Genomic DNA, 115,343 nt, shown 5'->3' on the forward strand with positions numbered 1-115,343 from the left:
GTGGCTGCAAGCCGACCGGCCAAATCACCACAATGAATAACTTGTCCATAAGGTGTTGGCGATCTTGCGTCAATACGTCTGGAAATTCTATCAAAACGAACACGGGGTGATCACATGAATATACGGCAAAGCGGCATTTTGCCCGATCAGGATATTAAAGCACTATTTGACAGTGGCGCACTAGCCAGTTCGCGGCCGTTGGATGCTGACCAGATACAACCGGCAAGCCTTGATCTGCGTTTGGGCGAGAAGGCGTTCAGGGTGCGTGCCAGCTTTATGCCAGGTGCCAGTCACAGCGTCCGTGATAAGCTTGAAACTTACAAATTACACGAGATTGACCTGCGTGAAGGTGCGGTTCTAGAAACCGGATGTGTCTATATCGTTCCTTTACTGGAAACGCTTTCGTTGTCGCGCGATGTTGCCGCATCTGCGAACCCTAAAAGCTCGACGGGCCGTCTTGATATATTTACCCGTGTGATGACGGATAATGGCGTTGAATTCGATAAGATCGTTCATGGTTATCATGGCGAGCTTTTCCTGGAAGTATCGCCGCGCACATTCCCGATCGTTGTTCGAACCGGTTCGCGGCTTTCCCAAATACGCTTCCGTACCGGCCATGCCTTGTTGGATGGCGCCTCATTGAGTGCCCTGCATCAGGATGAAGTTCTCGTAGCCGATGATACGCCCAACATTACCGATAATGGCATTGCATTATCAGTAGACCTCAAAGGCAATAAAGACGGGCTTGTCGGTTACCGCGGTAAGCGTCACACAGCGGTAATTGACGTTGATAAACGCAATGCGCACGAGATTTTGGATTTCTGGGAGCCTGTTTATGTCCGCGAGCGTAGCGAACTCATTCTCGATCCTGATGAGTTTTATATTCTCGTATCGCGTGAAGCCGTTCATGTTCCGCCCGACTATGCTGCGGAGATGACACCGTTCGATCCTTTGGTTGGCGAGTTTCGCGTTCATTATGCCGGATTTTTCGATCCGGGGTTTGGTCATTCCGCTGCTGGTGGCACGGGAAGCCGAGCGGTGCTGGAAGTGCGCAGTCACGAAGTCCCGTTCGTACTTGAGCACGGACAGATTATCGGTCGTCTGGTTTATGAGCACATGCTTAAAAAACCATCCGCGCTTTACGGCACTGATTTGAAATCAAATTATCAGGCTCAGGGCTTAAAGCTGTCCAAGCATTTTAAAAGCGCTTAATTTTGCTGCTTTTTTAGCTCGCTGATTTCTGAACGCAGTGCTCTGAGTTCATTTATGATGACGACATTTTCATCATGGAGTTCTTGACGCGAACCGGCAGCATCTTCGTCATGCTCCTTTTGCATTGCTGAAACGACAACACCGATAAACAGGTTAAGAACAGTGAAAGTCGTGCACGCAATGAATGGAATGAAAAATGCCCACGCCCATGGGAAAGCATCCATAACAGGGCGAACAATGCCCATCGACCAGCTTTCAAGGGTCATGATCTGGAATAGGGTATAGGCCGACGCGCCAAGCGAACCAAACCAATCCGGAAATGTGCCGCCGAAAAGTTTGGTTGCCATGACAGAAAACACGTAGAAGACCAGCGCTAAGAGCAGAATGATCGATCCCATGCCGGGAAGAGCGTTGAGGAGGCCGCCAATAACACGGCGCAGTGAAGGAACCACAGATACAAGGCGCAGAACACGTAAAATACGCAGTGCCCGCAATACGGAAAATGCGCCGGCGGACGGTACAAGGGCGATGCCGACAATCACAAAGTCAAAAATTCGCCAAGGGCTTTTAAAGAAATCCTGACGATAAACGATAAATTTCGCGATCAGTTCGGCAACAAATACACCAAGGATGACTTTATCGAGTAGTATCAAAAGGGGACCAACCGCGTTCATCGCGGTTTGGGATGTCTCCAAACCCAGCGTAATTGCATTGATGATGATGAGGGCCACGATGGCGCGCTCAAACGTTTTGGATTGGATAAATTCTTTAAGTGATGTCATTTTCGCCAGAAAGTGCTGAGAGAGCTTCGGCAGATATAGGCGTCTATACTGCAGATATAAAGCACTGTCTGATTATTTTTTGTAAGGCGTGTGGGCTGTTTTTTCCCATTTAAATGGTGCTGTTTGTAGCTGGAACAGAGCCCGCCATGCTGCAAATGAAATTCCGAGCCAGTATAGAGGCGTTAGCACAAAACGGTAACTGATCGCCCGCCGTAACGGTTTTTCAGTGGCAACCCAGCACATGGCTATAAAGCCGATATAACTCATGACCACTGTCGCCCAGTCAATAATCGTAATTGCCGTGATCCAGATAGTGCCGTAATCACCGCCGCCTATTGCGGAAAGATAGATCGCCTTGGCAAGTACAAACGGATGCAGCAGCGCAGATGCAATCGTTCCGGTAAGCAATATATTGAGAATGAAGACGGATGAGAACGAACCTTCTTTAGCCAGTTGCAGAGGGTTTTTCATATGAACAAGCCAGGTCTGCATCCAGCCTTTAAACCAGCGCGTTCTTTGAGGAATCCAAGTTGAAACTTTCAAAGGCGCGTCTTCAAGTGTCGGACGGGTTATGAAATCAATATCGTAGCCGTGGCGCCAAAGCCTTATTCCGATGTCGGCATCTTCGGTTACGTTGAAGGGGTCCCAGCCACCAACTGCAAGCAAGGCATCACGCCGAAAATGGTTGGATGTACCGCCGAGCATAATTGGCGCGCGGCGGCGTGCGAGCCACGGAACCAACCCATAAAAAAGGCCTGCATACTCAAAGTGGAACATGCTGCTAATTGAATTCTCCCGTGCATTGGCAATTTTCAGCGGCGCCTGCAGACAACCCAGATTTTCATCAGCGTCCTCAAAACGCTGATAGGCTTCTAGCAATTGTTCAGGATGAGGACGGTCTTCTGCATCATAGAGTGTGATGAACTTGCCGCTTGTAAAGCCGATTGCATAACACAGTGCTTTTGGCTTAGTGCGGGGCGTGCTCGTCGGCACAAGAATGACTTCAAAGCGGGGATCGAGATCTTCGGCTCTTATTTTTTCAATCGTCTTGTAGTCGTCGGCTTCACACACGAGTTTGATTTCGAGTTTTGACCGGGGCCACTTCAGTCTTTTAAGCGATTGTATCAGGTCGGGAATGACATCAGCTTCATCATGAAGAGCAACCATAACACTATATACCGGTTTATCCCTGTTAGGTGTTAAAGTGAGCTTGGCAGGTCGGATCGGGCTAAAATTTGCAAATGCAACTAGGCGAAGTGCGGTACAGGCAGCAAAGAACGACGACAAAAGAATGTGAAAGACAACACCGGCTGCTCCATTTGATAAGCTGAGTGCCAATGCGATGGCAATAACAATTATGCTAATTATTGCGCCTTGCCACGCACTCGCGCCAATGCGCGCAGAAGCTCTGGGTTGCTCGATATGAAGTTGGTTTATCGCCTCATAAGTCAGATGATTTTTTTGCTGCTTGACCGCAACAGAACGCAATATCGACGGAGCAGTGATTGCGATTGGGATTTGTTTTTTGCGGTCCGCGAACATTTTTTCCAGACGTGCGATCTGTTGTGGATCCGGCGCAAGTATAGGGCTGAGAATTCCTTCTCCCAGATCGCCCCATACAACCTGCTTTTGCGCGAAAGCTGCCATTGACATTTCCCCCAAGTCGACAAGCTTGGTTATTTCATCTTCTTCGATAAATGGAACATCGAGATGTTTAGCGAGTAACTGATAATAATGAATTTCTTGAACACCATTAAACGCAATCAGCTCTTTGGCGCCGCACGTGCCGTTTTCTTTTGCCAGTTCGCTTGCTCGATGCAGCATCTTATGCGGTAGTCCAAACTGCGATAGAAATGCTATGGAGGCGTCTAAAGTTGTGGTGTCCGATTTTTTATCTGTGCGGGGAAGGCTAAGCGATGGTGGATTTGAAGGTAGGCTGCGAGGCGCTTGAAGTATTAAGCGGCGAAGGTCTTCATCAAACTCATAACGCATACTGTTCCCCCAAACAGTTGATATCTCGCAATGTGAGAATAGTTTGCATTTTATTGAACAATTAATTTTAGTTAACGTAAAGTAAATTTTACAAAAACGTGGTATGTCGCAGGAAAGGTGGAATAATTGGGCGGGTTTATAAGGTTTTATACGGCGATTACTTTGATCGGCGGCGTGATGATCAATGCTGCAAATGCCCAGACACCCAATTATTTCGATCCGGAATGGCGCATTACTGCGCCCTCACTGGCTGGCTTGCCACGTTTGAGGTTTCTCACCAGTCTTGATTTTCCGCCATTTAACTTTGCCGATGCTAACAAAAAGCCAACCGGTTTTAATGTGGATTTGGCAAGAGCGATTTGTAACGAGCTCAAAATCTCAGCGAAATGTGAAATTCAGGCGCTGCCTTGGGAAGATCTTGAAGATGCGCTGGAAGCACGGCGTGGCGAGGCAATTATTGCCGGTACGGCAATTTCTCCTGAAAAGCGTGCTCTATATAATTTGAGCCATAGCTATTTTCGGTTTCCGGGAAGATTTATTGTAAACCGTAATACGGAAAATATCGACACACAGAACTTTCTAAATTCAATTGCAGGCAAAAAAATCGCCGTTGTCGAAAATTCGGCCCATGCCGCTATGCTCAAAGCCCATTTTGAAAATGTTGAAGTTTCGTTGCTCGGCAGCATTCAGGATGTTTATGAGGCGGTAAAAGAGAAACAAGCTGATTTGGCTTTTGTTGACGGCGTTGCCGCATCGTTCTGGCTGACGTCCACAAAAGCAGATAATTGCTGCACCTATTTAAGCGGTCCTTATTATTCGGAATATTACTTTGGAATTGGAATGGCTGTCGTAACGCGCAAACAGGATGTTGATTTGAGCATTGCCATTGATGCAGCGCTGAAAAATTTGGAACAGTCAGGTAAATATACAGAAATCTACCAGCGCTATTTTCCAATTAGCCCGCATAGCCAAAATTTCTAACGCTTGCGAAATGGCAGAAGTAATGCCCATTTCAAGCTTGATGTTTGATCCCCTTGAAAGTCGTTAAGGCCAATTTTCATACCCCTATGCCCTAGGCTGGGCTGGTCGATATAGGTCGAGAAAATACGATCCCAAAACGAAAAGTTAAAGCCGTAGTTTGAATCGGTTTCTTTGTTGATAGTGGAGTGGTGAACGCGGTGCATATCTGGTGTTACGATCAGAGTGCGCAATACGCGGTCGAGCCGTTTTGGCAGTTTTGCATTGGCATGATTAAACATTGCCATACCATTTAATACAATTTCGAAAACAAGCACAGCTAGAACCGGCGCTCCGATTAGAACTATAATGCCTGCTTTCCAAACCATCGACAGAACAATTTCCAAAGGATGAAAGCGTAAAGCTGTCGTAAGATCAAATCCCTGATCGCTGTGATGCATCCGGTGGATGCGCCACAGCAGTGGTATTTTGTGGCTGGCAAAATGTTCGAGCCAAACAGCGAAATCCAGCAGAACAAAGCAAAAGATGCCAATAAGAGCTTTGGGAGCTTCAAAATTGTTAAAGAGGCCATATCCAGCGGATTGCGCCCATATGGCGGTGCCAACGGCTGCTGCTGGAAAAATGATACGCAGGCATATTGATGAGATTATCACCATAGAGAGATTGGTAAGCCAACGCCGCGATTTAAGCGCGCCAGCCATTTCCGCGCGTTCGAGGCGCGGGGACCACAATTCATAAATCGCCATTGTGGTGAAAATACCCAAAAAGGCTGCAAGGCGCACAGTTGCTTCAGACACGGCATCAATCCCTATTTTGTACTCTTTTCCGTTATTTGGTTAGCTCATTGCAACTCACAAAGTGTTGAACAGATGCAGCAATGATATTCACTCTTCTCATTGCTCCGGCTATGAGGTAGGAGATCGCGCAGTTTTAAATGTAGGAAAAATAAAATGAGTGCCAATCCGGCTTTACCTGAACTTGATATAACACCAGCAGCTGTAGAGGCCGCTAAGGTGAGCAAGGCCTGGCCGTTTGAAGAAGCACGAAAGATAACAAAGCGTTTTGAAAAAACAGGTTTTCCGGAAACTGTTCTTTTCGAAACAGGTTACGGCCCGTCCGGCTTGCCTCACATCGGTACATTCGGCGAGGTTGCGCGCACGACTATGGTGCGTACAGCGTTCCGCCTGTTGACCGAAGATAAAGTAGCAACAAAGTTGATATGCTTTTCCGATGACATGGATGGAATGCGCAAGGTTCCTGATAATGTGCCCGATACAAAAGCATTGGAGCCATACCTTCATATGCCGTTGACGGCAGTACCGAACCCGTTTGGTGGCGATTATGAAAGTTTTGGCCATCATAACAACGCGATGTTGCGCCGGTTTCTCGACAAATTTGGCTTTGACTATGAGTTCGCAAGCTCAACTGAGTATTACAAGTCAGGCAAATTCGATGATGCGCTGATGAATGCGCTGAAGAATTACGATAAGATCATGTCGATCATGCTGCCGACCTTGGGCGAGGAACGTCAGGCGACTTATTCGCCGTTTCTCCCGATTTCGCCAAAGTCTGGCCGCGTTCTTTACGTGCCTATGAAGTCAATTGATGCTGAGGCCGGCACAATTACATTCGATGATGAAGAAGGTGAAGAGATAACATTGTCCGTTAAGGGCGGCAATGTGAAGCTTCAATGGAAGCCGGATTTTGGTATGCGCTGGGCAGCGCTCGATGTACATTTTGAGATGTATGGCAAAGACCACGCGGCTAATTCAATCATCTATGACCGTATCTGTAATGCGCTGGGCGGCAAAGCACCTGAGCATTTCATTTATGAGTTGTTCCTCGATGATCAGGGCCAGAAAATATCCAAATCCAAAGGTAATGGACTGACAATTGACGAGTGGTTGACTTATGCGCCAACCGAAAGTCTTGCGCTTTACATGTACCAGAAGCCGCGCACAGCGAAGCGCTTGTTCTTTGATGTTATTCCAAAAGCCGTTGACGAATATTTTTCATTCGCGTCTGCATTCGAGCGTCAGGATGAAGCAGGAAAGTTAAACAATCCGGTTTGGCACATACATTCTGGCAATCTGCCAAAGATTGATATGCCGGTTCCGTTTTCAATGCTGTTGAATTTGGTTAGCGCATCCAATGCGAGCAATCGTGATGTGTTGTGGGGCTTTATCTCGCCTTATGCGCCTGGTGTGACAGCTGAGACGCATCCAAAACTGGATGAACTTGCCGACTTTGCAATTCGCTATTTCAACGATTTTGTTAAACCGACAAAGCAGTTCTCAAAACCTGATGTAGAGGAACGTGCAGCTTTAGTCGAGTTGCAGCAGGTTTTTGAAACGCTTGCCGAAGATGCGGATGGCGCCACAATTCAGGATGCGGTTCTGAGGGTCGGTCGCAAATATGAGCGTTATCACGACCCGAAGAAAACGGCGCCGGACGGCTCGCCGGCTGTAACCGGTGAGTGGTTCAACGCGCTCTACCGTATATTACTTGGCCAAGAACGTGGCCCGCGCTTTGGGTCATTCGCCGCATTATACGGCGTCAAAGAAACAGCGGCATTGATTGCCAGCGCATTGGATGGTTCGCTTTACGCCGAACACAACTGAGCTTTTACAGCTCTATAAATATTCTGGCACCTTATTTCTTTTCCAGAAGTAGGGTGCTTTCTTTTTGAAGCTTCGCTTTTATGGTTTCTGCCATACCGGCCAACAACATCGGCAACATAATTGTGATGACAACATTGGCTTCATGCACTTCTAAAGTGCCTTCAATGGTTTGTCCCATAGCGCGGGCATCAAAATGCATCGTGTCACTTTGCCAGCGCTGATTGATTGTCAGACCAAACCCAAGCCGGTCGCCGACTTTCTGGAAACCATTATCGATGCGCGACTTCGCAGCATCTTTTCCAAGCTCATGGGAGATTGTGATTGTAACGGGTTTTGCCATAGCTGCTCCATTTTCTACTGGTAAAGATGGGAAGGCAGGGCGATTGTTTCAATATATCAGCAGCTATTGGCTTGCCCATAATATCCGCGCCATCCATTCAATATCTGTAATGGCAAATGACAAATCATCATATTCGTTGTTTGTTGAAGACAGGTCGATAGAAGTCGCAGTTTTGCGTTTCAGTATTTTTGCCATAACTTCGCCTTCAGTCGTTCGGGCGACAATTCTGTCACCTTTGCGCACGGAAGCGGTTGGTGACACAATGATAATATCACCCTCGCGATAGAGCGGCAGCATACTGTCGCCGGTAATTTTGAGGGCATAGGTGTTGTTGTCTGCATCAACGCCCGGAAGCTGAACCTGGTCCCAGCCCTGGCCGACCGGAAAACCCGCATCATCAAAAAATCCACCGCCACCGGCTTGCGCCATGCCAACCACCGGCACACCGCGTAGCGACATATCATATAGATGGCTAGGCTCCGCCAGACCTGCAGCAGCGTTGAGTGCGGGCTGGGTGTAATCTGTCCCGCTTGCTGCCCCATCAATCATGCTTGTAAATTCACGCAAGCTCGAGCCGGTCGCTTCCATGATTTTGGATAGGGATTCTGTAGAAGGCCACCGCGCACGCCCGTCGGAAGCAAATCGCTTGGACTTGTTGAAAGTCGTGGAATCCAGCCCTGCACGCTTGGCAAGGCCGGATGGTGTTAAATCATGTGCCTCTGCTAGACGATCAATCGCCCGCCAGATGCGTTCGTGTGACAGCATGGGTTAATCCTGAAACTTCGGGATAGAGGAATAAATACCTCTAAATGGAAGATCATACAAGTGCTATTCTTTTCGCTTAAGGTGCAAATGGTGCACGGCCACTTGTCAGCATGTGGTCAAGCATTTCAATTCTGTCCTGTCCCCAGAAGACTTCACCCTCAACAACATAAGCTGGTACGCCCACGGCGTCTGCGGCGATGGCGTCTTTTGAGTTTTGTTCGCGAATGGCAGCAATGGTTTCGCTTTTTGCTGAAGCGAGAATGACTTCGGAATCAAAGCCGTTTTGTTCCAGCAAGGAAGCAATCGTTGCTTCATCTGAAGCGTCTTTTTCATGCACCCACGTAGCGGCAAACAAATCATTCATATAGGCCAGCGGATTGGCATCAGCTGCGACAATTGCCGCTATCGTACAATCCGCCAGTGTCGCATCAACGGGAAAATGCGCGGGTTTCTTGTTGATTGGCAGGCCTCTAAAATCAGCGACACGTTGCAGCTCTACGAGACGGTAGCGTTGACGTACAGGGGGGCTTTGGCCGGGTGGCACAGCACCTGATTCCGCCCAAAGCGCCATCAGATTAACAGGCTTCACATTTAGCTTCGCACCATGTTTCTCTGCAACATCGACGATCGCTTGATGGCCAAGATAGGTGAAAGGGGAAACAGAATAAAAATAGTAGTCAATTGAAGTCATTATGTGCCTCGGTTCAGTGTTTTGGAAACCGTAAACCACATGCGCCATTGCCGCCAGTGACAAAGGCGTGAACGAACAGCCAAAACGGGTTTAGCTGTTATTGCTGCGTGCTGAGCAATTAAGCTGCGCTTAAATTACCTGCTGCTTGTTTACCGGACCGCTCGTCCTGAACCAGCTCAAAATTGACCTTTTGTCCTTCGGTCAAAGACTGCATGCCCGCCTGCTGGACTGCACTGATATGTACGAATACATCATTGCTTCCATCATCAGGTTCGATAAAGCCATAACCTTTTGTCGTGTTGAACCATTTAACTGTGCCGCTTGCCATCAGAAATCCTCTCCAAATTTCGCAAACCGGTTTGCGGTAAAAATGCCGCGCTCATCGATGCATTGGAAGGGAGCTATGCGTGTTCCACTTGTGTGAAATTCTTAGGCTATATCTATTCCGTCACACGATATAGACCCAAGATTAGCCATATAATTTGAGCCGTTACAAGGGGGTTGCATTTTAGGTAATGAAATCGTGATCTACCTGCCATGCAATCATCAAGCTTGACTTTGGCTAATTGGCACCCGATATAGCGCCTATTGGTAGTTGCCGCGTGAGCAACGCTTTTTAGATAAGCTAACGAAAAATTCGAATTAATCGTGCCAATTTTACACCGGATCTGATCAGACCGGAATTTAAAAAATCAAGTTCCCATTTCACGCGGGGTTCTGACGGGCGAGCGGCGATTGGACATTCGGTCCACTGGTGAGCTATTTCCCGCAACCGCAAGAGACTGTATGGGCGCTTTTTATGTTCATACTTTCTGACTGTATTCGGCCATATTTGTGCGCCGATATGAAAGGTATGTCATTTTGACAGACGAACACACAACGACGTTTGAAGAGCTTGGTCTCTCACCGTCTATTACAAAAACACTCGGCCAGCTTGGTTATGATACACCCACACCAATTCAGGAACAGTGTATTCCGCTCATTCTCAAAGGCCATGATATTATGGGGTTGGCGCAAACAGGCACAGGTAAAACTGCCGCCTTTGGCTTGCCTCTTATTGAAAACCTGATTTCTGTCGGTAAAAAACCGGAACCCAAAACATGCCGTGCGCTTATTCTGGCACCGACACGTGAACTGGCAAATCAAATTAACGCAAATTTGCGTGCCTATGTGCGTCACTCACATTTGCGCGTGCAGGTTGTTGTTGGCGGTGCGTCGATCAATGTTCAGGCGCGTAACCTTGCGCCGGGGTGTGATATTCTGGTTGCAACGCCGGGCCGGTTGCTAGACCTGATCGAGCGCAAAGCTGTCAGCCTCAACCATGTTAAATATCTCGTTCTTGATGAAGCCGACCAGATGCTTGATCTGGGCTTTATTGTGCCGCTGAAGAAAATAGCAAAAATGCTTGCGGTGCCGCGCACAACACTTCTGTTTTCTGCAACGATGCCAAAACAGATCAATGATCTGGCAGGTGCCTATTTGAATGATCCGGTGCGCGTGCAGGTTTCCCCTCCAGGAAAAGCTGCCGATAAGATAACCCAATCTGTGCACCATATTTCAAACCGCTCTAAAGCCGATTTGCTCAAAGAGTTGCTGACAGCAAAAGGCGAGGGGCTATCACTCGTTTTTGCGCGTACAAAGCACGGTGCCGAAAAGCTAAAGCGTCATTTGGTCGAGCGTGGTTTTGAAGCAGAAAGTATTCACGGCAACAAAAGCCAAAACCAGCGCGAACGGGCGATTAAAGCCTTCAAGGCTGGGAAAGCGCAAATTCTGGTCGCGACCGATGTTGCCGCACGGGGCATCGACATTTCTGGCGTAACACATGTTTTCAACTATGATTTGCCGGAAGTTGCGGAAGCTTATGTGCACCGGATAGGGCGTACTGCACGCGCAGGCGCTGAAGGCCAAGCCGTCGCATTTTGTTCGCCGGATGAAATTCACCTTTTGCAGGCCATTGAAAAATTGATGGCCATTAAAATCACTGTTGCCAGTGGAGAAGCGCCGCCGGCAGGTTATAAACCTGAAAAGAAAACACGTGGCGGAGCACCTAAAGGACAGGGGCGCAAACGCTCAGGTGGCGGACAAGGACACCGCGGGCGCCGCAGTGTTGCAGAACTTGGTTCACCTAAAAAAGATGGCAAACAGGGCGCAGGTGACGGCCAGCCAAAAGCCAAGAACAAAAAGCGGGCAAGGCAGGGCAAACGGTTTAAAGTTGCCGATCCAAATGGTGGCCCATCACGTTGGGCACGCGGCGAGAAGCGCAAAAGCAAAGTCGCCTGACTTTAACTCTTAACAGTAAAGAAAAAACCCGGAAGCCGATTTGGCTCCGGGGTTTTCATTTTAGTATAAGTAACGGTTTAAGCTGCTTGGCCTAAGCGCTTTGTCAGGAAAGGCGTTGCATCCTTTCCTTTGAAGGATTTTGCGGCAGCCAAAACGGCCAGATCAACAAATGGTTCGATGACAACGACGAGCATGTAGGCAGCGCCAAATGAGGCAACAGACGAGATAACGCCAAAGCCTTGGCCGTAAATAGCCCAGAACGCAACCCAGGCGACGATACCGGCCTGATAAGCCGTTGATAGCATGAATGCCTGTTTATAGGTGATGTCCACATATGCGGTTTTAGGCGCAATGATTTTCTTGGCAAGCGCACTGATCGCAAAGAGCGGTACAAGCAATGTTGTTACGTTGACAGTATACATCGGCAGATCACTTGGCGCGAAAAACATGCCTTGAATGAGCAGTCCCAAGGCAAGACCAATCGCTGCTGGACCAGTGCCGAGCATAAGCAATATTGTCGATCCGAGAATGAAGTGTACTTCTGAAACGCCAACAGCAAAATGTGGCAGTACTTCAAAGAAAATAAAGACGGCAAGCGTAGCAATTACAGAGCGCACGACGAGGCCGGCAACACCGCCATCATTTTTGATCGCGTCCCATGCGAATTTAAGTCCAACACCGGCAGCCGCAGCGGCTGTCGCGTAGGAAAGAGACATTTTTACTGCGTCAACGACGCCTGGTTCAATATGCATTTTCGTATCCTTCTGCACCCATCGTGCAAGTTAGTTTCACTATATCAGGCAGGTCTCCTGACTCACGCTTCTCTGCTTGTTGCCGCCTTCCCAAGCTTTTGCTTAGTGGCATTGTGGCAGCAAGCTCCACGTTCACAGTTGCGAGGGCAGTTACGGATCAGGCCCGCATTGGGTCGTCCCTACCGTATTCCCTTTTAATCCCCTTGGGCTTTGCCGTTCGGGAACCTGATTGGATAACATTATTCATAGAAACGGCTTTTAACAATTGTCGTTCTGAGACATTCCTTTGCTAAATACGCCATTCATAAAAAAGCCCCGCGAGCAATTTTTGCTGGCGGGGCTTTCATTGGATGTTCTGTTAATCAGGCAGCTTGATCTGACTTGTCTGCATAAGGGTCAAACCGCGAGTAAAAAGTCTCGCCGTTTTTCGCCATGTCGTTAAGCAGTTTCGGCACTTTAAATTGGGCGCCATACTTCTTTTGCAGTTTCTTGGATGCGGCAACAAAGTTGTCGACACCCATGCCGTCAATATAAGACAGGGTTCCGCCTGTATATGGTGCAAACCCAAATGCTAGGATTGATCCTACATCAGCCTCGCGCGGGTCTGTCACAATGCCTTCGCCCATCACGCGCGCCGCTTCCAATGCGATAACGACAAGAAAGCGCTGTTTCAGCTCTTCAAAGTCAATGTCATCGGCATTTTGCTGCGGGTAAAGTGTTTTGAGTTCGGGCCACAGATGCTTTTTGGCAGGTTTTTCAGGGTAGTCGTAAAATCCTTTACCGTTTTTACGGCCATGGCGTCCATGTGTATCGACCATCGTATTTACAAGTTCGATGTGACGCGGATCAACCGCGTTCTCGCCAAGGTCTTTAACGGTCTGGTTGAGAATTTTTTGGCTCAGATCAATCGCCGTTTCGTCATTCAGCGCGAGCGGACCGATCGGCATACCAGCCATTTTGGCGGCATTTTCGATCATTGCCGGTGGTACGCCTTCGGCCAGCATATTGTAGGCTTCAGACATATACTTCAACACGCAACGGTTGACGTAGAAGCCGCGCGTATCGTTGACAACGATGGGCGTTTTCTTGATCGCACGAACAAAATCTACCGCAACGGCCAGCGCTTTGTCGCCGGTTTTCTTACCCATAATGATTTCGACAAGCATCATTTTGTCGACAGGTGAGAAGAAATGAATTCCGATAAAGTTTTTAGCGCGTTTTGAGTTTTTCGCTAGATCGGTGATCGGTATAGTGGATGTGTTGGAGGCAAAGATTGCGGTAGACTTGATTACTTCTTCGGCAGATTCCGTTGCAGCTTTCTTAACTGAAGAATCTTCAAATACGGCTTCAACAACGAGGTCACAGCCATCAAAGTCAGCATAATCTGCTGTTGGCGTGATAAGCGATAGAAGCTGGTCTTTCTGCTCCTGTGTCGCGCGGCCCTTCTGCATGGCCTTTGTCATTAAGTCTTCAGAATGGGCCTTGCCTTTTTCCGCGGCTTCCGTGTTGCGATCCAGAAGCACAACCGGAATACCGGCTTTGGCTGTAACATAAGCGATGCCTGCGCCCATAAAGCCGGCACCAAGAATACCGATCTTTTTGAACTTGGTCTCAGGCACATCGTTAGGGCGGCGTGCGCCCTTGTTCAGCTCTTGCATGGAAACAAACAGCGAGCGGATCATCATGCCTGCTTCTGTTGTTTGCAGAATTTGCGTGAAGTAACGCTGCTCGATTTTTAGAGCCAGATCAAACGGTACGAGAAGCCCTTCATAAACACATTTCAGGATCGCTTGAGCGCCCGGATAGTTCATGTTGGTTTCGCGGCGTAAAATAGCAGAAGCCGCAGGCCAAAGCTGTGCACCGGCAGGTGTATAAACTTTGCCGCCCGGAAGCTTGAAGCCTTTTTCATCCCATGGTTGAACCGGCTTAAGGCCATCAATGATCATTTGTTTTGCGGCGGAAATAAGCTCTTCTGCCGGAACAACCTGATGCAGAAGCCCCATTGCCTTGGCACGTGATGGTTTCAAGTTTTGACCTGTGGTCATCATCTGAAGCGCATCTTGTGCGTTCACCAAACGCGGAACGCGCTGCGTACCGCCAGCGCCGGGGAAGATGCCGATTTTCACTTCCGGCAATGCCAGTTTAACTTTGGGCGAGTCGGCTGCAACACGGCCATGACATGCGAGTGAAAGCTCAAGCGCTCCACCCATGCAAACGCCATTGATGGCTGAAACCCATGGCTTGCCGCAAGTTTCAAGCTTGCGGAAAATCTGGCTCATAGCACCGGCGCGATCAAACAGCTTTTGCGTGCCTGCTTCTTTGTCGCCGCTCGCTTTGGCTTCCTGTATCGTGTCAAACATTTGTTTGAGCAGGGTAATATCCGCACCGCCGGAAAAAGAACCATCCTTGCCGGATGTGAAAACCGCGCCTCGGATACCATCATCGCCAGTGACCTGATCAACGATTTTGTCCAGTTCGATCATCACCTCTTCGGTGAAGACGTTCAAAGACTTGTCAGGCATATTCCATGTTACGAGTGCAATGCTGTCTGCATCCGTTTCGACTGTGAAATTCTTGTAAGTCATAATATCTCTCCCAGCCCTTAAACGCGTTCAATTATTGTTGCAGTGCCCATGCCGGCACCGATACACAAAGTTACGAGCGCTGTGTTTTTGTCGCGGCGTTCCATCTCGTCCAGAACTGTACCGAGAATCATCGCACCTGTTGCGCCAAGCGGGTGGCCCATGGCAATCGCACCGCCTGCAACATTGATTTTGCTGTGGTCGATTTCAAACGCCTGCATGTAGCGAAGAACAACCGCGGCAAACGCTTCGTTAAGCTCAAACAAATCAATATCATCGATGGTCATCTTGGCTTTTTTCAAAAGCTTTTCGGTCACATCAACCGGACCTGTAAGCATCAATGTCGGATCAGAACCGATATTGGCGAAAGCCTTGATTTTCGCGCGCGGTGCTTTGCCGATCATTTTGGCAGCTTTTTTCGAACCAAGAAGTACGCCTGCAGCGCCGTCAACAATGCCTGACGAGTTGCCCGCATGGTGGACATAATTGATACGCTCCACTTCGGGGTGGCCCGCAATACCGACAGCTTCAAAACCGCCCATTTCACCGGGCATCACAAAGCTGGGGTTAAGCTGGCCGAGTGACTGCATGTCTGTGCCCGGGCGCATATGTTCGTCCGTTGCCAAAATGGTCAGGCCGTTCTGGTCTTTAACCGGAATAACAGAGTTCTTGAAATGGCCTTTTTCCCAGCTCTCCGCAGAACGCTTTTGGCTTTCCACCGCATAGGAATCCACATCATCGCGGCTAAAGCCGTATTTTGTCGCAATTAAATCTGCTGATACACCTTGCGGCATGAAATAGGCAGGCATGTTGACCGACGGGTCCATATACCATGCGCCGCCTGATGCGCCCATGCCAACACGTGACATGCTTTCTACGCCGCCGGCAATAACGATGTCGTCGGCGCCTTGCGCAATTTTAGCAGCGCCAAAGTTTACGGCATCAAGGCCGGATGCACAAAAGCGGTTGATCTGCATGCCCGGTGCTTCTGTTGCGTAACCGGCTTCAAAGACAGATGCACGGGCTATATCACCGCCCGCCTCATATACCGGATCAACACAGCCAAAGATCACGTCATCGACTTTAGATGTATCGAGTTCATTGCGGTCTCTGAGCGCCTCAAGAACCTTTGCGCCAAGGCGCGGTGTTGGCACTTCGTGCAATGAGCCGTCTTTTTTTCCGCGACCGCGTGGTGTGCGCACGGCGTCATAAATAAAGGCATCAGCCATATGATTTCTCCCGTTTGCCTGCTTCCCGCAGGGCTTGTGATCGAAAACTGTAAAGGCGGGAGTATATCCCGCCTGAATTAGTCGTGCTTAAAATGCGTCTTCCGGTATCGCCATCATGCTGTCAGCGCCGGTCGATATACGCGCGAGGTGAGCCGATGTTTCCGGCATTACCCGCTCAAAGAAGAAGCGCGATGTCGCAATCTTATTGTCGAAATATTGCTTGTCGCCTGCACCTTCTGCAAGCTTTTCCTGCGCCGCTTTTGTCTGCAGTGCCCACATGTAACCAAGCGCAACCAAGCCAAACAAGTGCATGTAATCGTGAGAGCCGGCACCTGCATTTTCAGGCTTTGCCATTGCATTTTGTACAAACCACATTGTGGCTGCCTGCAAATCATTCAGACCTTTTTTGAGGTGCTTGGTAAAGAATGTCAGTTCTTCATTCTCGCGGTTATCCTGGCAGAAATCACCAACTTCTTTAAAGAACGCCTGAACAGCGCGTCCGCCATTCATACCAAGTTTACGGCCCACCAAATCAAGTGCCTGAATGCCGTTGGCACCTTCATAGATCATGGCGATACGGGCATCACGCACATATTGGCTCATGCCCCATTCTTCAATGTAGCCGTGGCCGCCATACATTTGCTGCGCCATGACAGCGTGGTCGAAGCCTTTGTCTGTCAGAACACCTTTGATAACAGGTGTCAGCAACCCCATCATTTCTTCATTAAGTGCTGCATCGTCTTTGTCTTCGGAGCGGTGCGCTATATCTGATTTCAGTGCTGCCCAGAGGATAAATGCGCGTCCTGCCTCGTTAAACGAGCGGATTGTCATCAGGTTACGGCGCACATCCGGGTGAACAATAATCGGGTCGGCTTTTTTATCTTCGTGTTTTGCACCGGACAGTGAGCGTCCCTGAATACGCTCTTTAGCGTAGGTAACAGCGTTCTGGTAAGCAACTTCGGAAATGGCCAAGCCTTGAAGCCCAACGCCCAAACGCGCTTCATTCATCATGATAAACATGGCCTTCAGGCCCTTGTTTTCTTCGCCAACAAGTGTGCCAACAGCATCATCATAATTCATCACACAGGTGGAGTTGCCGTGGATACCCATTTTTTCTTCAATGGAACCACATGAAACACCATTGGCATCACCAACAGAACCGTCGTCATTGACTGCAAATTTGGGAACGATGAAAAGCGAGATACCTTTAACGCCCTCCGGTGCGCCTTCAATACGGGCAAGAACCAGGTGGATGATGTTGTCGCTCATATCATGCTCACCGGCCGAGATAAAAATCTTCTGACCTGTGATTTTATAAGTACCGTCACCTTGTGGAACAGCTTTCGTGCGAAGCAGGCCAAGATCCGTGCCGCAATGCGGTTCGGTCAGGTTCATTGTGCCGGTCCAAATCCCTTCAACCATGTTTGGCAGATAGGTTTGCTTTTGCTCGTCCGTGCCATGCACATGAATAGCCGCCATCGCGCCTTGAGTAAGACCGGGATACATCGCAAATGCCATATTCGCTGATGACAAATATTCGCTCACAGCCGTGTGGAGTACATATGGAAGGCCCTGGCCGCCATATTCAGGGTCAAAACCGAGCCCCATCCATCCGCCTTCTTTGTATTTTTCAAAGCCTTCTTTGAAGCCCTTTGGCGTTGTTACGCTACCATCATCATGGCGAACGCAACCTTCTTGGTCGCCGACTTGGTTAAGCGGAAAGAACACTTCCTCGGCGACGCGGCCCGCTTCGCGCAAAACAGCTTCCACAATGTCGGGGGATGCGTCGGCAAAGCCGGGCAGATTGTTAAAACGTTCATATTTAAGAACGTCATTTAAGATAAACAGGGTATCATCAATAGGTGCGCTGTAGCTCGGCATGTTTCCTCCAACAATGGGCTAGTGCCTAAAATTCAATGTCTGAATTCTAATTTCGACGCCTAATAGCAAATTTTGACGTTTGCGTAAACGTCAAAATTGAGGTGTGTAGATCATTGTACATAAAAGTGATGCGTAAAAAGATAATGACGAGCTTTTGGGCAAACTGAAAGAGTTGATAAAAAAACGCAGCACATTGCTATGCTGCGTTTCTAGTGTAATGGTGGTCGGTGTATAAATTGTGATCTGCGAACACTGTTGGCAGAAAATTTATGGCCACAACCACATTGTTTTGCCTGCGCTTATTTGCTTTCAGCTTCTGCCAACATGTTGCGAAACGAAACAATCGTCTTTTGCAATTCGTCAATAGATGCGTCCAAGCGCTCGCGTTCGTTTTTTAACTTGGTGAGTTGCTCTTCGCCTTTTTCCAAAGATACTTTTAGCTGGCGGACATTGCCGGATTCAGGATCATAGAGAGCCAGAATTTCAGCAACATCTGCGAGTGAAAACCCGAGTCGTTTACCTAAGAGAATTATTCTCAGTCGTGCGCGGTCGGAACGTGAATAAATTCTAGTGTTACCGATGCGGCGGGGTGCCAATAGTTCTTTGTCTTCGTAGAAGCGCAGTGTTCGTAATGTGACGTCAAACTCCTCAGCAAGTTGACCAATACGGAATGTTTCTTCCGCATTGTTATTTTCGAACCGTTCATGGCCGTTCATAAATGCTCCATTTCGCACTTGCGTGCATATTATTATTCAAGGCCAAATAAGAATATTTGCCTTCACATGTGGTTGGGATGGTCTTCTAGGTTTTTGCAGCACCTAGAACAAGTAAACTCCCCCCTCTAGTGATTGTTAGGTAAATTGAAAGTTACGTAATATTACGGTTTGTTACATTTTGCGCCAAATCAGCGTTTCCGCTTCGAAAAACCGGCATGATTCATGAAAAAATTCCAACAGTTAACGCGTTGTTTACCACGTTCGTTAAAAAGTTAACGCGCGGCACTGTGAGTCGGTGATTGCCTGCATATTCTGTGGACACAAACCGGTTCATGCGGAATCATTTCCGCAATTGCCAAGAAGTAAACAAGAAGGCGCCTGTTGTGGCTGCCTTTGAGGGAAGCGGAAAAATTATGGTCAACCGGCAAGACGATACCAACAATACGCTTAATCGCCTTAACCAAGCTCTCAGTAGCCTTGAGGGACGGTTGAATGCTGCCAAACAGCAGACAGGTCATCACAGATCAAGCGCTAGGTCTGAATCGGGCGATCTTAACGATCTTGCCAAAATACGGGCCCGGCAGGCCGCGCTTGCTTCGTCGACCCAATATGCACCTGCAAAAAATCAGTCCAATCAGGCGATGTCGCGTGAACCAATGATCACAGCGGATCAGTTGCGCTCCGAACTTGAAAATATCCGCATTGAAATGGAACGCGAAATGAGCGGGAACTTTTCTGCAGGGTTTCAGACATTGCGCGATGATCTGCACGGTCTGCAAAAGTCTGTTTCCAATGCGGGCAATGGCGATAGCAACGCGACAGCGGCTAGCCAGTTGCGGTCCGATATTGCCTTGTTAAAAGAAGATGTTGCACGTCTTGCGCGGCAGGACACTTTGGAAGAATTACTTGAGCGTTGGACAGTTGTTGAACGTGAAATAGCGAACCTGCCTCAGGCTTTGGGCTCGCGCGACGATCTTATGCAAATGGCAGCGCGCCTTGAACATGTTCAAAACGCGCTCAATACACTTCCGCAAAGCAACGACCTCCTTGCGATGGAAGAGCAGGTTCGGATGCTGGCGGTCGCAACAGAGCGTATGGCTGAAAATGGTGGCCATTCATCGTCTGTCGACGGCCTTGAATCCAGATTGGATGAACTCAGCCGTGCAATCGCAGCAATCCCGACATCGCAGCCAGCTAATCCGGCAATGGATTCCAGCGCTTTGGAGCGCATTGAAGCACGCATTGCGCGGGTCGCAAAAATAATCGAGGAATCAGAAGGTGCGGAAAGCTCACATGCTTTTGATGCTCAATTTGCAGAATTGGCCAGTAGGCTCGACTCGTTGCAGGAGGAAGCACGCAATTCATTTCCGGTTGGCGCGATTGAAGCGCTTGAAGCGCAAATAGCTTCGCTTTCGCAGCAAATAGGTTCGGGAAGCGGTACTAATAATTTTGATGCCAGCGCGGTCAAGGAACTTGATGACCGCCTTGCTTATATTGTCGAACAAGTAAATCACACGGCAAACCAGCAAGAAGAAGCATCACGCTCTCTTATCTCCTCGCTGGACGGACGTATGGCTGAATTGGCCAATCGTATTGAAGCCAATGAGCGCAGTGCGACCAATGTCCCGTCGCTGGATCATATGGCTGGTCGTCTGGAAGAAATTGCAGAGATGCTCGCTTCTGGTGGTGGTTCCCAACCATCCCACAATATTGCAAATTTGGAAGCGCAAATTGCCGAGCTCACAAAAAGTCTCAACACAGGCGCATCGGCTTTTGATGAAGAGAGCTTGCTGTCAACCGCGCGTTTGGCCGCCGAGGAAGCCGTTGCCCGGGCTGGCGAAGGCGGCGCAGGTAATGAAACGCTTCATCATTTGACCGATGATTTGAAGATGCTGGAATCATTGGCGCGTGATAGCGATGACCGTAACACACGTACCTTTGAAGCAATTCACGATACTCTTTTGAAAGTTGTCGATCATTTGTCTGGTTTGGAAGACAAAGTGAACTTCTCGTCAGCAGATAAAATGCGCTCACAACGTGTCGAGGTACAGGATGCGCCGCCACTGCAGCCCGATGATGAAGACGAACAGGACATAGCATTCGGCCACCGCAACAATGAATTTGTTGATGAGGGTGGACCACAAGCAGGTTCGCATCCAAGAAGACAGGCAAAACAGGCAGCCGCAGCCGCAGCCGCCGCTGCAATGGCAGCGGTTAATGAGGGTAATGTCGCTGAGGTTTCTCCTGCTGATGAAAAACCGCAAGTCGAGCAACCGGAAAAAAACAAATCCCTGTTAAAAGGTATGGCTCAAAAACTGCGCCGTGGTGCAAAAACAGCCGCGCCGGCAGTTGAGCACGACACATTGGTCGATCCTGAACTGGGCGCAGAACTATCTGCTGAGAACGGTGTGCCGGTTTCGGATGAGCCGATTGAACCGGGGGCCGGTAATGCCGATTTGAGCGCCATTATGCGCCGTGTGCGTGAGGAACGCGCAGGTACAGTTGGCGCTTCTCCCGTTACCGCCGATGATGCTGACAATGGGAAGTCTGACTTCATTGCTGCTGCGCGTCGTGCCGCACGGGCTGCTGCTGCAGATGCAACAGTTGCCAGCCGTTCCGATGCAGGAAAAGGAGCGGACAGCAAGTCATCGCTCGGTTCTATGCTTGCCTCACGCCGTAAACCTATTTTGATGGGCGCTGGCGCAATTTTGTTAGCGTTGTTGGCACTGCCTTTAATCAAAGGCTTTATCGCGCCGAGCGATCCGATTGAAGTGCAAAGTGTAGAAGTCCAGCAATCAGAAGAACCTGTGATTGATGATATCACAGTTGCCGATACCGGCGTTCAGGAAGAAGAGATTGCCGATCTCGAAGCACCTCAAGTTCGTGATGTATCTGAGCAAGCGGGTGTCGATGCAGAAATTTTGAGTGAAGAAGGCCAAGACGATCAAATTGATGTTGCTGCTGAAGAGGCTCCCGAACTCGAAGTTACCGACCAAGAGCTTGCTGAAAACGACGTGGCGCTGGAAGATATCCCTGAAGAGGTCGGGCCGATCGCTTTGCGTGAAGCTGCGGTAAGCGGCGATGCGAAGGCACTGTATTTGATAGGTGACTATTATTTCGGAGGCGTTGCAGGACAATCAGGTAATGATTTGGGCCAAGCCTTGGAATGGTATGAAAAATCTGCCGAACTCGGTTATGCGCCGGCTCAGTACCGCACTGGTAATTTTTATGAGAAAGGTTTTGGCGGAACGCGTGATCTGACGAAAGCAAAGACTTGGTATCAAATGGCCGCATCACAAGGAAATGCAGCAGCGATGCATAACCTTGCAGTATTGCTGGCAAATGGGCCCGATGGCACGCCGGACTTTGCCTCGGCAACACGCTGGTTCCAAAAAGCTGCCGAGCTTGGCGTTAAGGACAGCCAGTTCAATCTCGGCATCCTATCCGCGCAGGGTAATGGCATTGAGCAGAACCTTGCTGAATCCTACAAATGGTTCGCAATTGCCGCCAAGACTGGTGACAAGGACGCAGCGAGCAAAAGGGATGAAGTCGCTGAAGCCTTGCGCCCGGAGCAATTGGAAATGGCACGCGGCGCGGTTGAGTTATGGAAGAAAAAAGAGATGGTCGAAGAGGCCAACTTTGTTGATATTCCTGATGCTTGGCGAACCGATGCTGCGAAAACGGCGGCGACAGCACCGGAACTATCACCGGCCGAAATGAAGAAAGCCGTCAGCAATATCCAGGCTATTTTGAACAAAAGCGGCTATGATGCCGGTCCGGTTGACGGCGTAATGGGCGGTAAAACCAAAGAAGCAATTCGCGCTTTCCAAGAAGCCAATGGCCTGAAGGCAAACGGCGAAGTGACGCAGGAACTGGTCGCCAAGCTACTTGAAATCGCTGAAAAGAAATAACTTTTAAAAAGTCTAAAAGAGGCAGTGCCTAGCGGTGCTGCCTTTTTCTTATCAAATATAAGACTAAAAGGCGGATGATTCTTCATTGACCAAAGCCGCTGATATTTCCCGATGCTATGGGAAAAACTCTATCCTTGCCTTGCATGTATGCGCGCAGATTATTGCGATGAAACAAACCGTTAAATGCACGGTCTGAAATATTAAGGCCGCCGGTTAAAACACCAAATGACGGCATAATCATGCGCGTCCCATCACATGCAAAACAGGGGCGCCTGACATTCTTGCCACGCACCTGAACTTTTGCGCAAGGGTGAAAATGCCCTGAAATTTCGTGATTTTTATATTGAGCGTCTGGAATATGGCGAAGGACAATTTTGTCAATTTCTATTTCTTCAAAGCATTGCCCGGGCAAATGGTCGGGCGGAGAAGGGTCGTGATTACCGGTAATCCAAATCATTTCACGGTCAAGCGTCATGGCCTGAAGCGCTTCTATCGTTTCATCACCAAGGCGGTGACTGGCTTCATCATCATGAAAGCTGTCGCCAAGGCTGACGATCATTGATGGATTATATTTGTGGATCAATGTCGCCAGCCGCGTAAGGGTGGCTACTGTATCATAAGGCGGTAAAAACTGGCCTCTTCGGGCAAACGAAGAGCCTTTTTCAAGATGAAGATCAGATACGACAAGCGCATTGATGCTTTTGATGATAAGAACACCGGCCGGATCCAATAATAGTTCATCGCCGCCAAATTCGATTTCGAGCGATTTTCCAGCTTGCATATCTTGTAGTGTTTTAAGGCCGTTTCGCACAAATTTTCCTAAAAATTGACGCCCATTGCCTCGCGCACAATGTCATCGCTGTTTATTGAAAGTTCTTCCATTAAGGCATCGTTGGTTTCATCGGACGCGATTGATTCCTTGCCGATTTCCAGCATCACCGGAACGGCCAAGGGAGAAATTCGCTCCAGATTCTTATGCACGATTCGTCCCTTAATCCGCGACAATAAAGAGCCGACACGCGCAACATCCAGAAAGCCCGCACGTGCATCATGGCGTGTTGCCTGCATTAAAATGTGATTGGGATCGTGACTGCGCAATACATCATAGATCAGATCGGCAGAGACGGTGACCTGTCTTCCGGTTTTCTCCTTGCCCGGATGCCGCTTGTCTATGAGGCCGGCAATCACGGCACAATGGCGGAAGGTGCGTTTGAAAATAAAGCTTTCATCCAGCCATTCTTCCAGATCATCGCCAAGCATGTCTTCGCTGAACAATTCACTCAATGGCATTTTGCCTGAAGCAATCATCGAACCAAAATCTTTAAGCCCCCAGATTGCAATTGCATAATCTGAAGCAACAAAACCGATCGGCTGCGCTCCTGCGCGCTCCATGCGGCGCGTGAGCAACATGCACAATGTCTGATGCGCCAGCCGCCCTTCAAAAGGGTAGGCAACCATGTAGAACCGCTCACCGCGCGGAAATGTTTCGACCAGCATTTCGCCCGGTTTGGGTAGAACTGAAAACAGCTTTTGGTAGCCAAGCCATTGTGATACCTGATTGGGCAGATTTTCCCAGCTATCCGGATTATCGATCATCTTTCTGACCTGTTCGGAGAGATATGTGGTCGTTGGAAATTTACCACCGGCATAGGCTGGAATTTTGGCATCATTGGAATATGCTTTGGAGACAAAACATTCGTTTTCGCGAATGCCTTCAAACCGCAAGACTTTGCCTGCAAATAAAAACGTATCACCCTGTGTCAGCATTTCCAGGAAAAGCTCTTCGATCTTGCCAAGCGTTGGGCCGCCGCGCATTGCTTTACTGTCAGCATGGCCAGACTTACCGCGATTGCGTGTCATACGAATATTCAGCATCGGCGCTTCTAAAATGGTGCCGGCATTAAGGCGGTATTGCTGCGCAACGGATGGATGTGCAATGCGCCAGGATCCGTCGGCGGTCTCGCGAATCCGTGCATATCGGTCATAGCTGCGCAAAGCATAACCGCCATTGGCGACAAATTGTAAACACTGGTCAAATTGTTCACGCTTAAGGCGCGCATAAGGCTCTGCGGAAATGATTTCCTGATAGAGCAGATCAGGAAAAAATGGCCCCGAACAGGCAACGCCTAATATGTGCTGGCATAGGACGTCGAGTGTGCCGTCACCGACGGGCGGTGTGTCCTGCGCGCCGATATAATTGGCGTCGAGCGCTGCCTGACATTCCATCACTTCAAAGCGGTTGGCTGGAACGAGTATTGCGCGTGATGCTTCATCCATACGGTGGTTGGCGCGGCCAATGCGTTGCGCAAGACGGCTTGCCCCTTTGGGCGAGCCGATATGGACAACAAGGTCGACATCGCCCCAGTCAATACCAAGATCAAGCGTGGATGTTGCAACAACCGCGCGCAAACTATTGGCAGCCATCGCTTGCTCGACTTTCCGTCTTTGACTGACATCAAGAGAGCCGTGATGCAGCGCTATCGGCAGACTGTCCTCGTTAATGGTCCAGAGTTCGCGAAAAATAAGCTCTGCCTGACTTCGGGTATTGACAAATATGAGTGTGGTTTGGTGCGCTTTAATCGCATCCAGAACACCTTGCATGGCATAACGCGCCGAGTGGCCGGACCACGGGATGCGTTGCTCGGTTTTTAAAATTGAAATGTCCGGCTTTGCCCCGCCATCAACGGTGACAAGTTCGCTGAGAGGCGTGGTTTCACGGTTCTGCGGTACAAGCCATTTTCGCAAATCATTCGGGTCGGCCACAGTCGCTGAAAGCCCTATTGTTTGCAGGTTGGGTACCAGTTGCCAAAGCCGTGCCAATGCCAATGACAAAAGGTGTCCGCGTTTGGATGTAACCAGTGAATGCAGTTCATCAAATATCACATACCGTAAATCACCGAAGAACCGGCTGGCATCTTTATGACTGATCAAAAGCGAGAGCTGCTCAGGTGTCGTCAGTAAAATATCCGGCGGGTTGAGCTTTTGTCTCTGGCGTTTGGAGGCCGGCGTGTCGCCTGTACGGGTTTCAAGGCGCACCGGCAGGTCCATTTCATTAACCGGTGTTGTCAAGTTCCGTTCGATATCAACCGCCAGCGCTTTGAGCGGTGAAATATAAAGAGTGTGTACGCCCGGTTTGATTTGCCCGGGCTTATGGGGCTCGCGCCGCGCTAAATCGGTAAGGGCGGGCAAAAATCCAGCAAGCGTTTTACCGGCACCTGTCGGCGCGATCAGCAGTGTCGAATACCCGCTTTCCGCATTGGCAAGTAATTGAAGCTGGTGGGCGCGTGGCTGCCAGCCTTTCTTTGAGAACCAATCAATAAATTGCGGCGGCAGATCGAAGGCTGCGCTTTCATGTGTTTGACTATGTTCAAAAAGATTCATGCACCAGAGATAGGGTGATTATCTATAAACGCCAAGTTGAAATGTTCACCTTTCGATCTAAATTGATTGGATGGAACCAGAAGAGCTACTGCGCCCGACACCCAAAGGGTTATATTGCCCACCGGCAGGGTTTTACATTGATCCCGTGCGTCCGGTTGATCTGGCGTTGGTCACGCATGGCCATGCCGATCACGCGCGTTCCGGCAATAAAAAGGTTATAGCCACACCGGAAACACTCAATATCATGGCTATTCGCTACGGGCAGGATTTTGCCGGACAGCGCAGTAGCGCCGTTTTCGGTGAGGTTATGGACATCAACGGAGTTAAGGTTTCATGGCACCCGGCAGGTCATGTGCTGGGATCGGCGCAAATTTCCGTTGAAAAAGATGACATGAAAATAGTCGCGTCCGGTGATTATAAGCGCAGACAAGACCCGACCTGCGCTCCTTTTGAAGTCGTTCAATGCGATGTATTTATTACTGAGGCCACATTTGGCCTTCCGGTATTCCACCATCCTGATGACCGTGATGAAATCGCAAAACTGCTGAAGAGCTTGGAGCAGTTTCCGGAGCGGGCGCATCTGGTAGGCGCTTATGCATTGGGAAAAGCACAGCGCGTTATCGCACTTATTCGCCAAGCCGGATATCACGAGCCGATTTATATTCATGGGGCGATGCAGCAACTTTGCAGCTATTATGAAAGCCAAAACATCGATCTTGGTCGACTTGAGCCTGCAACCGTTGACGGCGGCGATAAGGCAAAATTCGCCGGTAAAATTATTATTGGTCCGCCGTCAGCATTTGCCGATAAATGGGCAAGACGCTTTCCTGATCCTGTGTCATGCTTTGCATCAGGCTGGATGCGGGTTCGAGCCCGCACCAAGCAGCGCGGCGTGGAATTGCCGCTTATCTTGTCAGATCATGCTGATTGGGATGAGCTTACGCAAACAATTAAAGACACGAATGCCAAGGAAGTTTGGGTAACACATGGCCGCGAAGAAGCATTGGTACGCTGGTGCGAGCTTAATCAAATCAAGGCAAAGCCGCTCAATATGGTCGGCTATGAAGATGAGGCAGAGTGATGAAAGCTTTCGCTGAACTTCTTGACCGCCTGATTTTGACACCGTCGCGTAACGCCAAACTTCGCCTTCTTGTTGATTATTGCCGGACAACACCTGATCCGGATCGCGGCTATGCTGTTGCCGCCATTACCCGAGATTTGGATATCATGAATGTGAAGCCGGCAATGGTTCGCACATTGATGGAACAGCGGGTCGATTCGGTATTGTTTCAGTACTCTTATGACTTTGTTGGTGATTTGGCTGAAACTATTGCTTTGATTTGGCCCGTGCACGGCGCGGAGCAAATGCCGGACTTGAAATTGTCACCGGTTGTTGAGGAACTGAGATCTGCTTCACGATCCGACGGGCCGAAACTGATCGAGAAATGGTTGGATCAACTGGATGATCAAGGCCGGTATGCTTTAATCAAGCTGATTACGGGCGGTATGCGCGTTGGTGTATCTTCACGGCTCATGAAGCAGGCTTTGGGTGATTATGGCGGCAAAGATGTTACCGAGATTGAAGAGCTGTGGCATGGGTTAAAAGCGCCATATCTTGATTTGTTTGACTGGCTTGATGGAAAAGCAGACAAGCCCGAAAATCTAGCTCCCTCACCGTTTAGACCGGTGATGCTGGCAACGCCCACAGATGAAGAAGAACTGGCAAAGTACACACCATCTGATTACATCGCCGAATGGAAATGGGATGGTATTCGTGTACAGCTAACCTCGCAAAGAGGTGTTACGCGCATATATTCGCGTACAGGTGACGACATATCTCACTCATTTCCTGATTTGGTTGCCGCGGTGGACTTTGACGGCTCGATTGACGGTGAATTATTGGTCGGCCATATGCGTAACGGGAAAGTGGGAACAGGTACGTTTTCCGATTTACAGCAGCGCCTGAACCGCAAAACCATATCAGCAAAAAAACAAAAAGAATTTCCGGTTTTTATCCGTGCTTATGATCTGCTGCAGGACGGGCAGGAAGATTTAAGAGGGTTGCCGCTTGTCGAAAGACGCAAACGACTTGAGCTTTTTCTTCAACATCTTCCAACGGAGCGGTTTGATCTATCGAAACAGATTGAATTTTCGCAATGGAACGAAATTGCTGAATTGCGCTTAAATCCGCCAGATCCTGTCATTGAAGGCGTGATGCTCAAGCGAAAGGATTCTGTTTATGTGCCCGGCAGGCCAAAGGGGCCGTGGTTTAAATGGAAACGCGATCCAATGCTGATTGACGCCGTTTTGATGTATGCGCAACGCGGCCACGGCAAACGCTCCAGTTATTATTCAGATTATACATTTGGTGTGTGGTCCGGTGAGCAGGATAATCCTCAGCTTGTACCGGTGGGAAAGGCTTATTTTGGCTTTACCGATGAAGAGCTCAAGCAAATCGATAAATATGTGCGCGATAACACCATTGACCGCTTTGGTCCTGTTCGCTCGGTACGTGCGGAACCGCAACACGGGCTGGTTTTGGAAATCGCATTTGAGGGTTTGAATAAATCTTCACGTCACAAATCAGGTGTAGCTATGCGGTTTCCACGCATTTCAAAACTGCGCTGGGACAAACCCGCAAGTGAAGCTGACTGGTTGCCGACACTGGAAATGATGCTCAACTAACACAGTATCAAAACTTGCATTGCCGAATGTTGACCCTTATTTATCAAGGATAGAGAAGGCTGGATAATGCAAGCAAATAGATTTTTAGGTGATACCGTCGGACGCACGATTATCAAATTATTGGTGATCTCGGTGCTGGTTGGCATGGTCATGAGCGTATTTAACATTGCGCCGTTCGATGTGCTTTACGGTATCCGTGATTTCTTCGTTCGCCTTTGGGAAAGTGGCTTTGCCGCACTAGGACGCTTTGGCGACTGGTTGATCCTAGGCGCAAGTATTGTTGTCCCAGCCTTTATAATCCTGCGCGTACTAAACTACCGCAGGGGTTGAGTGTGATTGGCCGTCGCACATTTTTATTAAGCTTACCATTTGTTGGCCTGACCACAATGGCAGCTTTGGCAAACCCCAGACAGTCAAGCGCGATTGTAACCGGTCAAGCGATGGCGTTGATCAATCGTTATCGCAGCGGGAACAATAGAGAGCCGCTGGTAATCGACCCGCGCGCCGAAAGCGCGGCTTTACAACATGCTGAAGAAATGGCGCGGCTGGGTTCGCTGACGCACGCCAACTTTGATCAACGCCTGGAGGATGCAGGAATCGTTTCTCCATCTGCAGAAAATGTTGCGCTTGGCCACGATACGGTTGCGCAGGTTATTCGCGCCTGGCAAAAATCGAGCCAGCACCGGCGTAACCTTCTTGGAAGCTATAACCGCTTTGGCATGGCTGTCGCGCGCAACGCAAATTCCGGAAACCGGCCCTATTGGGCTATGATTCTCTCCGAGTAATTTAAATCAATAAGCAAATTCTGCAGCAACGCGATGCAGGATGGCATGACGCTTTGACAGGGCTTCAATGTCTTTTGAATATCCGCCGCCAATAACGCCGCAAACAGGAATGCCGCGTGATCTGAAATGTGAGATCACAAGACGTTCGCGCTGCTCGATACCGTAATCCGTGAGCGCAAGACGACCTAAACGGTCATCCTTGTGAACGTCGACACCGGCATTGAAAAACACGATGTCGGGATGAATTTGGTCGCGTAAGCTTTCGAGTGTCAGCGTTATTGTTTTCAAATAGGCATGATCTTCCATGCCATCGGGCAAAGGCACATCAAGATCAGAAACTTGCTTGGGATGCGGATAATTATTGTCAGCATGCAGGGAGACAGTGAAAACGCGGTCATCGTTCTGGAAAATTTCCGCCGTGCCATCGCCTTGATGCACGTCGGTGTCAAACACAAGTGCGTTCGAGATTTCCCCTGATGATATAAGCAGGCGTGTGGCAACGGCGACATCGTTAAATGTGCAAAAGCCTGCACCGTGCAATGAATTTGCGTGGTGGCTCCCTCCCGCCGTATTGCAGGCAATGCCCGTTTCAAGAGCAAGGCGCGCAGCCATTACTGTTCCCGTCGTGGCGCATTGCGTACGGATAATAGCTTTTTCAGTCATTTCAAAACCAACGAGCTTTTGAATTTTCTGCGGTACGTCAAAGGCATAGACCTGATCGACATAGTCGGCATTGTGCGCCAGCTTGACCCAATTCGCTGGTGCGGGCGAGGGGACATGAAAACTGTCTCTGGTCGCTAACCCATCGCCAACAATCACGTCGGCTAAGAGCCTGTATTTACTCATCGGGAAACGGTGCCCTGAAGGAAATTGAGCGTCATAGGCCGGAGAATGAACAATCGGTAATACCATGCTAAGCAGATAGCTTTTGCGTGTAAAATTGCAATGACTGCTGGTCATTATCTGCTGATCGTTTAATCCTCATAACCATCCCAATTGTGAGTCGGCAATAAATGAATATGGCAGCGCCAAAGCTTGAAATTACAAATCGCATGGTGCTTGGCATTGCGGTACCGATGACGATTGCGTTTCTAACCGTGCCGCTCCTTGGTCTGGTGGATACCGCTATTGTCGGCCAGTTTGGTCAGGCGGCACTGATCGGTGGTTTGGCTGTCGGGGTGGTTATCTTTGATATCGTTTTTGCAACATTTAACTTCCTGCGAACCGGAACGACAGGTTTTGTCGCGCAAGCATTGGGCAGAGGCAATCAGCGTGAGCAGCAGGCGTGGTTTTGGCGCTCGATAATTACCGCGACAGTGATCGGTATCCTCATCTTGCCGCTATCCCCGATTATTCGTGAGTTGGGCCTTTACTGGATCAATCCTGAAAGCGGCGTACGTGAGGCTGCGACGACCTATATGGTAATTCGTTTTTTGGGAGCGCCATTCAGTCTAATAAATTATGCAATATTGGGCATGCTGCTCGGGCAGGATAGGCCAATGGCAAGCCTTGGCGTTCAAACGCTGGTTAATGGCCTCAACATAATTCTATCGGTTGTGCTTGGTCTTGTTTTGGGTTGGAATATTGTCGGTGTCGCGTGGGGCACTGTGCTGGCAGAGGCAGCCGTTGCAATTGCCTCATTCATATGGCTATGGCGCGGGTTTGATCAGACACAAAAGCCGGCTTGGGCAGAAGTGCTTGATCGGGCGTCATTGCTTAAAATGGTCAGCGTCAATCGCGATATTATGATCCGGTCTTTCGCGCTCCTCATTGCGCTGACATTGTTTACACGCCTGGGTGCCAATATGGGCACAGTTACGCTTGCGGCAAATGCCATTTTGCTGAACTTCTTTTTTGTATCTTCCTATTTTCTGGATGGGTTGGCGGCTGCGTCTGAACAATTGGCTGGCAGGGCGATTGGTGTCGGCTCGCGCGCTGCTTTATGGCAGGCAATCCGGAAATCCTGCGGATTCGGCTTTGCGCTTTCTTTTCTTGCAGCGGCCTTGCTGCTGGCATTCGGCGATCAGATGATTGATATGATGACGACCGCTGAGGGCGTGCGTGAAGCCGCCAAAACCTATCTGCCGTGGGCCGCGTTAACGCCGGTGGCAGGCGTGCTGGCTTTTCAAATGGATGGTGTATTTATCGGCGCAACATGGTCGGTCGATATGCGTAATATGATGCTGCTTTCGCTGCTTGTCTTTGTGGTGCTTGGGTATACATTGCCGTCAATCTTCGGCAATCACGGCATCTGGGTTGCCCTGAACGCCTGGTTGTTCCTGCGCGGGGTAAGCTTATTGTTTGTGCTTCCCAAACGGGCTTCAGAAATTTGAGCTTTAGCCGAGGCTGCGCGCAGCCCATTCCTGCAGCTTGCGGTCACGCAATTGACGAATATGCGTAAGCCCCAATCCGTCGAGTTTTCGGCTCAAACCACGATTAATCATATTGGCAATGGTCGGGCCTTCATAAATCATGCCGGTGTAAAGCTGTATAAGATCGGCGCCAGCCTCAAATTTAGCAGCAGCACTGTCGGCATTGTGGACCCCGCCAACGCCAATAATCGGTAAATCTTTTCCCGCCCGCTGGCGGGTTTTGGCAAGCATAATTGTCGAGCGCTCATGGAGCGGTTTTCCTGACAAGCCACCGGTTTCTTTATTCGGCTTTCGCAAAGCTGTGCGGTCCAGCGTTGTATTGGAGACGATGATGCCGTCCAGCTTTTTATCCAATACCTCTTCAACGATATCATCCAGCTCCGCCTCGGAAACATCCGGCGCGATTTTCAAAAATACCGGCACATAGCGACCATGCTCATCGGCTTTGGCGGCGTGCACTTCCAGAATGCGGCTTAATAATTCGGCCAACTGATCGCGTGCCTGCAGGTCGCGCAAGCCCGGCGTATTGGGCGAGGATATATTGGCGGTAAAATAGCTTGCCACCGCATAGAATTTCTCTATGCCAAGTGCGTAGTCTTTCGTGAAGTCGGCACTCTCTTTGTTGGCACCAATATTCACGCCGACAAGGCCGTTTTGTGCGCGGGATTTGAGCCTTTGGAAGGCGGCTTCATGGCCTTGATTGTTAAAACCCAAGCGGTTGATAACCGCTTCATCGTCAACAACACGGAAAATACGGGGCTTTGGATTGCCTTCCTGTGCAAGCGGTGTGACCGTTCCAACCTCTGTAAACCCGAAGCCGAGATTGAGCAGCGCATCCGGTACTTCAGCGTTCTTGTCCAATCCGGCGGCAACGCCAACAGGGTTTGGAAATTCAAGTCCGGCAATAGATTGGGAAAGGCGTGGATCGTTGTGGCATTTGCCGCCCTTGATGCCGCCGGTCTTAAGGCCGTTTATTGAGACACCATGCGCTGTTTCCGCATCCATCAAAAAGGTGGCCGGCCGTCCAATCATCTTCCAGAAATGATGTAACATTAAACGCTCTATTACTCGAAAGTTTCGGGGAATATATGGTTTTGCGCTTCGTCAAGCGGCAGTTCAGTGGCCCAAATGACAGCTTTCAGATCAAGTCTGTCGTAAAGGTGAGGAAAGAGCGCACCGCCGCGTGAAACTTCATATTTAAGCTTGTCACCCAAAGCGGCTTCGTCAACCGCAATCAGTAAAAGCGAATCCTGTCCGGCAAAATGTTTAGCAGCCGTTTCGCGCACAGTCACTGCCGTTGAAAAATGAATATATCCGTCGGTGAGATCGATTGGAGCGCCTTCAAAAAAACCGCTTTTCTCGGCTTTTTCCCACTGGTCGCGCGTTGCAATTTTATAGATCAGTTTTTGTGTCATAGGCTTCTCTTATGAGCATTTTTCAATGGTTGAAAGAGGGCAGGGCTGCAATCATGTATTATTGTCTAATTTCTGTCGTCTTGTATGGGTACAAACAAAGATCAACAGTTCAGTTTCAAGGGGAAACATCATGATTGCGCTAAAACAGGTAACAATCTCTGCAGCCTTGTTTGCAGCTTTGACGGCAACAAGCGCAATTGCGGAGAATGGGCGCTATGTGATGGAAAAAACCGAAAACGGCTATGTGCGCATGGATACGCAGTCCGGCGCTATGTCAGTCTGCCAGACAAAGAACGACCAGATCATTTGTAAAATGGCAGCCGATGAACGTGCGGCTTTTAATGAAGATATTGCAGCATTAGAAGATCGCATCGCCGCGCTTGAGGAAAAATTTGCCGGTGGTGCGCCGATGGCAAACAAGGACGGCCTTCCCAGCGATGAAGAATTCGAACGCGGCCTTGGCTATATGGAAAAATTCATGCGCCGCTTCATGGGTATTGCCAAAGAATTCGGCGAATCTGAAACAGCGAACTAATTAGTCAGACGCGGGGCTGGATAAAACCTGTTCGATAATTTGCAAAACCTCCGCACTTTCGCCAAGCGGCATTACAGGATGCTGCGTGAGTTTTTGCCCAAGCACCGCCTGAAAGGCCGCGGCCTGAAAATTAAGGCCATGGCTTTTGCGTTCAAAGCTTTGCCGTCTGCCGCCCTGTAAGGCAAATTTGTTGCCAAGACGGTTTATCAGACTGCCGCTTGCAGACGGCAATTGGCTCTGTGGCCCGCGCCAGATGGTTGCAGAATGCGCGCGCAGGAAATGCCTGTCGATCCTAAGCGCGCCAGCCTCACCGTAAATATCAAATGTATTGTTTTGTTCAGGGCCGAACCCTGTTGTGATCGTGACGGGCACGTCACCGGATTTCAAATGCAGTGTCGCAGATCGGTTGACGCCGTTCGGTGCGGCCTGCCAACTGCTTGATACCAATTCCAATGGGCCAACGAGATATCGCGCCAGCGAGATGGGATAGACACCCAAATCATGCAGAACACCGCCACCTAACGCCGGATCAAACAACCGGTCGGAAGGATCATACTCGCGGTTGAAAAAGAGGCTGGCCTCAACGCGCGTGATTTTGCCGATGCCACCTTTTTGTATGGTCGTTTTGGCAAACTGAATGGCGGGCAAAAAGCGTGACCATAAGGCCTCCATGACCAGAACGCCTTTGGCTGCGGCAGCAGCTTTTATTGTGCGCACGTCCTCTGACTTCATACTGATTGGCTTTTCAATGAGCACGTTTTTACCGGCATTGATTGCAGCGAGTGCCTGTTCCAAATGAGCGACATGCGGCGTTGCGATATATACAATATCCAGATCGGCTTGCGTCAAAAACGCATTAAGATCGTCAAAGCTCTGCGCGACATCATGTTGTGATGCGAAGTGATCGGCATTTTCCATTGTGCGGGAAAAGACAGCTGCTTTTCGTGCGGATGCGACTTGAGAAAGGTCATCGGCAAACTTCCGCGCGATGGAGCCTGTGCCGATGATTCCCCAGTTCCATAGTTTTTCGTCAGCTTTAGCCATGGCTTTTCCCGCAAAGATTTTGGCTATGTTAGGGTGCCAAGGTCAACAAATTGCAAAACTTTCGGCATTCATGACGAAAGACTGTATTTTCTTAAATGTTGCGGCTGGACAGAGCAAAATTTAGTGCTATAACCCGCCCACCTCACCAGCCGACAGGCTGCGTTGCCCGAGTAGCTCAGGGGTAGAGCAGCGGATTGAAAATCCGCGTGTCGGTGGTTCAAATCCGCCCTCGGGCACCACTTTCTAGAAATTTGTGTTCGGAATTGCTTCAAACAATCGCTTAAAGGTTTTTCACCTCTTTCTTCGCTCCAGCAAGTAAAAGGTCCTCAATCCTTTGTTTGATAAAACGGCAAGTGTCATCGACATCTTCTAAAGGCTCTTCACCGGGGCTAACATCTCCAAAAACATGAATCTCGCGACAGAACTTCATTAGTTTATTGAAATTCTCGTAAATTCCTTAGTTCGCGAGTTGGAATATCTTCAGGCCGAGGCAGGTCTTCATCCCACAATATCGCCCAAAACCGCTGGTGGCGTTCTAACTCGCGCCAAAACTCAGGATTATCTGCACGATACTGAGCGATAATTGCGTCAGCTTGCTGTTCATTGACTACTACTGCCATCATCTTGTTCCGGAGGCCAAACTTGCTTTTTGCTGCGACGTTTTGTGCGTAATGTGCAAGCGGCGGACAAATGCGACTATAAAAACCGCCGTCAGAACCAGCACTATCGTTGCTGCGGGCGCACTATCCAAAAAGAAGCTGAGATATGTGCCTGCCAGCATTGAGAGCAGGCAAACCGCCACGGAAATGATCAACATTGGCCCAAAACTGCGCACCGTTAAAAAGGCAATAGCGCCAGGCGTAACAAGAAGCGCGATCGCCAGAATAAGGCCGGTGGCTGCCAATGTTGCAACAATGCACAAGGACAGGATAGATAGCAGCCCGTAGTGCAGAAGCGACGTGTTAAGGCCGCTTGCCTGCGCCTGCGCAGGATCAAACGCATGCAGCAAAAGATCTTTCCATTTCAGGATCAAAAACGCACATGATCCAAGCGAGATAAGACCGGCAGTCCATAAATCCTGAGTGCCAATACCCAGCATATTGCCGAAAAGAACATGGTCCAAATGCTCATTGGTGGTGATTGACGTGTATAGGATAATGCCAACGGCGAACATGCCGGAAAAAACAACACCCATGACAGTGTCCTGTTTGACTCTGCTGTTATGTGACAGATAACCGGTAAGCAATGTGCAGCCCATGCCAGCGATAAAAGCGCCGATGATAAGCGGAATGCCGGTAATCCATGCGAGCACAACACCGGGTAAAACGGCATGGCTAACGGCATCACCCATCAGGGCCCAGCCCTTGAGAACCAGAAAGCACGATAAAAGTGCCGTTGGCGGCGCAACAAGCAACGCGATCAGAAACGCATTTTGCATGAATGGGAACTGGAACGGCTGCAAAATAATATCAATCATGGCTGAACCTTGGTCTTAGCAGGCGCAAGAAGGGCCTGCTTTGCTTTCCGCTTCGCTGCCAGAAGCCCGTGCTTGGGCGCAAAAACAAATGCAATCAGGAAGATAATCGTTTGTAAGGTGACAATGATGCCTCCCGTCGCTCCGTCAAGAAAGTAGCTTATATAAGCACCGACAAAGCTTGTGACGGTGCCGACAAAAACTGAAATGGTGATCACACGAGGAAAACGGTCGCTCAAAAGATAGGCTGTTGCGCCGGGCGTTACGACCATGGCGATCACGAGAAAAGCGCCGACCGTGATCATGGCGGCAACAATTGCTGCCGACAGTAACATGAAGAAAACTGCGCGTAGAAGCTCTGGTTTCAACCCGATGGTGCGCGCGTGGTTTTCATCAAAGAACACGACCATCAGGTCTTTCCATTTAGCCAACAGAACAATCATGCACACAAAGCCGATAATCCCCAATTGCAGTGTATCGCTGGGCGTGATCGCAAGAATATTGCCCATAATAATTGTCTGTATGCTGACCGACGTCGGGAAAATGGAAATCATGAAAAGCCCCAACCCGAAAAAAGAGGTGAAGATAATCCCGATAATCACATCAATCTTGAGGCCTGAACGCTCAGATAAAAACAACATCGCGCCGGCAGCCAGACCACCGGCAATAAACGCGCCAAGCGCAAATGGCAGGCCAAGAATATAAGCACCTGCCACACCCGGAACAACAGAGTGGGAAAGCGCGTCGCCGATCAGCGACCATCCTTTGAGCATCAGGTAGCAGGATAGAAATGCGCAAACACCGCCAACAAGTGCGGAGACCCACATCGCAGTAAACATGTAATTATAGGTGAACGGTTCCAGCAGCATTTGAATCATGACTTGTCGCTCTCGCTGTCCCGTTCGCCATAATGCACAAATGGACGTTCATCATCCGTAATAATGCGAATTTCGCGCGGATCATCATCGTCGTGCAGATCGGTGCCGCCAAGCGTGAAGTGGCGAAGCACACCGCCAAATGCTTTTTCTAGATTATCATGGGTGAAGGTTTCTTCGGTTGTGCCATAGGTAAGTACGGTGCCTTTGACCAGTATGGTGCGGTCGCAAAACTCCGGTACGGAGCCGAGATTATGCGTTGAAACAAGCATAACGCGACCTTCATCGCGTAGCTCACGCAACAAGGAAATGATTTGATCTTCGGTCTTTACGTCCACACCCGTGAACGGTTCGTCCAGCAAAATAACCTGCCCGTCTTGGGCAAGCGCGCGCGCCAGAAAAACACGCTTGCGCTGTCCGCCGGAAAGTTCACCTATCTGCCGGTGTTTAAAGCCAAGCATATTGACGCGCCTTAGGGCCTCATTAACGGCATCGCGGTCTTTTTGCTTTGGGCGTCTTAAAAAGCCCATATGACCGTACCGCCCCATCATGACGACATCTTCGACCAGAACCGGAAACCCCCAGTCGACTTCTTCAGACTGGGGGACATAAGCGACAAGATTTTTTCTAAGTGCTTCTTTTACGGTTTTTCCAAGCAGGCGGATTTCACCGGCTGCTGTCGGTATAAAGCCCATAATCGCCTTGAAAAGTGTCGACTTTCCTGCTCCATTGACGCCCACGAGTGCGGTGATTGTGCCGCGCGGAATTTCAAAATTCGTGTGGTGGAGCGCGGTGTGTCCATTGCGGTATGTCACTGTTAAATCGCGGGCATATATTCCGCCTGCCGCCCCTTCGGCGCTCATATCGTCATTGTCAGGCATGGCAGAGTCAGATGGTGCTGTCTTCAGCATTTTGCGTCCTCTTTGCCTCCGTTAGGATTAACGGAGGCATATGCATCAATAAGTAACTTAGTTCAGATTGTTTGTCAGGCCATCGACAACAGTTTCTGATGTCACGCGCAACAGATCAAGATAGGTTGGCACCGGGCCATCAGGCTCGCTTAAGCTGTCAACATAAAGAACGCCGCCATAGGTGGCGCCTGTTTCACGCGCGACCTGCTCTGCCGGAGAGGTATTGACGGTGCTTTCACAGAAAACAACGGGTATGTCGTTTTTCCGAACACCATCAATGACACTGCGAACTTGTTGCGGTGTTCCGATTTGGTCGGCGTTCATGGGCCAAAGGTAAAGTTCTTTAAGGCCAAAATCCTTTGCAAGATAGCTAAACGCACCTTCGCAGGTTACAAGCCAGCGTTTGTCTTCGGGAATGGCTGCAATTTGCTCGCGCAGCGGATCAAGTGTTGCGCGCACCTCATTCATATAGGTTTCGGCATTGGCTATATAGGTATCGGCATTTTCAGGATCATATTTCGCAAATGCCGCTGCAATATTATCAATATAGACAAGAGCGTTATCGGCACCCATCCATGCATGCGGATTGGCTTTGCCTTCATATGAGCCTTCAGCGATGGGGATTGGTTTAATGCCTTCAGTTAAGGTGACAGACGGCACCTCGCCAAGATTATTGAGAAATTGTTCGAACCAGATCTCCAAATTTAGACCGTTCCGTAAAATCAGGTCGGCATCGCTTGCGCGCACAATGTCACGCGGTGTTGGTTCATAGCCGTGAATTTCTGCGCCTGGTTTTGTTATCGAAACAACTTCCGCCGCATCACCGGCAACGTTTTTAGCCATGTCGGCAATGACGGTGAAGGTCGTAACCGCTTTGAATTTCTTGTCCTGTGCATATGCGGTCAGTGTCAGCGCCGATGTGGCAGCAAGTGTGACTGCAAAAAGCGTAAAGCGAGATAACGAGAACTGCATTTCTAGACTCCGGTTGAACGAGTAAATAGACTTTCTAATCCCCTTGTAATGGTAATGCGAACTATTTGCAATAAAAAGCTAATGCGAATTATTTGCATTAAGCTGTATATTCACATTTGTCTGTTCCTGTGTGCGCCGGTGTAGCTAAGGCTGAGCGGGCCCGCCGCGATTAATTTATTGAAGTTTCGTCGATGCACTGGCTTTTTTAAATCGATTAGATTATAGGGTTTATAACATTTGGAGGCAAAGTAATGTCGAGTCAGATTATTCCGGTTGACCCGTTTGACTGTATCGTTTTTGGCGGTACGGGCGATCTCGCTGAGCGCAAATTGTTGCCGGCTCTCTATCATCGCCAGAAAGATGGCCAGATGACTGAGCCGACAAGGATTATCGGCGCATCGCGTTCAGAGATGACAAAAGCCGAATATCAGGACTTTGCGCTGGCTGCACTTAAAGAGCATGTAAAAGAAGAACTTGATGACGAGCAGGTAAAACTGTTTCTGAGCAAGCTGGACTATGTGTCCGTTGATGCCAAGTCTGACCGCGGATGGGACGTCTTGCGCGACACTATCGGTAATGCTGACACGAAAAAGCGGGCTTACTATCTGGCCGTCGGACCATCTTTGTTTGGAGATATCGCTTCCCGATTGCGGGATAACGGGCTCATCACCGACGAAACGCGTATTATCGTCGAAAAACCGATTGGCCGTGATCTTGAATCGGCCATGGAGTTAAATGACACGCTGGGGCAGGTGTTCAAGGAATATCAGATTTTCCGTATCGATCACTATTTAGGCAAGGAGACGGTTCAAAACCTGATGGCGCTGCGTTTTGCCAATGCGCTTTACGAGCCACTATGGAATTCGGCTCATATTGACCATGTGCAAATTACAGTTGCTGAATCGGTGGGGCTTGAGGGCCGCGTTGACTATTATGACCGCGCTGGCGCATTGCGTGATATGGTGCAGAACCATTTGCTTCAATTGCTGTGCCTTGTGGCTATGGAGCCGCCTGCGTCAATGGATGCAAATGCAGTGCGGGACGAAAAGCTCAAGGTCTTACGCAGTCTCACGCCTATTGAAGAAGCAAATGCATCAAAGCTTACCGTTCGCGGACAATATGGCCCCGGCGCATCAAGTGGCGGACCTGTGGACGGTTATGTTGAAGAGCTTGGCGCTGCAAGCAACACTGAAACCTTCGTTGCGATAAAAGCGGAAATTGGTAACTGGCGCTGGGCGGGCGTGCCGTTTTATTTGCGCACCGGCAAGCGATTGTCGACACGGGTTTCTGAAATTGTAATCGCCTTTAAAGAGGTGCCACATTCCATTTTTGGTGAAGCCGGTACCGGTATGCAGTCAAATAATCTCGTTATTCGCCTTCAGCCGGATGAGGGCGTAAAGCAGTGGATTATGATCAAAGATCCCGGCCCTGGCGGTATGCGCCTGCGTCACGTTCCACTGGATATGAGCTTTGCTGAAAGTTTCAATGTGCGCAATCCGGATGCATATGAACGGCTGATCATGGATGTTATTCGCGGCAACCAGACGTTGTTTATGCGCCGTGATGAGGTTGAAGCGGCTTGGAACTGGATCGACCCGATTTTGAAATCTTGGGAGAGCACCGAGCAACCGGCACAGAAATACACTTCCGGCACATGGGGGCCTTCGTCTTCAATAGCCCTAATCGAGCGCGATGGACGCACGTGGCATGAAAGCTGATTCGATAGTACCAACTGATCCAGATATTGATCTTCAATCATATGCGACCCGCGATGCATTGGCCGAAGCTTTGGCGTTGTCTGTTGCGGGTATTTTGGCAGGTGGAATTGCAGAGCGTGGAACAGCTACGCTTGTCGTATCGGGTGGCTCAACGCCAAAACTCTTTTTCAAGAAATTGTCGCAATGCGATATTGATTGGAAAAATGTGACGGTGATGCTGGTGGATGAGCGTATTGTGCCACCGGACAATGACCGTGCAAACGCCAAACTAATTGCCGAATTTTTGCTGCAAGATAATGCTGCAGCAGCACATTTTCTGCCCTATGTGACGGATGGGTGTGATGCCGCTGAATGTGCGGAAAAGAGCGAACAGCAACTCGCACCTTCGCTCGAACATATTGATGTTACCATCCTTGGAATGGGAACTGATGGCCACACGGCTTCATTTTTCCCGGGTGGAAACCATTTGGAAGAAGCACTCGATATGCAAGGCAGTAGGCAGGTTTTATCGATGCTTGCCGAAGGCGCTGGAGAGCCGCGCCTGACATTGACGATGCCGGTTGTGCAGTCATCACGCTTTCTGGCTCTTCATATTGAGGGACAGGAAAAAGCCGATGTGCTGAAGAGGGCTCTTGGTCTTAAAGACCCGTTACAAATGCCAATCGCCTGTGTCGTTAAAAAAGCACCTGAGCCTGTGAAAGTATTCTGGGCACCATAATTGCAACCTCAAAGTGGGGCAAAAATGACAAAATTTGATGTGAATGAAACTGTTGCGGCGGTAACCAACCGGATTATTGAACGCTCGAAACCAATGCGTGAAACTTATCTGGGCCGTTTGCAGGATCGGGCGTCCAAAGGACCAAAACGTTCCACGCTTTCATGCGGAAATTTAGCCCATGGCTTTGCGGCTTGCGGTGTCAGCGACAAGGAAAATCTGAAAGGTGATGAAGTCGCCAATCTGGGCATTATCACCGCTTATAATGACATGCTTTCTGCGCATCAGCCATTTGAGACCTTTCCTGCACTTATTAAAGAAGCGGCGCGTGAGGCAGGTGGTGTAGCGCAGGTTGCAGGCGGTGTACCGGCTATGTGTGATGGTGTGACACAGGGGCAGGCGGGCATGGAATTATCGTTGTTCTCACGCGATGTTATTGCCATGGCGGCTGCGGTCGGGCTGTCTCATGATATGTTTGATGCAGCGGTTTACCTTGGTGTTTGCGATAAAATTGTGCCTGGCCTTACCATTGCTGCACTGACCTTCGGGCATTTGCCTGCAATCTTTGTTCCTGCCGGTCCGATGACAACCGGTCAGTCAAATGATGAAAAAGCGGAAATCCGCCAACTTTATGCGGAAGGTAAAGTCGGACGAAAGGAATTGCTGGAATCAGAAAGCAAATCCTACCACGGACCGGGCACCTGTACCTTTTACGGCACGGCCAATTCAAACCAGATGCTTATGGAAATCATGGGCCTTCACATGCCGGGAGCAAGTTTTATCAATCCTGGCACTGAGCTGCGCGACGCGTTGACAAAAGAGGCCGCAAAACGAGCACTGGCAATCACGGCGCTTGGTAATGAATTTACACCGGTTGGTGAAATGATTGATGAACGTTCTATTGTGAACGGCATTATCGGTCTTCACGCAACAGGTGGCTCAACCAATCACACAATGCATCTGGTTGCGATGGCAGCGGCAGCAGGCATTAAAATTAATTGGGCCGACATTTCTGACCTTTCTGATGTTACGCCTTTGCTAGCCCGTGTGTATCCAAATGGTCTGGCTGATGTGAACCATTTTGAAGCCGCCGGCGGACTAGGCTTTCTTATTCGTGAATTGGCGGATAATGGCATGCTTCACCGCGATGTTCATACGGTCTACGGACACGGTATGGATGATTACATGGTTGAAGCCAAGCTTGACGGAAAAGGCGGTGTCGAGCGCCACAAATCTCCAGAAAAATCTGGTAATGAAAAGGTGCTGGCACCTTTTGACAAAGCTTTTCAGAAGACAGGCGGCTTGAAAATGCTTTCGGGTAATATTGGCCGAGCGGTCATTAAAACCTCAGCCGTTAAAGAAGAGCACCGTGTCGTAGAAGCGCCTGCGCGCATATTCCATGACCAAAATGAAATGCAGGCCGCATTTCAGGCTGGTGAACTGACAGAAGATTTTATCGCAGTCATTCGCTTTAACGGACCTAAAGCGAACGGCATGCCGGAACTGCATAAATTAACGCCGACACTTGGTATTCTCCAGCAGCGCGGTTTGAAAGTTGCTCTTGTTACCGATGGCCGTATGTCGGGCGCATCAGGCAAGATTCCGGCGGCGATTCATGTAACACCGGAAGCCCTTGATGGCGGTGTTATTGGTAAAATTCAGGAAGGCGATATCGTGCGCCTTGATGCGAATGAAGGAACGCTGGAAGTTCTTCTGGATGAGGCGACATTGGCAGTACGAGAGCAAGCATCAGCTGACTTGTCTGCCAATACACACGGTATGGGGCGTGAACTGTTTGAAACATTTCGCCGTGTGGCCGGTCATGCCGATGAAGGCGCGAGTGTTTTCGGGTAACGAAAACTCAGCAAAAAAAGCCGCACCGAAATCGATACGGCTTTAAGAACTTTGAGTCAGGAGCGCTAGAAACTAGGCGCTTCCTCGCCAGCGCTTCGGTAAGCTGAAGTCACAGCATTTGCCATCAGCATGGCAATCGTCATGGGGCCGACGCCGCCTGGCACAGGGGTGATCGCACCAGCAACGGTCTGGCAGCTTTCAAAATCAGCATCACCCACGAGGCGGGTTTTACCTTCACCTTTTTCAGGCGCGTCAATACGGTTGATCCCCACATCGATAAGCACGGCGCCCGGTTTTACCCAGTCCCCCTTGATCATTTGAGGGCGGCCAACGGCTGCGATCAGAATATCAGCTGTCTTGCAAAGCGCTTCCAAATTCTGTGTTCGCGAATGGGCAACTGTGACTGTCGCATTCGCGGCAAGCAACAAATTAAACATCGGCTTGCCGACAATATTTGAGCGGCCGACAACAACAGCGGTCTTACCGGATAAGTCTTTGCCGAGCACACGCTCGATCAACAGCATGGAACCGGCAGGCGTACATGGTACAAAAGCCGTGTCGGTTTCGCCGGTACCAAGCTTCCCGACATTGATAAAATGAAATCCGTCTACGTCTTTCTCAGGTGAAATGGTTTGGATGATACGCCCGTCGTCAATATGTTTTGGCAACGGTAGCTGCACAAGAATGCCGTGAATTGATGGATCGTCGTTCAGGCATTCTACAAGATCTACAAGTTCTTGTTCAGATGTGTCTTCGGGAAGCGTGTGTTCAACAGAGTGAAATCCGCAGGCCTTTGCGGTGCGGCCCTTATTGGCGACATAGACTTTTGATGCAGGGTCCTCGCCGACAATGACAACGGCAAGTCCAGTCTGGACGTTCGCTTTTTCTAAAAGCGCATCGGCGGCGACTTTCACTTTTGCCGTAACATCGGCGGCCACTGCTTTACCATCAATAATTTCTGCCATGATTATGCACCCTGTAAGTAGATTTGGCGCGACCTTGACGGAAACGAAATTGCTTCGACATCACGGTCGCGCCTTCTTATGGCGCTTTTTACACAGCTGGACGCAGAGTTCTAGCCGAAACGGCGTTTGGTGCCCTGTCTTTGTGCGAGCTGGTCAACGACATCGCGGATGTCTTGTACAGATTGACGCAATTCTTCCATTTCAGCATCTTCATGGGTTTGCTGAACCGGATAAGGCTGTTGCGGGGCCGGTGGTTGTTGCCATTGCTGCATGGGCGGATAATGCGGAGCAGGTTGCATCATTGGCTGCTGTGGTGGCTGTGCCGGATATCCGCCGCCCATATGCGGGTGAGGTTGATATTGTGGCATCGGCGCTTGCTGCGGATAATAATGCCCATAACCGGCCTGCGTTTGAGGCGGTTGCATTGGCTGGACCTGTACATGTGGCGGGTGACCATAGGCAGGATATCCATGCGGCTGCATAGGTACATAGGAAGGCATTTGCGGTTGCTGTTGTTGCATGGAAGGCGTTTGCGCATCAGGTTGTTGCGCAGCCGCGTAAGGATAGTAAGGCGCTCCTGGATACATGTTTTTCTCGCTTTCCGCTGAAGCTGTGAGAGATGAATTTTGAGTTGGACGCGCAGGCGATAAACCCTGCTGATATGTCTCGTTACGTTTCGTGCGCTTTGACCGGCTGCCGCCGCGAGGGGTTGATGGAGACGGGCTTCGAGGAGAGCCGTTAGATGTGAAATTGTCACGAAGGCCGGCGATAAAGGCAAGGCCCAAGCCGAGCATGAACCCACCCATCATGCCGCCTGCCGTGATAATCTTGCGCGAAGTGGATGACGGTGAGGATGGCGCATCAGCTTCTGCCAAGACACTGACATTAACACTGCTCAATTCACTGAGCTGATTGGTTTCGCGTGAACGCAATAATGCATTTTGATAGACTGTACGCGCAGCGGCAATCTCTGCTTCCAGCTCACGCAATTTAATAAGCGCATCACCGTCCTGACCGGCTTCAGACTTTGCACGTGCCAGTGAGACGGCAATTTCCTGCTCGTTTTGAACCGCCCGGCGCAAATTAGCTTGCGTACCGGCGACAATACGCTTCAGTTCGGCAGCTATTTCATCTCTGGCCGCTTCACGGGTTGCTATGGCCTGCTCCAGGCGCGGGTGGCGCGGTCCAAGCGCTGCTTCAAGAGACGCGGCGTTCTGTACCAGTGCGGCATATTGAGAGCGCAGTGTGCTGAGTGCAGTTGTTGCAAGTTCAGCAGGCAACCCGCCGTTGACTGCATCGTTCAATGTTACTTGTCGTGCTTCATTGGCAAGTGTTTCTGCACGAATCGTTGCTGCGCGTGCTTCTGTTAATTGGTTGGAGGTCGCAACCAGATTGGTATCGCTAAGTGTCAGCCCTTCAACACGCCGTAGATTATTGCTTTGTGCAAAATCTTCGGCGCGCCGCTCAGCGCTTTCAACCGCTTCTTGTAGTTCACCCAACTGGCCGTCCAAGGCGCTGCTTGCTTGTTTTGCTGCGTTGGATTGCTTTTCGTTCTGACTTTCGATGAAAGCCTCAGAAAGTGCATTCGCGATTTCTGCCGCTTTGTTGGGAGATTGAGAATCAGCCCCGATTGTAAATACAAAGGTCTTTGGCGTTCGGCTTGCCCATACTGATTCACGCAGTGATATGAGCGTTTCTCTCTCTGATGTATCTAAGGCAGTTTCACCGTTGAAAAGAGAGCGAACAAACGCAATGCCGTCAAACAGAGCGATGCCATTATTACCGGATCCTGAAAATTCGGGATCTTGGTCGAGGTTTAGTTTTGTAATGACCCGCTTGAGAACCGGCGTGGAAAGAACCGATTCAAGCTGGCTGTCGACAATGGAAAGAGCGGCATCATTGCCCAAAAATTCCGGAGTCAAATCACGGTCCACCAGTTTTACCTGACGCGGATCAACAATGAGCTGAGTTGAAGCGCTGTAAATTTTAGGCATGCTAAGCGCATAAGCAGCACCTACAACCCCGCCAATTAATGTCAGGCCTACGATGGGCCAGCGCCAGCGCCAAACCGCACTGATCATGATCATCGGATCAATCAAAGGTTTGAAGACTTCATCCCGTGGAGCGTCATAAGCCGCATCATAATCTTGGGAGACAGGTTGTGAAGAAGCAGCGATCAGGCCGCTGGGGGACGCATGACTGTAATTGTCATGAGAATTTAAATGATCTTGCCTTGGGCTATCTAAGTCATCAAAATCAGATTTGTTCGTATTTTCTTTCGCTGGCTTTTCTTTTTCCATACCTAAAGCGGCCAGAAAACCATTTGGTTTGGCGGAACGGCGAGCGGACCGCGCACGGCGATGCCTGCTTAGAAGGTCTTCGTCAGCGTGAAGCTCGTGAACATTGGAGCGGCTATTGTTCTGGCGTGCGTCAGCATTCTCGCTATTGGCGAGCATTAGTAACGATTTTTTTTGTTCGTCGTTTCCGTTGCCAAACATATTTCATGCCAATGCGCCATCTTCGAAATGAAGAAGGTCAATTTCTAAATGCACGCTAAATTTTTATGACAAACAAATAGTTAATATTCGCATGAACAAAGCTGAAAAAGAAAACTAAATTGCGAGCCTGACAAATCAATGAAACGGCATTTTAATCGTTGTGAACTAAGTTTTGGCTATGGATAGAACCTTGATCACACCACAAGACATTAAAACTCTACCTGTCGAAGGTGAGGGTAAGCGCAGTCTTGCGGTAAAATATCTGAAAGCGTTCTCCGGTGACGGCATCCGTCTTTTCATACAGCTTTTCTATTTCTACCTTGTCGCAAACACTTTGACGATTGCGGAATTCGGCTTGTTTGCCACCGCGTCTTCTATAGGAATTGTGCTTTCGCGTTTGGCCGGTTTTGGCTTTCTCTCGCCGCTTTATAGGATTGCAACAGTGAAGCCGCGATTAATCGGGGTGTATACTGCCGGTTATCTTTTGGCTTTGATGCTATCTTTGCCCTTGGTTGTGCTTATTAGCTGGAGTGTGCACGCGCTATTTTTTGCAGGCCTGATGCCATTAGTGGTTTTTGCAATGATCGTGGGAACGGAAGTCCTCTGTTGGCGGACATTGGAGGCCGTTATCAATGTCAATAAAGGGCTGGAGAAGTTTGGTTTAGCCTCTATCGTGATTGTGTTTGGCTTCTCGGTCAAAGCGCTCGCAGCGCTGTTCTTCGCACTTAGCGCTGAGCCCGACCTTGGTTCATGGGCGCTGATTTACTTGATTTCGCAAGCTCTTATGGCGGCAAGTGCGATAGTGCTCTTTTATCCGCGTAAGAAACTACGTTTTGTACCCAAGCTCTATAAACGGCGGATACCGGATGCACTGTCTGTGTCTGGCGCGGAGGTTCTCTTTTATGTGCAGAACGAGCTTGATAAGCTGGTTGTACTGGCTGTAGGCGGCAGTACCGCCGCGGGACTTTATTCGATTATTATGCGACTGGTCGACTTGACGGCGATGCCGGTGCGTACATTTTCCACCTTGTTGACGCAGCGGTTGATGCGTAAGCCACAGTTGATGAACTCCATCAAAATGCGTGTTGGATTTGAGGCAGGTGTATTTTGCATTTCAGTTGCTGCAATTGCCTGCATTGCTTTGGCTCTTCATATCAAGCCTGACCTGCTTGGAAACAATGTGGCGCAAGTCGCGCCCTATATGGCAATTGTATTATTGGTACCGGCATTCCGTAATCTGATCGAATATCAGGCTGAACTGCTTTATGGTCGCGGCCAAAGTTTTCAGCGTCTGCTTAATTATTTTATACTTGGAATTTTAAAAGCGGTGTTGCTTGTCTGGTTGCTTGCCACATATGATACACCGGCCGAATGGATGATCTGGATCAATGGCGTTTTCGCGGTACTTTATGCGGCCTCGCTTTTGCTCACCTACACATCGCTCAAAAAGCCTGCAATTCGTATCTGACGCCGGTTAGGTTGGCTTGAATGCAGAAGTGAGCTCGCGAAATTTTTCAGGATCCATGGGAATGAAAGATTGAACACCAATCGCAACTTGTTCTTCTGTCAAATCATGCATGAACTTGGTAAGATCTTCGTCACTTGGCGCAGGATCGAACCAACACATTGGGCATAAAGAAACTTCAGTCTCGTGATGGCCTTCACCTTTCAGAATGCTGTCGACATAGGCGCCGTAAATCATACACTCGGAAAATTTCCGGCTGGCACCAATGACAGATGCCCAGGGCCTGCCATGCCGGCTTTCCATACGTTCGCACATATCGATAACAGATTGGCGCTTCCAAGTAACAAATTGGCAGACATAATTATGGTCTGGCTGCTCCGGTTCTGGAATGCTCAATGCGCGCCCGGCATGTGCTTTCCAGTGCAGGTGATCGCTTGCGGCAGTAAGCGCGCCTTTTACCTCACGCCATAAACGCAAGTCATCACCGTGCCAGATGTCACGAACATTAAACGGCTTCACAAACACGGTATCCGAGTCGCAGTACAAAAGACCGTCATCTTTTAGGAAGAAGGCGATTGCGATCCGTTTGATTTGCTGAATGTGCCAGCCGTGTAGTGGCACAGTAAGGGGGCTGACCCATAAGCGGCGCCCCTTGGGCGACAAGAGTTTGGGGACACGATATATCCACCAAGGCAGCAATTGTTTCTCGGTTACAATTTTGCGGTTGGGCCCTTCTAGCTGTTTGAAAAGAGGAACATCGGGCATATCCACTAGAATATAATGACATTCATAGCCTGTCGCGTAGCGATCCATGCTTTCACATAAAATCTTGCAGCGCTCGAAATCGGGCGCATAGCTCGCGGTAATAATGGCATTCGTTTTTGTCATTTTGTATAATTTCTGCGCTGTTGGGCAAAAAATTTGTATCGCAATACGTGAAGAATAAAAAGCGGGTTACCAAGAATATAGCGACGCCATAAGCGCGCAGGTTCTTGCATCAAGCGATAAATCCACTCAATTCTTAAATTACGCGCCCATTCAGGTGCGCGCTTCACATTATTCGCAAGAAAGTCAAACAGCGCACCAACACCAAAAACAATTGTACAATGTTCCGGTTTTATATGCTCGTGAATCCAAAGTTCTTGGTTTGGAACACCAAGTGCTACAAGCAGAATATCGGGTTGAAAATCCGATAGAGCGACAAGCATTTCTTCTTGCTCAGCATCGTTTATAAAACCATGGCCAAGAACGCGAATGTTATGCCGCGTGTCGAGTGCGGATAGTTTTTGGGCTGCTTTTTGTGCAATTGTCGGTGCTGCACCGTAGAGCGCTATTTTCAATGTTTTGGGTGCCGATGTCAGAACCAAAGGCGTAAAGTCTGTGCCGTTTAGATTTGCTTCAAATTTTTTGCCATGGATTATTCTAGCCGCCACATCGACGCCAATGCCATCGGGTAAAACGGTGCAGTCTCCAAGCACTTTTTGATAAGTTTGGTCGCGCTGCGCAACATTGGCGCAATGCGCATTGAGATAATTTATGACTGTGAAAGAATTGGTCTCAAGCTGTTTGTAGATGAAAGAAAGCGCATCGGACTGACGGACATTTGCAACCTCTGTCCCGATTATATCTAGCGTTGGCAGGTTATGCTGCATGACATTACTTCTGAGACAGATGTGTGAGGGCTGTCTGTATGATCTCATCCATGCGGGCAATTTGTGAGCGACGGAATTCCGAGCCGTCAATGTCGCCAGTAACATTTGTTCTGACATCAAGCACATGGTCGGCAAGGGTTGCTGCGAACTCTTTGCCTGTTCCAGCTACGCGCACATTGCTGGGTAAATTTGCAATCGCCCGGATAGAGGACTGTGTGGCAACGGCTGGAAGACCCATTTCGAATGTTTCGATGGTTTTTAACTGAACGCCGGTTCCTTCCCGCGATGTGAGCGCGATAACGCGGCACTGGCGCAAAAAGTCTTTCGCGTTAAGAACCCGGCCGAGAAACTGAACGCGTTTATCACGTTGCGGGAAGCCTTTCGGCAGCTTACCGGCAATAGCTACAGTTACACCGTCGGGTAAGTGTGGCATCACTTCCTGAAGCATCCATTCAAGGCCGATACGGTTGGGCGCCCATGTCCATGTGCCGATCATGCCGACATCAAATGCTTTAATGCGTCCGTCTTTGGGCTTTTCTGCTTCAGGGGTTACAAGCGGCAGGCATAGGGATTGTGAATCGTTGTCAACACCAAGCGGCCCGCGGTCTTCGTCTGCAAATGTGAGTACGAATTGAGCGTTTTTCGCGAGGCGTTTTTCAAGTTTCTCGAGGTGTTTTTCCTCGCGCTTGAACATGAGCTTTTCAATGATACTGCTGGCTGCTTTAGCATTGGCCTGCGCGGAAATGTGCTCAACATTGTGTGCCACGAAAATATAAGGCTTTGCGGTGAGCGTTGTTTCAAAAGCGCCGGCAAGCGGCACACCGTTCAAGACAATGCCATCGACATTTTCAATTTTCGCGAAGGCGGCTTGTAAAGCTTGGTCGCTGATCACCTTCAGCTTTGCTGACGAAAATGTGGTATTGTTAGTTATTGCCTTGGCAAGCCAGAGTAGTTTCTGCTTGGTTGATGCCGTATCGGTCTTAGGATCAATTTCGCCAAGGCAAACTGTATTTTCCGGATCAGCCAGTTCAACTTCTGGCCACTTAAAACCAAAATGTGTGACTTTCACACCTGCGCGGCGCAGCGCGCCGACAACAGCATGATTAGCGATATCAAAACCACTTTCCGGTGCGCCGCAAGGCACGAGCGAAGATGCGAAAACCAGATGCATATTTATTCCCGACTTGATTTAACGCCCGTGTAGCACTGTTTTCTGAATCTGCCCTTAATTGCAGCGAAAAAACATCAATATCCATCGTTTTAACGCTTCTGTAGCACTTGTTAACGATAAGTAGTCATGTGGAAACAGGCTTGAAAATGAAACAACGTTTGGCAGATAACATATCGCTGGTAGCCCAGACACCGGATTTGGATTGCGGTGCAATTGATGTTGTCGTGACGATACCGACGTTCAAGCGCCCTGAGCATATTCTCAAGACGTTGCAGAGTGTCGGCGCTCAAAATACCGAACGTAACATTGCGGTCATCGTAATGGAAAATGAAGCTGAAGCGCACGAAGGTGCTGATGCGTGTGCGCCGTTTTTCATGGATGGCACATATGACGGGCTTGTGATTATTGCACATGATCGCGGCAATTGTTGTGCTTACAATGCAGGCTGGCTGACAGCTTTGACCCATTTTCCAAACTTGAAATATATTGCTGTGATTGACGACGATGAGATTGCAGCGCCGCACTGGCTGGAAGGTCTTTGCTCAACCTCCGAGAAATTTGATGTTGCTTTTGTCGGTGGACCGCAGCATCCGGTTTTCGAAGGCAATGTTCATGAAAAGTGGAAGAACCATCAGGTATTCAAGCCGCATTATGAAACAACCGGCAAGGTGGATATTCTGTATTCATCGGGCAATCTTCTCGTGCGCCGCGACGCATTGATTTCAATGCCACAGCCCTATTTCGATCTAGCATTTAATTTTACCGGCGGTGGTGATTCCGACCTGATGCGGCGCGCCAAGGACAAGGGATTTGAGTTTGCCTGGTGTGCAGAAGCTGAAATATATGAGACAGTTCCAGAGCGCCGTGTAACCTGGAATTGGATTCAAAAACGTGCTCTGCGCAATGGGCAGCTTTCGGCCTTGATTGCCCATCGGCGTGCAGATAGTCGTTGGGCACATGTAAAAGTTGTGCTTCATTCAATCGCGTTACTGGCAGCTTCGCCGTTTCGCTCATTGCTTCAATTTGTACGATCCGGTTCGGTATTGAGTTCTCTATATCCGGTTCATATTGCACTGGGGCGCATCGCGTCCGAGTTTGGTTATGCCAATGAACAATATCGCAATCCAGAACAGAATTAATCAGCCGCGGGTATCGCCCGCGTTTGTTGCTTCAGCAATTCGCCCGATTTTGGCATTTGCTGTACTTGCACTGATTTGGATCTCGTTTCGTCCTTTTGCCGCTGGCTCTTCTGAGGAGATCGAAAGTTCACTACTTAACCAGCTGGGTTACACCGGTCTGCTGGCTGTGAGCATTCTGACACTTCTCAGTACCATTGACCGGCGTGTAGCCCTAACTTATGTCAGCCTGCCTTGGTTGCTCATCATGGCATTGTTGGTTTTCTCGACGATATTTTCTCCAGCCCCCGAAGATGCCCGGCGCGCTGTTGCATTTACATTGATAGCATTGCTTCTTGCTGCAAGTTTTGTCCTGTTGCCACGCAATGCGGATGAGCTGTGTAATGTCTTGGCAATTGCCTGTTTTCTGGTTCTTGGTTTGTCTTTGGCAGGGGTCATCTTATGGCCGCAAGCTGCTGTCCACCAATCATATGAAGCAGAGGCACAGCATGGAGGATTGTGGCGCGGTATCTATATCCATAAGAACCTGGCAGGGCCAATTATGGCGGTGATTGCTTTTGCAGGCGTATATATTATGCGCCGTGGGCGCTGGATAAGTGGTATTGCAATTGCATTGCTGGCTCTCTTCTTCATATCGCAAACGGGTTCAAAAACTTCGCTCATCGTAGCACCAGCGGTCGCTGCAATCGTATTGGTCCCGACATTGGCGGGAATGCGGGGACTTTCTGCTTTTCTTGTTTTGGCTGCTGTTCTTACAACTCATGCAATGACGATCGGTACCGTCTATTCTGAAACTTTGGACTCGATATTACGGTCGATTGATCCGCTAACCACATTCACCGGGCGTATTAGTATTTGGGAGTTTTCAAAGCCATTTTTAATTGCCGAGCCTTGGACTGGATATGGCTATGACGGTTTCTGGCTGTCTGATCTGGTTTTATATGCAGAGACAGCATTTGATAGTGCATGGGACCCGCGCGGCATCGTGCATGGCCATAATGGTTATCTTGATATTGCTCTTATTATGGGCGTGCCGGCAATGTTGCTGCTTATATGGCTTTCATTGATCGCGCCGATAATCGATTATCTTCGTGTGCCGAATTTGAAGGAAAATGTCCTGCTCTCGGATTTCCTATTTATGATTGTTGCTTTCACAACAATGAACGCGGCATTGGAAAGCTTTATGTTCCGGCGCGTTGATCCTGTTTGGCTGACTTTGGTAATCGCTCTCTTTGGTTTGCGGCTGGTTGCAAGATTGCCGGTGAGGGCGCGCTAGAGCCCTTGCTCCTAGTGAGCTGCAACGTTATGCAAACATCTTTCTAATGAAAGGCAAAGCATGACCGATACTCAAAAATCAATCATTCTTGTAGGTTGCGGGAATATGGGACGCGCAATGCTGGAAAGCTGGGTTGCTTGCGAAACTGTCAAACCTGAAAATATTCATGTGGTAGAACCGGTCGAAGCGTTGAGCAGCAAGTTGACGAAATTCAATGTCAACATTCACAGTTCCGCAACGTCGCTACCGGAAGATTTGAAACCTACGCTCGTTATTATGGCGATCAAGCCACAAATGATGTTTGAGGTTGTCTCAGAGTATCAAAAATATATCGATGGTGGAGCGGCTGTCTTGAGCATTGCTGCCGGTGTCGGTACCAAGAAATTTGAAGAAGCGTATGGCGCTTCAACCGCTGTTGTTCGCGTGATGCCCAATACCCCTGCTGCAGTGGCAAAAGGAATGATGGTTATCTATGCCAACAAATTTGTGACTGAGCATCAGGCTGCTCTTGTTGAAGAATTAATGCGTGCAAATGGTGCGGCGACAACCATTGATGATGAAGCCTTGATGGATGCTGTAACGGCCGTTTCAGGTTCAGGTCCGGCATACATTTTCCATATGATAGAAGCATTGATAGAAGCTGGAATTACCGCTGGGCTTCCTGATGAAACTGCTAAATTGCTGGCAGAACAAACAGTTTATGGTGCTGCTTGTTACGCAAGAGAAAGCGGCGCAGGCGCGACAACATTGCGCGAGCAGGTCACAAGTCCAAACGGCACAACCGCGGCAGCATTGTCGGTCCTGATGGAAGAGGATGCGCTGAAAAACTTGATGGCAAAAGCCGTTGCTGCGGCCAAAAAACGATCGGAAGAGTTAGGCTAATTATCGAACTTAAAATTCGGCAATGAATTAAAGGCATCTTTCAACGCTTCTCCCCACCCGCTGGAGATGCTAGCGAAATAATCATCATCAGCTTCAATGCGTTGAGAGGTGCCGCTTTTTAGCGTGTCGGTTTCATAAACCTGCACATCGAATGGAAGGCCGACGGAGAGGTTGGCTTTCACTGTCGAGTCGAATGATACCATCAAAAGTTTTACGGCATCTTCAAATGACATATCCGGATCGTATGCACGAACAAGGATTGGCTTGCCGTATTTTGCTTCACCGATCTGGAAAAATGGTGTGTCACCGCCCGCTTCAATAAAATTGCCTTCAGGGTAAATCAGGAAAAGACGCGGTGCAGAGCCTTTTATCTGGCCGCCCAATATCATCGTTGCGTTAAATGATGATGATGCTTCTTCGCCGCTGCGTGAATTGGTTTGAATGACCTCGCGAAGAACGCGGCCGGCAATACGCGCAATCTGAAACATGGAAGGCGCTTCCATGATTGATGGTTCGCGGTCCTCTGGCGCTTTAGTGCGCTCTTCAAGAAGGCTAATGGTAGCCTGGGTCGTGGCGAGATTGCCGGCAGTCATCAGTGTGATAACCCGCTCGCCAGGATTTTCCCAAGTAACCATTTTCTTAAAGACGGAAACATTATCTACACCCGCATTGGTTCGGGTGTCAGACATAAAAACAAGTCCCTTATTCAGAGACATGCCAACACAGTAAGTCATAGTTCAAGAATCGCCTTATTTTCTTAAGGCCTGATTCTACTGCTGCACTTGCAATGATACAAGCATCTTCTCTGGATTGGCGTTACCAAATCTCAGGCCGTAAATCGGCATGGCTTCGTTATAATCCAAGCCGGTCGCCACACGTACATAGCGCTCATCAGGCGAGATGCGGTTTGAAACATCAAAACCCACCCAGCCAATACCCTCGACATAGGCTTCTGCCCATGCATGCGTGGCTTCCTGTTCCACACGGTCGTTCATCATCAGATAGCCACTGACGTAACGCGCGGGATATCCGACTTGGCGGGCCGCAGCGATAAATATATGGGCGTGATCCTGACAAACGCCTGATTTGTTTTCCAGTGCTTCTTCAGCAGTTGTTTTTGAGTTTGTAGTCCCGGTTTCGTAGTCAACTTCGCTACGTATCAGCGCTGATAAAGCATGAAGGCGGGGGATATCATCTTCATCCTTATCCAGATTGCGGACGAGTTTCCGGATGCCTACGCCCGGTTTAGTGAGTGGTGTCGAACGTTTGAAATACCAAAGCGGGGTATAGCCGCCATGAGAGCCGACAACACCATTATTATCGCTCGTTTCAACTTCCCCTTCGCTGACCACGATAATCTTCGACCGCCCCGGTTCAAACAAAACCAGATCAACATGATTATTGTGCTGGTCATCATAAGAAGCCTGTTTGGTTCCACCTTCAATTGTGGTGCTCCAATTGATGATGTTTTGTCCGGCACGGTCTTTCGGCGTCAGTCTGATCTGCTGCAACGCATAAGAAACGGGCGTTTCATAAGTATATGTGGTCTCATGTTTGATTGTTAAACGCATATCTATTCCGTAAACCGGTAATCTTTTTGAATTTGAACACTGAGTGCATTGCTGTTGTTTAGGAACCGCCGGAGAAATTCGTGCAGTCCTTCATCAAAAATGCTGTCAATGTCGCGGTTATTGACAGATTGGTTCAGTTTATCTCCGAGTTCGAAACTAGGTAGATCAGAGTCATACTCTTCACGAAGATAATTGAGATTGTCCAATATCTGTATGCAGCAGAAGGCCAGCGAACGGGGCATCCGTTTGTCAAGCACCAGAAAATCGGCAATCGTTTTCGGGCTCATTTTACCCGTATGGGTCCAATTATAGGAGCGGAAAGCTGATACTGACCGCAAGATCGTTTCCCACTGTACATTGTCGAGCGAGGAGCCGACAAGCGACACCGATGGCAGCAGAACGTAGTACTTAACGTCCAAAATACGTGCCGTGCTGTCAGCGCGTTCTAAAAATGTGCCGAGACGAATGAAATTGAAAATATCATTACGCATCATGGTGCCGTGCGTCGCGCCGCGCACAAGTGCGCTTTGTTGGCGGATAGTCGTCAGCACTTCAGGCAGTTCCTGTTCGGTAACACGCTTTGACAGCAGTTTGGAAAGCGTCATCCAACACTCATTGGTTGCTTCCCATGTTTCGCGTGTCAGCGCTGTGCGAACAAGCTTTGCATTGTTCCGTGCGGCTTCAATGACAGATAGAACGCTGGACGGGTTGTTTTTGTCGCGCAGCAGAAAATCAATAACATTGGCACCGGTATAGCTGTCATGCGTTGCGTCAAACGCCACCGAAGCACCGGCGGTCCTGATAATCGACTGCCATTCCTTTTCTGCGGATTTAGACCGTGTCAGCGCTATCCGGAATCCTGCTTCAACAAGGCGCGCGGTGTTTTCTGCACGTTCAAGATAGCGGAACATCCAAAATAGTCCGCCTGCTGTTTTACCGAGCATCATTCCTCCAGAACCCATGTGTCTTTGGTGCCGCCGCCCTGACTCGAGTTCACAACTAAGGACCCTTTTTTCAGTGCGACACGGGTAAGGCCGCCTGGCACGATATCGACGCCTTTTGGTGAAACCAAAACATAGGGGCGCAGGTCCACGTGGCGGGGCGAAAGTCCTTTTTTCGTCAGGATTGGCACCGTTGAAAGTGAAAGTGTTGGTTGTGCGATATAATTTGCCGGTTTGGCTTTTAACTTCGCACGGAATTCAGAAATCTGTTTTTTACTTGCGGTTGGCCCAACCAGCATTCCATACCCGCCGGAACCGTGAACCTCTTTGACGACAAGGTCAGCCAAATTGTCCAAGACATATTTCAATGAATCTTCTTCCGAGCAGCGCCATGTAGGCACATTTTCGAGAATTGCTTTTTCGCCGGTATAAAACTCAACGATATCCGGCATGTAAGAATATATCGCCTTGTCGTCGGCAATGCCGGTCCCCGGCGCGTTGGCGATGGTTATGCCGCCAGCTTTATAGATGTCCATGATACCGGGTACGCCAAGAAGCGAGTCCGGCCGGAAATTCATGGGGTCGAGATAGTCGTCATCGATGCGCCGGTACAACACATCAATCGGCGTGTAGCCACGGGTCGTACGCATTGCGATACGCCCGTCAACAACCTGCAGATCATGCCCTTCAACAAGTTCTGCACCCATCTGGTCAGCAAGAAACGAATGCTCAAAATAGGCAGAATTATGAATGCCCGGCGTCAATACGGCAACGACAGGTTCGTTTTTGGTCGCCGCCGGTGCACACTCGGCCAAAGAACGTTGTAGATTTGCCGGATAGTCGCTCACTGGACGCACTTGAAGTTTTGAAAAAACTTCCGGAAACATCTGGAGCATCGTCTCACGGTTCTCAAGCATATAAGATACGCCGGAAGGTGTTCGGGCATTGTCTTCAAGAACGTAAAACTGGTCATCATCCGTGCGCACCAAATCGGTGCCGACAATATGCGTGTAAATGCCGCCGGGTGGAGTCACACCAATCATTTGCGGAAGGAACGCATCGTTTTCCGCTATCAGATGGTGAGGGATACGTCCCGCACGCAAAATTTCCTGCCGGTGATAGATGTCATAAAGGAAGGCGTTAATCGCCTTAACTCTTTGCTCGATACCGCGGGACAGCCTGTTCCATTCTTTAGCGGCGATAACGCGCGGCACAATGTCAAAAGGGATAAGACGTTCGTCTGCTTCTTCTTGACCATAAACGTTAAATGTAATGCCGGTGCGCCTAAAGAAGCCTTCGCATTCGAGTGCCTTCTTTTTAAGGCGGGCAGGGTCTTGCGAATCAAACCAATTAGCATAGTCCGCATAGGGCTCACGCGCTTGAGCGTCTGTGTCTTTGGTATGCCCAAACATCTCATCAAAAAACATAGATTTCTCTCCCTTAACAATAAACGTATGTCATAGGAGTAAATGTGCAAGTGTCCTTTTGACTAAACTTTATGCAGTACTAAAGGCGTTTGACAATTATTGATCCTGCTGAATATCCGGCACCAAATGAGCATATAACGCCTAGGTCGCCACTATTCAGATCATCACTATGCTGCGAAAAGGCAATAATTGACCCTGCTGACGATGTGTTTGCGTAGTTTTGAAGTATGTTCGGTTGTTCATGTTTTTCCGGTGTCCGGCCCAAGACTTTACTACCGATAAAATCATTCATGGTCTTGTTCGCCTGATGGAGCCATAGGCGTGACAATTGGTCGGCTGATAAATCATTGGCTTCCAGATGCTCCGTAATCAGTGCGCTGACCAGCGGGACAACCTCGCGAAAAACCTTCCGGCCTTCCTGACGGAACAACATGTCGCGCCGGTCCTGCATATGGCCTTCGCGTGTGCGTCTTAAAAAACCGGCATCATTACGGATATTGTTCGAAAACTCGGTAACACAGCGTGTGTCTATGATTTCAAACCGGCTGTCCGATAATGCCAAATCAGCGCGTTCCAAAATCATTGCAGTACACACATCACCGAAAATGAAATGACAATCGCGGTCGCGCCATTCCAGATGAGCAGAACAAATTTCAGGATTGACGATAAGTATCGATCGCGCAGAGCCGCCGCGTATCATATCGCGCGCAGCTTGAATGCCAAAGGTAGCTGAGGAGCAGGCGACATTCATATCAAAAGCAAAGCCTTTGATCTCAAGTGCTTCCTGCACTTCAATAGCAATAGCGGGATAGGCGCGTTCATGGTTTGAAGCTGCACAGATTACAGCATCAATCTCTGAAGCCGTTTTGCCGGCTTTTTGAAGCGCGACCTTGGCAGCGGCAACAGCCATTTCAGCCATTTGGGAAAGTTCGCTCTCTTCGCGCGCGCGCAGTACAGGGTGCATAATATCAGGATCGAGAACGCCTGTCTTGTTCAGCACGTATCGCTGTTCAATGCCGGAAGCTTTCTTGATAAATTCAGGCGAGGAGTGCGGGACAGCATTTATTTCACCAGCGTCTATGGCTGCAGCATTCTTCTCATTGAAATTATCTGCATAGGTATTGAAAGCTGTAACAAGTTCTTCGTTTGTAATGACATTTTCGGGCGTAAACACGCCAGTGCCAGTAATTACAACTTGGGTCATCCCGGGAGCCTTTATTCTTATTCCGCATAGCCTTTAATGAGGATGTACCCTCATAATGGCCAAAATACCATTAATGCCGGTACAGCGACAACAATGACGATAATTTCCAACAAAAGTCCCATCCGCCAATAGTCACCAAACTGGTAGTTGCCGGGTCCCATAATAATGGTGTTATTCTTGTGGCCGATCGGCGTTAAGAATGCGCAGGAAGCAGCAACGGCAACCCCCATCAGGAACGGGTCGGGGCTTGCACCAATTGAGTTGGCAACAGAAACGCCGATAGGTGCCGCAATCAATGCGGTCGCGACATTATTTAGAAAATCGGAAAGTGTCATTGTGACAACCATAAGCACAGTCAGAATTGCCCATGCCGGTAATCCGGCGGTTTGTGTAACGATGGCATCGGCAATAAGGGTGGTGCCGCCGGTGCTTTCCAGAGCGCCGCTAAGCGGAATGAGGCAAGCTAAAAGAACAATGACTTTCCACTCAATCAATTCGTAAAAGTCTGATCCTCCGATCAGGCCGGCTGCAACGTAGGCAATGACACATAAACCCAGCGCTATTGTAAGGTCGGTGATACCAAGTACTGGTAGCATTATGGCAGCGGCAAATGCGCCGATAGCAAATAAAGCTTTTGTGCGCTGAATGACTTCGGTTCTACGGTCCGCAAGCGGTAGAACACCTAGCCATGCCGTGACCTCGTCCATCCGTTCCTCAGGACCGAGCAATAAAAGCATGTCGCCTGGTTTGATGGGCAGACGGCGCACACGGTCACGAAAACGCACACCGTTACGCGACACGCCAAGGAGCGTAACACCGCGCCGGTAGAGCAAGCGCAAATCTATAGCGGTACGTCCAGCGATGCGCGCATTATCCGGCACAATAACTTCCAGAATGGTCAGAGATGAACCGCGCAGCCCGCCATGCTTTTCCGCCCCCACGAAATCCAGATCGGCAGCGCCCATGAATTTCTCAACGGATTTTGGGTCACCTTCAAGAACAAGAAAATCGCCGGCGCGTGTTTCCACCATTCGGGAGAAACCGGGCAGACGCTTACCATTGCGCACCAATCCAAGAACGGTGATGTCATGCTCATTGGCTGAAGGATAAAGGTCGCGTAACTGTTTGCCGATCGATTTGGATTCGTCTTTGACCCTTGCTTCACAAACATAAAGACCGGCATCGCCTTCAAGCGAACCGCTATTGGCACGCTCGGGGATAAACCGCCAACCGATGATGGCGACATATAATATGCCGACCAATGATACGGTGATGCCGACTGGAGCAAAATCAAACATTTGATACGGCTCACCTAAAGCGGTTCCGCGATATTGCGCAATAACAATGTTGGGCGGGGTGCCGATCAATGTGATCATGCCGCCAAGTATCGTGGCAAAAGATAACGGCATCAGCGACAGAGAAATCGCGCGCTTGGCCTTGTTGGCCGCGCCAATATCCAGCGACATCAAGAGAGCCAGCGCCGCGACATTGTTAATAACAGCCGATAAAGCAGCGCCCGCAACGGACATAATGGAAATGTGTACAGGCAAAGGCCTATCGGGTTTGACCACAAACCGCGCAATCAATTCAACTGCGCCGGAGTTCATCAAACCTCTGCTGACAATGAGAACCAATGCAATGATAACGACAGCGGGGTGGCCAAAGCCCATAAATGCTTCAGAATAGGGCAGGTAGCCAAGTAATACCGCGATAAGCAGAGCTGCAAATGCAACAAGGTCGTAGCGGATACGGCCCCATATGAGAAAACCAAACAGCACGCCGAAAAGCGCAAAAAGAATAATTTGATCTGTCGTCATATGTTGCGCTCCATTGGTCTAATTTTGTTGTTTAGCGACAACAGCGTCAACAGCAAATTTAAAATTTAGGCTTCGACCGGCCGGCATTTGACTTGTTTTTTTTCGTCTTGGCACCCTTTGGTTTCTTCTTGGCCCAACCCTCTTTGTTTGGCGGATCGCCCGCAGGCTTGCTGCCTCTTTTTGTTGTGCTGGCTTTGCTTCCAGTAGATTTGTCAAACTTCTGCGACTGTCTTTCGCCGCGTGGTTTGCGGGCTCCAAAACCTTTTTTTGCTGGTTTTGGTGCGCGTTCGCGCTCTTCCGGCTTCAGGAATGTTTCCTGTTTAAATGTGGGTGTTCCGTCGAGCGCTTTGACGATTATGTTTTTTTCCAGCGTATTGTTGGGACCAAGTGACATAAAGAATTTTTCAGCATGATCGCCGTCAAGCTGAACAAAAGTCTCTTCGTTTTGCATTTTGATCTGGCCGATCTGGCGCTTGGTGATGCCGCCGGCATTACAAAGCAGCGGGATGAGCCAGCGTGGCTCCGCATTTTGGCGCCGTCCTACGGAAAGCGAAACCCATTGCACGTTTTCAAATTCATCACGTGCAGGGCGTGGCTCACGGGAGGAACGTTCGCCCCGTTCGCGCGGTGCATCAAATGGAATTTGCTCAATATCTTCCGGTGCGGATTTGTTCGTCTTAATGGTTCTAATAAATGCGGCGGTCAGTTGTTCAGGGGAAAACTGGTCCATAAGGCGGTCTATAAAATCGCGTTCTTCTGCTGCGATAGGATCGTTTAGAACAGGATCAGCCATCAAGCGTTCTTCGTCGCGCGCAAGAACTTCATCGGCGCTTGGCGGGTTTGCCCAAATTGCTTCGACTTTGGCAAAGCGCAAAATACGTTCCGCTTTTTTGCGTCCGCGCGGATCAATCATCAAAACGCTGACGCCTTTATTGCCCGCACGGCCTGTTCGGCCCGAACGGTGCAACAATGTTTCAGGATTGCTCGGCAATTCAGCGTGAACAACAAGATCAAGACCCGGCAGGTCAATCCCGCGCGCGGCAACATCGGTCGCTATACAAACGCGCGCACGGCCATCGCGCATGGCTTGCAACGCATGGGTGCGTTCGTTTTGTGAAAGCTCGCCTGATAAGGCGACAACCGAAAAGCCGCGATTGTTAAACCGTGCCACCAAATGGTTGACGCTGGCGCGCGTGTTACAAAACACGATGGCATTTTTAGCCTCATAGTAGCGAAGCACATTGATAATTGCGTTTTCTTTTTCGCGTGTTGAAACGCTTAAAGCTCGGTACTCAATGTCGCCATGTTGCTTGTCTTCGCCTTTTGCCTCCACACGAACAGCATCGCGCTGGTAGCTTTTCGCCAGCTTTGCAATCATCGCCGGTACCGTTGCCGAGAACATCAATGTACGGCGTTCGGTCGGCATTTCGTCGAGAATAAATTCGAGATCTTCCTTAAAGCCGAGGTCAAGCATCTCGTCAGCTTCATCAAGAACAACCGCACGCATCTGGGAGAGATCAAGCGATTTGCGCATGATATGATCACGCAGGCGTCCCGGCGTTCCAACAACGATATTGGCGCCGCGGCTCAAAGCGCGACGTTCGTCGCGCATGTCCATGCCGCCGACACATGAGCAGATGACGGCGTTTGCATCTTTGTATAGCCATTCAAGTTCGCGCTTAACCTGCAAAGCAAGCTCGCGCGTTGGCGCAACAACAAGCGCATATGGCTCTGCCGCAAACAGAAACTTCTCATCACCTCCAAGCAAGGTAGGTGCAATCGCAATGCCAAAAGCAACAGTTTTTCCCGAACCGGTTTGCGCTGAGACAAGAAGATCTTTTTCGCGAAAGTCAGGGTTCAGAATATCACTTTGAACCTGTGTGAGTGTTTCATAACCACGGTCTGACAGCGCGGTAACAAGCGCCGGTGAGACGCCTTCAAATTTGGACATTGGTGTCTTTCGAATAATGGTGGCGCAAATGAATGATGCAAAGCCATAAGTGTGTGCGTAGGTGTACGCATTTCAGTTGTCGTTCTGTATGCTGAAAGTTGGGAAATGTCGAGTGTTTAGTCTGCGGCTTTGCCGCGCATACACAAACAAGGTGATAGTGGGTCATTTAAAGTTCAGCTTTTGTTGACGTCCAGAAATCGCCGGATTTGCGACACGCTTTGTCCACGTTTCGCAGCTACGTAATTTCAAACAGGAACGACAATATGAAATCTGCCATTATTATCCTCTCTTTGATGGGCTGTGACGACGCGGCTAGGAACTGCGAGTATATTGAGGTGCAAAACAGGCACTTTACTTCAGAGGCTGATTGTCTTCGCGCATCCGAGGATGTTTTCGAGTCACATGCAGGTGCCGACTACCCGATGGTAATGGCAAAATGCGATTTGAAAACACCGGCTACACTCGCGGACCGCTCTTTAATCAATGATGCTGATGCGAACGAATTAGCGCATGAGGTTGCGATTGTTGATCTTTCAGAGGAAGAGGAGAAAGGCTGGTTTCGTGTTGGTGTCCGCGAAGCTGTAACCAAGGTTGCCAAGCCTGTTTCTGATGCAGCCAGCAGTGTTGCATCAAAAAGTCAGGATACAGCCGGTTGGCTGGTCGACCGCGCCTGGGCGGTTGTCGATTATGTGAACCCGTTTTAGATTTTATCCAGCATGGCATACCAAGTCAGTGCAGCCGTGAGCAGTGGTTTTCTAAACTGCCTGCCGCCTGGAAATGCCGGAACTTTCAACTCGCGGAAATAGCGCAGCCGGTCTCGATTGCCGGTAATCGCCTCCGCATAAAGCTTACCGGTAAAATTGGATAGCATGACACCATGGCCGGAATAGCCGCCAATGGCCGTAACGCCTGGCATGACATCACGCACGAAAGGCTCGCGCGGCAATGTAATGCCAACTGATCCGCCCCATGCGTGAGTAATCTCTACATCTTTAAGGGCAGGATATATTTCCTCTATCTGCTTGCGGATATGTTTGGAGATATCGCCGGGATTGTCAGCGGTATAAGCCTCGCGGCCGCCAAAGATCAGGCGCCCGTCTTTGCTTTTGCGAAAATAACGCACCACAAAGCGGCTGTCATCGACGCTCTCTCCACCGCGCAACACATCAGCATCACCAAGGGGTGCAGTCGCCCCGATGAATGAGCGAATTGGCATAATGTGACTTGCTGTTTGCGGCTCAAGTTTTTCAGACCCATAGGCGTTGACGGCAAGCAAAACACGGTCTGCTGTTATCTGTCCCGCCGCAGTCTTAATGATGGTCTTGCCGCTCTCGTGGCGCAGATCGGTAACGGGCGAATTTTCGTGTAATTGTGCGCCATTTTGCGCAGCAACGCGCGCCGTACCGACAACCAGTTTTAGCGGATGAATATGACCGGTTTCACTGTCATAAGTGCCGCCATAATACCGTGATGATCCAAGCCGTTCAGCCGTCTCTGCAGCGTCCATAAAGTGCAAATGTTTATAACCAAAACGCTCGGCCATCGCGATTGGATGTTCTTCATAGTCTTTCACATAGCGCTTTTTATGCGCCACTGACATATGCCCTTTTTGATATTCAATATCGATATTGTTGTCTTCGGCGAATGACAAAAGATGATGTTTTGCTTCTTCGGCTATATCGAAAAGTGCTTTTGCCCGCTCAAAACCCAATGCCTTTTCATGATCTTCCGCATGAGAACGCTGGCCTGTATTAAGTTGTCCGCCATTTCTGCCCGAAGCGCCATCGCCAAACCGATGCGCTTCAAGCAAAATTACCCGAAGCCCCGCTTTAGCCAGATGAACAGCAGCGCCAAGACCGGTAAAACCGCCGCCAATGATCGCAACATCGCAGTTTTCGTTGCCTTTGAAAGCAGGATATTCCGGCCGTTCGCCAACGGTCGCTTCATACCAGGAATAGCCGGGGGAAATTGGGCTTTGATAAGTCATTGCATCAAACATTCATCAAAAGGAACTCGCGCTCCCACGGACTGATAACCTGCATGAAAGTTTCAAACTCACCGCGCTTCACGCCTGCATAATTGGCAATAAATTCACGCCCTAGAATGCTGCCGAGCGCGTCTTCTTCTTCCATCAGCGATACTGCTTCAAGAAGCCCGCGCGGCAAGCTGATTTCACCTTCATTGGCCGTTGCAGCCGTCGGATCGGTTGGCACAAGCCCGTTGACCATGCCTAAATATCCGCAGGCCAACGAGCCGGCCAGTGCTAAATAGGGATTCGCATCAGAGCCGGGCAGGCGGTTTTCGACACGGCGTGCTCTGGCGTCGGATGTCGGTATGCGGAAAGCGGTGGTTCTGTTGTCATACCCCCAGGCTGTGTTGACCGGCGCGGCCATGTCCGGAGCCAGACGGCGATAGGAGTTCACATAAGGGGCAAACATAACCAAGGCGCGCGGGATGTAGTGTTGCATTCCGCCGATAAAGGAGCGGAAAAGTTCGCTTTCGCTGCCGTCGGGATTCGAGAAAATGTTTTCACCGGTTTTACTGTCAATAACCGATTGGTGAATATGCATCGCACTGCCGGCAACGCTTTGAATAGGTTTGGCCATAAAGGTTGCATACATATCATGCTTGAGAGCGGCTTCGCGCAATGTCCGTTTGAACATAAACACCTGATCAGCAAGTGCGAGCGGATCACCGTGGCGCAGGTTGATTTCCAATTGCGACGGACCTTCCTCATGGATCAGTGTATCGATCTCGAGGCCCTGGGCTTCTGAAAAATGATAAATGTCGTCAATCAATTCGTCGAATTCATTGATACCAGCAATAGAATATGCCTGACCGCCTGCAATAGGCCTTCCAGACCGGCCGGTCGGCGGTTGCAGCGGATAGTCGGGGTCTGTGTTCCGCGCCACGAGATAAAACTCGATTTCCGGCGCAACAACCGGTGTCCAGCCCTTTTCCGCATAAGCGGCAATAACATTTTTAAGCACAGTGCGCGGCGTATAACGAACAGCTTCACCGCTCGGGTCAACAAGATCGCAAATGACTGCGCCTGTCGGGTCGCTCTCCCACGGGACCGCGCAGAGCGTTGAAAGATCAGGCATCAACTTCAAATCCCCGTCATTGGGGTCATATCGAAAGTCGCCGCTTTCTTCAGGGTAGTCACCTGAAATCGTTTTGCGGAACAGCGCAGAAGGAAGCGCTAATGCTGTATTGGATGTGAATTTGTTCGTCGGCATCATTTTGCCGCGCGGCACGCCTGCCAAATCAGGCGTTATGCACTCAATATCTTCAATATTGCGGTAGGCCAGCCATTCCGCGGCCTCTTCCCAACTTTTCACACCCAGCGGTGCTTTAATATATTCAGGTACTTGTTTGCGTTTTTGCTTTGTGCCGACAGCTTTTTCTGCGGCATTTTTAATTGCTTTAACGGGCTTAGCCATCAATCACCATTGTTTTGATTTCAGTTGTTTATAACCCGCGTAAAGCCGAGCGCAAACAGAAAGCAATTTATTGGTGAATTTCCATCAAAAAACCTCCCCGTCAGGAGAGGTTTTTGTTTGATAAGACTGGAGATCAAATTTTTTTGGTTGGGTTTTACTTGCCCTGTGTAACGATAACCGGAATAAGCAGATCGCCCCAATTCCCGTCACCGCCATGATGGCGTGCTGAACGCACAAGCTCGACAGATACACCGGCTTCGACTGCCTTCATGACCGACTGGTTTAGGCGGTGAAGGTCATTGGCAACCATACGGATCATAGCCTGTTGATCTGCATCCATTGAGGAAGATTGCTCTTGTGCGCGTTCTTTAACGCCGGTCTTCGGCCGTTCATGGGCATTCATAACGCTTGTCCTTTCAAAAACTGCGTAGTTTGATTTCGTTACTTCGAGGTGCCTCGAAATATATTGTAAACACTTGTCAATGCGACAGCGCTTGTTCCTGAATGTGGAATGGTTTCCGATAAAAAGCACGAAAAATCGTATATTTTTTGGGATTTATCGCGTTGCAATGTGCGCTTTATGACAAAATTAGTCTGTCAATTTGTAAAAAGTGTAAATATAAGGGTGGCATAGCAGAGGCACTTAACATGGCAGAACAAAAGATATTCGCCGGGCCACGAATCCGGCGCATCCGTAACCAGTTGGAACTGACCCAGACCGCTATGGCGCAGGATTTGGATATCTCGCCTTCCTACCTGAACTTAATTGAGCGAAACCAGCGCCCGCTAACGGTGCAGCTGCTGCTCAAGCTCGCATCGGTTTACAAAATTGATATGGAGGCGCTGCAAGGGTCCAATGACACCAGCCTCTCGCAGCTGAAGGAAATTTTTTCTGATCCTCTTCTTGCGGCTGAATTGCCCGGCGATCAGGAGCTTATCGAAATTGCCGAAGTTGCCCCAAATGTATCGGTCGCGGTTCAAAAGCTTTATCGGGCATATAGTGAAAGCCAAACGCGATTGAGCGACTTGTCTGATCTTTTGGCACGAGAAGGGCATGAGACGAGCTTGGCCGCAGCGAGGCTGCCCACCGACGAGGTGCGCGACACGTTGGAAAAAAGGCCGAACCATTTCCCTGCGCTTGAGGGGGAAGCGGAATCTTTTAACAAGCTTTTGCAAGCAGGCGATGATCTGCTTGGAGCCTTGAAAAAATGGTTTACTGCAGAGCATGGCATTGTTGTGAAGATTTTGCCTGTCAAAGCGATGCCCAACTGGCGTCGCCGTTATGACCGGCATACGAACCGCTTGTTCATCTCTGAACGGTTGTCCCCATTTGACCAATTGCGCGAAGTGGCAATGGAAGCATCGCTTGTGCGTATGCAGGTGGCGATTGCCGCAGAAATACAAAAGTTGAAATTATCGTCAGATGAGGCCAAGCGGCTGATGCGGTTCGAAATGGGTCGCTATGCAGCTCACGCATTGATGATGCCGTATGACGCCTTCCTGCAGGCGTGCAAAAAATCAAAATATGATATTGATGTGCTGCGGGCACGGTTCAGTGTTTCTTTTGAGCAGGCCGCGAACCGCATAACGATGCTTGGCCGCAAGGATGCCGCCGGCATCCCTTTCTTTATGAGTGAAGTTGATCAGGCTGGTAATAAGTTCAGGCGTGCCGGCGCAGAAGGCTATCCGCAATCACGGTTTGGTGGTTACTGCCCCAAACTGCCGGTACATGCGTCTTTCTCTCAGCCTGCACAGATTTTGACCGAAGCTGTTGAGATGCCGGATGGTACCCAGTTCATGATTATTGCCCGAACGCTGGAGGGGCCGCAGGGTGCCTTTAATGAACGCACGCGCCGGACAGCAATTTTGCTGGGGTGTGATGTAAAGCACAAAAACGAAGTGATTTATGGCACTGCCCTGCCAGGCGGACTAACAGAAGATGGCGATATGTTGACTGTGCCTATTGGCCCTGCTTGCAGGGTTTGTGAACGCGCAGGTTGTTTGGCCCGCGCTGAAGCGCCCGTCACAAAGCCGCTCGGACTTGACGAAATGGCGGCAGGATTATCGGCATTTGATTTTGTCTGACCCCATTGACAAAGCACGTGCGGCGGCTTCCAATCACATTGGTTTAAATAACAAAATGTGAATCTAATTGAGTAACTTGTCGCCGCGCGAAGAAGCCAGTTTTGACGCCAAAGCTGATATTGAAGAATACAACAATTTCATAAAAGAAAATCCCGACTTGCAGGCCGTCGAATTTTTGATGGTTGATCCCAACGGGGTCATGCGGGGAAAATGGGCACCAGCTGATGCCTTGAGAAAGGCTTTTGAGGAGGGAGTAAACTTTCCCATGTCCATTCATGGTCTGGATATCTGGGGCCGTGAAGTTGAAGAGACAGGCATTCATATAGAGACAGGTGATATGGATGGCTTTTGCCGCGCTGTGCCGGGCACTTTGAGCCGCGTTCCTTGGGCAAGCCGTTCAACGGCGCAAGTGCTGTTGACGACATTTACGCCCGATGGTGAGCCGCTTCGCTATGACTGCCGCAATGCGCTCGCACGTATTACCAAGGCGCTGGCCAAGCGGAACCTCTATCCGGTGGTCGCATTCGAGGTGGAGTTTTATTTTCTTGAACCCAACACAAGCGGCGATGGCATGATGCCGTCACCGGTTGGTGCATCCGCCGGTCCAGACCGTCAACGCATGTATGGTCTGGATGATCTGGAAGAATATGCGGAACTGTTCGATGATATTCGCGCTGCGGCGGATGCACAAAAGGTTCCGATTGATACCATAATAAAAGAGGCTGCGCCCGGACAGTTTGAGGTTAATCTCAAGCATCGCTGTGACCCTTTAAAGGCTGCCGATGATGTTATCATGCTGCGCCGGATTGTGTTCGGGTCTGCGCGCAAACATGGTTTGCAGGCAACCTTTATGGCCAAACCTTTCATTGATTATGCGGGCAACGGCATGCACATCCATGCGTCGGTTCTTGATGGTGACGGCAACAATATTTTCGACGAGGAAAAATTTGACGATGCCGGGAAGAAGCTGGGTGGTGCGATAGCTGAACTTATCCGCACGATGCCGCAAGGATTGTTGATGTTTATCAACACATGGAACGGTTTTCGCCGCATACAGCCAGGCTCATATGCACCGACGCGCGCTGTTTGGGCCGAAAACAACCGGTCCGTGGCGCTGCGTATTCCGGCATCGACGTCAAAGAACCGGCGCCTTGAGCACCGTATAGCCGGGGCGGATGCCAATCCTTATATTGTTTTGTGCGCTTTGCTTCAGGCGATGATGGACGGGCTTGAAAAGCTGGAAACGCCGCCGCCTCAGATTACCGGCAACGCATATGATGACGATAAGTCGGAGTTGTTGCCGGATGATATGGATGAAGCGCTTATCCTGATGCAGCGCGGTGAGTTTGCCGACCGTGCTCTCGGGCCGGAATTGTCACGTATTTACAAACATTTGAAACGAGCGGAAATTCTTGCCTTCTGGGCGGAAATTACACCTTTGGAGCAATCAACCTATCTCTAAAATTTAGGCGCAATGCACAATTCATTTGCATAAATGCCTCTTGTACATGCCTAATTTCCAAAATAGTCTTTTTAACAAGATGGGGACTTTTAGCCTCATAATTACAATTGGGAGAATGAAAATGGTTCGCGTAAAAACGCTTTTGACGTCCGTCGCACTTGTTTCGCTTGCAGCAAGCAGCACAGCCATTGCGCAGGATCGGTCTGTGAATGTGTACAACTGGTCGGATTATATTGACGAAGAAATTCTGGCTGATTTTACAAAAGAAACCGGCATTGAAATCACGTATGACGTGTTTGATTCCAATGAAATTCTGGAAACCAAACTGCTGGCAGGCAAAACAGGATATGATGTTGTTGTGCCAACAGGAACATTCCTCGCGCGTCAAATTCAGGCGGGTGTGTTCCAGAAATTGGACAAATCCAAACTTGATAATTTGAAAAATATGGATCCGGCGATTTCAGAGCGCTTGGAAAAATATGATCCGGGCAACGAATATGCAATCAACTATATGTGGGGCACGACCGGCATCGGCTACAATGTTGATAAAGTGAAAGAAATTCTTGGCGAAGACTATACCGTCGATAGCTGGGACATGATTTTCAACCCTGAAATAGCCGGAAAGCTGAAAGACTGCGGTATCTATATGCTGGATGCGCCAACAGAAATCATTCCGGCGTCACTCAATTATCTCGGCATGGATCCGGATTCCAAAAAGCCGGAGGATATTGAAAAAGCACAAGAGCTTGTTTTGAGCATCCGTCCTAACATCCGCAAATTCCATTCTTCGGAATATATCAATGCGCTTGCCAATGGCGATATCTGTGTTGCTGTTGGCTGGTCGGGTGATGTGCTGCAAGCACGTGACCGTGCTGCTGAAGCCGACGCAGGCGTTACTGTCGAATATGCGATCCCAAAAGAGGGCGCACTGATGTGGTTTGATAATATGGCAATTCCGGCAGATGCCGAAAATGTCGATGAAGCCCATGAATTCTTAAATTATATCATGCGCCCTGATGTGATGGCGAAAGCTTCGAACTATGTCTATTATGCCAATGGTAACGCAGCATCCAAACCAATGCTGGCGGAAGATGTGATTGGCGACCCTGCGATTTATCCAAGCGAGGAAACAGTGCAGCGTCTTTATACAGTCTCACCAAACGACCAGCGTACAGACCGGGTTTACACACGGGCATGGACTAAAGTCGTCACAGGCCAGTAAAACTTATAAAAAGCCTCGAATATAAAATTCGGGGCTTTTCATTTCTTGCCCTTATTTTGCAACCTGATGTGCTGTCTATGAAATCACTTGGCTCTACCAGACGTAGTTTCACCCCTTGGCTCGACAAAGAGACCAAACCGTATATTTCGTTTCAAAATGTGACCAAGAAATTTGGAGATTTTGTCGCCGTCGATAATCTTACGCTTAATATTTATGAGCGTGAGTTTTACTCACTGTTAGGGCCATCAGGATGCGGAAAAACAACCTTGTTGCGTATGCTGGCAGGCTTTGAAGAGCCGACATCGGGCGAAATATTCCTTGATGGGGTCTCGCTTAAAGGTGTGCCGCCCCATAAACGTCCGGTAAATATGATGTTTCAGTCATACGCACTTTTTCCGCATATGAGTGTGCGTGATAATATCGGATTTGGCCTGAAACAGGCAGGCATTGCAAAAGCGCAAATCACCGAGCGTGTTGATGCCATCTTGAAGCTGGTCAAGCTCGAGGAGTTTGCCAAGCGAAAGCCGGATCAGCTTTCCGGCGGTCAGCGGCAACGCGTAGCGCTGGCGCGTTCGGTCGTTTTGCGGCCAAAACTTTTGCTGCTTGATGAACCGCTTGGCGCACTCGATAAAAAACTGCGCGAAGAGACACAATTCGAGCTGATGGATCTGCAGCATGAGCTTGGGCTGACCTTTATGATCGTTACCCACGATCAGGAAGAAGCAATGACGATGTCGGACCGCATTGCGGTTATGGATAAGGGCACAGTTATCCAGACAGGGACACCGGCAGAAATTTATGAAGCACCAAATTCGCGCTATGTCGCCGACTTTATTGGAACAGTGAATACACTGGAAGGTAAAGTGAAAGAAAAGGCTGCCGGCAAAGTCAAGATTGTTGGTAAGGACGGGTTCACCATTGAAGCGGCAACCACTGACCAGTTTGCCTTGAACACGGATGATACGGCATGGTTTTCAATACGTCCGGAGAAGATCAAGGTATCGCGCTCCAAACCCGACAAGCAGACCAATGCTGTTGAAGGCGAGGTCTGGGATATCGGTTATCTGGGCGATATGACACTGTTTAATGTCATGCTCGACAGCGGCACAATCATGCGGGCTTCCGTACTCAATGCAAAGCGCACCGTCGACGATCCGATAGGCTATGAAGACCGCATCTGGCTTTCATTCGAGCCCGATGCAGGCATTGTTCTGGAGCGCTAGAAGATGGGAAATTTTTTCAAAAGAGTAACAATCGGACTTCCCTATCTGTGGCTGTGCTTACTGTTCCTTTTGCCGTTCCTTATCGTCCTGCGCGTATCTTTTTCTGAGCCTGTTCTGGCAATGCCGCCATTTGCGCCTCAGTTTGACCTAAGCGAAGGTTGGCAGGCTTTTACCGATGCGGTGTCGCGGTTCACGCTCTATAATTTTCAATTCGTGCTTGAAGATAGTCTTTATACAAATGCTTATCTATCAAGCTTGCGTATCGCTTTGATATCGACATTCCTGACACTCGTCATCGGCTTTCCCCTTGCCTATGGTATGTCGCGCGCGCCAATGACTATCCGTCCGATGCTGTTGATGCTTGTTATTTTGCCGTTTTGGACAAGCTTTCTCATTCGCGTTTACGCCTGGATTGGTATCCTGAAACCTGAAGGGCTGATGAACCAGTTTTTGATGGGCGCAGGAATTATAAGTACACCCTTGCGCATTTATAATACAGAGATCGCCGTTTATATCGGCATCGTCTACTCATATCTGCCGTTTATGGTTTTGCCGATATATGCAACGCTTGAGAAAATGGACTATTCTTATGTAGAAGCGGCCCGCGATCTGGGTTGCTCCGCCCTTGGTGCCTTTTGGAAGATTACTGCCAGATTGGCTCTACCGGGTGTTCTGGCAGGTTGCTTCCTTGTTTTCATTCCGGCCATTGGTGAATTCGTTATTCCTGAACTCTTGGGTGGTTCGCGAACATTGATGATTGGTAAAACGCTATGGAGCGAGTTCTTCAACAACCGTGACTGGCCTGTGGCCTCAACCGTTGCAATCATTCTACTGGCAATATTGGTCGTTCCGATTGTGCTGTTCCAAAATGCGCAAGCGCGTGCGGCGGAGGCAGGTCGATGAATAGGAATTGGTCCATTTTTAACATCGTCTCTGTCGTTCTCGGATTTGCTTTTCTTTATCTGCCAATTGTATTGCTGATCGTTTATTCGTTTAACGCTTCAAAACTGGTAACTGTTTGGGGCGGGTTTTCGACCCGCTGGTATAGCGAAATGCTATCCAATCAGGGGCTTATGGATGCCGCGTGGGTTACCTTTCGTGTCGGCCTTTTGTCTGCCACGGTGGCAACTGTTTTAGGCACATTGGCAGCATTGGCACTGGTTCGTCATACGCGGTTTCGCGGACGCACATTGTTTACTGGAATGGTTTATGCGCCGCTGGTTATGCCGGAGGTTATTACTGGCCTTTCTCTTTTGCTGCTCTTTGTCTCGGTAGGCTTTGAGCGTGGCTTCTGGACCGTATCTCTCGCCCATATCACATTTTCCATGTGCTTTGTCGCTGTTGTCGTACAATCACGTTTGGTCAGCTATGATATGTCGTTGGAAGAGGCGGCGCAGGATTTGGGATGCACACCGTTTGAGGCGTTTTATAAGGTAACTTTGCCCGTCATATTACCTGCCGTTATTGCAGGCTGGATGCTCGCATTTACATTGTCGCTGGATGATCTGGTCATCGCGAGCTTTACCTCCGGACCAGGTGCAACAACATTGCCTATGAAGATTTTCAGTCAAGTTCGCTTGGGCGTGACCCCTGAAATCAATGCTGTTTGTACAGTGCTGATTGGCTTGGTGGCCACGGGCGTTATTATTGCAAGCCTGATTAACAAGCGCAAAATGGTGCGTGAGGCGCGTATAGATTCCAAAGTGTAGAAGTAGATTAGCCGCGCGGCGGGCGTAACATATACGTTAAAAGCCATAATGGGACGATAATCATCGACCCCAGCATAATGTTCGGCAAAGCCCAACTGAAACCTTTTGCCAGCATGTCGGCAACCTGTTCAGGCGTCATGCCGGCTCTGGCTAAAATTTCCAACGCGGTCACGTCAAAAAATGACAAACCCGCACCGACAACTAACGATGCGAAGCTAATTTTCATGACAATTGCCAGTACATTAAACACTAGAAATAACCCAAAAAGCTTCCGTTGAGTGTTTAGTGTCACCCAAATGCGTAAAAAACGATTAAAGATTGAATAAAAAAATTTACGAAGCCTTCATCATAGCAATTAGCTTAGTCGGAGAGCGCTGATGAATCAGCAGGCAGAAGCGGTGTCGCAAACGCGCGGTCCCAAGAGCCGCCTATGAAAAAACGTTTGGGGTTCTGCGCATCTGTATCGGATTGGGAAGGGGTCGCTATCGCGGTAAGCGCAATGCCGCTGCTTCGATAAGGCGCGACACCTTCGAAATGAACCGTACCTGCCGGATAGGTTGCGACCGTATCGCGTATAGTGACAACGCCGTCTGAGAGTTGTCCTGCAAAATCAAGCGTTTCGAATACATCCTGTTCGTCTTCATCGTCTGACAGTGTAAAAAACTGGCCGGTGTTATCGCTGCTCAAAAGTGTGCTTGCCGCAAAATTTCGTGCGGTACCATTCAGCATTTTGAAGGCAATTTTACCTTCGGTTGTCTGAGCCATTTGACGCCAAGAGGCGATCCCAGACTGGCTGGAAAAAGTGAAATCAGCCTTGCCAAGCGGTACAATTGAAGGCAGCGCGATATTTTCAGTGGCCATTAGGGTATCGATTTGAGTGCCATTCAGCTTTAGCTGCACAATGCCGCCGGAGGACTGTTTGCGTGTAACTTGCAACTGCGATTGAAGGTTGCCGCCAAATAGCTGTACATCGCCAATATCGAAAATCGCTGTTTCATCGCTAATTTGTGCTGTTGCAGCCAGATTGGTAAGCGATACCTGTCCTAGCTTTGCTAATGCAGCGGAAATACGGATATCTGCTCGGATCTGTTCTATCAGATCAAATTCTGGTTCCTGTAAAGAGTTAAGACCGGCATCTGGTATTTTGATGAACACATCGACTAGATCTGTCAGGTTTAGCTCAGAAAAATCAAACGTCCCGGAGACGTGGGGTTTGTCGTTTTTGGGGAAGCTTATTTCCAGCAAACCTTTTCCGAGGTTTTTATCCATCTGAATATCAAGAGCGTCAAAGCGTGCTTTGCGGTTGGAAACTTGCATGCCACCTGCAAATGAAAGTTCCGCAATATTGCCGCTTGGATCAAATCCGGTGTCCAGCCATTCGGCTAATGGTGAAAGTGCCTGCGCTGAAATTTGCACTTTGCCATCGGCAAAAAAGGTTTTTAAGAAACCTATGGAGCCTTCAAAATTAAAATTCCCCAAATCGCTGGTGCCCAGTAGTCGGATCGCGCTTTTGTCACCTGCCAGTAAAGCTAGAGGTCTTTGGGCTTGCCCTTCAATTAAAACAGGTTGCCCGTTATAAACACCGCTTATCTTGGTACTCGCCGCACTATCCAGATCGCTCCAGATAATCGATCCGTTTAATGCTGTTAGTTTGAGCGGTTCTCGACCCTGTTCACCTTCTATGATGATAGTACCCGATGAAAAGGATACAGTGCCCATTCGTGTCGGAAAACTGTCCGGCAATAGATCAATATTTTGTACAGGCGTATCATTAGCAAGATCGCCTTGAGTTTGTTCGCGTGCCGAAAGGGCAGCTTTGGCTTGCTGTGTCGCTGCGCTGATTTTACCTAAAATATCAGGCCAGTTGAACGTACCATCAGCATGTCGTTTTAGAGTCAGTTGAGGGCCATCTAATTTATACGCTGTGAATTTTGGGTTCCGCGACAGGATTGTCAGCAGCGAGATGTCTGCTTCAACGCGGTTTATCGCAAGCGTATTGTCGTCCTGATTGTCTCTGGATGGAACCCGCACATTGGTAATTCTGGCTTTGGGTGAGGGGAACAGGTCAAGCTCTATGCTGCCATCCAAAACGACTTGTCGGCCAACAAAACTGCTCAGTTCACGCTGTACAGCACCGCGCATCAAATCTGACGAAACCAGCCATGGCAGCGCGGCAAACAGACTTCCAGCCGCAATAAGAAGCAGAGCAAGCGTTCCTATAAGTGGAAGTTTCAGTTTTTTCGCCATGACGCCTTGGTATCAAAATTCTTTGATGCGCCATAGCATTTCAATGAGCAGATATGAAATGTGCACCAATTATTGTAAGACATACGGCAAAATGGCGCTGATGCATATGGTTAATGCATATGAGAGCCGTTCGTTCGTGAAATTAACCAGTGTCCTGATTTTTCTGATCTTAAGGGCAGCGTTAACCACCTTTGATAGGTTTTCGTTAAGTGTTGAACCTTAATGCTGCGTTAACAGGATTTGATTGCACACTTTTTATCAAAGTTTCTCGTTGTAACAGCATCTGAACTTATCAAGCGCCGTAACACGGCGCTTTTTTTTGCCATTTAGTCAGCAAGAACCCTTGCAGGCGGGAAGGTAATCTCGATAGATGTGCCCCGTCCTGGTTCTGACGCGATTTCAAACTCTGCACGGTTGGCGTGTACCAGCGCACGTGTCAGCGGCAGGCCGAGTCCAGTGCCATCACTGTGCTCTCTGTCTCTTGTCGAGATTTGCTGGAATGGCTTGAGAGCGGTTTCTATTTCGCGCGATGACATACCAATACCGGTATCCCGGATACGCAATATGACAGAGCCGGCCGCAGTGTAATTGGTGCTAACGACCACTTGTCCGCCTGACTGCGTAAAGCGGATCGCGTTTGAAAGAAGGTTCAGGACGATTTGCTTGACTGATCGCGTATCAGCAACAACTGAAGGCAGCCTACTTTCCAATGATGAGCGAACGATAATGCGGTTACGGTTTGCCTGCGGTTGAATCATCGAAATGGCATCTGCAACAGTCTCGTTCAGAATAACGCTCTCAAATTCCAGTTCCTGTTCGCCGGCTTCAATCTTGGAAATGTCGAGAAGGTCATTGACCATATCAAGGACATGACGTCCGGATTTGTTGATATCGATCAGGTACTCTCTGTAGCGCTCATTTCCGATCGGGCCGAAACGCTCTTCGCTCATGAGTTCGGAAAACCCGATTATTGCATTGAGCGGTGTGCGGATTTCATGGCTGACTTTGGCAAGAAACTCAGATTTGATATTCGAAGCATTTTCGGCTTCTTGTCTGGCTGTCTCCAGCGCCTGCTCTGTTTGCTTCCAGGATGTGATGTCGCGCATCACAGCACAAAAACCATTGGATGTCGGCAGTTTGCCGATTGTCATAAAGACAGGCAGAAACCCGCCATTGCGTTCACGGGCCAGCACTTCCCGGCCTTCATTAAGAAGGCTGGCAACGCTGTAATCTGAAAATCCGTTCAGATAGTCCATCGCGGCGCGTTGGCTCTCAGTAGCAAAGAGTATCGAAAATGATTTACCGGCGACATCATCGTTGGCGTAACCAAACAGAGCGGATGCAGCGCTGTTGATTGACCGAATAGTGCCATCTTGAGCAATGACCACAACACCATCCGTCGCGGTGTCTAAAATTGCCCGCATTTCCGCAACTTCATCAAATGCAGTGCTGCGCAAAGTATCAGAAACACTTTCGACAGAGCTGTCATCGCGTGAAGTTTCTTCGTCTTCGCTATGGATAGGCTCGAACGCGAACATTAAAGCGTTATGTCCAAGCCAAGGCACGATCTGCAAATGTGCACGTGTTGTTATCTCGCGGCCGTCTTCGGCAATTAATTTGATGGTACTTTTCGCAACAGCGCTTTCATCGCCGGAGCTTTCATATCCATCTGCAAACAATGCGGTTAAGCCGAGGTCGTTTAGCTTCTCGACACTTTTAAACCCTGTAATGTTTGAAAAGGCTTCATTACCATAAAGCGCTGTTTCCCCGCGCACGATCAAAAGCGGCAGTGGCAGCGCGTTTAGTTCATCAGGACCAATACCAGCAAGAGGACGCGCGGTTTCATCATCCTGATAACCGGTGTGTTCATGAGACAGCTCGACATCATCTTCAATGTCAGCGCTAATGGGTGCGGCCTCATCATCGCTATCATCGCTATCGTCGCTGTCATCGTTAAATTCGATAAACTCAACTTGCTGCTCAACGCTGTCGGTGCTGCCGACGACAAACGGTTGTAGCTGCTGCAAAGGCAGATCTTCTTCCCGTTCTGGCGCTACAGAAGAATCGTCTTCTCCGACAAGATGATCTTCAATTTCTTCTTTTGGCTCATCTGCTTTTTTGCCAAGAGCTTCGCCAATTTTTTTAAACGCCGCAGCTTCGCCCGCATCAAGACTTTCAATTTTCCTGCGCTCTTTGCGATGCTCGTCTAAAGGAACGATTTTATCGCTTTCCCGACGCATTGGTGTGATGGATGCAGATTGGAAAACCGGTGGTTCACCACCAAATAAATCCTCTTCACCTTGGTCAGATAAGTCGGAATCATTTAATTCTGCAGTGTGATCATCTGCCGGCGCAGGAGTATCTTCTACTTCAGCTTCTGCGACTGGTTCAGGAGCAGTCATTTGATGAAGTGATAGGCCAAGCTGTTCAGGATCATCGACATAGTCGCTCAAGCGAACAATGCCGAAGCCGCGATAGCCTTCGAACTCGCGGTTACGGTTGTAGTAAGGCAAAGCGGCCAAATCGACCGGTACGCGCACTGTCGTTGACTGCACTGGCCATAGGACCGTTTTGCCGGACCATGTGTCGCGCCGCGCCATGGACGCTTCAATTTCGCCGGCGTTATCAAGTTCGAATACTTTGGCAACGTCCTTCATCGTGCGACCGACAATATCGGCGGCATTGTTGCCAACAGCGCCGCTAAATTCTTCAGAGACTTCTGTAAAACATCCATCAATGTCGGTCTTCCAGACAAAGCGCACAGGACGGCGGTTAAAATCGGCTTTAAACTCTTCAGGTTTTGCTTCTGCTGCCGCAATAACCGGCTCAAAGCTGGTGATGTTTTTACCGTCATCATTGTCGTCAGAAGTTGGTGCCTCTTCAAAGGCAAATTCATCATCGTCGTCATGATCGACAAGCGGCGGCGCAGAATCAATGACTTGCATTTTTGGCGTCACAGTATCTGACGAAGTATTTTTTGCCTCTTTTGTTTGCAAGGGTGCCGTCTGTTCAATCTCGGTTTCCATGGCAACCAACAGATTACGCACGGGCTCTTCACTCAAGCGCCCGATTCCCACGGCAATTTTTGTTTTGCCTTCACCGCGCAGCACAAGCCGTTTAACCAAGCGATCTTCTTCGGTGTGTACTTCATCCGTTAACGCGTGAAGTTCCGGCTGCGGGATATCAAGCGAATTAAAAAACGAACCGCTAACGAGAATATCCCCATCTTCACCCAGCATCGCAGCGCCTGCGCCGTCTTCTTCAAGGCCGGCAATAGCGTCATATAAAAGTGTGTTCTGATCAGCGCTGTTTTGACGGTCAAATGTCAAAAGCGCTACATCTTCGTCCGCGCCGTCAATGGAAATAAAGTGCAATTGCGCATGGTGCGCATCGCTGCGCATACCCACAGTAATTCTAAGCAACACAGGTTGCGGCGTGCGCGGTTTACGTGCAGCAGCTGATTTTAGTTGGCGAAGGGTTGTATTAAATGACGCAATACCGGCGACTAAAAACTCGCCAATCGCCTCATAGCCGAACATTTTTGCGGCTGTTCCATTGGCCCAAATGATTTGGTCTACAGACTGGTCAAATATTATTGCAGCTTTGCCGTTAAGCATTGTTTCGCGCACCGCATCCTGCACGGCGATGTCAATGAATGGAATCTGTGACATGTCTTTACTCATTAGCGGTAATCTTGACCTGTAATGTGAAGCTTAACAAATATTTAATAGCCAAATTGTGCCGGTATCGTCCAGTTTTATCGCTATTGAGCGAATTTTGATTGCGGGTTTAGTTAATATGGTTTGCAGGCCTGCAAATTTTGTGACGCACTATTATTTATGTTAGCATTTTTGAAAACAACAGATCAGGAGTAACCTCTATGGCCGCAAAGAAAGATACGTTCGAATTCCCGGAAGGTGTTGATCCGGCGCAATATCTTGAAAAGCTCAAAGCAATGGCAAATGATGGCTTGTCCAAGGCAAAAGAAAATTATGAGCAGGCTCAAATTGTATTTGAAGAGGCCAAAAAGGAAGCTGAAGCAAATTTAAGCACGGCGCAGGGGCATTCATCCAAAATTTCATTAGCAACAATAGACGCTATGCGCTCAAACACCGAAGCCACCTTGACGCATATGGAAAAACTGTCCGGTGTAAAATCGATCTCAGAATTTATGGAATTGCAAACAAGCTTTCTGAGTTCGCAGACACAAATGGCTATGGATAACGCCAAGTCAATGCAGGCTCTCTACCAAGACGCCGTTAATGATGCGGGTGCGCCGGCAAAGAAAGCTGCCGAAAAAGCAATGGGCGCGTTTAAACCAAAATAATTGCTTAACTGGCATTAAAACAACAACTGGCCGGACATTAATCCGGCCGATCGTTTATTTTTTTTGCCAGAAACGTAATTGGTGCACAGCAAACTCTTGCATTGTCGCGCACATCGGATTAATTGACCCTCGTTGGCTTGCGGACGTAGCTCAGTTGGTTAGAGCGCTGGATTGTGGCTTCAGAGGTCGGTGGTTCAAATCCACCCGTTCGTACCACCAACAATTTCCCCGAAATATTATATTCTATGTCGCGCTTTGCGTACGGTTTTGTCCGGCATTATTCATCAAATAGAGAAGTCTGGGCCGCTTTGGGTTGTTTCTTTTGTGGTTTGGCAGACGACCGCTTATTCATCGCAGGAATTGCATCACCGTTTGCGATTGCAGCCAAACGATCATCGCCTGCAAATTGAATGGTGAGGCCCGCACCTTTTGCCACGCCTTTCGAGCTTCGAATTGGTTTTGCGCTCTCATCCATGACAAGGGCAAAACCTCTGTCCAGAACACGCTGGTATGAATAGCTTTCAAGAAGTTTTGAAACCTGATTAGCCCTGTCTCGGCGATTTCCTATCAGCCGTTCAGCAGCAAGATCGTTGCGTCGTTGAAATGCAACCAACTGTTCGCGACCAGATTTAACATTGCGATTGACCGTTTGCGGTGAAAGACGCTGCGCGCGAAACCCAAGCTCGCGCCGGTGGGTCTGGATATTGCGCCCGAGCGCAGAAGGCAGGCTACGTGACAACCGATCCAGATTGCTGCGTACATTGTCAAAGCGATGAATAAGACGGGAAGGGCTAAGTTTTGCCTCTGCTGTTGTAAGGCGTGAGCGTTTATGTGTTGTAAAGCGATCCAGCGCTGCGCCAAGTCTGACTTGCTGCCCGTCGAGACGTTGCCGCGGTAAAGCAAGAAGCCCATCGGGGTGCGGCAGGGCGCGGGTCAGCCCGGAAAGGCGCTCTTTTTTGCGGTCTGTCGAACGGCTTAATCCGGCGCGTAAACGTGCGACAAGCTGCGCCATTTGAGCGACCAGTTCAGCCTGAACCGGAACCGCAATTTCCGCCGCGCCTGTGGGGGTGGGGGCACGAACATCGGCGGCATAGTCAACAAGCGTTGTATCTGTTTCATGACCAACGGCGGAAATGACAGGAATGTCAGAATCAGCAACAGCGCGCACCACCACTTCTTCGTTAAAACCCCAAAGATCTTCAAGCGAACCGCCGCCACGCGCAACAATAATCAAATCGGGTTTGGGAATGCCCGAACCGCCATCAATGGCATTAAATCCGCGCACAGCAGTCGCGACTTCCTGCGCGGAGGTTTCGCCTTGAACCCGTACCGGCCAGACAAGAACATGGCTCGGAAAGCGGTCCGAGAGCCGGTGAAGAATATCGCGGATAACAGCGCCGGTCGGTGATGTAACCACGCCGATAACCCGTGGCATATAGGGAAGAAGCTGTTTGCGCGCAGGATCAAAAAGTCCTTCGCTTTCCAACTGACGCTTGCGCGCGGCAAGCAGGGCCATGAGCGCGCCTTCACCTGCCGGCTCAATATTATCGATAACCAACTGATACTTCGATTGTCCGGGAAAGGTGGTTATCTTGCCCGTTGCGATAACTTCCAGACCTTCTTCCGGTCTTACAGCCATCTTCGCCGCTGCGCCCTTCCAAATTACGGCGGCAAGTACAGCGCGGTCATCTTTCAGGTCGAGATATATATGGCCGGAAGCGGGCCGGGAAACACGCCCTAACTCGCCGCGCACGCGCACGCGTCCGTAAGTGTCTTCCATTGTGCGCTTTATCGCGCCGGAAAGTTCTGTAACGGAAAATTCTGTTACGTTTGAGTTAGGTGCTGGGATATTGCTCATAAATTATCTGTGTCGGTTCATACCATCAATATATTGATCGAATATCGACTCAACGGACTTTTGATATTGTTCCTGTTGTTTTCGGCCTGTTTCAAACATATCGCCGAATAAATCTTCATATTTGTTTTTTGCTGGTTGTCGGGCTGGTTCAGGCTGAGATTTGGCGCCGCCCATCATTTCCTCGAACATTTTGCCGAATGGATTATATGCCGGATCCATAGGGTTCGGCATTGGGTTTTGTGGCGTCTGGTTTCCGCCAAACATATCTTGCAGCGCTTTACCAAATGGATTGTCCATTGGTGTCGGGCTGGTGCGCGGGGCAGATGTTAATTGTCCGGATTGTTTCATCATCTGCTCGATGATCTGGCCAAGAATATTACCGTTCGCGGAATTTTTAACACCGAGAGCCTGCGGCTGGGTTGTCTGTTTATACATGGCACCCATCAATGTTGATGCAATAACGGGAAGCATTTGCTTGAGCACATCTTGCCCTATGCCGGTTGCTTGTGAGGCTTGCTCTGCAACCGCACGGCTAACGTCTTTTGAGCCAAACAGATGGCCTAATATACCATTGCCTTCATTTAAGCCCTGCGGCTGAAAGGCATGCTGCATATCTTCAAAATATTTTGCATGGTTGCCGCTGGCCAGTGCCTGCATAAAACCGGCGACCCCCATGGGATCAGAGGCGTTGCGTTTTAATCCTGTAGAAAATGCGGGTGATAATGCAGCAAGTGCATCCTGTGTTTGTTTTGCAGAAAGTCCGAACTGTTCCGCCATCATGTCAATGGCATTTCCATTTTGCGCTTTTGTCAGCATATCAAAAATTGGCAGCATGAGATTCTCCTTGCATCTGATCCATCGTAGCACAGGCGAAACTGCACACAATGTGGGAAGAACTAATCTTATTAAATTACTGCGTTTGTCTTTTCCTAAAAATAATGGAAGCATTTATACTGCCAAGTATAGGCAGGGTGGCCGGACGAAACGTATTATGGAAGGCCACTGCGCTTGGGGTTTGAGATTTATAAAGTTGGGCGGGTAATTCCTAATTCATGCTAAAAAGGAACAGCAAATGAGCGAAGACAGATATTTCATTTCACATGCCGAAATTGAGCAGATGGAAGGTTTGGATAAGGCGCATTTCCTGAACACCAATGCCAGACGCAATAATAAATCACTGGGCGATGTGGTAGGTTTAACTGGCTTTGGCTTTCATATTATCGAAGTACAGCCCGAACACGAAACAACCGAACATCATGTGCATTATCATGAGGACGAGTGTGTTTATGTGCTAAGCGGTACGGCAACAGCTTACATTGGCTATGACAGTATAGAAATCAGCGCGGGCGATTTTATTGGTTATCGAAAGGGCGGCTATTCCCACTCGATAAAAAATACCGGCACTGAGCCTTTGCGGTGCATCGTCGTGGGTGAGCGCAGTGCTCATGACGTGGCTGACTATCCACGGCGTAACAAACGCATATTCCGGAATCAGGATATGAGCTGGAACCTTGTCGATATCGATGCGATCGAAACGCCTAGTGCCGGTGAAAAATAGCGGTCACGCCATCTTTTGATAGTTTTTGCCGCCCTGCAACAAATTGTGCCGCCCGACATTATTGATATCCGTTTCACCCGCAAAACCCATTGTCCGGTCTAGCTCGTCTTTGATGATTTCCAGCGCTTTGGTAACACCTTGCTCGCCCATCGCGCCCAGACCATAAATAAACGAGCGCCCGATCATTGTGGATTTGGCGCCAAGGGCAAGGGCTTTGAACACATCCTGACCGGAGCGAATACCGGAATCCATATGGATTTCGATCTTATCGCCAACCGCATCAGCAATATCTGCAAGGACGTCAATAGAAGCTGCTGCCCCATCAAGCTGGCGGCCGCCATGATTCGATACCGTTATGGCATCTGCGCCTGTTTTTGCAGCAATTTGTGCATCTTCGATGTCGTTGATCCCTTTAAGGATAAGCTTGCCATCCCATTTGGATTTGATCCATTCGATCGATTCCCAGCTTAAAGACGGATCGAACTGCTTGGCTGTCCATTCCGACAAAGACGTCATATTGTCCACACCGGGCGCATGGCCGACAATGTTGCCGAAAGTCCGGTTTTTTGTGCCGAGCATTTCCATACACCATTGCGGCTTGGTCATAAGATTTAAGATAGATTTGATCGTTGGTTTCGGCGGAGCAGAAAGACCGTTTCGGATATCTTTGTGACGTTGGCCCAAAACTTGTAGATCAAGCGTCAGCACCAGTGCATCACATCCGGCAGCTTTTGCTCTGGCAATCATATCTTCGGTAAAGCCACGGTCACGCATCACGTAAAGCTGAAACCAGAACGGACTTTTCGTCGCTTGGGCAACATCTTCAATCGAACAAATCGACATGGTGGAGAGCGTAAAGGGTATGCCAAACTTTTCAGCGGCCCGCGCTGCTTTTATTTCTCCGTCCGCGTGTTGCATGCCGCAAAGGCCGATTGGCGCAAGCGCGACGGGCATGGATATATCCCGTCCGATCATAGTGGATTTTACCGAACGGTTATCTATATCGACAGCCACTCTCTGGCGGATTTTTATGTTTGAAAAGGCTTCCGTATTGTCGCGGTAAGTGCCCTCTGTGTAAGAGCCAGAATCCGCATAATCATAAAACATGCGCGGAACGCGAAACTCGGCGCGTTTGCGCAAATCTTCAATACAGGTAACCGGACCAAACATAATATCATTCTCCCACTCGGTACTTTTTGATTAAAAGCATCGTTGCGGGTTAGGCAAGGTCAAAAGCGTATAAATTTGCTGCGGCTAGCGGCGTAATGTGGACAGGTCTAATTACCGGCTACCGCTGATACACCGTAACCGTCATCGGAGACTTTGCCTGCCATTGCGTCTGCTGAGTATACAGATAGGCCCCATAGAGCTGTTGCTGCAATCATGCCGACTGATAATGTAATAGCGCGCAAGGCCATGTTTGATCCTGTTTTAGTTATCGTGTTTTTATTATGTGATGCTCAATAAACAGCGGCGATCTATAATGGTTCCGCATGCAGCGCTACAAAAAGGTTATTAAAAGGTAAATTGTTTGACGCTTCAGAACAGAGTGACACCTTTTGGCAACATAATCGCCCATGAAGCGCGTGGGTTATTCACAGGTCACCGCGGAATCATTCACAATTCTGAGACACGCAGTTTGCATCCGTCGCGCCGGTGGTCATCCAAAGCTTGGATCATTTGTGCCTGTGATTTTAAAGACCGCCGCCGCGATGTTTTCGGGCGCAATGGAAAAAACGGCGGTTTAAGTTGGTCGGAGCTTTTCTTTTTGGATGAGGCGACCGCACTTGCGGCAGGCCATAGGCCATGTTTTCACTGCCAAAGGCAAAATGCCCTTAAGTTTCAGGCAGCGTTTTCAACAGGGCAAAATGAAAGTAAAATACCTGCTTCTCATATTGACTGGCTTCTCCATCAGGAACGCTTGAAAAAGCGGGATAAAAGACTGCATGAACTTGATTGCGACTGGCGTTCTTTGCCGAACGGAACTTTTATCGGTCAAGAAGACCAAGCTTATCTTGTTCTAAATCGGACATTGTTATTGTGGTCACCGCAGGGCTATCAAGAGCAGCTAGCGAGTCCTGAATATCTGATAACGCCCCCTTCGATCATTGCTGCAATGAGATCAGGCTATAAACCGGTCTTGCATGATAGTGCTTTGTCGCGCTAACGCATCTGGATGCGAGCAAATTACAAAATTCAGCGACTATTTCTGGATGTGCCTTTAGGCCATGAAGAAATTGTCACTCTTGATAAACCGCAGGCTAATTATATTGCCAATGTCCTGCGTATGAAGTCCGGCGATCATGTGCTGTTGTTTAACGGACGTGACGGAGAGTGGCTCTGCGAGGTAGGCGTGGAAGGCAAGCGCCGCGTGTCGCTGAAATGCCTGTCCCAAGAACGTGAACAACCGCAGGCTTCTGATTTTCTGTACTGTTTTGCTCCGCTGAAAGTCGGCCGGTTGGATTATATGGCACAAAAAGCTGTTGAAATGGGCGCAAGCCAATTACAGCCTGTATTGACCCAGCACACCCAAAATCACCGCCTTAATGTCGATAAGATGAATGCAAATGCATTGGAAGCCGCTGAACAGTGCGGCATTCTGAATGTACCTCAATGTTCAGAGCCGCTTAAATTTAATGAGTTTCTTGATAATTGGGATGACAACCGCACGCTCATATTTTGTGACGAAGATGCGCGGACAAATAACCCTGTTAAAAAATTACAAGAATTGAAAGGCCGCCAATTGGGCGTTTTGATCGGCCCTGAAGGCGGTTTTTCAGATGAGGAACGCGCGGCGTTGCGTGCAAAACCTTTTGTCGTCGCTATTCCGCTTGGAGGCCGTATATTGCGTGCTGATACTGCGGCTGTGGCTGCAATGGCGGTAATTCAAGCAGTTGCAGGTGACTGGTGAGGATAAAGTTGACCTCAGATCAACTTCTGTTGAATGATTGTTCACAAAAATTGGCTTGCCGCATAAGGCACAATCGGGCAACGAACAAAAACTTTAATAATATGGACAAGTGATATGGCCCGCGACACAACCGATGAAGCACCAATTAGCGGCGTAGAAGAGATGGCGGCCTATCTTGCCTCCGGTTGTAAGCCGAAGGAAGAATGGCGTATCGGCACCGAGCACGAAAAGTTTCCATTTTGCATGCAGGATCACACGCCCATACCTTATGCGGGTGAGCGGTCTATTGAGGCGCTGCTTAAAGGAATGCAGGCTGAGCTAAACTGGGAGCCGATCATTGATGAGGGCAATCTCATTGGCCTATTCGAGCCAAATGGTATGGGCGCCATATCTCTGGAGCCTGGCGGCCAGTTTGAGCTTTCCGGCGCACCGCTCGAAACCATTCATGAAACATGCCGCGAGAGCAATCGTCATCTAGCGCAGCTCCGCCAAATTGCTGATCCGCTGGGCATCAAGTTCCTAGGCTTGGGCGCAAGTCCGAAATGGTCGCTGGCTGAAACACCGCGTATGCCAAAGTCACGCTATGATATCATGCGCAATTATATGCCAAAGGTTGGCACGCAAGGTCTTGATATGATGCACCGGACGTCGACAATTCAGGTCAATCTGGATTTCGACAGCGAAGCCGATATGCGCAAGAAGATGCAGATGTCATATCGATTGCAGCCTCTCGCCACAGTGCTTTTTGCCAACTCACCTTTCACAGAAGGCAAACCAAACGGGCTATTGTCCTGGCGTGCTGATATTTGGCGCGATACCGATAACGACCGGGCCGGTGTTCTGCCGATGGTTTTTAACGACAATTTCGGGTTTGCCGATTATGTTGAATGGGCTTTGGACGTGCCTATGTATTTCGTTTTGCGTAACGGAAAATATATCGACTGCACGCATGTGACATTTCGCCAATTCATGAACGGAGCGCTTGAAGGTGAAATTCCTGACGCCAAACCGAACAAGGGTGATTGGACGAACCATCTTTCAACAGTGTTTCCCGAAGTTAGGCTTAAAAAGTTCATTGAAATGCGTGGTGCAGATGGCGGCCCTTGGCGCCGTATCTGCGCATTGCCTGCTTTCTGGGTCGGTCTTTGTTATGATGAAACCGCGCTGGAAGCCGCTTGGCAACTGACCAAGGATTGGACTTTTGAAGACGTGGTGGAGCTTCGAAACGCCGTTCCAAAAGATGGCTTTAAGGCATCAATAAAAGGCCAGTCCATGCATGATCTTGCCAAAGAAGTTCTCGGTATTGCACGGCAGGGGCTGATTTCCCGCGCGCGTCTTAACGATGACGGCTTTGATGAGGCGCATTTCCTTGCGCCTTTAGAAGAAGTTGCCGCACGAGGCACAACATCTGCTGAACAGATGTTGCTGCAATATCAATCAAACTGGGCAGGCAGCATAGAGCCGGCGTTTTTGGAATACGCTTATTGAGCTGAAACCAAAGTCTGGTTTTTAGATTTAAGTCTCCGTTTTTGGGCGAATTTTTTCTCTATGTGCTTCTAATGGACGTTCTAGAAAATAGACGGCCAAAACACTCGCAGAAAGTGATGCAGGCATAGCAAAAATAAAAAACGCGGCTGAGTTCTTTTCCAGCCCGGTTAGGCCGGAAACAAAGACACCGACTGGCCAGTGCAACAAAAAGAGTGGATAGGACAAGTCACCAAGAAGTTTCAGGATACCTTTCGGTTTTGTGTCAGGCCATAGCAACAAAGTGATTGCGCAAAGAATACCGAAGGCGAGCAACCTTGAGATCACCGGAATGGGTGTAGGAACGGGAACTAATGGAATTGCAAACAGTAAAATAAATGCGCTGACTTTGAAAACGTTGGGGTAAGCTTTTTTGGGGAAGTAATAAACAAGCGCGCCCAAAGAGAAAAAGAAAGCAATTCCCACTGGCGTTTTATAGAAAATTTGATGGTAGTTTATCGCGATGTAAGGGGCCATCATATCTGTTGATAAGAGTTGATGTCCCGCAATACAAAGGGCCAGAAAGTAAGTGCTTGTAACTAGAAACGCGGCTTGAAAAAATCGACGTGCGCGAAAAAATGTTGCCGTAAGGCCGAATGAAAAGGCGAGATAAAAATATAACTCCATATTCACGCTCCACGCATTTGGCGAAAACGTAATTGGAACTCCCCAAAATGCGGGAGCTTGATATCCAACCAAGGTAATTTGTGGAATCAGAATTGCCCACCAATACGAAGGGTCAATACCAGCTTCCGCAATTCGTTTTAGACCTTCAGGTGACCAAGGTAATTCCATCCAGCGATTAATCGCACGTGCCGCTTCTGGATAAAAATATATTGCAAGGAAACCTATGACACTGGATGCGAGAAACGTGGGGTACAGGCGTACAAAACGGTTTAGCCAGAAACGTTTAAATCCATTTGGAGCGTTTCCATAAGTCTTTGACCAGACTAAAGTGATTACGTAGCCGGAAATAACATAGAAGCCCATTACGGCAAGAGATCCGTCACCACCGGGCAAAAGACTTGACCAAAAGTGCGAAATTACAACCAAAAAAGAAAGCATGAAACGAAGTAAATATTGCATATAAATGTCTTATTGGTTGCATAGTGTCTGTAAGCGATTTAGCGCATTTTACATTAATTCGCGTCAAAACCGGCTTTAATCAGCATTGCGCATTTGTCTTCTTAGTTTGGATACCGTTTGCCAAGCGCCGACTTTTTCAGCTTCGCGTTTGCTTTCTTCGACAAATTCCATATGGGCTGCCGCTGCTGCGGCAGCCGCTTCCGGGTCTGCTTCCATAATGGCTTCATAAATCGCGCGGTGTTGCTTCAACAAAAGTGTTCTTGCGCCCGGTGCGCGGTAAACCAATGAGCGCGAAAAAAATGTGCCATTGGTCAAAAGCCGATAACATGAGCGCAATGTGTGAAGCAAAATTAAATTGTGTGCGGCCTCGCAAATAGCCTGATGAAACTCAACATCGATGGCCGCTTCATCGCGAAAGTCTTCTTTTTTGTGCGCTTCCTCCATGCGCAGAATGATCTCGGTTAACAGCGCACGGTCATCATCTGTTGCGCGCCGCGCCGCATAGGCCGCGGCAATCGCTTCCACTTCACGGCGGTATTCTAAATAATCCGATGTTGCTTTGGGGTGATCAGCAATAAGTTCCAGCATGGTTTTTGAGAATACGTCGCCAATCACATCTGCAACAAAGGTTCCGCCGCCGTGACGGGTCACAAGCAGCTCGCGTGCCTCCAAATCCTTGAGAGCCTCGCGTAAAATAGGACGTGAAATGCCCAATTGTTCTGACAGGTCGCGTTCGCCCGGCAATTTATCACCAACCCGAAGAACACCTTCCAGAATCAACGTCTCTATTTGCGCGCACACTTCATCGGCAGTTCGCGCGTGATTGATTTGTGAAAAAATAGTCGTGCCCATTCACCCCTCCATAATCAATCATATGGAGCGTATACGGACTGGTCAATAATTTTAGCCAATCGGCGGAAGCATACGTGCGTTTATGTAGCAGCCTTGCTTATTTCCAAAACCTATAGGCCATAATAAAATCTTCTTTAATGTTGGCTCTGGCGTGAGCGCCAATGTGCATGAGGGGATAATATGACGGGCAAAAATACTGGTTCTGCCAACCGGTCTGAGGTCGCGCCACGCGGCGTTTTCGGATTCCCGCTTCATACCGATAGAGCTTTAGCTCTTGGCGAAGTCCATGCACGTCCCGCGCCTATCATTTCGACACCGCGAACGCTCGTAAAATTATGCTTTGTTACAGATGGCGGTTCCACTGTTGATCAAGCTGTTCTGGCGGAACTGTCCCGTCAAAACGGCGTCTCACCGCCTGTTGATGGTGCGCGTCACCACCGGATCGAAATGGGCAAAAGCAGCGTTTGGTGGGAACGCCATACCGAAGCGTCTACCTATCTTTGGGAAGGTCCGGCGGCGGCAAATTTTGATACCGCACCCCAAGGCCATCCATTCGGGGAGGCTTTTCCTGCTCCTGGGTCGCTCATTTCTGCTGTCCGTATCGATATTATAAAATGGAGCAAAGAGCAGGAGGAAAAAACGCTCGATCATTTTGACAGGCGTACACTGTGTGCATCTGTGACACGTAACGGTCTTGGTATTATCGCAACAGACTTCCGGCAGGATCAATCAGGGCTGACACGCTTTGTCATTTTGGATAAAGGCATGGCCCCGCAGCGCCTTGGCGCTCTTTCTCAAAGACTGTTTGATATTGAAATATACCGCACATTGGCCATGCTCGGTTTACCTTTGGCGCAGCGGCTTTCACCCAGAATGCGAAAAGCCGAGGATCGCTTGGCAGAGTTAACCCATAGAATGCGAAATCTGGAACCGGCAAATTCGGAAGAGCTGCTTGACGAAATGACAGGACTGGCGGCCGAGTTGGAAGCCGATGCCGCATCGAGCCTCTACCGTTTTGGCGCCAGTCGCGCCTATGACAATATCGTTGAGGACAGGTTGCATGAGCTGGAGCGTGAGCCGCTTTTGGGCTGCGATACGTTGAAATTCTTTCTGGAACGGCGCTTGGCGCCTGCCATGCGTACATGTCGTGCGATTGAAGAAAGACAGGCAAATTTATCACGAAAGCTGGCACGCGCGGCAACACTTCTGCGTACCCGCATTGATGTGGAAGTCGAGAAGCAAAACCGTGATTTGCTGCAATCCATGGCTAATCGCGCAAAGTTGCAACTGCGCTTGCAACAAACAGTTGAAGGGCTGTCTGTTGCAGCAGTTTCCTACTATGTTGTGGGGCTTTTTGCTTATCTTGCGAAAGGCTTAGGCATGTCGCTTCCCGGTATTTCGCATGCAACATTGGTCGCGCTGTTCGTGCCGGTCGCAGTACTTGGTATGTGGCTTGTCGTGCGCCGTATCCGTGCGAAACACGCTGATATTGAAATGTAGCTTGTGCGTCAGGCGCGCATAAACGCCCTAAGCTTCTTTTTTCAGTTTAGGCGTTTCTTGTGTGCTCAAACCGCTCTCCCAATAAGGTACGCCGCCAAATATTTGCGCAAGATAATCAATAAAAACACGCACCTTGGCAGGAAGGAACTGACGCGAAGGATAGATCGCATAAATGCCGACATTGGATGTGCTTTCAAATTCGGGTAAAATTTGCACAAGGCGACCATCTGCCAGTTCCCGCCCTACGTCCCATGTCGAGCGTAGCGCGATGCCAAGCCCTGCCAGAACAGCTTCGCGCACAACTTCAGAAGAGTTGGTGTGAATGTTGCCGGCGGGACGAACGCTTACATCCCCTTCAGGCCCTTCCATGCGCCAAGTATCGGATACTTGGTGCGTTAGGCAATTATGGTGCGCCAGATCGTCCAGTATTTTAGGTGTGCCGTTTTCAGCTAAATATTCGGGTGTCGCACAAAGCACTCTTCTTACCGGCGCGAGTTTTCGTGCAACCAGACTGGAGTCTTCAAGTTCCGCAATACGGATCGCGACGTCAAATCCTTCGCCGACAATATCGACAAGGTCATCGGATAAAAGCAAATTGATGTTCAAATCATCATTGTTTTTCATAAAGTCGCCGAGGTTTGGCGCAATGTGCATCCGGCCAAATGAAGTTGGCGCTGAAACTTTCAATGTGCCCCGCGCAATGGCAGAGCGACGCGATACGAATGCCTCGGCTTCTTCAACGCCCGCAAGAATAGCGACAACACGTTCATAAAATCCCTGTCCGGCTTCGGTAAGTGCGATCTGCCGCGTCGTACGCTGCAGCAGGCGTGTGCCAAGCCTGTCTTCCAGCCTACGCAGTCGTTTTGAAACCACCGCCGGTGACAGCCCGAGTTCGCGCCCCGCTGCCGACATGCTCCCAGCACCGACGACGCGGGCAAAAATTTCTAAGTCTCCGAAGTTACTCATTATACAGGCTAACCATTATGATTGGATTGTTAGTTTGCCGATTGATTGTTCGCTCGTATGTTTATCGATCTTATATTTTATTGTGTCTATGAAAATGGGGCAGGGACCTCAAAAGTCCATACCTGTTAACTTTATGATTGCGCTGCCGTTGAAACTGTTTCGCCGGACACGCGCTTGACTCTAATTGGTAATTATAATTTACCAGTTATAGAGGTGCCAACGTATCATTTGAATGGGAGGAACGGAAATGACGACGATCGAATTTCTGAAGCCCAATGCAAATATAACCGCTCGTCGCAGCGCTATCATCGAAGGGCTTTTCAATCTTTTGCCCGCTGATTGTGTGATCTCCGATGAGCGCGAACTGGTGCCTTTTGAAACGGATGCTTTTACCGCATATCGCCGTTTGCCCTTAGCTGTTGTCTTACCATATACGACCGAGCAGGTGGCGGATGTACTCAAATATTGTTCGACCAATAAAATTCCGGTTGTCCCGCGCGGTGCGGGAACGTCATTGGCGGGCGGCGCGATACCGCAGGAGGATGCGGTGGTCATAGGTGTGTCGCGCATGACGCGTATGCTGGATGTGGATTATGACAACCGCACTACTACTGTTGAAGCTGGCGTAACAAATCTTTCTATTTCAGATGCGGTGTCAGAAGACGGCTTCTTTTATGCGCCGGACCCGTCGTCACAACTTGCCTGCACAATAGGCGGCAATATCGGCATGAATTCAGGCGGTGCGCATTGCCTCAAATATGGCGTAACCACCAATAATCTGTTGGGCGTAAAACTTGTCATGTTCGATGGCACAATCGTTGATATCGGCGGTAAGGCGCTTGATGCGCCCGGATATGATTTGCTTGGCCTGCTGTGTGGCTCGGAAGGCCAGCTTGGCATTGTAACCGAGGCAACAGTGCGCCTTATTGTGAAACCTGAGGGCGCACGCCCTGTGCTTTTCGGTTTTGATGATGCAGAGATTGCAGGCGCGTGCGTCACCGATATTATTGGCAGCGGCATCATACCTGTGGCGATCGAATTTATGGACAAGCCTGCCATAGATATTTGCGAGTCATTTGCCGGCGCCGGTTATCCGATGGATGTTGAAGCATTGCTCATCATCGAAGTTGAAGGCTCTGACGAAGAGATGGATGCGATGCTGAAGAAGATCATCAGGATTGCACAAAAACACAATGTGAAAAACATCAAGGAAAGCCAGTCTGCAACAGAAGCGGCGCAAATCTGGAAAGGGCGCAAGTCGGCCTTCGGTGCAACTGGCCGTATCGCTGATTACATCTGTATGGATGGCACCGTTCCGCTTGGAAAACTCTCTTATGTGCTAAGAGAGACATATAAGATAATTGAACGTTACGGGTTGCGGGTTGCCAACGTATTTCATGCCGGGGACGGCAATATGCACCCGCTCATCCTGCATAACGCTAATGATCCGAAAGAGGCGCAGGCTGCTGAAGATGCCGGGATGGATATTTTGCGGCTCTGTGTTGATGCAGGCGGGTGCCTGACGGGAGAACATGGTGTTGGGATTGAGAAACGCGACCTCATGCTGCACCAGTTCGACGAAGTGGATCTAAATCAGCAGATGCGGGTAAGGGCCGCTTTTGACCCGGACTGGATTTTAAATCCGTCCAAGGTTTTTCCCCTTGATATCGAACAGCGCAAGGTCTCTTAAAATGGCTTTGAAGATATTAAAACCTGCTGACGAGTTTGAAGCTGCGCAGTTCATCACCGAGGCACGAAGCCAGGGTACGCGGCTCGAAATTAGAGGCAACGGTACAAAACGTGCCATTGGCAACAAGGTAACGGCTGAAAAAGTCATTTCTTCATCAGCAATTAGCGGTATTGTTCAGTATGATCCGGCTGAATTGGTTATGGTTGCCAAGGCAGGAACCTTGCTTTCTGAAATTGATAAAGCGCTGGCCAAACACAAACAGATGCATGTTTTTGAACCTGCTAATTATAGCAAGCTGCTTGGCACAAGCGGCAAGCAAACAATTGGCGGCATTGCCGCCAGTAACATGTCGGGACCACGCCGTTATGTTTCGGGTGCTGCGCGTGATAGTTTGCTGGGCGTGCGCTTTGTCAACGGTCATGGCGAAGTCATCAAAAATGGCGGCCAGGTGATGAAGAATGTTACGGGCCTTGATCTTGTGAAACTGATGGGCGGATCGTGGGGAACACTCGGATTTTTGACCGAAGTTTCATTTAAAGTTTTCCCGCGCGCTGAAACTCAGATCACGCTGGCCATCCACAATGTGTCAGATAGCGAAGCGGCAAAAATTATGGCATCGGCTATGGCAACTAGCGCGGATGTCACAGGTGCGGCCCATGCGCCTGCTGATATTGCGTCGCAGCTTATGAAAGCGCCTGTAAAAGGCGGTATTACTTTTTTACGGCTTGAAGGGTTGAAAGAAACGATCAGTGTGCGCCGCGACCGTATCATAAAATCACTGGAAAAAGGGCTGGACATCGAAGAATTGGACGCACGTGCCTCGTCGACATTATGGAAAGCAATACGCGATGTTCTGCCTTTTGCGGATCAGAGTGAAACACCTGTCTGGCGCATATCTGTTGCGCCGATGAACGGTCCTAAAATTGCGACCGCTATTTTAGGCAAGTTGGACGGACAGGTATTTTACGACTGGCAGGGCGGGCTGGTTTGGCTCAGATTATATGACGTATCTGATGCAAGTGCTCAAACAGTTAGAAGCACCATTGCTGAATATGGCGGCTATGCGACTTTGATCCGTGCCTCTGAAACAGTGCGCGCCTCAACCTCTGTATTTCAGCCTGAAACGGCGGCTATTGCCGCACTTTCCGGCCGCATCAAAGAGGCAGTGGACCCGGATAATCTTTTTAACATCGGCAAGATGAGAACATAGGCAGCAAGTCACTATGCTTGAGTGTATTGCAAAACTGCGGTTAACTTTGTTCGCATCAATCCATGTAAGAGGAAAACACTATGAGTGATAATCAAAGCCGCGAACCTGTAGCGACCGATGATTGGCTTGGACCCGGGCCAAAGAACGCGCAACTGATCTATATTCTTTACCTGGCATCTTTCCTTCTTGGCGGTATTCCGGCCATAATTGGATTGGTGATCGCCTATATGAACCGGGGCAAGGCCGGCGGGTTTACCGAAACACATTATACATGGCTCATCCGCACATTCTGGATCGGTCTTTTATACGGCATCATCGCAGCCATTTTGATGTTTGTTATCATCGGTATTTTTGCCGCCATAGCTGTTGCCATTTGGGCGATCATTCGCGTGGTCAAAGGCCTGATGGCACTTGGTAAGAATGAACCGATAGCCGACCCGCAAAGCTGGTTGATTTAATCTCACTGGACATTTGACATGCAAACCAATTTCACACCTGAGCAGCTAGAAGATCCAGGCGTTGCGCTTTCGGAGAAAATCTTGCGCTCATGTGTGCATTGCGGATTTTGTACGGCCACATGTCCAACTTACGTTACACTCGGCAACGAGCTCGACAGTCCGCGCGGGCGTATTTATCTGATCAAGGATATGCTTGAAAACAACCGCGCGGCTGACAAAAAAACGGTCACCCATATCGACCGCTGTCTATCGTGTCTTGCTTGCATGACAACATGCCCTTCGGGCGTGAATTATATGCACTTGGTCGATAATGCCCGCGTGCATATTGAGAAAACCTATAAGAGACCATTTTTCAATCGGTTGACACGCAATGTTCTGGCTGCAGTCTTGCCTTATCCGAAGCGTTTTAAGGCTTCGCTTTCGCTGGCACGGTTTGGGCGGCCTTTTGCACCGCTGTTAAAAGCTATACCGCCGCTGAAAAGTTTTGGTGCCATGCTGGAGCTGGCACCTGACCAAATTGCTGCTCCATCTGCTTTTACCCAGCCAGCAACGCATAGCGCTGAGACAGATAGACGTGGGCGCGTTGCAATACTTGGAGGATGCGCCCAACCGGTCCTAAAACCCGGTATCAATGAAGCAACGATCAAACTGCTTACCCGCATAGGCGTGGAAGTCGTGCTGCCGGAAGGTGAGGGCTGCTGCGGTGCGCTGGTCCACCATATGGGCCGTGAAGAGCAGGCGCTGGACGATGCCCGCCGCAATGTAGATGTTTGGACGCGGGAGCTTGAACAAGGCGGATTGGATGCCATCATCATTACGGCATCGGGATGCGGAACAACGATTAAAGATTACGGCCATATGCTGCGGCTTGACCCTGCTTATGCGGAGAAAGCCAAGCGCATATCGGCTCTAGCAAAGGATATTACCGAGTATTTGTCATCAATTGAGATGCCTGAACCAGCGATCAGGCCTAATCTAGTGGTTGCTTATCACTCTGCCTGCTCAATGCAGCATGGGCAGAAGATTACCGAGGCACCAAAAACATTATTGAAAGCGGCAGGATTTGAAGTGCGTAATCCTGCGGAAGGGCATTTGTGTTGCGGCTCGGCGGGAACCTATAACATTATGCAGCCTGAGATTTCTGCTCAATTGAAAGCTCGCAAGGTCAAAAATATCGAGGCCACGAAAGCTGATATAATTGCGACCGGAAATATTGGTTGCATCACGCAAATCTCAACCGGCACAAACATTCCACTGTGCCATACAATCGAACTGTTAAATTGGGCCTATGGCGGTGAGAAACCAGTGGATGCACCAGAGCCAAAACCTCTCGAGAATACTATAAATAAGCGAGCCAGCCTCGTAGAGTTGGCGGCGCAAGCCTCAATGTAATATTACACTGTCGATATTTCACTTCGCGATGAGAATTTCCGATGCTGGTATTTGTCTTTATATGTTTTGTGACATCTTCGCTCGTTGTTGGAGCTTTGTGGGGTGTAAGCGGAAAACTTCCAGAAAAAGTTGAGGGCTTTATTGTCGCTGTGGCAGGCGGCGCACTTATTATCTCACTTGTGTTGGAGCTCATTGAACCTGCGAGTAGTGAAGCGTCGTTGTTCTGGATCTTAGCGCTGATCCTGATTGGCGCGGGTGTATTCACGGCTATAGATTACCTTATAAAGCAACGAATGAAGTCTAAAGGTGGTTTTGGCCTGCTGGCTGCTGTCACTTTGGATGGCATTCCGGAAAATCTAGCTCTCGGCGTCGCATTGATTGGTGGTGGTCCGGCACAAATCGCCGCGCTTGCCGGGTCAATATTTTTATCCAACTTACCGGAAGCTGCTGGTAGTGCAATGGAAATGCAAAAGGATAATTACTCGAAGAAGCACACAATGGTCATATGGACAGGGACTGCAATTTTACTATCTTCGTCAGCGGTTGCTGGGTATCTATTTTTGCAAGATGTTGATGATTTTTACCTCGCCCTTATTAAAGCATTTGCCGCTGGTGCCGTAGCAGCGAGTCTATCGACCGAAGTATTTCCGCAGGCGTTCAAGAAGGATAGTCTTTGGACAGGCCTGGCGATTGCGTTAGGTATCAGTATAGCTTATGGCCTTCATAAACTTGGTGTCTAGCGCGCCAAAAATAAATCCGCCGCCTGATCTGCTATGAGACCAAGCGGCGGTGCCTTCGCCCCCGAAGAACGAATTCTGTTAAAGCTGTCTGCTATCGGACAATAACTTTTGCGCCAACACTCACGCGGTTATAGAGCGCGCTGACATCTTCATTGCGCATGCGGATACAACCCGAAGATACGGCGCCGCCTATTGTCCATGGCGCATTGGTTCCGTGAATGCGATAAAGGGTCGAGCCAAGGTAAAGTGCCCGCGCCCCAAGTGGATTGGACGGACCACCTTCCATAAAGGTTGGCAGAATTTTACCTTTTTTCTTTTCGCGTGCGATCATTTCAGCCGGAGGCCGCCATGACGGCCATTCACGTTTGCGGGTAATGCGCTCCGTGCCAGTCCATGAAAAGCCCTGTTTGCCGACGCCCACACCATAGCGCATGGCTTTGCCGCCGGGCTCCACAAGATATAAAAACCGGTCGCGGGTCGAAATAACAATCGTGCCGGGTTTTTCGTTGCCATTATAATTCACCTGCCGTGGCAGATAGATGGGATCAATGCCTTTAACCTGCGGTTTCGGCGGGTTAAGTGCAGCAACGCGCTGTCTGGCCATTGGTTGAACGCGCGGCTGATAGCGTTTCTTGGCCTGCTTTTTACGTGTGACAATCACACGTTGGGTCGGTTGTGGAGCGGTAGCGCGGACACGCCTGTTCGGCTGGAGCTGTAGCAACCATGGACTTGCCAAGTCAGGGCTAAGCGTCAGTGGAGGCGGTGTCGCGTAGCGGTCACCTGCCTGAGCGGGAAGTGTTGCCAGCGCAACGGCCACCGCTGATAAAAGTACAAATTTCTTCATCAAGCATACTCTCAACAATTTGCCCGATATCCGCTGACATAAGACGTCAGCAGACTTCTGACTGAAACATGACTCAAAGCGGAGACTCAATTATGAATCAAAATGCATAAAATGCGATTCCTGGCTGAAAGCTTTCAGCAAGGTTACTATCGCGTTTCAGCAAATGGTGAATCAAAACTGAATCGGACCCTTATATGAGCGATGGATTGATTGAACGTCCTGATGGCAGACAAAGCTGCTGGTGGCACGGTGATCTGGAAGAGTATCGACTCTATCACGATAATGAGTGGGGCCGGCCGGTGGTTGATGATACACGCCTTTTTGAAAAAATATGCCTGGAAGGCTTTCAGTCGGGTCTTTCGTGGCTGACGATTTTACGCAAACGCGAAGGCTTCCGCGCGGCATTTTCAGGTTTTGATATTGATAAGGTTGCCGCATTTACCGATGAAGACATTGAGCGCTGTGTCAATGATGCGGGCATTGTGCGCCATCGCGGTAAAATCAAATCGACAATAAATAATGCAAAGCGCGCGCAGGAACTGCGCAAGGAGTTTGGCTCATTGGCTGCATATTTTTGGGCGCATGAACCGCCTGAGAAAGAAAGGCCGCAGCGCATTGTCAAAAGTGAAATTCCGGGTTTTACCGAAACATCGACCAAAATTTCCAAGGATTTGAAAAAGCGCGGCTGGTCATTTGTCGGACCGACAACTGTTTATGCATTTATGCAGGCGATGGGACTGATCAATGACCATTTGGAGGGCTGTTGCTTCCGTCAGGAGATCGAGGATTTGCGTCATGAATTCAAACGACCTGTATGACGATCTAAAAGCGCAAATATTTGAGGTCGCAACTCAAAACGACAAAATCGGCGCGCTGGAAGAAAGCCTGAAATGGGGCCAGCGCAGCTTTACGTCAAAGCGAAAGAATGTTGGCAGTTCCGTTCGTCTGTCAAAGACCGATGATAAAACGGTGGCCATGTATTTCATATGCACCACCCGTTTGGTGGACCGTTTTAGCGAGCTTTATCCAAACGCTTTCAACTATCAGGACGGCCGGGCTCTGGTGTTTGAAGCAGGGCAGGAATATGACCGCGATGCACTCAAGCACTGCATTGGCATGGCGCTGACTTACAAGCTCAAAAGCTGATCATTGACGTTTGGATTTGCTTACAATCGCAAGGGCAACACCGCCCAAAATGAATATGGAGCCGAGAACAAACCGTGTTGTAAACGGTTCCCCGCTCCAGATAAGGCCGCCCAAACCGGCTATCACTGGCACTGTAAGCTGTACAATGCTGCCTTGCATGGCCGATAATTGCGGCAATACACGATACCATATCGCGTATCCGACACCTGACGTGATCGCACCCGAGGCTGCGCCGAGCATAATCCCATATATGCTCAGATTGATTTGCGAGAGGTAAATCGCGGAAATCACAACGGTCATCGGAACCGCCAAAAGGAAGTTTCCGGTAGTTGCACGCAGCGGATCGGTAGAACCGCGTCCGCGCAATGAATAGATACCCCAGGCAATGCCGGAGAGCGCCATTAAAAATGCGCTGAAAGGATCGGGCGCTTCAAGCCCTGGCGATACCAGCCAGACAAATGCGCTAAATGCGATGGCCAGCCCTGCCCATTCCGGCAAAATAGGCCTGTCCCCTCTAAAAACACTCCAGCCGATCATGGTGGTTTGAACCAGAGCGAACAATATCAATGCGCCCACGCCTGTATCCAGTCCGATATAGGCAAATGAAAGTGTTACGGCATAAGCAAAAAGCCAAAAAGCAGAATGCCAGTTCCCGCCACTTAAAAGATCACGCGCTGATGACCGCTGGCGCATCAGCAGAAGCAGGGATAGCATTATTGCGCCGCTGATAATCCGGATCGTTGTAAAACTGGCCGGGTCAATTGCCGGTTTAAGCAAAGCAGCACGCGCCAGCACTGAGTTTGCGGCAAAAGCGATCATAACAAGTGTGGTGAGTACAAAAAGAGGCAAGACGGCAAGTCCGGTTAAAACGCCGTGCTAGCACGAGTGTCATAAAAACGAAGTGACAATTTAGTGAATATGAAAAGCCAGAAAATTTGCCAGAAGGAAAATTTGCGCTAGATTAACAATAAAGGGACGCTTAACCCTGACAAGGAGCATGATAATGAATATCAGTAGATTCTTGACTGCGGCCGCAATTTCAATTGCCGCAAGCTTCGGCTTTTCAACAGCCGCAAGCGCTGCCCCGATTGCCATTGCGCCAATTGCATCGCCAGCAGATGGCTTGGTTCAAAAGGTCGGCTGGGAACACCGACGCGGATTTTACCGTCATAGAGGCCACGCATTTTACAATGGACATCGCGGCTATCGTCATCACCGGCGCGGCTATCGTCGCCACAATGGATATTATTTCCCACGCGACGCGTTTTCGGTGACAATTCACATTGGCCCGCGCCGTTATATTGAACCAAGGCGTGTTATCCGCCGTGCACCGGCCCGTCCGCGCATTGTAAATGTGGGCACACTGCATGTTAAATGGTGTTACTCGAAATATCGCTCATACCGCGCATCGGACAACACGTTCCAGCCATATCATGGCCCACGCAAGCGCTGCCGTTCGCCCTATGCGAGATAAATTCTAAGAGTGGAATTAGTTACTTTGCCGGTTCCACTCTTCCTCAAAGATTAAGTCTTTGAGTTCCAGACGCTGCCGCCATCCTTTGGCGGCAAGTTCCGGCTGTGTGTATAATTCATCCACATAGCCGATACACAGATAGGCAATAATCTCGATTTCATCGGGAATATTGAACAGCGCGCGCATGTCATCATCTTTAAAAATGCTGACCCATCCAACCCCGATGCCTTCAGCGCGCGCGGCAAGCCATAGATTTTGAACCGCGCAAACGGTGCTGTACAAATCCATTTGTTTGTTATGTGTACGCCCAAGCACAACTTTGCCGCCACGGCTGCGATCGCAGGTCACGATCAGATTGACGGGCGCTTTTCGAATGCCTTCAAGCTTTAAGGTTTGATAGGTAGCCTTGCGCTCACCTTCAAACATATTGGCGGCTTCATCATTGGCCTTGCTGAATGCTTTCCATGCCTGTTCGCGCTTATTGGCATCGCGTACGACAATGAAATTCCAGGGCTGCATAAACCCGACCGAAGGTGCCTGATGCGCAGCCTGCAAAAGCCGCATCAACACATCATCGGGCAGGGGCGTTGGCAGAAATTGATCGCGGACATCGCGCCGCTCATTGATCGCGCGGTAGACGGCCTCCCGTTCTTCGTCGGAAAAAGAACAGGCAGGTGCCAGCGCAGGGCGCATAGGTTTATTCAGCATCATTTGCTCCCAATAATGCAAAAATCAGAGCGCTTGCGCCGTCCGCGCGCAAGAACCGTTTTTGTCCGGCCGGTCTTCTGACTTAGGATCAACTGGTTTGCGCGCCTTCCCGGTTTCCCAGTGGCCTGTGCGCGACCATCTCCATCACAGCGTTGGGCACGTCTCCGAATTGCACGGACTTCCCGTTCACCGAACGCGGGCACCATTCCATCGCTCACACCACTTGGCAAGAGGCGGTGTGTCGCTTAAGAGAGCGGCAACACAAGTTCTCGTAAAATGAAGTGCTGAAATGGCTGACAAAAAGAAGAAAAAACCACAGAAACTCAAAGCGCGCAGCCCGCGCGGTTTTGTGGACCGCTCGGCGGCAGACATTCGCGCAACCGATGAGATGATCGGTAAAATCCGCGAGGTCTATGAGCGTTACGGTTTTGACCCTGTGGAAACACCGGCATTTGAATATACCGACTGTCTGGGCAAGTTCCTGCCGGATACGGACCGGCCCAATGCCGGCGTGTTTTCTGTGCAGGATGATGACGAACAATGGATGAGCCTGCGCTATGATTTGACAGCGCCGCTGGCGCGCCATGTTGCCGAAAATATCAACGAGATTACACTGCCCTACCGCACCTATCGCAATGGCTGGGTGTTCCGCAACGAGAAGCCGGGGCCGGGCCGTTTCCGCCAGTTCATGCAGTTCGATGCCGACACAGTCGGCGCGCCCGGCGTTCAGGCAGACGCTGAAATGTGCATGATGATGGCCGACACCATGGAAGCGCTTGGCATAAAACGCGGCGACTATGTCATCCGCGTCAACAACCGCAAAGTGCTGGACGCAATAATGGCCTCCGTCCAGGTTGCTGAAGATGATGGCGGCGAGCAGCGTTTGGCCGTTCTTCGAGCGTTAGATAAATTTGACAAATTTGGGCTCGAAGGCGTTGTTCAACTTTTGGGCACTAAGGGGAGAATGGACGAAAGTGGTGACCATACTAAGGGAGCAGGCTTAAACGATGCACAAATCATGCGTATTGTTAATGCGACAGGCTGGAATGAAGTTTCGTCAGGTTCCAACAGTGGAGTTTCGGACGGCTTAACACTTGCAAATCTTGAGAAAGCTTTATCGCTTGATGGAGCATCAATCGAGGGCGTAAAAGAACTCGAGGCGATCCGAGGTATAGTGAGAGCAGCGGGCTATGAACAAGACCGTATATGGTTTGACCCATCCGTTGTCCGTGGCCTCGAATATTACACCGGCCCCGTTTATGAAGCCGAACTCCTGTTCGATGTAACCAATGAAAAGGGCGAAAAGGTCCAGTTCGGTTCTGTCGGCGGCGGAGGGCGCTATGACGGTCTGGTCAAGCGTTTTACAGGTCAGGACGTACCTGCAACCGGATTTTCCATCGGTGTGTCGCGCCTGATGACAGCACTCAAAAACCTTGGCAAACTCGGTCAGGACGAAGTGCTTGCACCAGTACTCGTCACAGTGATGGACAAAGATACTGAAAGCCTCGGCGCGTATCAAAAAATGGTTCAAGACTTACGCGGCGCTGGCATCCGCGCAGAAATGTATCAGGGCAACCCGAAGGATTTCAGCAAGCAGATGCGCTATGCCGATAAACGCGGCTGCCCGATTGTTATCATTCAAGGCAATGAAGAGCGCGAGAACAGCAAGGTCCAACTCAAAGATATGATCGAAGGCAAGCGTCAGGCAGCAGCCATTGAATCCAACGAGGAATACCGCGCTGCCCGCCCGGGCCAGTTTGAAATCGATGCAGCAGACCTTGTTGACGAAGTGAAGAAACTTCTGGCGGTACAGGCGTCTGCTTAATGGCTGCTCTTCGTTCATTCTCCGCACGTGCTGATATTGAGGCGATACTTGCCGCCCGCGATGCCGAGCGCATTGATGTGCCGGTACTGCAACCGGCAGAGCCGTTTTTGGATACGGCGGGCGAAGAACTCCGCAGGCGCATATTTCTAACGCAAGGCCAGAACGGACGCGCCATGTGTTTGCGACCGGAATTTACGATCCCTGTCTGTTTGCAGCACATTGAAAGCAAAGAAGCTTCGGGCCGTTATGGCTATGTCGGTACGGCATTTCGCCAGCGCGATGTGGGCGCATCGGAATTTTTACAAGCCGGTATCGAAGATATTGGCAACGCCGACACCAATGCAGCTGACGCGCGTTCGCTCGCCGATGCACTGGCTTGCGTTAGTGATCTGGGTATTAAGCCAGAGCAATGTGACGTTTTGATCGGCGATCAGGCGGTGTTCGATCAGGTGCTGGCGGCGCTGGGCTTGCCGTCGGGTTGGCGTTTGCGCCTTGCCCATGCCTTTGGCCATGATGCAACGCTTGAAGCAACGCTCGAGCGCCTTGCCCAGCCGATCACAATGCCGCAACTGCCGGATCCAATATTGCAGGCGGTGAAAGAGGAAGACACAGCAAAGCTGGAAGAGCTGATCTCCACGGCAATGGATGAAGCAAGCCTTACAAATGCTGGCGGGCGGTCCGCGTCAGAAATTGCCAAGCGTTTGCAGGCCAAATTTGTGCAAAGTCAATTGGTGCCGGAAGAAGCAAAGCTGGATATTCTGCGCAAGTTTCTGTCAATTTCTGTGCCGCTTGATCAGTCTGTTGACGTGCTCCGCGCTTTTGAAAAAGACAATATGATTGATTTGGCGCCAGCGATTGCAGTTTTTGAAGAACGTAACAAGTCATGCATCGCAGCAGGGCTTGATCTTGGCTCTATCACCTACAACGCCTCGTTCGGCCGCAGGCTCGATTATTATACCGGCCTTGTTTACGAACTGCGTTCGCTTAGCGGTGACGTGCTGGTTGGCGGTGGCCGCTATGACCGGCTATTGCCGCTCTTGGGCGCGGCAAAAGCAACACCGGGCGTTGGATTTTCCATCTGGCTGGACAGGATTGTGGAGGCAAGCGCATGATTACTCTCGGCTTGCCATCCAAAGGCCGCCTCAAAGAAAACGCGATCGAATATTTAAGCGCCATTGGTCTAAACGTACTGCCGCCAGCAGATCCGCGCTCCTATCGTGCAAAAATTGAAGGGCGCGATGACATAGAGATCGCTTATCTGTCCGCCTCGGAAATTGCACGTGAAGTCGCAGCAGGAAATGTCGAAGCAGGTGTCACCGGTGAGGACCTCGTTCGCGAGAATATTCCCGATAGCTATAATGCCATGAAGCTATTGGCAAAGCTTGGCTTTGGCGGTGCGGATGTCATTGTGGCTGTGCCGGACAGCTGGTTTGATGTGCATAGCATGGCCGATCTTGGTGAAGTCGCTGCCGGTTTCAGAGCGCTGCATGGCCGACGTTTGCGCATCGCGACAAAATACTGGCAGCTCACGCAGCAGTTTTTTTCAAACCAGCATGGCATCCAGCTTTACCGTATCATTGAAAGCCTTGGCGCGACAGAAGGTGCACCGGCAGCCGGACAGGCCGATATTATCGTCGATATTACATCAACAGGATCAACGCTGCGGGCGAACGCATTGCGTGTGTTGGATGATGGCGTGATATTGGCTTCGGAAGCGTGTTTATTTGCCGGTAAAGCCAGCGCGGAAAATCCGATTATCATTGAGCTTGCTCAAAAGCTTTCAGAGCGCAGATAGCAATTCACGCATTTAGATTCTGTTTGACCGAGGATTGCTGATCGCTTAATTTACGGCGAGGCGATGGCGTCGCCTGACAATCACTAAAAATTATCCTGTACGCCCGGATGCTTTGTTTTAAACAGTGCACCGGTTGTCTCAATATCCGGTGCCAAACACTAAGGATTTGAGCATGAGCGATACAACGAAACGTCCTGAATTTTTCAGCCGGCAAGATGGCGGAAAAGCGGCGCTTCCCTTTACCAAGGCTGAGTATGAGCGCCGGTTAAAAGGCTTGCGCGCAATCATGGCGGAGCAGGATTTGCCCGCTGTACTTTTAACCTCGATGCACAATATCGCCTATTATTCCGGCTTTCTTTATTGTTCCTTCGGCCGCGCTTATGGCTGCGTTGTGACAGCTGATAGCTGCACCACCGTTTCGGCAAATATTGATGCCAGCCAGCCATGGCGCAGGTCCATTGAGGACAATGTAATCTATACCGACTGGAGGCGTGACAATTACTGGCGTGCGATTAAAGAACTGATCGGTAATGCTGGCAGGATTGGCATAGAGGGCGATCATATGACACTCGCAAGCCATGAAAAGCTACGTGAAATGCTGGGTGTATCACAGACGGTCGACATAGCAGGCGCGACGATGCGTCAACGTATGGTGAAGTCTGCTGAAGAAATCGCCCTGATCAAAGAAGGCGCGCATATTGCCGATGTCGGTGGCTTTGCCATTCATGAAGCAATCTCGGCAGGTGCCCGTGAAATCGATATTGCCATGGCTGGGCGCAACGCGATGGAACTGGAAATTGCAAAGCGTTTTCCAGATGCGGAATATCGCGACACATGGGTGTGGTTCCAGTCAGGCATCAACACCGATGGCGCGCATAATCCGGTAACATCGCGAAAATTGCAAAAAGGCGATATATTGTCTCTCAATACGTTTCCGATGATTTCAGGCTACTATACGGCGCTTGAGCGCACATTATGGGTGGGAGAGCCGGATGCCGCCTCGCGCAAAATCTGGGAGGCAAATATTGCTGCTCATGAGCTTGGCATTTCGCTGATTAAACCCGGTGCAACTTGCTCTGGAATATGCGCTGAAATTAACGCCCATTTAGAAGCTGAGAATTTGCTGCAATATCGTTCATTCGGCTATGGTCATTCGTTTGGTGTTCTTTCGCACTATTACGGGCGTGAAGCCGGACTGGAACTTCGCGAAGATATCGATACCGTTTTAGAGCCGGGAATGGTGGTCTCTATGGAGCCAATGCTTTGGATACCGGAAGGTGAGGAGGGTGCTGGCGGTTACCGCGAGCACGATATTCTGGTGATCGGCGAGGATGGAACTGTCGAAAACATCACCAAGTTCCCTTATGGACCTGTTCATAATATCATCCACTAAAGAAAAGCCCCCGCATCAGCGGGGGCGTTAAACTTCTCTAGGCGGTAGGCAGTTTTAGTGACCACCACTAAATGAGCCGGTGCGAACGCCATAATCCACGGCAACACCATATTCCGGATCATCGTCAGCATCGACAACCAATTGACCGGCACGTTTGAGCAAATGATGGCAATCGCGGGAAAGGTGACGCAATTGCAGCGTTTTGCCTTCGGCCTCATAGCGTGTTGCCAAATCTTCAAGCGCCTGAAGCGCAGACTGGTCAACGACACGCGAATTCATGAAGTCCACAACGACAACAGCAGGATCATTCTGCGGGTCAAAAATTTCAGAAAAACCGTCGGTCGAGCCAAAGAATAGCGGGCCCTCAATGCCATAAACCTTTGCGCCTTCTGGCGAGATATGTGACTTTGCCCAAATGCGTGTCGCGTTTTGCCATGAATAGGCAAGCGCGGAAACGATCACGCCGACAACCACCGCGATCGCAAGGTCTGTCATGACGGTGACAACAGTCACAAGTACAATGACGAATGCATCCATTGCTGGAATTTTGCCCATGATGCGCAGTGAGTTCCAGGCAAATGTGCCGATCACAACCATGAACATAACGCCCACAAGTGCCGCCAGTGGAATTTGCTCAATAAGCGATGATCCAACAAGGATAAAAGCTAAGAGAAACAAGGCAGCAGACGCGCCTGAAAGCCGTGTGCGCCCGCCGGACTTAACATTGATCATGGATTGACCGATCATCGCACAGCCGCCCATACCGCCGAAAAAACCGGTTACTGTGTTTGCAACACCCTGTGCGACACATTCTTTTGACGCACCGCCCCGCTGGCCGGTAATTTCGCCAACAAGGTTCAGTGTTAGAAGACTTTCAATCAGGCCAATCGCTGCAAGAATAACTGCGTAAGGCAGAATGATATAAAGTGTCTCAAGGGTAAGCGGCGCCAGTAAAGTGCCATAAAGTCCGGTCTCGCCAGTTCCCCCAAGATCAAAGGGAATATGAAACGGTGGCAGGCTGCCTTCGATGGATGCCAGATCTCCGACCCGCGGCACATCGATGCCAAACAAAATTACGATTGTTGCAACGATACCGATACCTGCAAGCGGTGCCGGAAACGCGTTGGTAATGCGCGGCATGATCCAGATGATAGCCATTGTGAGGCCAATAAGAGCAAGCATCAGGAAGAGAGGAAGGCCAGACAACCATTGACCGCTGAAAATACCTTCACTGGCCTCTGCTGTTCCCGGAACCTTGAATTGCGAAAGTTGAGCAAGAAAGATGACAATCGCCAATCCGTTTACAAAGCCAAGCATCACAGGGTGGGGCACAAGCCGGATAAATTTACCGAGGTGAAAGACGCCTGCCAGAATTTGCAATATGCCCATCAAAATGACAGTTGCAAAAAGGTACTCAACACCGTGCTGTGCAACCAAAGCCACCATAACAACGGCAAGTGCTCCGGTCGCACCGGATATCATGCCCGGCCTGCCACCCATGAGAGCGGTGATAAGGCCGACGATGAAGGCGGCGTAGAGGCCGACAAGAGGATGGACGCCGGCAACAAACGCAAAGGCAACCGCCTCCGGTACCAGTGCCAGTGCAACCGTCAGGCCGGAAAGTAGTTCTGTTTTAATGACAGATGGTGTGAATTCAACAAGTCTGGTCCGCGCCGCTTCATTGGATTTAAAGCGCGATGCGAAGGCAGCCAAAGTGGGCTTTAGCATGAGTTTTCCGTATATAGATGGATGTTTTTTGCTCTCTCATATAGCAATTAAGTTTCAATGCAATGACATGACCTGCCATCAACATCGATACCACCTTACCAATTTGTAATTTCAATGCCGTTGTAAGCAACGCTCTTCCTTCCCATTTCTAAATCAGGAAAGGGATTATTATGGATACACTTAAATCATTCTTGAGATTTGGATTTGCAATTGCGCTGGCTGTTATTGCTGTACCAATATTGGTGTGGATCGGCTTGGCCGCAATCGGTGCGGCGGTTCTGGCTGCTCTCACAGGCTCAATTTTCGGCGCTTGGGCAATTCACAAAGCGCAAAAAGAGCGCTCTGGGGTCATTATTGATCACGAGTAACTTTGCTTATCGCTTTTCCGGAAGCGATACGATCTCTATCCAATATTTATTCAGGATTTGTACGACATGCACAAGCCGGTCAAATGTGACTGGCTTGGTAATGAATGAATTAATACCCAGATTATAAGTTTGGAGTATATCTTCTTCAGATTTCGATGTTGTCAGGACAATAATCGGAATTGCCGTTAGATTGGGGTCTTTGCGAATTTCCTCTAGTGCTGCGCGACCATTCATTCGCGGCATGTTTAGATCAAGCAATATCAGGCTCGGTAAAAGTTCGCCTTCCATGCCTTCATATTTGCCTTGCCGTTTCAGGTAGTCGAGCAAATCCAGCCCGTCGACAACAAAATCAATCGGATTGTCCAAGCGAGCTTCTTCGAAAGCATCCGCGATGAGCATACGATCGTCCGCATCATCATCGGCTATTAGAATTTTGACTTTACTGCTTTCGCTCATCTTTTACTTTCACTTGCGTGTTTCACAGGAATACGCACCTCAAATGTAGAACCAATACCTTCTTGGCCATCCGCTTCAATCGTCCCGAAATGCTGTTCGACAATTTTGTTGCAAGTCGAAAGTCCTATGCCGGTGCCGTCATATTCCATACGTCCGTGCAAACGCTTGAAAATTGTAAAAATTTGATCTTTGAAGCGATTGTCAAACCCGATGCCGTTGTCCGTAATTTTAATGTGATGAATATCTTTAGATGTTCCTAATTTATCTTCGATTGTAACAGTTTCACCCGTTATTTGTATGATTGGCTGTACATTGCTTTTTCTAAATTTCAGGGCATTACTGATCAGGTTTTGAAATAATTGCCGTAACTGGCTTGCATCGCCATCAATCGTTGCCAGCCCGTTGATATCAATCGTGGCGCGGGTATCTTCCAATTGTATATGTAAATCATTTAAAACCCCCTCAATGACCGTGTTCAAATCGATGGGAATAAGCAGTCGTTTTTTCTCGGTCACGCGCGAGTAGGTGAGCAGATCATTAATGAGCTGGCGCATCCGCGATGCTGCATGTTGCATACGATCCAGATAAAGAGCGCCATCCTTCTGCAACGTGCTGCCGTATTTTTGGGCCAGGCGGTCGCCGAATGTTTCAATTTTTCGCAAAGGCTCCTGCAAATCATGCGAAGCAACATAAGCAAAGTCCTGTAGTTCCGCATTCGAGCGTTCGAGACTTTTTGTGTATTTTGCCAATTGTGATGTATCGTGCTCACGCTGTGTTACATCCGACATGGTCACAATAGTATAATCGTTGGAGACTGGCCGATTGTGCACTTCGATGATACGGCCATCTGCAAGGAAATGATGGTTGATGCTTTCCTTGCCGGTAAAGCCTTTATCCTTGTACATTTTGAGAGTTTCGATAGCTTTTTCTTTTGAGTAATGGCCGCGCTTGATTGAACTGCGCAGAATGTCGAGGCGCGGCATGCCCTTTTTTATCAATGCCGGATCAACACCGGTCATTTTCAGATATTGGTCGTTCCAGACAAGTATTTCCTGTTTTTCATCAAACATGGCCAGACCTTGAGACATATTGGCAAGCGCGTAGTGAAGCTGCACTTCCTGCGTTGCTGCCTGTTGGCTAAGGTCTTTTGTAAGTAATTCATGATGTTTAAGCTGACTGATGTCTGAAACATTGAAAATGGTGCAGCCATTTTCGAGACGATGCGCACTGAAACGAACCCATTTGCCATCTTTGTTCTGGTGCGCTGTGGCCCCTGTCGGCGCTAGTCGTTCTCTTTCAGCATAGGCGTGAAACTGTTCACGGGTCATACCATTCAAATTAACTTGTCCGCTATCAAAAACAGCAGCAATTATGTCGGTGTGACGTGCGCCAATACGAATGGCATGGGCAATATCAGGGTTCAAACTCACATAGTTATTATTGTAGGCTAAGAGTTGCCCTTCTGCACTGAAAAGACCAAAGCCATCAGCGGTACGATTTAGAGCCGACGTTAGCTCTTCTATTGTCAAACTCGGAGCATGTTTGAGATTTTGATCCTGATTGAAATTATTTGATGTCGTGTCTGTAAAGAGATGCTCAATGGTCTCCACGACCATTCTATTTGGTTTTAAATGCCTTGAAATACGTAATTTGCGTTCATGCTTATCAAGGAGTTCAATCCTGAAAGCTTCACCTCTCTCGAAAGTATCCGTGACCATTTTGTAGATTGTTTGCGCATCAAACTTGCCGAACTTTTTGGACTTTACCGTATAGCCGATTACCTCGAGCATCGTCATTCCGATATAGACATCATCTTTACTGATGCTGTGAAATGAATAGAAATTTTCATTTGCAGTCAGTAACTGACCGTTTGACCCATATATGGCAAAACCAACATTAAGGCCGTCGATGAGGTTATGATATTCCTGCGCCTGATCGAACTGCGCCGTTGCTGCGGTGTCTTGCATTTGGCTGCCTTGAAAGTTTCATTTATGGAAAAGCTTTCACGAAATGCTTAAAATTTAATGGCTTCGGTAAACTGCGCTCTTTCAGCTTATATTACCAATTGGCCAAATGGGGCTGTTCAGAGATCAAATGGAAGTACGGCGCGCATAACTTCACATTTACCTCCGGTTAAGCATAATGGGCAGATAGTGTTACATAACGGAACGAATTTCATTCTATGCGGTTAATATTCGAAAGCGAAACCACAAACGAGAAAGGGTGGTAAAATAATTATGTCCAATAAATCACACTTTTTGATTGTGGAAGACGATGTATTTTTGGCGATGGATTTGGAAGAATCGCTGATCGAAGAAGGTTACGAGGTAATCGGTGTTGCGCGATCCGTGGAAGAAGCAGAAAAGATTCTGGAAAACCGCACACCGGACTATGCGTTGCTTGATTACAATCTTGGCGATAGGACAAGTGCTCCAATTGCCCGCAAGCTCGCGGATTTAGGCGTCAAATTTGCCTATGTGACAGGACAAATTTCACGTTTCTTGGAAGATGACAAAGTGCCGGCCGCGCCAATATTTTCCAAGCCGATAGATCTGCCTCACGTGCTTAAAAATTTCGCGTAATTAAGTTCCTAACACCAACTAGTATATTGTTTTCCGCTCATACAAAAAGCCCGCTGAAATTACTCGGCGGGCTTTCGTGTTTCCAGAGTGGAAGCGTTATGTGTAAGTTGCCAGCGGCATTTACATCATACCGCCCATACCACCCATGCCGCCCATGCCGCCCATATCAGGCATGCCGCCGCCGGCTGAAGCGCCTTCCTTTGATGGCGCATCTGCAACCATCGCTTCAGTTGTGATCAAGAGGCCAGCAACAGATGCTGCGTCTTGAAGGGCTGTACGGACAACTTTAACCGGGTCAACGATGCCCATTTTGATCATGTCGCCATATTCGGCTGTCTGAGCGTTAAAGCCGTAGCTTGTTTCGTTTTTCTCAAGAATTTTGCCAACGATAATCGAAGCTTCTTCACCGGCATTGGTTGCGATTTGGCGGGCAGGAGCCTGCAAAGCGCGACGAACAATGTTGATACCAGCTTCCTGGTCTGCATTCGCACCTTTTGACTTGATGCTAATTGATGACAGCAGAAGTGCTGTACCACCACCAGGAACAATACCTTCTTCAACCGCAGCACGTGTCGCGTTCAATGCGTCGTCAACACGGTCTTTTTTCTCTTTAACTTCAACTTCTGTTGAACCGCCAACGCGGATAACAGCAACACCGCCAGCCAACTTGGCAAGACGCTCTTGGAGTTTTTCACGGTCGTAGTCAGAAGAAGTCTCTTCGATCTGGCCTTTGATCTGAGCGACACGGCCTTCGATGTCTTCTTTTTTGCCGGCGCCGTCGACGATGATTGTGTTCTCTTTAGAGATGTTCACTTTCTTCGCAGTGCCGAGCATGTCGAGTGTTACTGTTTCAAGCTTGATGCCAAGTTCTTCAGAAATCACCTGGCCGCCAGTCAGGATAGCGATGTCTTCAAGCATTGCTTTACGGCGATCGCCGAAGCCTGGTGCTTTAACCGCTGCAATTTTAAGACCGCCGCGTAGCTTGTTAACGACAAGCGTTGCAAGAGCTTCGCCTTCAACGTCTTCAGCAACGATAAGAAGCGGGCGTGAAGATTGAACAACAGCTTCAAGGATTGGAAGCATTGCCTGAAGGTTAGTAAGCTTTTTCTCGTGGATCAGGATGTATGGATCGTCAAGATCGGCAACCATTTTCTCCGGGTTAGTCACGAAGTAAGGTGACAGGTAACCACGGTCGAACTGCATGCCTTCAACAACTTCAAGCTCTGTTTCAGCAGTTTTAGCTTCTTCAACAGTGATAACACCTTCGTTGCCGACTTTCTGCATAGCTTCGGCAATCATGTCGCCAATTTCTTTTTCGCCATTGGCAGAAATTGTACCAACCTGAGCAACTTCGTCAGAAGTTTTAATCTTTGTTGCTTTTGCAATAAGGTCTGCAACAACTTCGCTGACAGCCATGTCGATACCGCGCTTCAGGTCCATCGGGTTCATGCCAGCAGCAACAGCTTTGTGGCCTTCCTGAACGATAGATTGGCCAAGAACAGTCGCTGTTGTTGTACCATCACCAGCAATGTCGTTGGTTTTTGAAGCAACTTCACGGAGCATCTGCGCGCCCATGTTTTCGAACTTGTCTTCAAGTTCGATTTCTTTTGCAACAGAAACACCGTCTTTAGTAATGCGTGGTGCGCCGAAAGACTTATCGAGCACGACGTTACGGCCTTTAGGGCCAAGCGTAACTTTAACAGCATCAGCAAGAATGTTTACGCCAGCCAGCATACGTTCACGCGCTGTGCGGCCGAATTTTACTTCTTTAGCAGCCATTTCAAATTCTCCTCGGGACGAGCCCGTCAATAAAAAGTTTTAAAGTGAAAAGCGAAAGCGCTTGGGGTTAGCCAATAACGCCCATGATGTCGCTTTCTTTCATAATAAGAAGGTCTTCACCGCCGACTTTAACTTCTGTGCCGGACCATTTGCCGAACAGAACGCGGTCGCCAACTTTAACATCCAGTTCAATAACTTTGCCGCTTTCATCGCGTGCGCCGTTGCCAACTGCAACAATCTCGCCTTCAGATGGTTTTTCTTTAGCAGTATCAGGAATGATGATGCCACCTGCTGTCTTCTCTTCTGAGTCGACGCGACGAACGACTACCCGGTCGTGCAGCGGACGAAAATTCACCTC

Annotated in this window: 101 protein-coding genes, 2 tRNA genes and 3 riboswitches (1 of these 106 running past the window's edge); of the genes, 47 read left to right on the top strand and 56 right to left on the bottom strand. The window is 49.4% G+C overall.

The annotated features are described in order from the left end of the window. A riboswitch (SAM riboswitch) is annotated at window positions 1–41 on the bottom strand. This riboswitch is flagged as partial in the annotation. A 73-nt stretch (window positions 42–114) separates the two neighbouring features. Next, window positions 115–1,212, top strand: a complete 1,098-nt coding sequence (locus tag SU32_RS01540; RefSeq protein WP_082376321.1) for a 2'-deoxycytidine 5'-triphosphate deaminase — start codon at window positions 115–117, stop codon at window positions 1,210–1,212. Here the strand turns inward: SU32_RS01540 and SU32_RS01545 are convergent. Continuing rightward, window positions 1,209–1,994 (bottom strand): ion transporter, encoded by a 786-nt coding sequence (locus tag SU32_RS01545; RefSeq protein WP_053997573.1) that lies wholly within the window; start codon window positions 1,992–1,994, stop codon window positions 1,209–1,211. The genes SU32_RS01540 and SU32_RS01545 overlap by 4 nt on opposite strands. Window positions 1,995–2,066: 72 nt before the next feature. Continuing rightward, on the bottom strand, window positions 2,067–3,986 hold the full coding sequence (locus SU32_RS01550) for a glycosyltransferase family 2 protein (protein WP_082376323.1): 1,920 nt from the start codon (window positions 3,984–3,986) through the stop codon (window positions 2,067–2,069). Between the two features lie 126 nt (window positions 3,987–4,112). Here SU32_RS01550 and SU32_RS01555 point away from each other — a divergent pair, with 126 nt between their 5' ends. Next, window positions 4,113–4,967 (top strand): transporter substrate-binding domain-containing protein, encoded by an 855-nt coding sequence (locus tag SU32_RS01555; protein WP_144420999.1) that lies wholly within the window; start codon window positions 4,113–4,115, stop codon window positions 4,965–4,967. Here the strand turns inward: SU32_RS01555 and SU32_RS01560 are convergent. Next, the gene (locus SU32_RS01560; protein ID WP_082376365.1) at window positions 4,964–5,710 is read right to left on the bottom strand and encodes a sterol desaturase family protein; all 747 of its coding nucleotides are present in this window, start codon (window positions 5,708–5,710) and stop codon (window positions 4,964–4,966) included. The two genes, SU32_RS01555 and SU32_RS01560, sit on opposite strands and share 4 nt — an antisense overlap. 204 nt (window positions 5,711–5,914) lie before the next feature. On the opposite strand from SU32_RS01560, the gene SU32_RS01565 reads away from it, so the two are divergent. Continuing rightward, window positions 5,915–7,585, top strand: coding sequence for a lysine--tRNA ligase (locus SU32_RS01565; RefSeq protein ID WP_053997576.1), 1,671 nt, complete (start codon window positions 5,915–5,917; stop codon window positions 7,583–7,585). A gap of 31 nt (window positions 7,586–7,616) precedes the next feature. Here the strand turns inward: SU32_RS01565 and SU32_RS01570 are convergent, their stop codons facing one another. The 4 genes from SU32_RS01570 to SU32_RS01585 form a co-directional block, all read right to left on the bottom strand. Beyond that, on the bottom strand, window positions 7,617–7,925 hold the full coding sequence (locus SU32_RS01570) for a polyhydroxyalkanoic acid system family protein (RefSeq protein WP_053997577.1): 309 nt from the start codon (window positions 7,923–7,925) through the stop codon (window positions 7,617–7,619). Window positions 7,926–7,988: 63 nt separating this feature from the next. Then, window positions 7,989–8,690, bottom strand: a complete 702-nt coding sequence (locus SU32_RS01575; protein ID WP_053997578.1) for a S24 family peptidase — start codon at window positions 8,688–8,690, stop codon at window positions 7,989–7,991. A gap of 76 nt (window positions 8,691–8,766) precedes the next feature. Continuing rightward, window positions 8,767–9,381, bottom strand: coding sequence for a 2-hydroxychromene-2-carboxylate isomerase (locus SU32_RS01580; protein WP_053997579.1), 615 nt, complete (start codon window positions 9,379–9,381; stop codon window positions 8,767–8,769). A 118-nt stretch (window positions 9,382–9,499) separates the two neighbouring features. Then, the gene (locus tag SU32_RS01585) at window positions 9,500–9,709 is read right to left on the bottom strand and encodes a cold-shock protein (RefSeq protein ID WP_053997580.1); all 210 of its coding nucleotides are present in this window, start codon (window positions 9,707–9,709) and stop codon (window positions 9,500–9,502) included. 533 nt (window positions 9,710–10,242) lie between these two features. Here SU32_RS01585 and SU32_RS01590 point away from each other — a divergent pair. Continuing rightward, window positions 10,243–11,661 carry a DEAD/DEAH box helicase gene (locus SU32_RS01590; protein ID WP_201454853.1) on the top strand — a complete coding sequence of 473 codons (1,419 nt, stop codon included), beginning with the start codon at window positions 10,243–10,245 and terminating at the stop codon, window positions 11,659–11,661. Window positions 11,662–11,738: 77 nt separating this feature from the next. On the opposite strand, the gene SU32_RS01595 is transcribed toward SU32_RS01590, so the two are convergent. The 5 genes from SU32_RS01595 to SU32_RS01615 all read right to left on the bottom strand — a co-directional run bounded on the left by SU32_RS01595 (window position 11,739) and on the right by SU32_RS01615 (window position 18,821). Further along, entirely contained in the window at window positions 11,739–12,413 is a 675-nt protein-coding gene (locus SU32_RS01595) for an energy-coupling factor ABC transporter permease (RefSeq protein WP_053997582.1), read from the bottom strand. 30 nt (window positions 12,414–12,443) lie between these two features. Then, window positions 12,444–12,657: riboswitch (cobalamin riboswitch) on the bottom strand. 118 nt (window positions 12,658–12,775) lie between these two features. Next, the gene (locus tag SU32_RS01600) at window positions 12,776–14,998 is read right to left on the bottom strand and encodes a 3-hydroxyacyl-CoA dehydrogenase NAD-binding domain-containing protein (protein WP_053997583.1); all 2,223 of its coding nucleotides are present in this window, start codon (window positions 14,996–14,998) and stop codon (window positions 12,776–12,778) included. 17 nt (window positions 14,999–15,015) lie between these two features. After that, window positions 15,016–16,224: an acetyl-CoA C-acetyltransferase gene (locus SU32_RS01605; RefSeq protein ID WP_053997584.1), complete on the bottom strand. Its 1,209-nt coding sequence runs from the start codon at window positions 16,222–16,224 to the stop codon at window positions 15,016–15,018. A gap of 87 nt (window positions 16,225–16,311) precedes the next feature. Next, a complete protein-coding gene (locus SU32_RS01610) occupies window positions 16,312–18,105 on the bottom strand; it encodes an acyl-CoA dehydrogenase C-terminal domain-containing protein (protein ID WP_053997585.1) in 1,794 nt (597 codons plus the stop codon). A 299-nt stretch (window positions 18,106–18,404) separates the two neighbouring features. After that, window positions 18,405–18,821: a MerR family transcriptional regulator gene (locus tag SU32_RS01615; protein ID WP_053997586.1), complete on the bottom strand. Its 417-nt coding sequence runs from the start codon at window positions 18,819–18,821 to the stop codon at window positions 18,405–18,407. 383 nt (window positions 18,822–19,204) lie between these two features. Between SU32_RS01615 and SU32_RS01620 the strand changes: the two genes are divergently transcribed. Then, window positions 19,205–22,732: an SEL1-like repeat protein gene (locus tag SU32_RS01620; protein ID WP_160316279.1), complete on the top strand. Its 3,528-nt coding sequence runs from the start codon at window positions 19,205–19,207 to the stop codon at window positions 22,730–22,732. Between the two features lie 82 nt (window positions 22,733–22,814). Here SU32_RS01620 and pdeM read toward each other — a convergent pair whose 3' ends face one another. Both pdeM and SU32_RS01630 read right to left on the bottom strand, forming a co-directional pair. Then, the gene (gene pdeM / locus SU32_RS01625) at window positions 22,815–23,543 is read right to left on the bottom strand and encodes a ligase-associated DNA damage response endonuclease PdeM (protein WP_082376325.1); all 729 of its coding nucleotides are present in this window, start codon (window positions 23,541–23,543) and stop codon (window positions 22,815–22,817) included. 8 nt (window positions 23,544–23,551) lie between these two features. Then, window positions 23,552–26,113 (bottom strand): ligase-associated DNA damage response DEXH box helicase, encoded by a 2,562-nt coding sequence (locus SU32_RS01630; RefSeq protein WP_053997589.1) that lies wholly within the window; start codon window positions 26,111–26,113, stop codon window positions 23,552–23,554. 70 nt (window positions 26,114–26,183) lie between these two features. Here SU32_RS01630 and SU32_RS01635 point away from each other — a divergent pair, with 70 nt between their 5' ends. From SU32_RS01635 to SU32_RS01650, 4 genes are all read left to right on the top strand, one after another. Continuing rightward, the gene (locus tag SU32_RS01635; protein WP_053997590.1) at window positions 26,184–27,194 is read left to right on the top strand and encodes a ligase-associated DNA damage response exonuclease; all 1,011 of its coding nucleotides are present in this window, start codon (window positions 26,184–26,186) and stop codon (window positions 27,192–27,194) included. Beyond that, window positions 27,194–28,798 (top strand): cisplatin damage response ATP-dependent DNA ligase, encoded by a 1,605-nt coding sequence (locus SU32_RS01640; protein ID WP_053997591.1) that lies wholly within the window; start codon window positions 27,194–27,196, stop codon window positions 28,796–28,798. Before SU32_RS01635 ends, SU32_RS01640 begins: the two co-directional genes overlap by 1 nt. A 66-nt stretch (window positions 28,799–28,864) precedes the next feature. Then, on the top strand, window positions 28,865–29,128 hold the full coding sequence (locus SU32_RS01645) for a DUF6460 domain-containing protein (protein ID WP_053997592.1): 264 nt from the start codon (window positions 28,865–28,867) through the stop codon (window positions 29,126–29,128). Between the two features lie 2 nt (window positions 29,129–29,130). Beyond that, complete coding sequence (locus SU32_RS01650; protein ID WP_053997593.1) at window positions 29,131–29,583, top strand: CAP domain-containing protein; 453 nt, start codon at window positions 29,131–29,133, stop codon at window positions 29,581–29,583. Window positions 29,584–29,589: 6 nt separating this feature from the next. Here SU32_RS01650 and SU32_RS01655 read toward each other — a convergent pair whose 3' ends face one another. Beyond that, window positions 29,590–30,543, bottom strand: a complete 954-nt coding sequence (locus tag SU32_RS01655; protein WP_144421001.1) for a histone deacetylase family protein — start codon at window positions 30,541–30,543, stop codon at window positions 29,590–29,592. Between the two features lie 53 nt (window positions 30,544–30,596). Here SU32_RS01655 and SU32_RS01660 point away from each other — a divergent pair, with 53 nt between their 5' ends. Continuing rightward, a complete protein-coding gene (locus SU32_RS01660; protein WP_053997594.1) occupies window positions 30,597–31,916 on the top strand; it encodes an MATE family efflux transporter in 1,320 nt (439 codons plus the stop codon). A gap of 3 nt (window positions 31,917–31,919) precedes the next feature. On the opposite strand, the gene SU32_RS01665 is transcribed toward SU32_RS01660, so the two are convergent. Both SU32_RS01665 and SU32_RS01670 read right to left on the bottom strand, forming a co-directional pair. Next, on the bottom strand, window positions 31,920–33,008 hold the full coding sequence (locus SU32_RS01665) for a quinone-dependent dihydroorotate dehydrogenase (protein ID WP_053997595.1): 1,089 nt from the start codon (window positions 33,006–33,008) through the stop codon (window positions 31,920–31,922). Window positions 33,009–33,019: 11 nt separating this feature from the next. Next, a complete protein-coding gene (locus tag SU32_RS01670) occupies window positions 33,020–33,370 on the bottom strand; it encodes a DUF952 domain-containing protein (protein ID WP_053997596.1) in 351 nt (116 codons plus the stop codon). Between the two features lie 130 nt (window positions 33,371–33,500). On the opposite strand from SU32_RS01670, the gene SU32_RS01675 reads away from it, so the two are divergent. Further along, window positions 33,501–33,905, top strand: coding sequence for a hypothetical protein (locus SU32_RS01675; protein WP_053997597.1), 405 nt, complete (start codon window positions 33,501–33,503; stop codon window positions 33,903–33,905). On the opposite strand, the gene SU32_RS01680 is transcribed toward SU32_RS01675, so the two are convergent. Further along, window positions 33,906–34,949 (bottom strand): Gfo/Idh/MocA family protein, encoded by a 1,044-nt coding sequence (locus SU32_RS01680; protein WP_053997598.1) that lies wholly within the window; start codon window positions 34,947–34,949, stop codon window positions 33,906–33,908. Window positions 34,950–35,113: 164 nt separating this feature from the next. Between SU32_RS01680 and SU32_RS01685 the strand changes: the two genes are divergently transcribed. Beyond that, window positions 35,114–35,188 (top strand) — tRNA-Phe (locus SU32_RS01685). Window positions 35,189–35,383: 195 nt separating this feature from the next. Here the strand turns inward: SU32_RS01685 and SU32_RS01690 are convergent. The 5 genes from SU32_RS01690 to SU32_RS01710 all read right to left on the bottom strand — a co-directional run bounded on the left by SU32_RS01690 (window position 35,384) and on the right by SU32_RS01710 (window position 39,181). After that, the gene (locus tag SU32_RS01690) at window positions 35,384–35,572 is read right to left on the bottom strand and encodes a hypothetical protein (RefSeq protein WP_144421002.1); all 189 of its coding nucleotides are present in this window, start codon (window positions 35,570–35,572) and stop codon (window positions 35,384–35,386) included. Continuing rightward, window positions 35,569–36,426: a metal ABC transporter permease gene (locus tag SU32_RS01695; RefSeq protein WP_053997600.1), complete on the bottom strand. Its 858-nt coding sequence runs from the start codon at window positions 36,424–36,426 to the stop codon at window positions 35,569–35,571. The genes SU32_RS01690 and SU32_RS01695 overlap by 4 nt, the downstream gene beginning before the upstream one ends. Next, entirely contained in the window at window positions 36,423–37,301 is an 879-nt protein-coding gene (locus SU32_RS01700) for a metal ABC transporter permease (protein ID WP_053997601.1), read from the bottom strand. Before SU32_RS01700 ends, SU32_RS01695 begins: the two co-directional genes overlap by 4 nt. Then, window positions 37,298–38,161, bottom strand: coding sequence for a manganese/iron ABC transporter ATP-binding protein (locus SU32_RS01705; protein ID WP_053997814.1), 864 nt, complete (start codon window positions 38,159–38,161; stop codon window positions 37,298–37,300). The genes SU32_RS01700 and SU32_RS01705 overlap by 4 nt, the downstream gene beginning before the upstream one ends. 105 nt (window positions 38,162–38,266) lie before the next feature. Beyond that, the gene (locus SU32_RS01710) at window positions 38,267–39,181 is read right to left on the bottom strand and encodes a metal ABC transporter substrate-binding protein (RefSeq protein WP_053997602.1); all 915 of its coding nucleotides are present in this window, start codon (window positions 39,179–39,181) and stop codon (window positions 38,267–38,269) included. A 251-nt stretch (window positions 39,182–39,432) separates the two neighbouring features. Here SU32_RS01710 and zwf point away from each other — a divergent pair, with 251 nt between their 5' ends. Genes zwf through edd form a run of 3 tightly spaced genes read left to right on the top strand, consistent with a single transcriptional unit; the run spans window position 39,433 to window position 43,468 of the window. After that, window positions 39,433–40,899 (top strand): glucose-6-phosphate dehydrogenase, encoded by a 1,467-nt coding sequence (zwf, locus tag SU32_RS01715; protein WP_053997603.1) that lies wholly within the window; start codon window positions 39,433–39,435, stop codon window positions 40,897–40,899. After that, complete coding sequence (pgl, locus tag SU32_RS01720) at window positions 40,889–41,617, top strand: 6-phosphogluconolactonase (RefSeq protein WP_082376327.1); 729 nt, start codon at window positions 40,889–40,891, stop codon at window positions 41,615–41,617. The genes zwf and pgl overlap by 11 nt, the downstream gene beginning before the upstream one ends. Window positions 41,618–41,641: 24 nt before the next feature. After that, window positions 41,642–43,468, top strand: coding sequence for a phosphogluconate dehydratase (edd, locus tag SU32_RS01725; protein ID WP_053997604.1), 1,827 nt, complete (start codon window positions 41,642–41,644; stop codon window positions 43,466–43,468). 65 nt (window positions 43,469–43,533) lie between these two features. On the opposite strand, the gene folD is transcribed toward edd, so the two are convergent. Then, a complete protein-coding gene (folD, locus tag SU32_RS01730) occupies window positions 43,534–44,433 on the bottom strand; it encodes a bifunctional methylenetetrahydrofolate dehydrogenase/methenyltetrahydrofolate cyclohydrolase FolD (protein WP_053997605.1) in 900 nt (299 codons plus the stop codon). Window positions 44,434–44,543: 110 nt separating this feature from the next. Beyond that, a complete protein-coding gene (locus SU32_RS01735) occupies window positions 44,544–46,931 on the bottom strand; it encodes a GumC family protein (RefSeq protein WP_053997606.1) in 2,388 nt (795 codons plus the stop codon). Between the two features lie 190 nt (window positions 46,932–47,121). On the opposite strand from SU32_RS01735, the gene SU32_RS01740 reads away from it, so the two are divergent. After that, window positions 47,122–48,399: a lipopolysaccharide biosynthesis protein gene (locus tag SU32_RS01740; protein ID WP_245625472.1), complete on the top strand. Its 1,278-nt coding sequence runs from the start codon at window positions 47,122–47,124 to the stop codon at window positions 48,397–48,399. A 6-nt stretch (window positions 48,400–48,405) separates the two neighbouring features. On the opposite strand, the gene SU32_RS01745 is transcribed toward SU32_RS01740, so the two are convergent. From SU32_RS01745 to SU32_RS01755, 3 genes are read right to left on the bottom strand one after another with little or no spacing between them, the layout of a single operon-like run. Continuing rightward, a complete protein-coding gene (locus tag SU32_RS01745) occupies window positions 48,406–49,284 on the bottom strand; it encodes a DUF6492 family protein (RefSeq protein ID WP_053997608.1) in 879 nt (292 codons plus the stop codon). Beyond that, entirely contained in the window at window positions 49,281–50,048 is a 768-nt protein-coding gene (locus tag SU32_RS01750; protein WP_053997609.1) for a WecB/TagA/CpsF family glycosyltransferase, read from the bottom strand. Before SU32_RS01750 ends, SU32_RS01745 begins: the two co-directional genes overlap by 4 nt. Window positions 50,049–50,052: 4 nt before the next feature. Then, a complete protein-coding gene (locus tag SU32_RS01755) occupies window positions 50,053–51,219 on the bottom strand; it encodes a glycosyltransferase (protein ID WP_053997610.1) in 1,167 nt (388 codons plus the stop codon). 146 nt (window positions 51,220–51,365) lie between these two features. On the opposite strand from SU32_RS01755, the gene SU32_RS01760 reads away from it, so the two are divergent. Genes SU32_RS01760 through proC form a run of 3 tightly spaced genes read left to right on the top strand, consistent with a single transcriptional unit; the run spans window position 51,366 to window position 54,513 of the window. Further along, window positions 51,366–52,358, top strand: a complete 993-nt coding sequence (locus SU32_RS01760; RefSeq protein WP_053997611.1) for a glycosyltransferase family 2 protein — start codon at window positions 51,366–51,368, stop codon at window positions 52,356–52,358. Next, window positions 52,327–53,631, top strand: coding sequence for an O-antigen ligase family protein (locus tag SU32_RS01765; RefSeq protein ID WP_053997612.1), 1,305 nt, complete (start codon window positions 52,327–52,329; stop codon window positions 53,629–53,631). Before SU32_RS01760 ends, SU32_RS01765 begins: the two co-directional genes overlap by 32 nt. Window positions 53,632–53,691: 60 nt before the next feature. Then, on the top strand, window positions 53,692–54,513 hold the full coding sequence (gene proC, locus SU32_RS01770) for a pyrroline-5-carboxylate reductase (protein WP_053997613.1): 822 nt from the start codon (window positions 53,692–53,694) through the stop codon (window positions 54,511–54,513). Here the strand turns inward: proC and SU32_RS01775 are convergent. From SU32_RS01775 to SU32_RS01805, 7 genes are all read right to left on the bottom strand, one after another. Further along, window positions 54,510–55,247: a proteasome-type protease gene (locus SU32_RS01775; protein ID WP_053997614.1), complete on the bottom strand. Its 738-nt coding sequence runs from the start codon at window positions 55,245–55,247 to the stop codon at window positions 54,510–54,512. The genes proC and SU32_RS01775 overlap by 4 nt on opposite strands. A gap of 36 nt (window positions 55,248–55,283) precedes the next feature. After that, window positions 55,284–56,084, bottom strand: coding sequence for a transglutaminase family protein (locus SU32_RS01780; RefSeq protein ID WP_053997615.1), 801 nt, complete (start codon window positions 56,082–56,084; stop codon window positions 55,284–55,286). Between the two features lie 2 nt (window positions 56,085–56,086). Beyond that, window positions 56,087–57,028 (bottom strand): alpha-E domain-containing protein, encoded by a 942-nt coding sequence (locus tag SU32_RS01785; RefSeq protein WP_053997616.1) that lies wholly within the window; start codon window positions 57,026–57,028, stop codon window positions 56,087–56,089. Continuing rightward, window positions 57,028–58,452: a circularly permuted type 2 ATP-grasp protein gene (locus tag SU32_RS01790; protein WP_053997617.1), complete on the bottom strand. Its 1,425-nt coding sequence runs from the start codon at window positions 58,450–58,452 to the stop codon at window positions 57,028–57,030. The genes SU32_RS01785 and SU32_RS01790 overlap by 1 nt, the downstream gene beginning before the upstream one ends. 79 nt (window positions 58,453–58,531) lie before the next feature. Then, complete coding sequence (locus SU32_RS01795; protein ID WP_053997618.1) at window positions 58,532–59,656, bottom strand: beta-ketoacyl-ACP synthase III; 1,125 nt, start codon at window positions 59,654–59,656, stop codon at window positions 58,532–58,534. A 50-nt stretch (window positions 59,657–59,706) separates the two neighbouring features. Continuing rightward, entirely contained in the window at window positions 59,707–61,473 is a 1,767-nt protein-coding gene (locus SU32_RS01800) for an SLC13 family permease (RefSeq protein WP_053997619.1), read from the bottom strand. A 58-nt stretch (window positions 61,474–61,531) separates the two neighbouring features. Continuing rightward, window positions 61,532–63,424, bottom strand: coding sequence for a DEAD/DEAH box helicase (locus tag SU32_RS01805; RefSeq protein WP_053997620.1), 1,893 nt, complete (start codon window positions 63,422–63,424; stop codon window positions 61,532–61,534). A 263-nt stretch (window positions 63,425–63,687) separates the two neighbouring features. Between SU32_RS01805 and SU32_RS01810 the strand changes: the two genes are divergently transcribed. Further along, window positions 63,688–64,128 (top strand): hypothetical protein, encoded by a 441-nt coding sequence (locus SU32_RS01810; protein ID WP_053997621.1) that lies wholly within the window; start codon window positions 63,688–63,690, stop codon window positions 64,126–64,128. Here the strand turns inward: SU32_RS01810 and SU32_RS01815 are convergent. The 3 genes from SU32_RS01815 to SU32_RS01825 all read right to left on the bottom strand — a co-directional run bounded on the left by SU32_RS01815 (window position 64,125) and on the right by SU32_RS01825 (window position 67,270). Beyond that, window positions 64,125–65,411, bottom strand: a complete 1,287-nt coding sequence (locus SU32_RS01815; RefSeq protein WP_053997816.1) for an NAD(P)/FAD-dependent oxidoreductase — start codon at window positions 65,409–65,411, stop codon at window positions 64,125–64,127. The two genes, SU32_RS01810 and SU32_RS01815, sit on opposite strands and share 4 nt — an antisense overlap. Window positions 65,412–65,415: 4 nt before the next feature. After that, the gene (locus SU32_RS01820; RefSeq protein ID WP_201454855.1) at window positions 65,416–66,867 is read right to left on the bottom strand and encodes a glutamine synthetase family protein; all 1,452 of its coding nucleotides are present in this window, start codon (window positions 66,865–66,867) and stop codon (window positions 65,416–65,418) included. A 154-nt stretch (window positions 66,868–67,021) separates the two neighbouring features. Then, window positions 67,022–67,270: an SMc00767 family acetate metabolism repressor gene (locus SU32_RS01825; protein ID WP_053997622.1), complete on the bottom strand. Its 249-nt coding sequence runs from the start codon at window positions 67,268–67,270 to the stop codon at window positions 67,022–67,024. Window positions 67,271–67,515: 245 nt separating this feature from the next. On the opposite strand from SU32_RS01825, the gene SU32_RS01830 reads away from it, so the two are divergent. From SU32_RS01830 to SU32_RS01855, 6 genes are all read left to right on the top strand, one after another. Beyond that, window positions 67,516–68,952 carry a helix-turn-helix domain-containing protein gene (locus SU32_RS01830; protein WP_053997623.1) on the top strand — a complete coding sequence of 479 codons (1,437 nt, stop codon included), beginning with the start codon at window positions 67,516–67,518 and terminating at the stop codon, window positions 68,950–68,952. Window positions 68,953–69,019: 67 nt separating this feature from the next. Further along, the gene (locus SU32_RS01835; RefSeq protein WP_053997624.1) at window positions 69,020–70,414 is read left to right on the top strand and encodes a glutamine synthetase family protein; all 1,395 of its coding nucleotides are present in this window, start codon (window positions 69,020–69,022) and stop codon (window positions 70,412–70,414) included. Window positions 70,415–70,535: 121 nt separating this feature from the next. Then, on the top strand, window positions 70,536–71,636 hold the full coding sequence (locus tag SU32_RS01840; RefSeq protein WP_053997625.1) for a polyamine ABC transporter substrate-binding protein: 1,101 nt from the start codon (window positions 70,536–70,538) through the stop codon (window positions 71,634–71,636). A 77-nt stretch (window positions 71,637–71,713) separates the two neighbouring features. After that, window positions 71,714–72,859 carry an ABC transporter ATP-binding protein gene (locus SU32_RS01845; RefSeq protein ID WP_053997626.1) on the top strand — a complete coding sequence of 382 codons (1,146 nt, stop codon included), beginning with the start codon at window positions 71,714–71,716 and terminating at the stop codon, window positions 72,857–72,859. 3 nt (window positions 72,860–72,862) lie between these two features. Next, on the top strand, window positions 72,863–73,762 hold the full coding sequence (locus SU32_RS01850; RefSeq protein WP_053997627.1) for an ABC transporter permease: 900 nt from the start codon (window positions 72,863–72,865) through the stop codon (window positions 73,760–73,762). Continuing rightward, on the top strand, window positions 73,759–74,568 hold the full coding sequence (locus tag SU32_RS01855; protein ID WP_053997628.1) for an ABC transporter permease: 810 nt from the start codon (window positions 73,759–73,761) through the stop codon (window positions 74,566–74,568). Before SU32_RS01850 ends, SU32_RS01855 begins: the two co-directional genes overlap by 4 nt. A 7-nt stretch (window positions 74,569–74,575) precedes the next feature. On the opposite strand, the gene SU32_RS01860 is transcribed toward SU32_RS01855, so the two are convergent. From SU32_RS01860 to SU32_RS01870, 3 genes are all read right to left on the bottom strand, one after another. Next, window positions 74,576–74,794: a DUF6460 domain-containing protein gene (locus SU32_RS01860; RefSeq protein WP_053997629.1), complete on the bottom strand. Its 219-nt coding sequence runs from the start codon at window positions 74,792–74,794 to the stop codon at window positions 74,576–74,578. Between the two features lie 134 nt (window positions 74,795–74,928). Beyond that, window positions 74,929–76,815, bottom strand: coding sequence for an AsmA family protein (locus SU32_RS01865; RefSeq protein ID WP_053997630.1), 1,887 nt, complete (start codon window positions 76,813–76,815; stop codon window positions 74,929–74,931). Between the two features lie 326 nt (window positions 76,816–77,141). Then, window positions 77,142–80,486, bottom strand: coding sequence for a PAS domain S-box protein (locus SU32_RS01870; protein ID WP_053997631.1), 3,345 nt, complete (start codon window positions 80,484–80,486; stop codon window positions 77,142–77,144). 209 nt (window positions 80,487–80,695) lie between these two features. On the opposite strand from SU32_RS01870, the gene SU32_RS01875 reads away from it, so the two are divergent. Together SU32_RS01875 and SU32_RS01880 are read left to right on the top strand one after the other, a co-directional pair. Continuing rightward, window positions 80,696–81,142, top strand: coding sequence for a phasin family protein (locus SU32_RS01875; protein WP_053997632.1), 447 nt, complete (start codon window positions 80,696–80,698; stop codon window positions 81,140–81,142). A gap of 139 nt (window positions 81,143–81,281) precedes the next feature. Next, a tRNA-His gene (locus tag SU32_RS01880) sits at window positions 81,282–81,358 on the top strand. Window positions 81,359–81,419: 61 nt separating this feature from the next. Here the strand turns inward: SU32_RS01880 and xseA are convergent. Further along, window positions 81,420–83,000 carry an exodeoxyribonuclease VII large subunit gene (gene xseA, locus SU32_RS01885; protein ID WP_053997633.1) on the bottom strand — a complete coding sequence of 527 codons (1,581 nt, stop codon included), beginning with the start codon at window positions 82,998–83,000 and terminating at the stop codon, window positions 81,420–81,422. A gap of 3 nt (window positions 83,001–83,003) precedes the next feature. Next, a complete protein-coding gene (locus SU32_RS01890) occupies window positions 83,004–83,834 on the bottom strand; it encodes a DUF937 domain-containing protein (protein ID WP_053997634.1) in 831 nt (276 codons plus the stop codon). A gap of 238 nt (window positions 83,835–84,072) precedes the next feature. On the opposite strand from SU32_RS01890, the gene SU32_RS01895 reads away from it, so the two are divergent. Next, complete coding sequence (locus SU32_RS01895; RefSeq protein ID WP_053997635.1) at window positions 84,073–84,558, top strand: cupin domain-containing protein; 486 nt, start codon at window positions 84,073–84,075, stop codon at window positions 84,556–84,558. A gap of 3 nt (window positions 84,559–84,561) precedes the next feature. Here SU32_RS01895 and SU32_RS01900 read toward each other — a convergent pair whose 3' ends face one another. After that, on the bottom strand, window positions 84,562–85,728 hold the full coding sequence (locus tag SU32_RS01900; protein ID WP_053997636.1) for an alpha-hydroxy acid oxidase: 1,167 nt from the start codon (window positions 85,726–85,728) through the stop codon (window positions 84,562–84,564). Window positions 85,729–85,835: 107 nt separating this feature from the next. Next, window positions 85,836–85,976, bottom strand: coding sequence for a hypothetical protein (locus SU32_RS17310; protein WP_160316280.1), 141 nt, complete (start codon window positions 85,974–85,976; stop codon window positions 85,836–85,838). A gap of 113 nt (window positions 85,977–86,089) precedes the next feature. Here SU32_RS17310 and SU32_RS01905 point away from each other — a divergent pair, with 113 nt between their 5' ends. The 3 genes from SU32_RS01905 (at window position 86,090) to SU32_RS01915 (ending at window position 88,957) form a co-directional block, all read left to right on the top strand. Next, window positions 86,090–86,725 (top strand): hypothetical protein, encoded by a 636-nt coding sequence (locus tag SU32_RS01905; RefSeq protein WP_053997637.1) that lies wholly within the window; start codon window positions 86,090–86,092, stop codon window positions 86,723–86,725. Window positions 86,726–86,734: 9 nt separating this feature from the next. Further along, entirely contained in the window at window positions 86,735–87,469 is a 735-nt protein-coding gene (locus tag SU32_RS01910) for a 16S rRNA (uracil(1498)-N(3))-methyltransferase (RefSeq protein WP_053997638.1), read from the top strand. Window positions 87,470–87,583: 114 nt separating this feature from the next. Continuing rightward, window positions 87,584–88,957, top strand: a complete 1,374-nt coding sequence (locus SU32_RS01915; protein ID WP_053997639.1) for a glutamate--cysteine ligase — start codon at window positions 87,584–87,586, stop codon at window positions 88,955–88,957. A gap of 27 nt (window positions 88,958–88,984) precedes the next feature. On the opposite strand, the gene SU32_RS01920 is transcribed toward SU32_RS01915, so the two are convergent. Continuing rightward, window positions 88,985–90,079 carry an acyltransferase family protein gene (locus SU32_RS01920; protein WP_082376330.1) on the bottom strand — a complete coding sequence of 365 codons (1,095 nt, stop codon included), beginning with the start codon at window positions 90,077–90,079 and terminating at the stop codon, window positions 88,985–88,987. Between the two features lie 75 nt (window positions 90,080–90,154). Beyond that, entirely contained in the window at window positions 90,155–90,931 is a 777-nt protein-coding gene (locus tag SU32_RS01925) for a FadR/GntR family transcriptional regulator (protein WP_053997641.1), read from the bottom strand. A 180-nt stretch (window positions 90,932–91,111) separates the two neighbouring features. Here SU32_RS01925 and SU32_RS01930 point away from each other — a divergent pair, with 180 nt between their 5' ends. Then, window positions 91,112–92,431: a DUF3422 family protein gene (locus SU32_RS01930; RefSeq protein ID WP_053997642.1), complete on the top strand. Its 1,320-nt coding sequence runs from the start codon at window positions 91,112–91,114 to the stop codon at window positions 92,429–92,431. Between the two features lie 27 nt (window positions 92,432–92,458). On the opposite strand, the gene SU32_RS01935 is transcribed toward SU32_RS01930, so the two are convergent. Then, window positions 92,459–93,397 carry a LysR family transcriptional regulator gene (locus SU32_RS01935; protein ID WP_053997643.1) on the bottom strand — a complete coding sequence of 313 codons (939 nt, stop codon included), beginning with the start codon at window positions 93,395–93,397 and terminating at the stop codon, window positions 92,459–92,461. 247 nt (window positions 93,398–93,644) lie between these two features. Here SU32_RS01935 and SU32_RS01940 point away from each other — a divergent pair, with 247 nt between their 5' ends. The 5 genes from SU32_RS01940 (at window position 93,645) to SU32_RS01960 (ending at window position 98,887) form a co-directional block, all read left to right on the top strand. After that, window positions 93,645–95,087 carry an FAD-binding oxidoreductase gene (locus tag SU32_RS01940; protein ID WP_053997644.1) on the top strand — a complete coding sequence of 481 codons (1,443 nt, stop codon included), beginning with the start codon at window positions 93,645–93,647 and terminating at the stop codon, window positions 95,085–95,087. 1 nt (window position 95,088) lies between these two features. Further along, a complete protein-coding gene (gene glcE, locus SU32_RS01945; protein ID WP_053997645.1) occupies window positions 95,089–96,297 on the top strand; it encodes a glycolate oxidase subunit GlcE in 1,209 nt (402 codons plus the stop codon). Between the two features lie 80 nt (window positions 96,298–96,377). Continuing rightward, window positions 96,378–96,755, top strand: coding sequence for a DUF4870 family protein (locus SU32_RS01950; protein WP_053997646.1), 378 nt, complete (start codon window positions 96,378–96,380; stop codon window positions 96,753–96,755). A gap of 18 nt (window positions 96,756–96,773) precedes the next feature. Further along, the gene (gene glcF, locus SU32_RS01955; protein ID WP_053997647.1) at window positions 96,774–98,147 is read left to right on the top strand and encodes a glycolate oxidase subunit GlcF; all 1,374 of its coding nucleotides are present in this window, start codon (window positions 96,774–96,776) and stop codon (window positions 98,145–98,147) included. A 41-nt stretch (window positions 98,148–98,188) separates the two neighbouring features. After that, window positions 98,189–98,887 carry a ZIP family metal transporter gene (locus tag SU32_RS01960; RefSeq protein WP_053997648.1) on the top strand — a complete coding sequence of 233 codons (699 nt, stop codon included), beginning with the start codon at window positions 98,189–98,191 and terminating at the stop codon, window positions 98,885–98,887. Between the two features lie 91 nt (window positions 98,888–98,978). Here SU32_RS01960 and SU32_RS01965 read toward each other — a convergent pair whose 3' ends face one another. Then, the gene (locus SU32_RS01965) at window positions 98,979–99,731 is read right to left on the bottom strand and encodes a L,D-transpeptidase (RefSeq protein WP_053997649.1); all 753 of its coding nucleotides are present in this window, start codon (window positions 99,729–99,731) and stop codon (window positions 98,979–98,981) included. A 194-nt stretch (window positions 99,732–99,925) separates the two neighbouring features. On the opposite strand from SU32_RS01965, the gene SU32_RS01970 reads away from it, so the two are divergent. Next, window positions 99,926–100,549, top strand: a complete 624-nt coding sequence (locus SU32_RS01970; RefSeq protein ID WP_053997650.1) for a DNA-3-methyladenine glycosylase I — start codon at window positions 99,926–99,928, stop codon at window positions 100,547–100,549. After that, on the top strand, window positions 100,527–100,877 hold the full coding sequence (locus tag SU32_RS01975; protein WP_053997651.1) for a DUF1801 domain-containing protein: 351 nt from the start codon (window positions 100,527–100,529) through the stop codon (window positions 100,875–100,877). Before SU32_RS01970 ends, SU32_RS01975 begins: the two co-directional genes overlap by 23 nt. Here the strand turns inward: SU32_RS01975 and SU32_RS01980 are convergent, their stop codons facing one another. Continuing rightward, window positions 100,878–101,726 carry a DMT family transporter gene (locus SU32_RS01980; protein WP_201454856.1) on the bottom strand — a complete coding sequence of 283 codons (849 nt, stop codon included), beginning with the start codon at window positions 101,724–101,726 and terminating at the stop codon, window positions 100,878–100,880. It lies immediately after the preceding gene. A 160-nt stretch (window positions 101,727–101,886) separates the two neighbouring features. On the opposite strand from SU32_RS01980, the gene SU32_RS17615 reads away from it, so the two are divergent. After that, window positions 101,887–102,351, top strand: coding sequence for a BA14K family protein (locus SU32_RS17615; RefSeq protein ID WP_425394257.1), 465 nt, complete (start codon window positions 101,887–101,889; stop codon window positions 102,349–102,351). A 15-nt stretch (window positions 102,352–102,366) separates the two neighbouring features. Here SU32_RS17615 and bluB read toward each other — a convergent pair whose 3' ends face one another. Continuing rightward, window positions 102,367–103,059 (bottom strand): 5,6-dimethylbenzimidazole synthase, encoded by a 693-nt coding sequence (gene bluB / locus SU32_RS01990; RefSeq protein WP_053997653.1) that lies wholly within the window; start codon window positions 103,057–103,059, stop codon window positions 102,367–102,369. Between the two features lie 50 nt (window positions 103,060–103,109). Beyond that, window positions 103,110–103,268, bottom strand: a riboswitch (cobalamin riboswitch). Window positions 103,269–103,348: 80 nt separating this feature from the next. Between bluB and hisS the strand changes: the two genes are divergently transcribed. From hisS to SU32_RS02015, 4 genes are all read left to right on the top strand, one after another. After that, a complete protein-coding gene (gene hisS / locus SU32_RS02000) occupies window positions 103,349–104,884 on the top strand; it encodes a histidine--tRNA ligase (protein WP_053997655.1) in 1,536 nt (511 codons plus the stop codon). After that, window positions 104,884–105,996, top strand: coding sequence for an ATP phosphoribosyltransferase regulatory subunit (locus tag SU32_RS02005; RefSeq protein ID WP_053997656.1), 1,113 nt, complete (start codon window positions 104,884–104,886; stop codon window positions 105,994–105,996). Before hisS ends, SU32_RS02005 begins: the two co-directional genes overlap by 1 nt. Continuing rightward, window positions 105,993–106,679, top strand: a complete 687-nt coding sequence (gene hisG / locus SU32_RS02010; protein WP_053997657.1) for an ATP phosphoribosyltransferase — start codon at window positions 105,993–105,995, stop codon at window positions 106,677–106,679. The genes SU32_RS02005 and hisG overlap by 4 nt, the downstream gene beginning before the upstream one ends. Window positions 106,680–106,851: 172 nt before the next feature. Further along, complete coding sequence (locus tag SU32_RS02015; RefSeq protein ID WP_053997658.1) at window positions 106,852–108,072, top strand: aminopeptidase P family protein; 1,221 nt, start codon at window positions 106,852–106,854, stop codon at window positions 108,070–108,072. A gap of 54 nt (window positions 108,073–108,126) precedes the next feature. On the opposite strand, the gene SU32_RS02020 is transcribed toward SU32_RS02015, so the two are convergent. Next, window positions 108,127–109,800 (bottom strand): SulP family inorganic anion transporter, encoded by a 1,674-nt coding sequence (locus SU32_RS02020; protein ID WP_144421004.1) that lies wholly within the window; start codon window positions 109,798–109,800, stop codon window positions 108,127–108,129. A gap of 170 nt (window positions 109,801–109,970) precedes the next feature. On the opposite strand from SU32_RS02020, the gene SU32_RS02025 reads away from it, so the two are divergent. Continuing rightward, a complete protein-coding gene (locus SU32_RS02025; RefSeq protein ID WP_053997659.1) occupies window positions 109,971–110,168 on the top strand; it encodes a hypothetical protein in 198 nt (65 codons plus the stop codon). A gap of 6 nt (window positions 110,169–110,174) precedes the next feature. On the opposite strand, the gene SU32_RS02030 is transcribed toward SU32_RS02025, so the two are convergent. Both SU32_RS02030 and SU32_RS02035 read right to left on the bottom strand, forming a co-directional pair. After that, entirely contained in the window at window positions 110,175–110,624 is a 450-nt protein-coding gene (locus SU32_RS02030; protein WP_053997660.1) for a response regulator, read from the bottom strand. Beyond that, window positions 110,621–112,591 (bottom strand): sensor histidine kinase, encoded by a 1,971-nt coding sequence (locus SU32_RS02035; protein ID WP_053997661.1) that lies wholly within the window; start codon window positions 112,589–112,591, stop codon window positions 110,621–110,623. Before SU32_RS02035 ends, SU32_RS02030 begins: the two co-directional genes overlap by 4 nt. A 270-nt stretch (window positions 112,592–112,861) precedes the next feature. Here SU32_RS02035 and SU32_RS02040 point away from each other — a divergent pair, with 270 nt between their 5' ends. Further along, window positions 112,862–113,206: a response regulator gene (locus tag SU32_RS02040; RefSeq protein WP_053997662.1), complete on the top strand. Its 345-nt coding sequence runs from the start codon at window positions 112,862–112,864 to the stop codon at window positions 113,204–113,206. Window positions 113,207–113,326: 120 nt separating this feature from the next. Here SU32_RS02040 and groL read toward each other — a convergent pair whose 3' ends face one another. Further along, entirely contained in the window at window positions 113,327–114,985 is a 1,659-nt protein-coding gene (groL, locus tag SU32_RS02045; RefSeq protein ID WP_053997663.1) for a chaperonin GroEL, read from the bottom strand. A gap of 67 nt (window positions 114,986–115,052) precedes the next feature. Further along, on the bottom strand, window positions 115,053–115,343 hold the 3' portion of the coding sequence (gene groES, locus SU32_RS02050) for a co-chaperone GroES (RefSeq protein WP_053997664.1). Its footprint extends 6 nt past the window's final position; 291 of the gene's 297 nt are visible here — the last part of the coding sequence; the start codon falls outside the window, past its right edge; it ends in the stop codon at window positions 115,053–115,055.

The sequence above is a fragment of the Ahrensia marina genome, assembly GCF_001293565.1.
In the GTDB taxonomy this organism is placed as follows: domain Bacteria; phylum Pseudomonadota; class Alphaproteobacteria; order Rhizobiales; family Rhizobiaceae; genus Ahrensia; species Ahrensia marina.

Bases quoted from the DNA above. Each gene is read 5' to 3' on its own strand.
- SU32_RS01540 (WP_082376321.1), top strand. From the start codon at position 115: ATGAATATACGGCAAAGCGGCATTTTGCCCGATCAGGATATTAAAGCA.
- SU32_RS01545 (WP_053997573.1), bottom strand. From the start codon at position 1,994: ATGACATCACTTAAAGAATTTATCCAATCCAAAACGTTTGAGCGCGCC.
- SU32_RS01550 (WP_082376323.1), bottom strand. From the start codon at position 3,986: ATGCGTTATGAGTTTGATGAAGACCTTCGCCGCTTAATACTTCAAGCG.
- SU32_RS01560 (WP_082376365.1), bottom strand. From the start codon at position 5,710: ATGGCGATTTATGAATTGTGGTCCCCGCGCCTCGAACGCGCGGAAATG.
- SU32_RS01565 (WP_053997576.1), top strand. From the start codon at position 5,915: ATGAGTGCCAATCCGGCTTTACCTGAACTTGATATAACACCAGCAGCT.
- SU32_RS01570 (WP_053997577.1), bottom strand. From the start codon at position 7,925: ATGGCAAAACCCGTTACAATCACAATCTCCCATGAGCTTGGAAAAGAT.
- SU32_RS01575 (WP_053997578.1), bottom strand. From the start codon at position 8,690: ATGCTGTCACACGAACGCATCTGGCGGGCGATTGATCGTCTAGCAGAG.
- SU32_RS01580 (WP_053997579.1), bottom strand. From the start codon at position 9,381: ATGACTTCAATTGACTACTATTTTTATTCTGTTTCCCCTTTCACCTAT.
- SU32_RS01585 (WP_053997580.1), bottom strand. From the start codon at position 9,709: ATGGCAAGCGGCACAGTTAAATGGTTCAACACGACAAAAGGTTATGGC.
- SU32_RS01595 (WP_053997582.1), bottom strand. From the start codon at position 12,413: ATGCATATTGAACCAGGCGTCGTTGACGCAGTAAAAATGTCTCTTTCC.
- SU32_RS01600 (WP_053997583.1), bottom strand. From the start codon at position 14,998: ATGACTTACAAGAATTTCACAGTCGAAACGGATGCAGACAGCATTGCA.
- SU32_RS01605 (WP_053997584.1), bottom strand. From the start codon at position 16,224: ATGGCTGATGCCTTTATTTATGACGCCGTGCGCACACCACGCGGTCGC.
- SU32_RS01610 (WP_053997585.1), bottom strand. From the start codon at position 18,105: ATGCCGAGCTACAGCGCACCTATTGATGATACCCTGTTTATCTTAAAT.
- SU32_RS01615 (WP_053997586.1), bottom strand. From the start codon at position 18,821: ATGAACGGCCATGAACGGTTCGAAAATAACAATGCGGAAGAAACATTC.
- SU32_RS01630 (WP_053997589.1), bottom strand. From the start codon at position 26,113: ATGAATCTTTTTGAACATAGTCAAACACATGAAAGCGCAGCCTTCGAT.
- SU32_RS01635 (WP_053997590.1), top strand. From the start codon at position 26,184: ATGGAACCAGAAGAGCTACTGCGCCCGACACCCAAAGGGTTATATTGC.
- SU32_RS01640 (WP_053997591.1), top strand. From the start codon at position 27,194: ATGAAAGCTTTCGCTGAACTTCTTGACCGCCTGATTTTGACACCGTCG.
- SU32_RS01645 (WP_053997592.1), top strand. From the start codon at position 28,865: ATGCAAGCAAATAGATTTTTAGGTGATACCGTCGGACGCACGATTATC.
- SU32_RS01655 (WP_144421001.1), bottom strand. From the start codon at position 30,543: ATGACCAGCAGTCATTGCAATTTTACACGCAAAAGCTATCTGCTTAGC.
- SU32_RS01660 (WP_053997594.1), top strand. From the start codon at position 30,597: ATGAATATGGCAGCGCCAAAGCTTGAAATTACAAATCGCATGGTGCTT.
- SU32_RS01665 (WP_053997595.1), bottom strand. From the start codon at position 33,008: ATGTTACATCATTTCTGGAAGATGATTGGACGGCCGGCCACCTTTTTG.
- SU32_RS01670 (WP_053997596.1), bottom strand. From the start codon at position 33,370: ATGACACAAAAACTGATCTATAAAATTGCAACGCGCGACCAGTGGGAA.
- SU32_RS01675 (WP_053997597.1), top strand. From the start codon at position 33,501: ATGATTGCGCTAAAACAGGTAACAATCTCTGCAGCCTTGTTTGCAGCT.
- SU32_RS01680 (WP_053997598.1), bottom strand. From the start codon at position 34,949: ATGGCTAAAGCTGACGAAAAACTATGGAACTGGGGAATCATCGGCACA.
- SU32_RS01690 (WP_144421002.1), bottom strand. From the start codon at position 35,572: ATGATGGCAGTAGTAGTCAATGAACAGCAAGCTGACGCAATTATCGCT.
- SU32_RS01695 (WP_053997600.1), bottom strand. From the start codon at position 36,426: ATGATTGATATTATTTTGCAGCCGTTCCAGTTCCCATTCATGCAAAAT.
- SU32_RS01700 (WP_053997601.1), bottom strand. From the start codon at position 37,301: ATGATTCAAATGCTGCTGGAACCGTTCACCTATAATTACATGTTTACT.
- SU32_RS01705 (WP_053997814.1), bottom strand. From the start codon at position 38,161: ATGAGCGCCGAAGGGGCGGCAGGCGGAATATATGCCCGCGATTTAACA.
- SU32_RS01710 (WP_053997602.1), bottom strand. From the start codon at position 39,181: ATGCAGTTCTCGTTATCTCGCTTTACGCTTTTTGCAGTCACACTTGCT.
- zwf (WP_053997603.1), top strand. From the start codon at position 39,433: ATGTCGAGTCAGATTATTCCGGTTGACCCGTTTGACTGTATCGTTTTT.
- pgl (WP_082376327.1), top strand. From the start codon at position 40,889: ATGAAAGCTGATTCGATAGTACCAACTGATCCAGATATTGATCTTCAA.
- edd (WP_053997604.1), top strand. From the start codon at position 41,642: ATGACAAAATTTGATGTGAATGAAACTGTTGCGGCGGTAACCAACCGG.
- folD (WP_053997605.1), bottom strand. From the start codon at position 44,433: ATGGCAGAAATTATTGATGGTAAAGCAGTGGCCGCCGATGTTACGGCA.
- SU32_RS01735 (WP_053997606.1), bottom strand. From the start codon at position 46,931: ATGTTTGGCAACGGAAACGACGAACAAAAAAAATCGTTACTAATGCTC.
- SU32_RS01745 (WP_053997608.1), bottom strand. From the start codon at position 49,284: ATGACAAAAACGAATGCCATTATTACCGCGAGCTATGCGCCCGATTTC.
- SU32_RS01750 (WP_053997609.1), bottom strand. From the start codon at position 50,048: ATGCAGCATAACCTGCCAACGCTAGATATAATCGGGACAGAGGTTGCA.
- SU32_RS01755 (WP_053997610.1), bottom strand. From the start codon at position 51,219: ATGCATCTGGTTTTCGCATCTTCGCTCGTGCCTTGCGGCGCACCGGAA.
- SU32_RS01760 (WP_053997611.1), top strand. From the start codon at position 51,366: ATGAAACAACGTTTGGCAGATAACATATCGCTGGTAGCCCAGACACCG.
- SU32_RS01765 (WP_053997612.1), top strand. From the start codon at position 52,327: ATGAACAATATCGCAATCCAGAACAGAATTAATCAGCCGCGGGTATCG.
- proC (WP_053997613.1), top strand. From the start codon at position 53,692: ATGACCGATACTCAAAAATCAATCATTCTTGTAGGTTGCGGGAATATG.
- SU32_RS01775 (WP_053997614.1), bottom strand. From the start codon at position 55,247: ATGACTTACTGTGTTGGCATGTCTCTGAATAAGGGACTTGTTTTTATG.
- SU32_RS01780 (WP_053997615.1), bottom strand. From the start codon at position 56,084: ATGCGTTTAACAATCAAACATGAGACCACATATACTTATGAAACGCCC.
- SU32_RS01785 (WP_053997616.1), bottom strand. From the start codon at position 57,028: ATGCTCGGTAAAACAGCAGGCGGACTATTTTGGATGTTCCGCTATCTT.
- SU32_RS01790 (WP_053997617.1), bottom strand. From the start codon at position 58,452: ATGTTTTTTGATGAGATGTTTGGGCATACCAAAGACACAGACGCTCAA.
- SU32_RS01795 (WP_053997618.1), bottom strand. From the start codon at position 59,656: ATGACCCAAGTTGTAATTACTGGCACTGGCGTGTTTACGCCCGAAAAT.
- SU32_RS01800 (WP_053997619.1), bottom strand. From the start codon at position 61,473: ATGACGACAGATCAAATTATTCTTTTTGCGCTTTTCGGCGTGCTGTTT.
- SU32_RS01805 (WP_053997620.1), bottom strand. From the start codon at position 63,424: ATGTCCAAATTTGAAGGCGTCTCACCGGCGCTTGTTACCGCGCTGTCA.
- SU32_RS01810 (WP_053997621.1), top strand. From the start codon at position 63,688: ATGAAATCTGCCATTATTATCCTCTCTTTGATGGGCTGTGACGACGCG.
- SU32_RS01815 (WP_053997816.1), bottom strand. From the start codon at position 65,411: ATGACTTATCAAAGCCCAATTTCCCCCGGCTATTCCTGGTATGAAGCG.
- SU32_RS01820 (WP_201454855.1), bottom strand. From the start codon at position 66,867: ATGGCTAAGCCCGTTAAAGCAATTAAAAATGCCGCAGAAAAAGCTGTC.
- SU32_RS01825 (WP_053997622.1), bottom strand. From the start codon at position 67,270: ATGAATGCCCATGAACGGCCGAAGACCGGCGTTAAAGAACGCGCACAA.
- SU32_RS01830 (WP_053997623.1), top strand. From the start codon at position 67,516: ATGGCAGAACAAAAGATATTCGCCGGGCCACGAATCCGGCGCATCCGT.
- SU32_RS01840 (WP_053997625.1), top strand. From the start codon at position 70,536: ATGGTTCGCGTAAAAACGCTTTTGACGTCCGTCGCACTTGTTTCGCTT.
- SU32_RS01845 (WP_053997626.1), top strand. From the start codon at position 71,714: ATGAAATCACTTGGCTCTACCAGACGTAGTTTCACCCCTTGGCTCGAC.
- SU32_RS01850 (WP_053997627.1), top strand. From the start codon at position 72,863: ATGGGAAATTTTTTCAAAAGAGTAACAATCGGACTTCCCTATCTGTGG.
- SU32_RS01855 (WP_053997628.1), top strand. From the start codon at position 73,759: ATGAATAGGAATTGGTCCATTTTTAACATCGTCTCTGTCGTTCTCGGA.
- SU32_RS01860 (WP_053997629.1), bottom strand. From the start codon at position 74,794: ATGAAAATTAGCTTCGCATCGTTAGTTGTCGGTGCGGGTTTGTCATTT.
- SU32_RS01865 (WP_053997630.1), bottom strand. From the start codon at position 76,815: ATGGCGAAAAAACTGAAACTTCCACTTATAGGAACGCTTGCTCTGCTT.
- SU32_RS01870 (WP_053997631.1), bottom strand. From the start codon at position 80,486: ATGTCACAGATTCCATTCATTGACATCGCCGTGCAGGATGCGGTGCGC.
- SU32_RS01875 (WP_053997632.1), top strand. From the start codon at position 80,696: ATGGCCGCAAAGAAAGATACGTTCGAATTCCCGGAAGGTGTTGATCCG.
- xseA (WP_053997633.1), bottom strand. From the start codon at position 83,000: ATGAGCAATATCCCAGCACCTAACTCAAACGTAACAGAATTTTCCGTT.
- SU32_RS01890 (WP_053997634.1), bottom strand. From the start codon at position 83,834: ATGCTGCCAATTTTTGATATGCTGACAAAAGCGCAAAATGGAAATGCC.
- SU32_RS01895 (WP_053997635.1), top strand. From the start codon at position 84,073: ATGAGCGAAGACAGATATTTCATTTCACATGCCGAAATTGAGCAGATG.
- SU32_RS01900 (WP_053997636.1), bottom strand. From the start codon at position 85,728: ATGTTTGGTCCGGTTACCTGTATTGAAGATTTGCGCAAACGCGCCGAG.
- SU32_RS17310 (WP_160316280.1), bottom strand. From the start codon at position 85,976: ATGGCCTTGCGCGCTATTACATTATCAGTCGGCATGATTGCAGCAACA.
- SU32_RS01910 (WP_053997638.1), top strand. From the start codon at position 86,735: ATGCGAGCAAATTACAAAATTCAGCGACTATTTCTGGATGTGCCTTTA.
- SU32_RS01915 (WP_053997639.1), top strand. From the start codon at position 87,584: ATGGCCCGCGACACAACCGATGAAGCACCAATTAGCGGCGTAGAAGAG.
- SU32_RS01920 (WP_082376330.1), bottom strand. From the start codon at position 90,079: ATGCAATATTTACTTCGTTTCATGCTTTCTTTTTTGGTTGTAATTTCG.
- SU32_RS01925 (WP_053997641.1), bottom strand. From the start codon at position 90,931: ATGGGCACGACTATTTTTTCACAAATCAATCACGCGCGAACTGCCGAT.
- SU32_RS01930 (WP_053997642.1), top strand. From the start codon at position 91,112: ATGACGGGCAAAAATACTGGTTCTGCCAACCGGTCTGAGGTCGCGCCA.
- SU32_RS01935 (WP_053997643.1), bottom strand. From the start codon at position 93,397: ATGAGTAACTTCGGAGACTTAGAAATTTTTGCCCGCGTCGTCGGTGCT.
- SU32_RS01940 (WP_053997644.1), top strand. From the start codon at position 93,645: ATGACGACGATCGAATTTCTGAAGCCCAATGCAAATATAACCGCTCGT.
- glcE (WP_053997645.1), top strand. From the start codon at position 95,089: ATGGCTTTGAAGATATTAAAACCTGCTGACGAGTTTGAAGCTGCGCAG.
- SU32_RS01950 (WP_053997646.1), top strand. From the start codon at position 96,378: ATGAGTGATAATCAAAGCCGCGAACCTGTAGCGACCGATGATTGGCTT.
- glcF (WP_053997647.1), top strand. From the start codon at position 96,774: ATGCAAACCAATTTCACACCTGAGCAGCTAGAAGATCCAGGCGTTGCG.
- SU32_RS01960 (WP_053997648.1), top strand. From the start codon at position 98,189: ATGCTGGTATTTGTCTTTATATGTTTTGTGACATCTTCGCTCGTTGTT.
- SU32_RS01965 (WP_053997649.1), bottom strand. From the start codon at position 99,731: ATGAAGAAATTTGTACTTTTATCAGCGGTGGCCGTTGCGCTGGCAACA.
- SU32_RS01970 (WP_053997650.1), top strand. From the start codon at position 99,926: ATGAGCGATGGATTGATTGAACGTCCTGATGGCAGACAAAGCTGCTGG.
- SU32_RS01975 (WP_053997651.1), top strand. From the start codon at position 100,527: ATGAATTCAAACGACCTGTATGACGATCTAAAAGCGCAAATATTTGAG.
- bluB (WP_053997653.1), bottom strand. From the start codon at position 103,059: ATGCTGAATAAACCTATGCGCCCTGCGCTGGCACCTGCCTGTTCTTTT.
- hisS (WP_053997655.1), top strand. From the start codon at position 103,349: ATGGCTGACAAAAAGAAGAAAAAACCACAGAAACTCAAAGCGCGCAGC.
- SU32_RS02005 (WP_053997656.1), top strand. From the start codon at position 104,884: ATGGCTGCTCTTCGTTCATTCTCCGCACGTGCTGATATTGAGGCGATA.
- hisG (WP_053997657.1), top strand. From the start codon at position 105,993: ATGATTACTCTCGGCTTGCCATCCAAAGGCCGCCTCAAAGAAAACGCG.
- SU32_RS02015 (WP_053997658.1), top strand. From the start codon at position 106,852: ATGAGCGATACAACGAAACGTCCTGAATTTTTCAGCCGGCAAGATGGC.
- SU32_RS02020 (WP_144421004.1), bottom strand. From the start codon at position 109,800: ATGCTAAAGCCCACTTTGGCTGCCTTCGCATCGCGCTTTAAATCCAAT.
- SU32_RS02025 (WP_053997659.1), top strand. From the start codon at position 109,971: ATGGATACACTTAAATCATTCTTGAGATTTGGATTTGCAATTGCGCTG.
- SU32_RS02030 (WP_053997660.1), bottom strand. From the start codon at position 110,624: ATGAGCGAAAGCAGTAAAGTCAAAATTCTAATAGCCGATGATGATGCG.
- SU32_RS02035 (WP_053997661.1), bottom strand. From the start codon at position 112,591: ATGCAAGACACCGCAGCAACGGCGCAGTTCGATCAGGCGCAGGAATAT.
- SU32_RS02040 (WP_053997662.1), top strand. From the start codon at position 112,862: ATGTCCAATAAATCACACTTTTTGATTGTGGAAGACGATGTATTTTTG.
- groL (WP_053997663.1), bottom strand. From the start codon at position 114,985: ATGGCTGCTAAAGAAGTAAAATTCGGCCGCACAGCGCGTGAACGTATG.